Genomic DNA, 112,824 nt, shown 5'->3' on the forward strand with positions numbered 1-112,824 from the left:
GCCGGCAAGACCGTCAAGTCCGACGACCGTGAGTTCACCGCCAGCGGCGACATCAACGACCTGGACGGCATGCGCCAGTTCGCCGTGGCCTACCTGCGCCACGAGCAGGATCTGGATTTGAAGGCGTTCTCGGTCCAGTTTGACAACTACTACCTGGAAAGCAGCCTCTACACCAGCGGCCGTGTGGACGACGCCGTGAAGCGCCTGCAAGCTGCTGGCAAGACCTATGAACTCGACGGCGCGCTGTGGCTCAAGTCCACCGATTACGGTGACGACAAAGACCGCGTGATGCGCAAGCAGGACGGCAGCTACACCTACTTTGTGCCCGATGTGGCGTACCACATCGCCAAATGGGAACGCGGCTTCACCAAGGTGGTGAACATCCAGGGCACCGACCACCACGGCACCATTGCGCGCGTGCGCGCCGGCCTGCAGGCGGCGGGCGTGGGCATTCCCCAGGGCTACCCCGACTATGTGCTGCACACCATGGTGCGGGTGGTCAAGGGTGGTGAAGAGGTCAAGATCAGCAAGCGCGCGGGTAGCTATGTGACGCTGCGTGATTTGATCGAGTGGACCAGCAAGGATGCGGTGCGCTTCTTCCTGCTGTCCCGCAAGCCCGACACCGAGTACACCTTTGACGTCGACCTGGCCGTGGCCAAGAACAACGACAACCCGGTCTACTACGTGCAGTACGCGCACGCACGCATCTGCTCCGTGCTGGCCACCTGGGGTGGCGATGTGGCCAGCCTCAAGGCGGTGGACCTTTCGGCTCTGCAAAGCCCGCAAGCCCAGGCCCTGATGCTGCTGCTGGCCAAGTACCCCGAGATGCTGATCGCCGCGGCGGCCGACAATGCGCCGCACGATGTGACCTTCTACCTGCGTGAACTGGCCGCCAGTTACCACAGCTACTACGACGCCGAACGCATCCTAGTGGATGACGAAGCCGTGAAGTTGGCGCGCCTGGCCCTGGTGGCCGCGACGGCGCAGGTATTGCACAATGGCTTGGCGGTGCTGGGTGTGAGTGCCCCGCAAAAGATGTGAGACCTTGGGGCTAGGCTAATTGCGCAGCAATAGCGCTGGCCCCAACCGGTGAAAAGGAAACATATGAAGTTTGAACGTGGCGGAACCATTCTGGGTTTCATTATTGGTGTGGTGGTGGGGCTGGCCGGTGCGTTGGCCGTGGCGGTTTACGTCACCAAGGTCCCTGTGCCTTTCATGAACAAGAGCCAGAGCCGGTCCAGTGACCAGGACGAGGCCGAAGCCAAGAAAAACAAGGACTGGGATCCCAACGCACCGCTGTACGGCAAGAACCCGGCCAAGACCTCTCCTGCGGTGGTGCCGACCACTCCTGCGACCGCTGCGTCTGCAGCCAAACCGGCCAAACCCGAAGCCAAGGCAGAGCCCAAAGCCGATGCCAAGCCGGACAACAAAGCAGATAGCAAGGGCGAAGTGAAGCCTGCCGTATCGGCAGACCCGCTGGGAGACCTAGCCAAATCCAAGATGGCTGCCGGCGGTGCCGAGCCGTTTGTTTATTTTGTGCAGGTCGGTGCCTTCCGTACGGCAGAAGATGCCGAGGCGCACCGGGCCAAGCTGTCGCTCAGCGGCATTGAGACCAAGATTTCCGAGCGCGAGCAATCGGGACGCATCGTGTTCCGTGTGCGCTCCGGGCCTTTCGACAAGAAGGAAGACGCGGACCGTTCCAAGGAAAAGCTGGACAAGGCCGGGCTGGAGACGGCCCTGGTCCGCGTACCCAAATAGGAAATGAACAGGCGCTAAGCCCCGGAACTTTTGCCCGGCTTGTTTGTCACACGGGCCTTATTGGAGTTGTTGCATATGAAACGTCGTGAATTTTCCCAGGCCGCCGCAGGTGCTGCCATGACCGCATCGGCCCTGTTGCCTTCTCTGGCACAGGCACAGGCCGCCAAACCCCAGCCGGGCACCGACTACATGGTGCTGGACCCACGCGCTGCGGTGGAAGCCCCGGCCGGCAAGGTCGAAGTGGTGGAGTTCTTCTGGTACAGCTGCCCGCATTGCAATGCGTTTGAGCCCACGCTAGCGGCATGGATCAAGAAGCTGCCCAAGGACGTGGCGTTCCGCCGCGTACCCGTGGCCTTCAATGACAGCTTTGCCCCGCAACAACGGCTGTACTACACGCTCGAAGCCATGGGGCTGGTCGACACGCTGCATGCCAAGGTGTTTGCTGCCATCCATGCAGAAAAAATCAACCTGACGCGCGGCGAACAGATCGCTGAATGGATTGCCAAACAAGGCGTGGACAAAGCCAAGTTCATGGAGCAGTTCAACTCGTTCACCGTGGTCAGCAAGGTCAGCCGCGCCACCCAGTTGCAAAACGCCTACAAGGTCGAGGGCGTTCCCGCCCTGGGCGTGGCGGGGCGCTTCTACACCGATGGCTCGATTGCCCGCAGCATGGAGCGTGCGCTGCTGGTCGTGGAGTCGCTGGTGGCGGATGTGCGTGCAGGGCGCTGAGAAGAATTCACAACGACTTCCGCCCATCTCGCGCGGGAAATGTAACGAAGTGTCTCGGGGCGGGGCTAGAATGGTTTTACCAGCAACCCCGGCCCAGGAGACCGCCCCATGCCACACCAGAAATTCAGGCTCGTTACCCGCAGTGATTTTGACGGTCTGGTGTGCGCCGTGCTGCTCAATGAGCTGGAACTGATCGACGACATCAAGTTCGTCCACCCCAAGGACATGCAGGATGGCAAGGTGGAGGTGTCCGACCGCGACATCACCACCAACCTGCCGTATGTGCCCGGCGTGCATCTGGCGTTTGACCACCACGCGTCCGAAGCGGTGCGCAATACCGGCGAGCGCCCCAACCACATCATCCACCCCGACGTAGCGTCTGCTGCACGCGTGGTGTTTGACCACTACGGCGGTGCTGCGGCTTTCCCTGCGTCTTTCCACGACATGATGGATGCTGTGGATAAGGGTGATTCGGCCCAGTTCAGCCGTGAAGAAATCCTGGAGCCCACCGACTGGGTGCTGCTCAATTTCCTGATGGATTCACGCACCGGTTTGGGCCGCTTCCGCGAGTTCCGCGTCAGCAACTACCAGTTGATGATGGACCTCATCCAATACTGCCACGACCACACCATTGACGAGATCCTGCAGCTGCCCGATGTGATCGAGCGGGTTGACCTGTATTTCGACCACACTGCGCGGGCGCGGGACCAGATTGAACGCTGTTCCACCGTACACGGCAATCTGCTGGTGCTGGACCTGCGTAACGAGGAAACCATTTTTGCGGTGAACCGTTTCATGGTTTACGCGATGTTTCCCGAGACCAATATCTCCATCCACGTGTTGTGGGGCGTGCAGAAACAGAACACCGTGTTTGCGACCGGCAAGTCCATCACCAACCGCAGCTCCAAGACCCGCATTGGTGACCTGATGCTGACCTACGGCGGCGGTGGCCACGACAACGCGGGCACCTGCCAGGTGGACAACGACCGCGCGGCCGGCGTGTTGCAAGAGCTAATCACCAAAATCAACGCCGACGGCTGATCGAGGCTCGCGCCACCTCTCTGGCGGAGCGCCACCTCCCAAATGGGCGGCCCAACGCGGCCGTGCCTTATTTCACTGCTGGGGCTGGAACCTGCGATGCGCTCGGTACAATGGCCGAAGCGTTTTTCGAGCAAGTTTCGTGCCTTTATGAAAATCCCCTATTTTTCCCTGTTGATGGTGGCTGCCTTTGCGGGCTCTGCCGGCCCGGCGCTGGCCGAAAAAGCCGACCGTGATAAACCCATGAACATCGAGGCCGATGCGCTGCGTTACGACGATGTGAAGCAGGTCAGCGTCTTTACCGGTCGCGTGGTTCTGACCAAAGGCACCATCGTGATCCGCGGGGCCCAGGTCGAGGTGCGCCAAGACCCGGATGGTTACCAGTTTGGCCTGGTCACCGGTTCCACGGCCACGCCCGCCTTTTTTAGGCAAAAACGCGAAGCACTGGACGAATTCATTGAAGGCGAAGGCGAAACCATCGAATACGACGGTAAGGCGGACACCGTCAAGTTCGCCAAAAAAGCCCAACTGCGGCGTTTTCGCGGCAGCGCGCTGGGAGATGAAATTACGGGCGGCGTCATCGTCTACAACAACCTGACCGACATGTTTACCGTGGATGGCAACGCCAACAAAGGCGTGGCAGGTGCACCCGGCGGCCGTGTGCGCGCCATGCTGACCCCCAAGCCCGAGAGTGGCGCTGCGGCATCACCTGCGCCTGCCGGGCCGGCGCCTGTATTGCGCTCCACCACCACGCTGGGCGGAGCGACCCAGTGAGCGCCCCACCCGATGCAGATGCGGCGATAGATACAGCCGCCGATACCGGCACGGGTCGGCTGGAGGCGCGCCACCTGCAAAAGTCATATGGCAAGCGCCAGGTCGTCAAGGACGTGTCGCTGGCGGTGCGTACCGGTGAGGTCGTGGGCCTGCTGGGCCCGAATGGTGCGGGCAAGACCACTTCGTTTTACATGATCGTGGGCCTGCTGCGGGCCAGCGCCGGTGACATCACCATCGATGGCCATTCCATCGAACACATGCCCATCCACCGCCGTGCGCGCCTGGGGCTGGGTTACCTGCCGCAAGAGGCTTCGATATTCCGCAAGCTCAATGTCGAAGACAACGTGCGTGCCGTGCTGGAACTGCAGCGTGACGATGCGGGCGAGCCGCTGAAAAGCGCAGAGATCGAATCGCGACTGACGTCATTGCTGCAGGAGCTGCGTGTGGAGCATCTGCGCGAGTCGCCTGCGCTGGCCCTGTCCGGCGGCGAGCGCCGCCGTGTGGAAATTGCCCGCGCGCTGGCCACGCGGCCGCGCTTTATCCTGCTGGACGAACCGTTTGCCGGTATCGACCCGATTGCGGTGATCGAGATCCAGCGCATCATCAACTTCCTCAAGGCCCGCGGCATTGGTGTGTTGATCACCGACCACAACGTGCGCGAAACCCTGGGTATCTGCGACCACGCCTACATCATCAGCGATGGCCACGTGCTGGCGCAGGGCACGCCTTCCGAGATCGTGAACAACGCCGATGTGCGTCGCGTGTATCTGGGCGAACACTTCAAAATGTGATGAAACAGGGGCTGTCCCTACGCGTCTCGCAACACCTGGCGCTCACTCCTCAACTCCAGCAATCCATCCGGTTGCTGCAGTTGTCCACGCTCGAATTGAGCCAGGAAGTGGAGCAGATGCTCGACGAAAACCCGTTTCTCGAACTTTCGGAAGAGCGCGCGGAACGTGAGGAGTTTGGCCTCGGTCAGGCCGACACGCCGGTCAGTGAAGGCGATCGGGAGATGGAATTTGCTCCTAATTCAATAGCTGATTACGCAACATCCACCGGGTCTGAGACCAAAAACGACGATGAAGCCACGCCCCTGTCGGCTGACGACGGGCCGAACTGGGAAGGCGATGGTACGACCGAAACGGCGCACGACGATGGTGAATGGGGCGTGGACGCCAAGGCCCGTACCAACAACCTGGGCGATGGTGAAGACAAGGACGCCACCGAGCTGGCACGTACGCAGGAAAGCCTGCAGGCCCATCTGCACCGCCAGGCGCTGGCGCTGCGCCTAGGTACGGCCGATAGTGCGGCTCTGCGTTTCCTGATCGAGTCGCTCAACGACGACGGTTATCTGGAAGACCCGCTGGAAGATCTGGCGCGCGGGCTGGCCGGCACGGAGGACGAAGAACAGGTCGAAGACCTGGTGCACCACTTCACCGTGGCCCTGGGCCTGCTGCACAGCCTGGAGCCCGTGGGCGTGGGCGCACGCAACCTTGGCGAATGCCTGCGCTTGCAACTCCAGGCCCTGCTGACGAACGCGTCTCTGGACGCTCCACGCCGCGAGCTGCTGCAGGTGAGTTTGCGCATCTGTGGTCAACCCATGGACCTGCTGGCGCGGCGCGACATCAAGCGGCTGGTGCAGCTGTGCGGCAGCAGCGATGCGCTGACACGTGAAGCGATTGCGCTGATCGCGCGGCTGGAGCCCAAGCCCGGGCGCCGTTTTGTGGATGTGGAGCGCAACATCGTGGTGCCCGACGTGCTGGTCATGCAGGTCGGCAAAACCAACGGCGGCATGACACCCAAGTTCCGCGTGCAGCTGAACCCCGACGTGATGCCGCGCCTCAAGGTGCATGACATTTACGCCAATGTGCTGCGCAACCACCGCGGCGGCAAGGACAGCGCCAGCCACGCCGCCTTGCAGCAACGCTTGCAGGAGGCGCGTTGGTTTATCAAGAACATCCAGCAGCGTTTTGACACCATCCTGCGCGTCAGCACCGCCATTGTGGAGCGGCAAAAAAGCTTTTTCACCCACGGCGAACTCGCCATGCGCCCGCTGGTGCTGCGCGAGATCGCGGATGAGCTGGGCCTGCACGAGTCCACCATCAGCCGCGTGACCACGGCCAAATACATGGCCACACCGTTTGGCACGTTTGAACTCAAGTATTTCTTTGGTTCCGGCCTGGGTACCGAATCCGGTGGCAATGCGTCCAGCACCGCAGTGCGTGCGCTGATCAAGCAGTTCATCGCGTCCGAGAGCACCAAGAAGCCCTTGAGTGACAACCAGATTTCCGAGATGCTCAAGGAGCAGGGCATTGAATGTGCCCGCCGCACCGTGGCCAAATACCGCGAGGGGCTGAAGATCGCCCCCGCCTCTTTACGTAAGGCACTCTGATGCAACTCCAACTCTTTTTACCTTGCGCCGCTGGTGTCGAGGAGCTGTTGGCCGCCGAGGTGCACGCCGCCACCGGCCTGATGGGCGAAGACCTGCTGACACGCCGTGGTGGTGTGCTGGCGCGCGGCTCCTGGCGCGACGCGATGCTGCTCAATCTGCACAGCCGCCTGGCGCAGCGTGTGCTGGTGCAGCTCTCCTATACCGAGTACCGCAACGAACAAGACCTGTACCGCGCTGCCAGTGAGGTGGCGTGGGAAATCTGGTTCACACCCAAGCAAAGTATCAAGGTCGAAGTCACGTCGCAGCACAGCCCGCTGACCAGCCTGAACTTCGCCGCGCTCAAGATCAAGGACGCCGTGTGCGACCGCTTCCGTGACAAGGCCAACGGCGTGCGTCCGGATGTGAACACCCAATGGCCCGATGTGCGCATCTACGCCCACCTGACCACGGACAGTTGTTCGCTGTACATCGACACCTCGGGCGAACCGTTGTTCAAGCGCGGCTGGCGCGAGGACAAGGGCGATGCGCCGCTGAAGGAAACCCTGGCTGCCGCGATGATTGCCGCAAGCGGTTGGGCCGATGGCGACGACGATCTGCTGCCGCTGTACGACCCTTGCTGCGGCAGCGGCACGATTGCGATTGAAGCGGCGCAGATCGCCTGCAACATCGCGCCCGGATCGCTGCGCCGGTTTGCCTTCGAGAAGTTTGTGCCGTTTCAGCCGCATGTCTGGGCTGCTATCAAAGCCGAAGCTGCCGCCGCCGTGGTGAAACCGGAGCCGGGTCAGAAACCTTTGATTTACGGTAGCGATGTATCGCACCGGATGGTGGACTTTGCGCAGCGCAACGCCGAGCGCGCGGGCGTGGCGGATGTTGTCGAGTTCCGTGGTGGCGACGCACTGCAGCGTATGCCCCCCATTGAAGGTGGCGGCGTGATGGTATTGAACCCACCGTACGGCGAGCGTATTGACGTCGGTGGCGTGGCAGGCGTTGCACACGAGGCTCGTTTTGGCGCGCGCGAAGCAGCAGTCACGGAGGACGGTGGCGAGTTCTTCAGCCAGTTGGCCAGCCACTGGAAGAAGAACTACGCCGGTTGGACCGCCTGGATGCTCACGCCCGACCTGAAACTGCCTGGCAAGATGCGTCTCAAGGAGTCGCGCCGCGTGCCGATGTGGAACGGCCCGATTGAGTGCCGCCTGTTCAAGTTCAGCATGGTGGCGGGCAAGATGGCTCCCAAGGGCGACGTAGCCAAGTCGTGATCGTCCTCGATACCAATATCGTCCTGGACCTGTTTGTCTTTGAAGACCCGGCGACGAAGTCGCTGCTGACCGCTTTGCAGCAGGGCACGCTGCGCTGGATCGCGACACCGCCGATGCGTGTGGAGCTGGAGCGGGTATTGGCTTATCCGCAGATTGTCAAAAGCCTGGCGCACCACCAACGGACTGCCGCCCAGGTGCTGGCGCATTTCGACAGCATGGCCGTGTTGCAAGACATCGCGCCCAAAGCCAGCGTGACCTGCAAAGACGCGGATGACCAGAAATTCATTGACCTAGCGGTCACTCACCACGCCATGCTGCTGAGCAAGGACAATGCCGTTCTTTGTATGCAAAAAAGGCTTGTGGCCCTTGGTGTGTGTGCGCAAGCAGCTATTAATTAGATAGCAAATTCAGCGTCAGTCGGCTTGTATCCGGTTGCGCCCCACGGCCTTGGCGTGGCAAAGCGCAGCGTCATTGCTCGCGAGCATGGCATCCAACGGAAATCCAATTCCGGTGACGCTATAGCCCCAAATCGAAGTTGGTCGTCAGGCTCAGGCCGGCAGCATGGACGGCTTCATGCCGTCACCATCTGAACCTGGTGCGAGACGGAATACCGCCATGACTTCCACCAGCGAATGCGCCTGCGAGCGCAGGCTGCTGGCGGCAGCGGCCATTTGTTCGACCAATGCGGCGTTTTGTTGGGTCGCCTGGTCCATCTGGGTGACGGCATGGCCCACTTGTGTCACGCCAGAGGCCTGCTCTCCACTGGCCGCGCTGATCTCGCCCACGATGTCGGTCACGCGGCGTATGGCGCCCACGATGTCCGTCATGGTGGTGCCCGCCTTGTCCACCAGCGCGGAGCCCTGGGATACGCGGGTCACACTGGTGTCGATCAAGGTTTTGATTTCCTTGGCCGCCGCTGCACTGCGGCCAGCCAGCGCACGCACCTCTGATGCGACCACCGCAAAACCGCGTCCCTGCTCACCGGCGCGGGCGGCCTCCACGGCGGCATTCAGCGCCAGGATGTTGGTCTGGAACGCGATGCCGTCAATGACGCTGATGATGTCTGCAATTTTTCGGGACGCGTCATTGATGCCCTTCATGGTCTCCACCACCTGGCTGACCACCTCGCCGCCCATCACGGCCACGCTGGACGCTGTCATTGCCAACTGGTTCGCCTGGGCCGCGTTGTCGGCGTTGTGGCGCACGGTGCCACTGAGCTCATCCATGGACGCAGCGGTTTCCTGCAGCGCACTGGCCTGTTGTTCGGTGCGGGATGAGAGGTCGTGGTTGCCCTGGGCAATCTCGGCGCTGGCGGTGGACACGCCCTGTGCACTGGTGCGCACCCCACCCACCATGCGGGCCAGGTTGTTGCGCATCTCCAGCAGGGCACGCATCATGTCGGCGGCTTCGTCCTTGCCTTGGGCCTGGATGTGAATGGACAAATCGCCCTGACTAATGGCCTGTGCAGACAACACGGCTTGCTGAATCGGCTGCGTGATGGAGCGGGTGGACAACACGGCAAGTACCAGGCCAATGGCGGCAGACAAGCCTGCACCTACGCCCAGAATCCACTGCCCGCTGTCAGCCACGGCTTCGGTCTGCTCCACACTGGCCTCGAGCTGGGCCTGCATGTGTTCTATCAGACGGTCCAGTGACTTGAGGTAGTTGTCCGCCAGCGGCAGCATGGTGGTATTGAGCGCTGCCGTCACATCTTCCCCCGCGAGCTTCTTTTTCATCAGATCGCCACGGGGTACCCGGTATAACTCCCGCTGTTTGCCAATGTCTGCAAACAGGGCTTGCCCTGCGCTGTCGGTAATCAGGGGTTCCAGTTCTTTCTGGGATTCACTGATGAGCTTGGAGGTGTTATCCATGTCTTTTTGCAAGGCACCGATATAGGCCGGGTCCACCGCCTGCAGGGCTGCGGAAGTACGCACCCAATTCAGCTTGATATTGCTCACCCAAGTCTGTGTGAGTTGGGCCCGCTGCACTTCGGTAAAAGCCAGGTGGTTGGCTGCGGTTTTGAGTGAACCCAAACGCCATATGCCCGTGACCGCCATCAGCGCGGTGATCAGCAGCACCAGACCGAACGCAAGACCCAAACGCGCACCAATACGCAAGTTGCTACCTGTCATGAAGTTGCTCCTCTTATGGCTGTGTACCAGTAGGTCACTGTACTCTGCGTCCGTATCGGCGCAAGTAGCGGGAAACACCTATAAAGCGGCCCGCAATCCCCCCTCAAGAGGGTGGAGGCGTCTGCGCCACCATGGCTGCATAAGTACTGCGCAAATGGTTGCGCAAAATCTTGCCCTCGGGGTTGCGCGGAATGTCCTCCAGTCCCGCGAAGGCCGCGGGGATCTGCTGGAGCTCCAGGCGCGCAGCCAGAAAAGCCTGCATGCCATCCAGCGCAATCGGACGCCTGAGTACCAGAAAAGCCACCGCAATCTCTCCCGCCATCGCGTCGGGCACACCGATCACAGCGGCGTCCGCCACATCAGGGTGCGCGGCCAGCGCCTGCTCCACTTCCTGGGGCTGGATCTTGATGCCACCGAAGTTGATGGCGTCGTCGGCACGCCCTTGCAGCGAGATGCGACCCTGTGCGTCTAGCGATCCCCTATCGCTGCTGACAAACCAGCCATCATGAAAACCCTCCACCGAATCGGGATTCCCCGTCGCGTAGCGCGTGGGGATCCACGCTGCCCGAAATCGGAGCCGGCCTGTCTCGCCGATGGGCAGCGGCTCGCCAGCGCTGTCTATCGCCTGGCACTCCATGCCTGGCACCGAGCGCAACGAAGACTCCGGAGTGTCTTCAGGTCCCAAGTACCCCATGGTGCCAAGTTCTGTGGTGCCATAGCTCATATGGAAGTTTTTGGTCAACGTATCGCGCACGGCACGGATTTCATGGGGCCCAATAAAGGCGCCGGCCGTTCCGACCTTGAAGGGGGGCAGTTGCTCCCAGTTCAGCGGCATAGGACTGTTCAGTAGTCTGCGCAATTGCCACGGCGATGAGCCTACGTAGGTGACCCCAAGGTGCGTAACCAAACCAGCCAGATCATGCCGAGTTTCCGGAAAGGGCGCATTGACATAGGTCGCACCGAAAATCAGCGCACGTACCAGCCCCCTCACGCCTACCTTGAAGGGCCAGCACAGTGCAGAAACCATCACGTCATCGGCATTCCACTGGAATTGCTGCGCTGTAACCAGCCACCGGGCTGTGTACTCCTCCCCGGTAAAACAGATTGTCTTGGGATTGCCGGTTGTGCCCGAAGTGAATTCGTAAAGGAAAGGCAGCGAAGGTATTTCGCCACAAGGCGAAATACTGTTGGCCCATTGATCCCGCTGTTCTTCGCACTCTGCCGGATTCAGCAGCCGTGCACGGCTGGTCTCAGGCAGGGGTTCCGATACGAGCCATTGCGCATTGAACTGATCGGCCAGTTGCCCTCGGCGAAGCAGCGTGACTTCCGGATACAGGGGGAGAACTGTCGCTCCCAGGTAGGCGATGGCGTAAAACAGTTCCACTTGGCGTGGGTAATCAGCCCCTGTCTTTGCCAACCCTAAAGCGACGGTGTCACCTTGGCGCACACCCATGTGGTGCAACCAGGATGCGCGGGCACGCACACCGCGCAATAATTCGGCGTAGCTTACACGCACTGTTTCGCCCAGAAGCGCCGGGACATCCGGCTTGATATGCGCCCAATGGACAAGCCGTGTAATCGGGCTCCGCATTCAGGCCACCAGCGCCAGTGGCATATTGGACTGGAGCAAAAAGCTCTCCGCTGCGGCCAGTGGCCAGGTTTGCCGGTAGATGATGGGTAGGGCCTGCAAATCACTTTCCAGCAGCGCGCGGTCGGGCAGCTGCGTCAGGATCAGTTGCGCCAGCGACTGCACCTTATGGTCCCCCGAACGCCGCACGATGTGGTGGGCCGTGATTTCGCTGGGGTGCTCCACACCCGCCGCTTGCACGAGTTCTTGCAGGGCATGCAGTGTTTGTTTGTGGAAGTTGTAGACGCGTTCGGCCTTGTCCGGCACCACCAGCGACTGTTGACGCAGCGGGTCTTGTGTGGTCACCCCCGTGGGGCAGTTACCAGTGTGGCAGGTCTGGGCCTGCAGGCAGCCCAGGGCGAACATGAAGCCGCGCGCGCTATTGCACCAGTCAGCACCCAGCGCCATCATGCGGGCAATGTCAAATGCGCTGACCACCTTGCCAGCACAGCCCACCATGACCTTGTCACGCAGCCCCACGCCGCGCAGCGTGTTATGCACCAGCAGCAGCCCCTCTTGCAGGGGTGAACCCACATGGTCGGTAAATTCCACCGGTGCGGCGCCCGTGCCGCCCTCGGCCCCGTCCACCACAATAAAGTCGGGCGTGATGCCGGTAGCCAGCATGGCCTTGACCATCGCAAACCACTCCCACGGGTGGCCTATGCACAGCTTGAAACCGGTGGGTTTGCCGCCCGAGAGGGTGCGCAGCCGGTCGATGAACTGCATCATCTCCACCGGCGTAGAAAACGCACTGTGGGATGCGGGTGAAATGCAGTCCACCCCCACCGGGATGCCACGCGCCGCTGCGATTTCCTCTGTCACCTTGGGGCCCGGCAACATGCCGCCATGGCCCGGTTTGGCCCCTTGGCTGAGCTTGAGCTCGATCATCTTGACCTGTGGGTCCCGCGCATTGGCGGCAAACTTGTCGGCATTGAAGCTGCCGTCGTCATTGCGGCAACCGAAGTAGCCCGAAGCCACCTCCCATATCAGGTCGCCGCCATGTTTGCGGTGGTGGACGGAGATGGAGCCTTCACCCGTGTCGTGCGCGAAGCCACCGCGTTTGGCGCCGGCGTTCAGGGCCTGGATGGCGTTGGCGCTCAGGGCGCCAAAACTCATGGCTGAAATATTGAACACGCTGCAGCTGTAAGGCTGAGGCCGGCCCGCGCCGATGGTGATGCGAAAGTCGTGTGAGTTCAGGTGGGTTGGCGCGACCGAATGGTTGATCCACTCGTAACCCTCGGCGTGCACATCCAACTGGGTGCCGAAAGGGCGTTTGTCAGGGTCACCCTTGGCACGCTGGTACACCAGCGAGCGCTGCGCACGGGAGAACGGGTTGGCCTCGTTGTCGCTCTCAATGAAGTACTGGCGGATCTCGGGGCGTATGAACTCCATTGCAAAACGCAGATGGCCAATGATGGGGTAGTTGCGCAGGATGGAGCGCCGGGTCTGCCGCAGGTCATACACACCGGTCGCCACCAGTGCGCCAAATAGCAGAAAGCTTGGGGCGCCTACGCCAAAGGCGATCAGGCTAAACAGGCTCAACAAAAGGCCAAAGCAGCTCAGCCCGAAGGCGGTGTAGCGAATGGGAAAGATCGTATTCAGGGTGTCGAACATGGCGGGATTCCTTCGGAGAGACAATACCAGCCACCAACCCATTTGCCCAGCCCATGTCTTCAAATATTCCTACCCCCCTCACACCCGACGAGTTTGACGAGATCGACGCCATCCTGGACGACCTGCGTTCCCGCTTTGACGAAACCCCGCAATGGGAGTTTTGCGAAGGTTTCATGGCCGCACTGGTTGTGAGCAGACGCATGATTCCTGTGAGCGAGTACTTGCCAGTATTGCTGGACACGGGCGACAGCGAGAACGCTGGCGATCTGGGGGCGTTTGCCGATGCTGCGCAGCAGGCCCGCTTTATGGTGTTGTGGGAACGCCGTTGGGCCGATGTGGCCCAGGGCTTGTCCAATGACGTGAAAAGTCTGGATGAAGACGGTGCCTACCATCCCGAGGTCATGGATGTACGCGGTGCTGTGGCCGCACTGCCCGAAGAAGAGCGTGCAGCCATGGCCGAGGAAGTCCTGCCGTCGTTCGCCCAGGTCTGGGCTGTGGGTTTCATGTATGCGGTGGAGAGCTGGCCCGAAGAATGGACTGCCCCGCGCGACAAGGAGGCCCAGAAGTGGCTGGACGGTGCGCTGGAAGCCATCGTGGCTCTGACCGAAGATGACACCGAGCCGCCTACGCTGGCGGTGTTTGATGATGAGGGACCGGCCAGCGTCAGCGAAAAACGCTTCAACGATTTTGCGGATGCCGTGTGGGCCGTCTACGACCTGCGCGAACTCTGGCGCAACATCGGCCCGCGCGTGGAGACCGTGCGTAAGGAAGCGTTGCCGGGACGCAATGACCTATGCCATTGTGGGAGTGGGAAGAAGTTCAAGAAGTGCCATGGGGCTTAGGTGCGTAGGCCGTTCGCACTAAGAAAAAAGGCCCACATCACTGTGGGCCTCTTTGTTCGCTCAGTGAACTACAAAAGATTAGAACTTGTAGCCAACGCCGAAAGACAGAACGCCTGTTTCGTTCTTCACTAAAGTGGTGTTCAGAGTCTTTTCATCGTACTTGTTGTATACGTATTCTCCTTGGAGGAAAACATTTTTATTAATGAAAGAGCGAACCCCGATGCCATACCCCAAACCCGATATGTCATACGATGCGCTAGTTACGTCAATTTTTCCAGAGATGGAGGCCAGTTTGGCGTACACCAACGTGTCTTTGCTAACGGCAATACCAGGGGCTATGTAAACGCCGGTAGCGTTCTTGAGCTTGGCACCGCTGCTGGTGATCTCGGAATCGCCCAAGTTTAAAGAGGCACCCAGACCCAAGACAAAGGACTCACCCAAAGCAAAGTCATATCCGGCTTGAATGCCGACAGTGCTTGTCGTCTTGGATTCCGAAGAGCCGGCGGAATCAACCTTGTTGGAGTTGACGTTAACAGCGCCAAGAACGCTAAAACCTTCAAAATTCTTGGCCTGTGCAAACGCTGCGGGAGCGAAAGCGGCGGCGGCTACAGCAGTAGCGATGACATACTTTTTCATTTGAAAACCCTTCCTGAGTGATTGGAAATTTGCATCCGTCCAACGAGGCTATGCAAACGTGCTGCGCCCTAGTTTCTACCCGAGTAGCTGCACGGAAAGACTTTAGCATGGCATGCCACTGTGCGCTAGTGAGCACCCTCAAACTGCACCATTCAAGTGGGGTATCTTCAAGGACACAAAAAACCAATTGCTGGACTTGCTCGCTGACTGCAAGCCTTTTCAATGTGCAGCCAGAGTGAGTGCGGATAATTACTGAAGCAGGAGTGGCGTGGTCCTTGCTTTAAAACTGTCTGGATTCCAGGCTTCCCGGGCCTATGATGGGCGCATTCCCCATCCTAGAGGGTGTCGTTGTGTCGCGTATTCATGTTGCGTTGTCCAGGCCATGCCGGGTTGTTTGCCTGGTGGTGTGCGCTATGGCTTTGGCAGCCGCGGGCGGCGCTTTGCATGCGGAAACCCTGCGCCTGATCACGGGTGAGCTTCCGCCCTATGCCACTGAAGAGCGCCCCGACCAGGGCATCGCGCTGGACATCGTTCGCCGTGCCTTTGCCTACAGTGGTTATGAGGTGAACTACACCTTCAAGCCGTGGATGCGCTCACTGGAAGAGGCCCGCGAAGGCAAATGGGACGGTACAGCCCATTGGGGCCGCAACCCAACGCGGGATGTGGGCTTCCTGGTCAGCGACAACATCCTGACCGAACAGTGGGTGTTCATTTACCGACAGGGTGCGGCGGGTACACCGGTGTTTGACTGGAAACGCTTTTCCGACTTGAAAAAACTGCGCATCGGCGCGGTGCAGTTCAACACCTACACCCCCGAGTTCTGGGCTTTGCAAAAGGCGGGTACGTTGAAGGTGGAGTTTGCGGCCGATGACCTGAGCAACCTGCGCCGCCTGGTGGCCGGGCGGCTGGACGTGGTGCCCATGGAACGCAACATGGCTTGTTTTCTGATGAGTGCCCATTTCTCACCGGCTGAAGTGGCGCCGCTACGTGCCCACCCCAAGCTGCTGACCACCCAGTTCACGACCCATTTGCTGCTCAGCGCCAAACTGCCCCAAAGCGCCCAGCGCATGAAGGCGTTCAACCAGGGACTGCACATTTTGCAAAAGTCGAATGTGTACGCGGAGAAACTGCAGTTGCCGGGCTGCAGCCTCAACACTGCCACCAAATAGGCGTTAGCGCAATAACAATGCGCCCGCCATGGCCAGCATGGTGAGGGCAATCAGGCAGTCCAGCACGCGCCAGGCGAGCGTGGTTTCAAACCAGGGGCGCAAGAGCCGCGCGCCAAAACCGAGTGTAGAAAACCAGGCCAGGCTGGCGATGCAAGCCCCCGCGCCAAATACCCAGCGCCCCGGATCGGGCCGCTGGTTGGCAATGGAAGCCAGCAGCACTACGGTGTCCAGGTACACATGCGGGTTCAAAAAGGTAAAACCAAAGCAGGTCATCAGCGCCGCACCGAGTGGTGTGCCGGTGCTGCTGTTGAGCTGCATGTGGCCGCCCACCCAGGCGCGCCGCGCGGCCAGCAGGCCGTAGCCGCCCAGAAACAGCGCGCCGCCATAACGGGTTACCAGCATCAGTGTCTCGTTGCCACGGATCAGCACGCCTGCGCCGCCAATGCCGGCCAAGATCAGCAGCGCATCCGAAAGCGCGCAAAACAGCACCAGTGGCAGTACGTGTTCGCGCCGGATGCCTTGGCGCAGCACAAAGGCGTTTTGCGAGCCAATGGCCACGATCAGCGCCAGCCCGGTGGCAAAGCCGGTACCGAAGTCCGTATTCATGAATTCGCGGCTTGCAAGAGCGTGAGTAGACGGTGCAGCGCGTGCTGGACAGTGGCCGAGCGCACTGCCGCGCGGTCACCGGGGAAATGCTGCACTTCGCTGACCAGTCCGCCGGGTGTGGCCCAGCCAAACCAGACGGTACCAACAGGCTTGGCCGCACTGCCACCGCTGGGCCCGGCCACGCCGGTCACGGCCACAGCCACCTGCGTGTGGGAATGGGTGAGTGCCCCTTGGGCCATGGCGCGCACGACCTCTTCACTGACGGCGCCGTGCGTGGCGATCAGCGCGGCGTCCACGCCCAGCAGCTCGGTCTTGGCGGCATTGGAGTAAGTCACGAAACCGCGTTCAAACCACTGGCTGGAGCCTGCCAGATCGGTGCAGGCGGCTGCAATCATGCCGCCGGTGCAACTCTCGGCGGTGGCCAGCATCCACTGTCTTTTAAGCATCAAATCGGCCACTAACCCGCACAGGGATTGCGCAAGTAGCTCTTGATTTGATAGCAATTTTGGAGAAATAGAAGGCATCAAATGAAGCGCCACACAGCAATCACCAGCACCGTGCAGCCCGCAGCCACCAGGTCGTCGAGCATGATGCCAAAGCCTGCCTTGCGCCACGCCGCCGGGTCGCTGGACGGGTTAACGTGGTGGAAAAGCGCATCGGCCCAGCCCACGGGGCCTGGCTTCACGGCGTCAAAAAAACGGAACAGGCCAAACGCCAGCACCTGCCCGACCAGGCCCGTGGGCGTGACCAACCACAGCACCAGCCAGAAGGCCACGATCTCGTCCCACACAATGCTGCCCGGGTCCAGTACGCCCATGTTACGCGCGGTCACACTGCTTGCCCACCAGCCCAGCGGCAGGCCCAGGCCAATCAACAAAGCCCAGCCGGTATCACCCATCCAGGGTGACAGGGCGATAAAGGCCACCCAGGCCCACAACGTGCCCGAGGTGCCGGGCGCCACGCGCGACAGACCGGAGCCAAAACCCAGCGCCAACAGATGCGCCGGGTGCGAGAACATAAAGCGAGCCGTGGGCCGAGACACAGGGGGCGGCAGACCTGGGTCTGCCGGGAACACGGTAACAGGGGAGGCATGGGGGTCGAACATGCCGGAATTATCCATGGGTCATCCCGCTCGGCGGCGCGGTCTGGGCGGTTATCCACTCGGCCCAGTAGTCGATGCAGGCGCGGATCTTGGGCAGGCGGTGGCGCTCCTGCAGCATCACCGCCACGATGGGCACGGTCTGCGGGTCCAGCACATCGTCCATCACCGCCACCAGTTCTCCGCTGCGAATCAGCGGTGCGGCCACAGCATCCATGACCCGTCCCATCCCTGAGCCGGCGCGCGCCAGCGCCATGAGGATGGCCGAGTTGTCGGTGCGCGTGGTGCCGCGCGCCAGGTAGAAGCCGCCCTGGCGCAGTGGCCAGCGGTTGATCTGCGGGTTGACGCTGTTGGTGATCAGGCGGTGGCTGTCCAGGTCCGCCAATGTGTGCGGTGTGCCGTGGCGTTGCAGGTAGCCGGGTGAGGCCACCAGCGTCCGACCGAACTGACCGATCTGCCGTGCTACCAACGTGTCCTGCGTGGGTTGCCCGGTGCGGATGGCGATGTCGATGCCGTCGCGCGCCATGTCCACCATGCGGTCGTCGGCGTTGATGTCGACGTGGATCTGTGGGTGGCGGGTGGACAGCCCGTCCAGGCTGGGCGCGATGAACATCTCGGCAATCACCGGGCTCACGCTGATGCGCACCCAGCCGCTCGGGCCACTGGTTTTACCGGTGAGCTCGCTGCCCAGCTCGGCCGTGGTGTCCAGCAGGCGCCGGCCATAGGCCAGAAAGGTGTCGCCCTCGTCGGTCAGGCTCAGGCCGTGGGTCGTGCGGTGCAGCAGCCGCACGCCACAGGCCGCCTCCAGCCGGGCCAGCGAACGCGTGACCTGGCTCACCGGCACATCGCGTTCGCGCGCCGCGGCTGAGAGCGTGCCGAGCTCGGCAATGCGGGTGAACAAGGCGACGTCATCGAGCTGGAGCTGCATGCCGTGATTGTGTGTGGTTTTGCAGTATTTGCAAAACCAATGTGGAATTTTTGCGGTTTCCAGGGATTGGATGAATCAATAAAGTCCAGTCCACACCATTTGGAGAGACCGCACCATGACTTACACCGCCGCTGAACTGAGCCGCATCCATGATCTGGCGCGCCTGCAGGCCCAGGCCGCACGCCGCGAGGCGATTGATCTTTTCTGGGCCCGCGCTTGGGACCGGCTCAAGGCGCTGTTGCCAGCCACACGCCAACTGGAGGCCTGATATGCCCACCCTGCAACTCAAGATTGCGCCACTGCAAAACCCTTCGCGCTACCGCAGCCTGGCCAGCACACTGACCCGCATCACCGCCGACATCCTGGGCAAGCGGCCGGAGGTCACTGCGGTGATGATTGAAGACTTGCCCGCGGCGCGCTGGCATATCGGTGGGGCCGATGTGGAAAGGCCCACGGCGTTTCTGGAAATTAGCATCACGGCCGGTACCAACACCGAGGCCGAGAAGTCGGCCTTCATTGCCGCAGCATTTGAGGCGTTGCAGCAGCAACTGGGCGCGGGCCAGGCGTTGGAGCCGGCCAGTTATGTCATCGTGCGCGAACTGCCCGCCACCGACTGGGGCTATGGCGGTCAAACCCAGGCGGCGCGCCGACAGGCACGCATCGCTGCGCCGGTCTAGCGCCCCGCACGGCGCCGCTCCGCTTACTGGGGCCCGTTGGCGCAGTTCACCATCCAGTGGATGCCAAATTGGTCAATGAAGCTACCAAAGTAGGCGCCCCAAAACATGTCCTGCAGCGGCATCTCCACCTTGCCGCCTGCGGACAGCGCGTTGAACAGTCGGTCAGCCTCGGCACGCGTGTCAGGCTCCAGGTTGATGTGCACGTTGTTGCCTTTAACCACCGTGAAGCCCATGGACTCGGGGGCGTCGGTGCCCATCAGCACATGGCCGCCCAGGATGGCCAGTTCGACATGAATCACCATGTTCGCCGTGTCCGCGGGCATGGGGGGCTGGCCGGGTGTGGCAGGCATGTCCCCGAAGCGGCGTACGCCCCCCGGGAATTCGCCACCAAAGACCGAGCGATAAAACGCAAAAGCCTTTTCGGTATGGCCACTGAAATTGAGATAGGTACTGACGCGTGCCATGAAAGCTCCTTGTGTCCAAGTCAGTTAGAGAAACTGCGCCGGAATGGCGCTGTAAAACGGGTACATGGGAAAGTAGGGTTTGGCCTCCGCCAGCACACGCTGCACCGATGGACGTGCCATCAATTTTTCAAAATAGGCGCGTAAGTGCGTGTGCGGTTCCGGAAAGGGCTCCAGCGTGTGTGCGTAGAAAAGCGCTGGGGCGGCGGCACAGTCGGCCAGGCTGAAATTCTGACCCGCGGCCCAGGGTGATGACGCCAACTGCTTGTCGATCAGGGTGTAGGCGGTTTGAATGGTCGCCCTGGCGCTGCCCATGTCTCTCTTCGTACCAAGGATACGGTCGAGGACGATGTCCTGCATGGGTTCATGCACGTAGTTGTCAAACGTGCGATCCCACAGGCGCACTTCCAAGGCCTCCTCAAACCCTTTGGGTATCAACGGATGTTGGCCCGGGAAGAACTGGTCTAGGTACTCGATGATGATGGACGACTCCGCCACATTGCGCTGCCGTGCATGGTCGCGAATCACCGGGAACTTGCAGAACGGCCAGAGCGCTGCAAGTTCTGTCCGGTCCTTCTCAGCACCGAGGTCAACGATACGTGCTTCAAACGCGATATCGTTCTCGTACAGCGCGATCAGAACCTTGTGGCAATAGGACGCCAGGGGGTGGTAGTAAAGCGTGAGTGCCATGGGACTTCAGACTGTTTGCAACAGGGCCAGGTAGTCGTCCAGCACATCGATGTTGCCGCTCCAGCCCTGGTTCATGCTGTCGTGGCTGGCGGCAAACAGCGCGCTTTCTTCTTCGGTGGCTTCGTACGGCTCCCACACCAGCGTCATCAGCGTGCCGCCGTCCTGCTCGGTCAGTGTTGTGGTGGAGTGGGTGTAGAGTGGCCAGGTCGGCGCCCACGGGTTGCGGGTCACGCCGCCTTGCGGGTCGGAGAAACACTGGACCAGCACCATTTTTTCAGGCGCATGCAGTTCGCGGAACAGCCACTTGCCCCAGAGCTCCATGCCGCCCTCAATGGTCATTGCATAGTGGTAGCTGCCGCCGACGCGGAAGTCGAGTTCGCTGTGGGTCACCGTGCTGCCTTTGGGGCCTAGCCAGTGCTGCAGGTGTTCGGGCTGGGAATAGACCTCCCAGACCAGCGCGCGTGGGGCTTTGAGCAGGCGCGAAATCGTGAAGGGGGGGTGTGCACTCATTGTTTCTCCTCGGTTCATGGGGGTTGCAGGGTTGCCAAATAGATTTCGAGCCGGTCCAGGCTCTCTTCCCAGTGCTGGCGGTACTGGGCGACCCAGTCGGCGGCTTCGCGCAGGGGCTGGGCTTCGAGCTTGCAGGGGCGCCATTGGGCCTGGCGGCTTTGGGTAATCAGCCCGGCGCGCTGCAAAACTTTCAGGTGTTTGGTCACGGCCGGTGCGCTCATCGCAAACGGGGCAGCCAGATCGCGCACCGAAGCTTCGCCCAACGACAGGCGTGCCAGGATCGCCCGACGCGTCGGGTCTGCCAGGGCGGCGAAAGTGTTGCTCAGGGCATCGGACATGTTGTGCGGGAGCTTCGAATCTTTAATTAACCAATTGGTAAATTAAAGCATTGCGAGGTAAAACTTGTCAACACCCGCCGTATTTCGTTGAAGTGTGTGCAAGCGGGGCCTATCGAAACTCAGGGAAGGCGCCGTATGGCACTGCAGAAGAATCTGGCTCCTGGGCCGGAAAACCCGGGTGCACCAACCTCCCCGGGTTGGCCCATCAAGTTGTCCATCGCCTCCGTGGTGGTGCTGTCCATGGTGATCCTGGCGATCACCATCATTGCCCTGGGCTGGGTTGGCGCGCGACAGTCATTGCTGGACGCGGCTTCCAAATCGGCGCGTGACGCCGGTCTGCTGATCACCGAAAAATCCCATCGCATGCTGGAGCCTGCCCAGGCCACCCTGCGCCTGCTGACCTCCACGCCGTTGAGCCATGCAACCACGCTGGAGCAACGGCTGGACCAGATACGCACCCTGTCCGATGTGCTGGTGGCCAACAGCCTGATGTCTTCGGTGTTTGTGGGATATGCCGATGGCTCTTTTTTCCTGGTACGGCCGCTGGACCAGGCCGCCCTGCGGGAGCGCTTCCGTCCGCCGCCCAAGGCCAATTTTCTGGTGCAGTCGATCCAGATGCGTGGCGGCAAACCGGTGGGCGAGTTTTTGTTTTTTGACACCGAGCGCCGGCTGTTGGAGCGCCGCGCGCAAACCGACTACCAGTTTGACCCGCGCACCCGCCCCTGGTATCGGGCTGCACAAGCGTCAAGCACCGCGGCGTTCACGGAGCCGTATGTGTTTTTCACGACCCGGCAGGTTGGGCTGACACTGAGCCAGGCCAGTCTGGAAGGGGGTACCGTTTTTGGCATCGACGTGGTGCTGGACGACCTGGCTACCAGCCTCAGTGATTTGCGCACCACGCCCAATGCCCAATTGGCACTGGTCAATGCCAAAGACCAGGTGTTGGCCTACCCGGACATGAACCGCGTGCTGGTGCAGGGCGAAGGCAAGTTCGATTTCCGTTCGATCCAGGATCTTGGTGTGCCGGGCCTGACCGGCCTGCACGCGCTGCATGCCGGGGCTGGCAAGGTGGTGCCGTATGACGTGGCGGGGACCGAGTGGCTGGGGGTAGTCCTGCCGTTCGACGTCTGGCAGTCGGAGGGCTTGCATCTGCTGGTGGCGGTCCCGAGCGATGATTTGCTGGGCGACCTGAAGAGCAAGGCGGTGCAACTGGCTTTGGTCATCATCGTGTTGGCCCTGTTGCTGATGCCGCTGGGATGGCTTGCCGGTGCCGCCATTGGCCGCAGGCTGGACCGCCTGACAGCGCTGGCCCAGCGCATGAGCCAGTTTGACTTTCACCGCGTGCACGAGTCGCCCAACTTCATCCGTGAGGTCAACAGCCTGTCGGCGGTGATGGGCGAGATGGGCGAGACCATCGAAACTTTTCTGCAGATCAGCCAGGACATGGCGACCGAGCCCCAGGTCGAGCGCATGTTGCACAACGTCTTGCAGCGCATGGTGTCCGCCACCCGTTGCCAGGGCGGCGCGGTGTACCTGGTGGACAGCACCACGCAGACCATGCAGCAAGCCGCGGTTGCCGGGTATCTGCTGGAGCATGACCAGGCGCAAATGCAGCCCGGCAGTGCGACGACCTCGGGTGCGCGCCGCGAAGTCATGCCGGGGTTGTCGGAAATGCAGGTGGAACTGCGCGGTCGCAGTGGCAAGCTCGAAGGGTTGCTGGTCTTGCAACACGCCAGTGACACCGGTCACGCCGATGCCTCATTCACCGAGTTCGTGCACAAACTCTCGGGCATGCTGGCCGTGTCGATTGAGACGCGCCAACTGATCGAGGCGCAAAAGGCCCTGCTGGACGCGGTGATCCGCCTGATGGCCGATGCGATTGACGCCAAGAGCCCCTACACCGGCGGCCACTGCGAGCGTGTGCCCGAACTGGCTGGCATGCTGGTAGACCGCATGGTGCAGGACAGCACAGGGCCGTACGCCGCGTTCACGATGAACGAGGACGAGCGCTACGAATTCCACCTGGGCGCCTGGCTGCACGACTGTGGCAAGGTCACCAGCCCGGAGCACATCATTGACAAGGCGACCAAGCTCGAAACCATCTACAACCGCATCCACGAAGTACGCATGCGTTTCGAGGTGCTGCGGCGCGACGCCGAAATCACTTTCTGGCAAGGCGTGGCGCAGGGCGGTGACCGTGTGGCTTTGCAGGCAGCGTTGACCCAGCACCAGGCCCAGTTGCAAGAGGATTTCGCGTTTGTCGCGCGCTGCAATGTGGGCGGCGAGTTCATGGCCGACGCCGATGTGGCGCGCCTGCAGTCGCTCGCGCAAACGCCCTGGGTGCGGCATTTCGACAACCGTCTGGGCCTGTCCAGCCAGGAGCTGATGCGTGTGCAGGCCGCGTCGCCCGAAGCCCGGCCCTTGCCGGTGCAGGAGCAACTGCTGGCCGACCGGCCCGACCACGTGGTGCCCTGGGGCACGCGCCGACCCCCGGTGGAAAAGGGCGACCCCAAAAATCGCTATGGTTTTGACATGCAACTCCCGGTTCAGGCGCAGCACATGGGGGAGGTGTACAACCTGTCCATCCGCCGCGGCACCTTGACCGAGGAAGACCGCTTCAAGATCAATGACCACATCGTGCAAACCTTGATCATGCTCAAGAGCCTGCCCTGGCCCGCACACCTGGCCCGTGTGCCCGACATTGCCGCCACCCACCATGAAAAGCTCGATGGCAAAGGCTACCCGCGCAAACTGCAGGCGGCGCAGCTCACGCTACCCGACCGGGTCATGGCGTTGGCCGATATTTTTGAAGCGCTGACCGCCGCGGACCGGCCGTACAAGGCGGCCAAGACACTCACCGAGTCGCTGCGCATCATGGCGTTTATGGCCAAAGACCAGCACATTGATGCACAACTGTTCCGCTACTTCCTGCACAGCGGCGTGTGGCAAAGTTTTGCCCAGCAGTACATGCAGCCCGCGCAGATCGATGTGGTGGATATCACCGCCATCGAAAACCTCTTGCCAGCCGCTGTCGCATGATGGCAGCATGTGTGTAACCCCGGGAGAATGACCATGTCCAGCACCAGATCCTTGTTTGCCGCCGCCGTGCTTGCGGCCAGCGCCCTCTGCACGGGGCCGGTGCTGGCGCTGGAACCTGCCACCGGCAAGGTGGTGCTCACGGTCAGTGGCAAGGTGGCAGCCAAAAACACCGCCCAGGCCGCCGACTTTGACATGGCCATGCTGGAGGCGATGCCACAAAAGACGTTCACCACACTCACACCCTGGGACCGGCAGCCCATCAAGTTCTCCGGTCCGCTGTTGCGCGATGTGCTGGCTGCTGCCAAGGCCAGTGGCACCACCCTCAAGGCGGTGGCTGTGAATGACTACAGCACCACCATTCCGCTGAGTGATACACAGCAGTTCGATATGGTGCTTGCCACCCGGATGAACGGCCAACCCATCCCGCCGCGCACCAAGGGGCCGCTGTTTATCGTCTACCCCTACGACAGCCAGCCCACGTTACAGGCGCCGATCTACAAGGACCGCTCGGCCTGGCAGCTCAGATCGTTACTGGTGGAATAAAGCCCGGGGCCAGTGGTCAGGCGAAGTGGTCAAACGATGCAAAGTCGTTGGCCACGGCGGCGCCTGCTGCATCCACCAGACGCAGACCGGGTGCTGCGTCAACCTGCCCAATGCAGGTCACGGGGGTATGGCTGGACTGCGCCGCAGCCTGCACCGCCGCGCGCCGGTGTGCCGGGGCCGTGAACACCAGCTCGTAGTCGTCGCCCCCGCTGAGCACACACTGCAGGGCTTTGTTGGCCGAAATTTCTAAGCCAAATAGGCCTGTAGCCCCCGTGGAATGTGCGCAAGCAGCTATCAAATGCGTAGCGTTTTCGGTCTGAATGGTGGCGCCCACGCCCGAGCGTTGCAGGATGTGGCCCAGGTCGCCCAGCAGTCCGTCGCTCACGTCGGCCGCCGCGCTCGCAACGCCACGCAGTGCCAGGCCCAGCGCCACGCGCGGCGTGGGTTGGTCCATACGGATGCGGGTCTGGGCCAGCACCTCCGGTGGAAGGGTGATCTTTCCTTGCAGCGCTTCCAGCGCAAGGCGGGCATCGCCCAGCGTACCGCTCACGTAGAGGTCGTCGCCCGCGCGCGCGCCGCTGCGCAGCAGGGCTTGGCCGGCTGGCACTTCGCCAAACACCGTGATGCAAATGTTCAGTGGGCCCTGCGTGGTGTCGCCACCAATCAGCTCACAGCCATGGGCATCGGCCAGCGCCAGCAGGCCTTGCGAAAACGGCTCCAGCCATGCGGCGTTGGCTTCGGGCAGGGCCAGGGCGAGGGTGAACGCCACAGGGCGCGCACCGCAGGCGGCCAGGTCGCTGAGGTTCACCGCCAGCGCCTTGTGGCCCAGTGTGCGCGGGTCAACGTCGGGGAAGAAGTGCCGACCCGATACCAGCATGTCACTGGATATCGCCATCTGCATGCCGGGCGCAGGGGCCAGCAGCGCACAGTCGTCACCCACGCCCAGCACCGCGTGGCGCGTGGGGCGGGTGAAGAAGCGCTGGATCAGCTCAAACTCGCCCATCGGGCTCAGGCGCCGCCTCTTTGGCGGGCCAGAAGAAGCTCAAAGGCGCGGTGCGCAGACGGCGCAGAATGGTTTTGTAGATATGGGCGCGCCCGATGTCCGACACGCTGTGTGCCCGCAGCGCCACCCGGAAGGCCAGGTAAAAACTCACGCCCAGGTTGAGCATGCCAATCAGCGGAATGCAGGCCACCACCCACCACAGGGCAGGGTCACGCACCACTTCCCAGCCCAGCGCCGCACAGGCTGCAGCCAGTTGCCCAGTGGACAGGGTCACGTGGCGCACATCCAGTGCCGGCCCGAGAAAGGCCAGGATGGGCGGCACCAGCCCGAGCATCAGGCCCAGCGAAATATTGGACGCGAAACCGGAGATATGGCGGCGCATGAAGTGGGCCCAACGGTCGGCGCGGTCCGGCCCCAGCATGCGGGTGATGCGCGGGTTGTAACGCAGCGCCGAATCCAGCCGGTGCAGCACAAACCAGTTTTCCACCCAGCCGGCAATGATGCTGCTGGCAAACAGCAACACGCCGGTAAATGCGGCAAACAGCAGGGACGGCCCGAGCAGCGTGAGCGAGTGCAGCACGTACTGGGCGCGCTCGGTATCAATCATCGGGTGGCCACTGATCAGCTGGATGACCAGCGACACCGTGATGACCACCGGGAACACCACTGCCACATTGCCGATGACCGCCGCCACCTGGGAGCGCACCAGGTTGGAGACCTCGTCCACAAAGGCTTCCAGCGCACCGGGCTCGGCCATGTCCTTGAGTTTGGCGGCCATGGCCGGGGCGGTCATGGCGGGCTGTTTGGTGGCCAGCGTGTAGTGCATCAACTGGATCAGCACAAAACTGGCGGCATACATCACGCCCGACCAGAAGCCGCTCCAGAACGCCGACAGGGCCAGCGCCATGATGCCGAATTTCAGCGCCGTGGTGATGGCGGTCAACGCACCGCCGCCCGCAGCGTTGCGCAGCATCGCCCCGTACTCGGCGCGGGTGCGGGTGATGTAGTGTTCACCGGTTTCGGAGCTGCGCTCGGCCACCTTGGCGGCCAGCAGGGAGGAACTGGCGGCCATCAGCACGCCCAGGCTGCGGCGCTCCTGGCCTACGGTGGCCAACTGGGCAAACAGCCGCGCCGCGTGGGCGTGTTGCGGATCGGCCAGCAGGCAGTCCAGCAGGATGCGGATGCGCAGCACCCGCTCGCGCAGCTGGCGCAGGCGAAACACCAGGTCCACCGAAATGCCGTGGGCATCGAGGTGGCTGTAGACCGTGGCCGCGGCATGGCGGCAGGCTTCCAACTGGGTCTTGAAGTGTTGCAGCGCGTGCTCCATATCGCCATCGGTCAGCCAAGCCTGGCGCAGGGCGTCCAGGCTGGCTGCCAGTGTGTGGAAAGGGCTGGCCTTGTACTCCGGGGTGCTCATGCGCAACCGGATTTCCGGCGAGAAGCCTGCCGCACTGACCTGGCTGGTGCAGTAGGTGATGGCGTCCAGCACGGTGGCTTGCCAGTGGGTGAGTGCGGGTTTCAGGGCCGCGTGGTGGCTGTCTGCCGGCATGCTGAGCAGGCGGGCCAGGCGCTCCAGTGTGGCAGGGGGCAGTGCGGCCAGCCATTGGGCGTCCAGCGGGCTGGGCATCACGAGTGCAAACAGTTCGGACGCATCCGCCGTCTCGGGCGACGCTGGCAACAGCTTGCGGTGCAGGCGCTCGACCCATTCACTGACAAAGGCATTGCGCGATGCGAAACCGAAGTCGGAGAGCAGGGTGCTGCCGTCCACCGCGCCAATCAGCGCGTGCCACCATGCACGCAGGCGCTGGGCCGTGTCCGGGCGCGCGTCCAGCAGGTCCAGAAACATGTCCACGCGTGCGCTGGCAGCCTGGGCTGACGCATCGTCTCCGCGCACCCAGTCCAGCAGGGCGATCAGCCACAGGTGGCGCTGCACCAGGTTGGCGTTCGGGTCCAGGTCCTCGAGCAGGGCCGCGAGGTCGGGACGGGGGGGGCGCGTCTGTGCCATCAGTGCAGGGTACGCGAACCGCCGGTGCCCACGTCGCCGCTCAGGGCGTCCAGCACAAACATCGGGATATCCGAGTCAAACTTTTCACCGTCTTCGGCGACGCAAAAAAAGCTGCCGTGCATGGTGCCGGTGGGCGTGCGCAACCGGGTGCCGCTGGTGTATTCAAAGGCCTGGCCGGGTTTGAGCAGGGGCTGCTGGCCGATGACGCCCAGGCCCTTGACCTTTTCGGTGTGGCCATTGGCGTCGTTGACGTTCCAGGTGCGTGAAATCAGCTGTGCGGCGACGTCGCCGGTATTGGTGATGGTGATGGTGTACGCGAACACGTACAACCCCTCGTCGGGGGTGGACTGTTCGGGCAGGTACTGGGGTTGTACCTCCACCAGAAATTGGTATCGGGGCATGAGCCTAGTGTAGCCCCCACGCTCCACCGCTTCGCGGGTCGCTGCCCCCTCAGGGGGTTAATTTCCCTTGGGGCGGCCCGGCGGGAAATTGCAGTTTCGCCAAGTGGAATTTGGGTGCGCGTTGCCCCGATTAAACTCTCGCCATGACGTACCGAATCGCCCCCTCCATCCTCTCCGCCGACTTTGCCCGCCTGGGCGAGGAGGTGAAAAACGTGATCGCGGCCGGGGCCGACTGGATCCATTTTGACGTGATGGACAACCATTACGTGCCCAACCTGACGTTCGGGCCGATGATCTGCAGTGCCCTCAAGCCCCATGCCAAGACGGCTGCCGGTGTGGCCGTGCCGATTGACGTGCACCTGATGATCTCGCCTGTGGACGCGCTGGCCGCCCAGTTTGCCGATGCGGGTGCCGACCTGATCAGCTTCCACCCTGACGCCTCCGGCCATGTGCACCGCAGCATCCAGGCCATCAAGTCCAAGGGCGTGAAGGCCGGACTGACCTTCAATCCGGCCGAACCGCTGGACGTGCTGGACTGGGTGATTGACGACATCGACCTGGTGCTGATCATGAGTGTGAACCCCGGTTTTGGTGGCCAGAGCTTCATCGATTCGGCGCTGCGCAAGATCGAGGACGTGCGCAAACGCATCGATGCGTCGGGCAAGGACATTCGCCTGGAAGTGGACGGCGGCATCAAGACCGACAACATCCGCCGCGTGGCCGATGCTGGCGCCGACACCTTTGTGGCCGGCAGCGCCATCTTTGGCAAGCCGGATTACAAAAGCGTGGTGGACGCGATGCGCCAGGCCCTGGCGGCCTGAGTTGCATATATAAAAGGGCTGAAGCCCCCGTCCATACTGCGCAAGCAGCTATGAATTCAGGAGCATTTGGCCCTGCCCCGGAAGTCGCCTAAAACGTTTCCCAATCATCATCCCCGCCTGCGGGGGTGGTCTTGGTACTGGTCTTGGGGCCCGGTGGGGGCAATGCCGCAGGTTTGGCGGCGCCAGCCTTGGGTGCCGATTGGGTGGCCTTGGCTTTGGTTTGCACCAAGGGCGGCTTGGCCGCAGGGGCTGGGGCAGGCGGTGCGTCCGTGTGCCGCGCACCTCCTTGGTTGGCCGTGCTCTGGGGTGCACGTACCTGCGCCGTGGGCGGACCTGCAGGGTGGTCACCCGCGCCCAGTTTGAACACGGCCACCGCTTGCACCAGCGCACTGGCCTGCGTCTTGAGGCTCGAAGCGGCGGCTGCCATCTCTTCCACCAGTGCCGCGTTTTGCTGTGTGGCCTGGTCCATCTGTGTGACAGCTTCACCGACCTGGGCTACCCCCTGGGATTGTTCGTTGCTGGCCGCGCTGATCTCGCCCATGATGTCGGTGACACGTTTGATGCTGCTGACCACTTCGGTCATCGTGGTGCCCGCGCGGTCTACCAGCGCCGTTCCTTGCTCGACGCGGGTGACGCTGTCACCGATCAGGGTCTTGATTTCCTTGGCCGCGTCGGCCGATCGACCGGCCAGACTGCGCACTTCGCTGGCCACCACCGCAAAACCACGGCCTTGCTCACCGGCACGCGCGGCTTCGACCGCCGCATTCAGCGCCAGGATGTTGGTCTGGAAGGCAATGCCGTCGATCACGCTGATGATGTCGCTGATCTTCTTGGACGAGTCGTTGATGCCTTTCATCGTCTCGACGACCTGACCGACGACTTCACCCCCCTGAACGGCAACTGTCGAAGCACTCATGGCCAATTGGTTGGCCTGGCGCGCGTTGTCGGCGTTTTGCCTGACGGTGGAGCTGAGCTCTTCCATGCTGGCGGCGGTTTCTTCCAATGCGCTGGCCTGTTGTTCGGTGCGGGCCGAGAGGTCGTGGTTGCCTTGGGCGATTTCTGAGCTGGCCGTGGCGACGGCATCGGCATTGCTCTTGACGCTGCGCACGATGCCGCCAAAGTTGGATTGCATGCGCGCCATGGCGTTGAGCAATTGCAGTGTTTCGTCATTGCCGGCCGGATGCACCGCGCCCGACAAGTCACCTTCGGCCAATTGGTCAGCAATCGCCACAGCATGGGCCATGGGCTGTGACAGTTGCCGCGCCAGCCAGAGGGATATGAAGATCAGCACCGCCGCAGCCAGGGCCAATCCGATGCCAACCACCACCACGGAGCGCTCTGCAAGCCGGGTTGCGGCAATGCTGTAGGCCTCTACATCCTTGGCAATGGCATCGCCCTGCGCCGCCATGGCATCTTCCAGTGCCTTGAAGGCTTTTTGAAACTCCGGCACCGCGGCTTCCGCGGCGGTGACGTCTGTCATCGCCAGTTTTTGTACGGAAATGGCCGAGTCGGTGTAGTTCTTCACCAGCGGTGCCGTCTTTTGCGCCAGCGCCTTGACTTCGGGCGAGATGGGGAGCGACAGCATCTCGGAAATATTCTTGGCGAAGTTGTCAGAGTGCTCGAGCAGGTCTTTCTGCGCCTCGGCCAGACCCGCAGAGTCTTTCTTGGTGGCACTCAACAGGGCCAGCAACACGTCGCCACGGATCGCGTCGTGCATCATGTCGGCCTCCTGGCTCTTGGCCAGCGCGAGGCTCGTGTTGATGGAGTCATCGAATGCGGTGGACAAGCGCGTGGCGTTGAGCAATGCAGTGCCACCCACCAATGCGGATGCGATCAAACCGATCAAACCCAGACCCAGAACCTGTGTGCGAAGTTTCATACCGTTTCTCTTTTACTTTTGTTGGGCATTGCCCCGTTGTTGAAATGTCTTGTCTCCGTGCAAGGGCTACACAGCCATAGCGTCAGAACGTTTCCCAGTCATCGTCCCCGCCCGCGAGGGCCGGCTTGGGTTGGGTCTTGACGGCGACCGCAACCGGTGGGGACGCCTTGGGCGCGGTTGGACGGGGTGCCGGTTTAGTGGTGGTTGCCGCCAAAGGCTTCTTAGGCACAGTGCTGGAAAGCGGCGCCGGGCGTGGGGTCGGTGTGCTGTGGTTATGCGCGGTGCTTGCTTCGGTCTTGAAAGCGGATACGAGCTGCACCAATTCGTTGGCCTGGGTCTTCAGGCTCGAAGCCGCTGCCGCCATCTCCTCCACCAGCGCCGCATTCTGCTGGGTGGCGTGGTCCATCTGCTGTACCGCTTCGCCAATCTGGGACACGCCTTGCGACTGCTCGGTGCTGGCCGCGCTGATCTCGCCCATGATGTCGGTCACGCGCTTGATGCTGCTGACCACCTCGGTCATGGTGGTGCCAGCCTGGTCCACCAGCGTTGTACCGCGCTCCACGCGGGTCACACTGTCGCCAATCAGCAGTTTGATTTCTTTGGCAGCTTCGGCCGATCGACCGGCCAGGCTGCGCACTTCGCTGGCCACCACGGCAAAACCGCGGCCTTGCTCACCGGCACGGGCGGCTTCGACGGCGGCGTTCAACGCCAGGATGTTGGTCTGGAACGCAATGCCGTCAATGACGCTGATGATGTCGCTGATCTTCTTGGACGAGTCATTGATGCCCTTCATGGTCTCTACCACTTGCCCCACAACCTCTCCGCCTTGCACGGCGACTGTCGAAGCACTCATGGCCAACTGGTTGGCCTGGCGCGCGTTGTCCGCGTTTTGCTTGACGGTGGAGCTGAGCTCCTCCATGGAGGCGGCGGTTTCTTCCAGCGCACTGGCTTGTTGCTCCGTGCGGGTGGAAAGGTCGTGGTTGCCTTGGGCGATTTGTGAACTGGCAGTGGCCACAGACTCTGAGCCCTGACGCACATTGATGACCAGTTTGGACAGGCTGGACTGCATGGCCTTGAGTGCGCCCAGCAGCGCACCAATCTCGTCTTTGCCTTTGACGGAGATCGCATTGCTCAGGTCACCTTCGGCCACTTTTTCCGCCAGAAGCACGGCCTGGGCCAGGGGGGTGGTGATCTGGCGGCTCAGCCAGATGGCGCCGATCAAACTGACGAGGGTGACCATCACCATCATGCTGTAGGCGATATTGCTGCTGGTCTTGGCGGTGGCGCTGGCAGCGGCAGCAACGTCTGCTTTGTCCTTGGCCAGAAGGGCACCGAGCTCTGCCATTTGTTCGGTGGCATCGCGGTCTTTACCGCGGGCTGCCTTGTCACCGACTTGTGCGTCCATGCCCGCGGCCTTGAATTCCTCAAAGGCCTTTTTGTAGGCTTCGCCCGCCGCATTGACGGACTGCCCCAGCTTTTTCTCCAGGTCTTTGGCCGGACCCGGCTTTAGCAGGGGATCCAGTTGCTTAAGGTTGTCCTGCAGGGCCGCCATTTCCTTGAGGTGTGAAGCCCAGTACCGGTCCAGGTCTTTGGGCTCTTTGCCGCGCAGCAGCACGTTTTTCCATTCCTGGATGGCAGTGGCGAAACTGCTGGCCGCTTTGGAGGACGTCTCGTTGGCAGCGACGATTTGAAGCACCTCGCCCTCATAAATCCCCACGGCCTGATTGAGTTTGAAAATGCCGAACATGCCGCAGGCAAATAGCAGGGCCAGGGCACAGGCAAACGCGACGGGAAGCTTGATGCTGAGTTTCATGACCGCTCCTTCTTGGAATACAAACCGGAAGTCCAACACGCAACACAATGCCGAATCACTGTAGCGTGCCTTCTCTGCACTGTCATTAGGGAAGTGGAGGTGTTTGGACGCTCCGGGTCTCGCCGGCGTAAAAAAACCTGCAGGCCGAAGCGTGCAGGTTTTCGATGGGGACGCAATGCACCCCTTTGGGGCGATTTATTTGATGCCGAGCAGGGCGTCTTTGAGTTTGAAGTCCGCAGGTACCGGGCCAAACCAGATAGACATCATGGCTTTGAAGAATTCGGGTTCCTTGAAGGGCTCGCCCTGTACCTTGCCCTTGGCGGTTACCACCATGCCCGTGCCGGGGATCCAGTCCAGGGTGATGACTTCACCGGGGTTGAGCACCTTGTTGGCGGTGAAGATGTCACCCATGCGGATCAGGCCGGGCACGAGCTTGGACATTTCGGTTTTTGGCACGTTGTCTTCCACGCCACGGGTCAGCAGCTTGCCGAACGGGCCCGCTTCAATTTCGCGCAGCATGGTCATGGACAGGCGTTTGGGGCCCGGGACAGCAATCAGTTCGTCCAGCGAAGCAACCTTTTTGGTGGTGTACAGGTCGCCCACATAGACCTTGAAAGGGCCCTTGTAGCGGGTGCCTACGCCATTGAGTTGCAACTTGGCGCCCCCCACGGTGACGCTGTCTTCGATCTTGACGCCATGGAGCTCTACCGTAGCGGCCGGGGCTGCGGCGCTGAAGGAAAAAGCCACGAAACCGGCGAGGAGAAGTTTTGACAAATGCATGGTGTTTAGTCCGAAAAGTGAACGACCGTTCGTTTTGGTGGACCCATTGTCTCCGCTTCCCCGCCAAATAGCATCAGGGTTTTCGATGACCATGCAGTGACGGGGAAGCTGGCTTGCGGGGTTTGCTACACTGCCTTCATGTTTATTCACCGCATCAGCATTACGGGTTGTAGCGACCGGGGGGCCTGGCCCTGGCGTACCACGTCTGTCTTGCCTGAGCGAACCCTGCTGCCCCGCGCCTGAACCCAGGTGAATTGATGCGGCGGGCCTCTGCGCTCCGCGCGGTCAAGTGGCACGGAACTTCCTCTCCGATCTATTGCGCGCACCCTGTTGTCTGCATGTTTGCAGAACCCACGGTTCCCACTTTTGAGAGGCTTCAGTGTCCACCATGACCGAATCTGAATTCCAGACCCTGCACGCGCAGGGCTACAACCGCATCCCCCTGATGGCCCAGGCCTTTGCCGACCTGGAAACGCCACTCTCCCTGTACCTCAAACTGGCCCGCACGCCGGGCTCGACCGAACCGGCGCCCAACAGTTTTCTGCTGGAGTCGGTGGTGGGCGGTGAACGCTTTGGCCGTTACAGCTTCATGGGCTTGCCGGCCCGCACGCTGGTACGCGCCAGTGGCTTCGGTGCGAATGCCCGTACCGAAGTGGTGACCGATGGCGTGGTGGTGGAAACTTCCAGCGTTAACCCACTGGAATTCATCGCCGAGTACCAAAAGCGTTTCAAGGTGGCGCTGCGTCCGGACCTGCCCCGCTTCTGCGGGGGCCTGGCCGGTTACTTTGGTTATGACGCAGTGCGTTATATCGAGAAGAAGCTGCAGGCCAGCTGCCCGCCCGACGAGCTGGGCTGCCCCGACATCCTGCTGTTGCAGTGTGAAGAGCTGGCTGTTATCGACAACCTCTCGGGCAAGCTGTATTTGATCGTGTACGTGGACCCGGCGCAGCCTGATGCGCTGGCGAAGGGCAATGCCCGCCTGGCTGAACTCAAAGCCAGCCTGGCGCAAGCGGTGACCGTGCCGCCGGTCAAGCCGACCACCAGCCACCCGGCCCAGCGTGACTTTGCCAAGGCCGACTATTTGGCCGCCGTGGAGCGCGCCAAGGAGATGATCGCCGGGGGCGACTTCATGCAGGTGCAGGTGGGTCAGCGCATCAAGAAACGCTATACCGAGTCACCGCTGTCGCTGTACCGCGCGCTGCGTTCGCTGAACCCCAGCCCCTACATGTATTACTACCACTTTGGAGACTTCCATGTGGTGGGCGCCAGTCCGGAAATTCTGGTGCGCCAAGAGCAGATCACGGTGGACGACATGCCCGCCACCAAAGTGACCATTCGCCCGCTGGCCGGAACCCGCCCGCGCGGTGCCACGCCGGAGCTGGACAAGGCCGCCGAGGCGGAACTGGTGGGCGACCCCAAGGAGCGCGCTGAACATGTGATGCTGATCGACCTGGCGCGCAACGACATCGGCCGCATCGCCCAAATCGGTTCGGTCAAGGTGACCGACGCCTTTTGCGTGGAGCGCTACAGCCACGTGATGCACATCGTCAGCAACGTGGAAGGCACGCTGAACCCCGGCATGAGCAGCATGGACGTGCTCAAGGCCACGTTCCCGGCGGGTACGCTGACCGGTGCGCCCAAGGTGCATGCGATGGAGATCATCGACCAGTTGGAGCCCATCAAGCGCGGCATCTACGGCGGTGCCTGTGGCTACCTGAGCTACGCGGGCGACATGGACGTAGCCATTGCCATCCGCACCGGCATCATCAAGGACCAGGTGCTTTACGTGCAGGCGGCTGCCGGTGTGGTGGCCGACAGCGTACCGGAGCTGGAGTGGAAGGAAACCGAACACAAGGCCCGCGCGCTGTTGCGCGCCGCCGAGCTGGTAGAGGAGGGGCTGGAATGAGCGCGACCAAAACCAAGCTGTTGATGATCGACAACTACGACAGCTTTACCTACAACATCGTCCAGTACTTTGGTGAGCTGGGTGCCGACGTGGAAGTGTTCCGCAACGACGAAATCACCATCGCCGAAATTGCCGCGCGCCAACCGGACCGCCTGGTGGTCTCGCCCGGCCCGTGCTCGCCCAAAGAGGCGGGCATTTCGGTGGCGGCCATCCAGCATTTCATGGGCCAGTTGCCCATCCTGGGCGTCTGCCTGGGGCACCAAAGCATTGGTGCGGCGCTGGGCGGCAACATCGTCCGCGCGCAGGAGCTGATGCACGGCAAGACCTCGCGCATCACCACCACGCAAGAAGGTGTGTTCGCGGGGTTGCCCGAGCAGTTCACCGTCAACCGCTACCATTCGCTGGCGATTGAGCGCGCCACCTGCCCGAAGGATTTGCAGGTGACGGCGTGGACCGACGATGGCGAGATCATGGGCGTGCGCCACCGCGGCTTGCCGCATGCGGTGCGCATGGAGGGCGTGCAGTTCCACCCGGAAAGCATCCTCACCGAGCACGGGCACGCCATGCTGAAGAATTTTCTTGCATAGGCGCTATTGTTTTAGTAGCTGCTTGCGCATATTACATAAGGGCTAGAGGCCAAAATGACCAAAATAACTGACCTGCGTAGCGACACCGTCACACAACCCACTGCGGCCATGCGGGCGGCGATGCTGGCAGCGCCGCTGGGCGATGACGTGTTTGCCGACGACCCCAGCGTCAACGCGCTGCAGGAAAAGATCGCCGGCCTGCTGGGCTTTGAGGCGGCGCTGTTTGTACCCACGGGCACGCAGAGCAACCTGTGCGCGCTGCTGTCGCACTGCCAACGGGGTGACGAATACATCGTGGGCCAGTACGCCCACGCCTACCGCTGGGAAGGCGGCGGCGGTGCCGTGTTTGGCAGCGTGCAGCCGCAGCCGCTGGCGCACCAGCCGGACGGCACGCTGGCACTCACCGACATTGAAGAAGCCATCAAGCCCGACGACGCCCACTTTGCGCGCACCAAACTGCTGGCACTGGAAAACACCCTGGGCGGCAAGTTGCTGCCGTTCGACTATGTGCAGGAAGCCACCGCGCTGGCCAAAGCCCGGGGCCTGAGCCGCCATCTGGACGGTGCGCGCCTGTTCAACGCCGCCGTGGCCCAGGCCGCGCTGGCCATGAAGGGCAGCACCACACCCGGTTATGTGCAGGTGATGGCGGAGGCGCGTGCCATTGCCCAGTGTTTTGACAGTGTCTCGGTCTGCTTCAGCAAGGGCCTGGGCGCGCCGGTCGGCTCGGCCCTGTGCGGCAGCCGCGAGTTCATTGCCCGCGCGCACCGCATCCGCAAAATGGCCGGGGGCGGCATGCGCCAGTCCGGCATGCTGGCGGCCGCCGCCAGCTACGCGCTGGACCACCATGTGGAGCGCTTGGCACAGGACCACGCGCTGGCGCGCCGCCTGGCCGATGGCCTGGCAGGCATCGAAGGTTTGACGGTAGAAGCACCGCAGACCAATATTGTGTTTGTCGACCTGAGCGGCGCGGCGCGTGATCAGTCGGCTGCGTTGATGGCCCATCTCTCCACCAAAGGTGTGCGTGCCACCGGCCTGTACCGCCTGCGTTTTGTGACCCATCTGGATGTGGACCCGGCCGGTGTCGACCAGGCGGTGTCCGCCATCCGCCAGTTCTTCAAGGCTTGAGGAACGCACCATGTGGGGTATGGAACATCTGGGCCTGTTTATCCTGGCCGGCTGGCTGCTGAACCTGACGCCAGGGCCGGACGTGCTGTACATCGTGAGCAACGCGCTGCGCTCGGGCGCGCGCGCCGGCGTGGTGGCCGCATTCGGCATCACAGCGGGCTGTTTTGTGCACATCTTCGCTGCCGCGCTGGGTGTGGGCGCGCTGCTGGCCACCTCGGCGACCGCCTTCACTGCACTGAAGTGGCTGGGCGCCGGCTACCTGCTCTATGTCGGCACGCGCCTGCTGCTGTCACGCGCCCCATCTGCTATGCATTTGGAAGCTGCCCCCGAAGACTCCACGGGGGCTGCGGCCCTGAAAGACATATTTCTTCGCGGCTTCTGGACGAATGTGCTCAACCCTAAGGTGGCGCTGTTTTTCCTGGCCTTTGTGCCGCAATTCATTGCCCATGATGCAGACAACAAGACGCTGGCTTTTGTGCTGCTGGGCGTGTTGTTCAACCTCAATGCGATCCCCATCAACCTGGGGTATGCGTTCCTGGCCGCCTGGGCCGCCAAGCGTATGGATGCCGTGCAGCGCGGCATGCACTGGCTGGACCGTGTTGCCGGTGCCTTGTTTGTCGGTTTTGGCGTCAAGCTGGCGCTGACCGAAGCCCCCTAAGACAATCTGGAGAACGTTATGCCGATTACCCCCCAAGAGGCGCTGCAGCGCACCATCGAACACCGCGAAATTTTCCACGACGAAATGCTGCACCTGATGCGCCTGATCATGTCCGGCGAGATGTCGCCGGTCATGATGGCCGCGCTGATCACCGGCCTGCGCGTCAAGAAGGAAACCATTGGTGAGATCACCGCAGCCGCCCAGGTCATGCGGGAGTTTTCCACCAAGGTGGAAGTGGCCGACAAGACCAACCTCGTGGATATCGTCGGCACCGGCGGCGACGGCTCGCACACCTTCAATATCTCGACCTGTTCCATGTTTGTGGCGGCAGCGGCGGGTGCCAAGGTCAGCAAACACGGTGGGCGTAGTGTCAGCAGCAAGAGCGGCAGCGCCGATGTGCTGGAGGCCCTGGGCCTGAACATCAACCTTTCGCCTGCGCAAATCGCCCAATGCATTGCCGAGCTGGGAGTGGGCTTCATGTTCGCGCCCAACCACCACCCGGCCATGAAAAACGTGGCGCCGGTGCGCAAGGAAATGGGCATCAAGACCATCTTCAACATCTTGGGCCCGCTGACCAATCCGGCTGGTGCACCCAACATCCTGATGGGCGTGTTCCATGCCGATCTGGTGGGTATCCAGGTGCGCGCACTGCAGCGCCTGGGCGCCGAGCATGCCATCGTGGTCTATGGCCGCGACGGCATGGACGAGGTGAGTCTGGGTGCTGCCACGCTGGTCGGTGAGCTCAAGGACGGACAAGTGCGCGAATACGAAATTCACCCCGAAGACTTCGGCATGGTCATGGCCAGCAACCGCACGCTCAAGGTCACCACTGCCGAAGATTCGCGCGCCATGCTGATGGGCGTGCTGAATAACCAGGCGGGCCCGGCCAAGGATATTGTGGCGCTGAATGCCGGTGCTGCGCTTTACGCTTCCAATGTAGCAAATAGCATTCAAACCGGCATCCAGCTTGCGCAAGCAGCTATCGAATCAGGAGCGGCCGAGGCAAAAATGACGGCCCTGGTTGAACTCTCACGCCAACTGGCAAGTTAAGGACACCATGAGCGACATACTGGACAAAATCGTTGCGGTTAAACACCAAGAGGTGGCCGCAGCCAGCAAGCGCAAATCGTTGGAGATCGTGCGGGCGGACGCCGAAAGCCGCGTTCTGACACGTGACTTTGTCGGCGCCTTACGCGCCAAGATTGCAGCCGGGCGTCCCGCAGTCATTGCAGAGGTCAAGAAGGCCAGCCCGTCCAAGGGTGTGTTGCGCGCCGACTTCATCCCTGCCGACATCGCGCAAAGTTATGCCGAGCACGGTGCCGCCTGCCTGTCTGTACTCACTGATGTGCAGTTTTTCCAGGGTGAAATCGACTACCTCAAGCAAGCCCGAGCCAGCTGCCAACTGCCCGTGCTGCGCAAGGACTTCATGGTCGATGCCTACCAAATCTATGAGTCGCGCGCCATGGGCGCTGACGCCATCCTGTTGATCGCCGCCTGCTTGGATGACGCGCAGATGAAAGACTTTGAAGCCATCGCCCGCAGCCTGGACATGGCGGTGCTGGTGGAAGTGCACGACCAGCCCGAGCTGGAGCGTGCCCTGAAGCTGAAAACGCCATTGATCGGTATCAACAACCGCAACCTCAAGACCTTCGATGTGTCGCTGGACACCACGCTGGCCTTGAAAGCACAGGTGCCGATCGACCGCATTCTGGTGACCGAAAGTGGAATCCACACCCGTGAAGACGTGCTGCGCATGGGGGCGGCGGGCATCAATGCCTTTCTCGTGGGTGAGGCTTTTATGCGTGCGCCAGAACCGGGTGAGGCCCTGGCCGCGCTGTTCGGCTAAAACCATGTTGGGCGTTCCCTCTCAGGACGAGTCCCTGGTGGCTGACCAGTTGTTGGCGGCCAATCCGGAAAACTGGGCTGTGGCTGCCGGCTGGCAGCCTTTGGTGGATGATTTCTTTGCATCCGAAACCGGGCAGCGTTTGCTGGCGTTTCTGGACCAGCGTCTGCAGGCCGGTGCTGCTGTGTTTCCGCCACAACCGTTACGGGCCTTGAGCCTCACGCCGCCCGAAGCGGTGCGCGTCGTGATCCTGGGCCAGGACCCATACCACGGGCGTGGTCAGGCCGAAGGTCTTGCGTTTTCGGTTGCGTCTGGCGTGCAGTTGCCGCCCTCGCTGCGCAATATCTTCAAGGAACTGCTGCGTGACCTGGGCACGCCGTTCCCCGCATTCCCCAGCCCCGGGGGAAGCTTGGTTCGCTGGGCCCAGCAGGGCGTGCTGTTGCTTAACACCTGCCTCACGGTGGAGGAGGGCCAGCCCGCCAGCCACTCCGGTAAAGGCTGGGAAATGCTCACCGACGCTGTGATTCGCCAGATTTCACTGGATGCCCAGCCAGCGGTTTTTATGCTCTGGGGCGCGCATGCGCAGAGCAAACGGCCGCTGATTGACGCTTCGCGCCATTTGGTGCTTACGGCCAACCACCCGTCGCCGCTGTCAGCGCTGCGCCCGCCCGTGCCCTTTATCGGCTGCGGGCATTTTTCCCAAGCCCGCGCCTGGCGCGATGCGCACAAGGCAGCGGGCGATGCCACGCCTGATGCATAAAAGTTGCGCATTTCTGGCTGGAATTTGTTCTGCCTGTCATGACAGGGGTAAAAACTCATGGCATAATTCGGGGTTCACCAAAGGAGAGGTGGCCGAGTGGTTAATGGCAGCAGACTGTAAATCTGCCCTCTTACGAGTACGCTGGTTCGAATCCAGCCCTCTCCACCAGTGATAAGTTGAATGAGATGTAGCGTTTGTGCCTGTAAAGGGCGAACCTTCGCGGGGTTCGTATAGTGGTAATACCTTAGCCTTCCAAGCTAAAGCGAGGAGTTCGATTCTCCTACCCCGCTCCATCGTTAACTTGTTGCTGGCTTTGTAAAAAGTTGGTTGTAAAGATTTTGCCCTTTTGGCTCAGTGGTAGAGCACTCCCTTGGTAAGGGAGAGGTCGCGGGTCCGATTCCCGCAAAGGGCACCAGTTTTTTGCACGACCGTTGGCGTGCGGGTCGCGGCGGTTGCGCTGTGATTTTTGTTGGTTTCACTCATTACTTTTCGGAGTCAGACAATGGGAAAAGAAAAATTCACACGTACCAAGCCTCACGTCAATGTGGGCACGATTGGCCACGTTGACCATGGCAAGACTACGCTGACAGCGGCCATCACGACCGTGCTGGCAGCCAAGTTTGGCGGTTCTGCCAAGGCCTACGACCAGATCGACGCTGCGCCTGAAGAAAAAGCACGCGGTATCACGATCAACACCGCCCACGTGGAATACGAAACGGCTAACCGCCACTACGCCCACGTTGACTGCCCCGGACACGCTGACTATGTGAAGAACATGATCACTGGCGCTGCCCAAATGGACGGCGCCATCCTGGTTTGCTCCGCAGCTGACGGCCCCATGCCTCAGACCCGTGAGCACATCCTGTTGGCTCGCCAGGTGGGTGTTCCTTACATCATCGTGTTCCTGAACAAGTGCGACATGGTCGATGACGCTGAACTGCTGGAACTGGTCGAAATGGAAGTTCGCGAACTCCTCGACAAGTACGACTTCCCAGGCGACAAGACCCCCATCATCCACGGCTCTGCCAAGCTCGCCATGGAAGGCGACAAGGGTGACCTGGGTGAAGGCGCCATCATGAAACTGGCCGACGCACTGGACAGCTACATCCCCCTGCCAGAGCGTGCTGTTGACGGCGCGTTCCTGATGCCCGTGGAAGACGTGTTCTCCATCTCTGGCCGCGGCACCGTGGTGACTGGCCGTATCGAACGTGGTGTGGTCAAAGTCGGCGAAGAAATCGAAATCGTCGGTATTGCTGACACCCAAAAGACCACCTGCACTGGCGTGGAAATGTTCCGCAAGCTGCTGGATCAAGGTCAAGCGGGCGACAACGTCGGTATCCTGTTGCGCGGCACCAAGCGTGAAGACGTGCAGCGCGGCCAAGTGCTGTGCAAGCCCGGCTCCATCAAGCCCCACACCCACTTCACTGGCGAGATCTATGTCTTGTCCAAGGACGAAGGCGGCCGCCACACGCCTTTCTTCAACAACTACCGCCCTCAGTTCTACTTCCGTACAACGGACGTGACCGGTGCGATCGAGTTGCCAGAAGGCAAGGAAATGGTCATGCCTGGTGACAACGTGTCGATCACTGTGAAGCTGATCAACCCCATCGCCATGGAAGAAGGCCTGCGCTTCGCTATCCGCGAAGGTGGTCGTACCGTGGGCGCCGGTGTGGTTGCCAAAATCATCGCGTAAAGATTTCGCGAAGGGGTATAGCTCAATTGGCAGAGCGTCGGTCTCCAAAACCGAAGGTTGTAGGTTCGATTCCTACTGCCCCTGCCACCTGGCTAGCTTAAAGGTGGCAAACAAGCCCGCTACGGTGTAGCGGGCTTCAGCGTCTTAAGGTCGCTGAAATTTTGAATCGATTTAGAACGCGCGAAATACAGAAATATGGCCACGACACAAGTTCAAACCGTCAGTACAGGGGCAGACAAGGCCAAGTTGGCCGCTGCTGCTGCATTGGTGGTGGCTGCGCTCGCAGCGTTTTATCTGCTGGGCAAGCAAGGCCAACTGGTGCAGTGGGCTGCATTGCTGGTCGGGCTGGCTGCTGCGGTTGCCCTGTTTTTTGCGTCTGAGTCGGGTCGCCAACTGGCGGCCTTTGGGCGTGATGCCTGGCGCGAAGTTAGAAAAGTGGTTTGGCCTGCACGCAAAGAAGCGATTCAGATCACAGCATACGTCTTTGGTTTTGTGATCGTGATGGCGCTGTTTCTGTGGTTCACAGACAAGACGCTTGAGTGGGTCTTTTACGACTTGATTTTGGGGTGGAAAAAATAATGACTGAAGTTGTCGCAAGCCCCTCGGCAGAATTGCCACCAACCACTCCCGTAAATCCTGATTTGCGTTGGTATGTGGTGCATGCTTATTCCGGCATGGAAAAAGCAGTAGAGCGCAACATTCTGGAGCGGATTACCCGCTCCGGCATGGAAAACAAGTTTGGCCGCATCCTCGTTCCTATGGAAGAGGTAGTTGAGGTCAAGAACGGTCAGAAAAAAACGACTGAACGCAAGTTCTTCCCCGGCTATGTGCTGGTGGAAATGGTCATGGACGATGACACCTGGCATCTGGTGAAACACACCAATAAGGTGACCGGTTTTGTGGGTGGTGCAAAAAACCGTCCAGCCCCAATTTCCGAAGCTGAGGTGATGAAGATCGTCAACCAGATGCAGGAAGGCACCGAGAAGCCGCGCCACAAGATTGAATTTGTGGTGGGTGAGTATGTGCGCGTCAAGGAAGGTCCTTTCACCGACTTCAATGGTTCGGTGGAAGACGTGAACTACGAGAAGAGCAAGGTGCGCGTGTCGGTGACCATTTTCGGTCGCTCCACGCCGGTCGAATTGGAGTTTTCTCAGATCGAGAAAACGTAAGTTTCGCTAAGACCTAAGGTTTGCTGGCCAGCGATGGCCGGTTTTGCATTTGCGTTATCCGACTCGGCGCGAATGAATTTGAAGAGTCGTTAACCCCGGGGAGCCGAGGTCTGAGTTGTTCAGCACCAAGGCGTTATCACCCGTAAGGAGAAATCATGGCGAAGAAAATCATTGGTTTCATCAAGCTGCAAGTACCAGCTGGTAAAGCCAATCCATCCCCCCCCATTGGTCCTGCGCTGGGTCAGCGCGGACTGAACATCATGGAGTTCTGCAAGGCATTCAATGCGCAGACCCAAGGTGTTGAGCCAGGTCTGCCACTGCCTGTGGTGATCACTGCTTTTGCAGACAAGAGCTTCACCTTCATCATCAAGACCCCGCCTGCGACGGTCCTGATCAAGAAGGCCATCAAGCTGGACAAGGGCTCTGCCCGTCCACACGTGGACAAGGTCGGCAAGATCACGCGCGCTCAGCTCGAAGAAATCGCCAAGACCAAGATGAAAGACATGAACGCCGCCGATCTGGAAGCCGCAGTGCGCACCATCGCCGGTTCTGCCCGCTCCATGGGCGTGAATGTGGAGGGCGTGTAAATGTCCAAGCTCACCAAAAAACAAAAGACCCAAGTCGGCAAGATTGACAGCAACAAGCTGTACCCCCTGAGCGACGCTTTGGGTCTGGTCAAGGAATTCGCCAACGCCAAGTTCGACGAATCCATCGATGTGGCTGTTCAGCTCGGCATCGACGCGAAGAAGTCGGATCAAGTGGTGCGTGGTGCGGTCGTTCTGCCTAACGGCACCGGCAAGACCAAGCGCGTGGCTGTGTTCGCCCAAGGCGCCAAAGCTGAAGAAGCCAAGGCTGCTGGTGCTGACGTGGTCGGTATGGACGACCTGGCCGCTATGGTCAAGGCCGGCGACATGCCTTTCGACATCGTGATCGCCGCTCCTGACGCCATGCGCGTTGTGGGTACGTTGGGTCAAATTCTGGGCCCTCGTGGTCTGATGCCTAACCCCAAGGTTGGCACCGTGACTCCGGATGTGGCAACAGCAGTGCGTAATGCCAAGGCTGGTCAAGTGCAATTCCGCGTCGACAAGGCCGGTATTGTTCACTCCACCATTGGTCGCCGTTCGTTTGATTCGGACAAGCTGCAAGGCAATCTGGCTGCGCTGGTGGACGCTTTGAACAAAGCCAAACCTGCTTCCAGCAAGGGTGTGTATTTGAAGAAAGTCGCTGTTTCGTCGACCATGGGTGTGGGTGTCCGCGTGGACCTGCAAACCATCTCGGCGTAATCGCAAAAATTTGAACGGATCGCAAGACCCGTTCAATGTGGTGGGCTGCAACGGTTGCAAAACCGGAGCAGGCCATCCAAGACCGTTGGTGTGCAAGCGGGCATTTATGCAAGCAGTCACTTAAACCGACACAGTGTTCGCACCGTGTCCAGCCAACGCAGATGGCGATCCCGCTGCAGATGGAATTGAGAAGTTTCGTTAACAGTTGGTCGCTGCAATGTGGAGCGTAAAGCAGCGTTTGCTGCCAAGCGCATTTAAAGGAGTAGACCTTGAGTCTTAATCGCAGTGAGAAAGAAGCGGTCATCAGTGATGTGACCGGCCTCGCCGCTAAAGCTCAAACGCTCGTGATCGCGGAATACCGCGGCATCACGGTCGCTGACATGACCAAACTGCGCAACAACGCGCGCAGCGCTGGTGTGAGCCTGAGTGTGTTGAAGAACACCCTGGCCCGCCGTGCTGTTGCCGGTAGCCCGTTTGAAATCGTGTCCGACCAGATGACCGGTCCTCTGATCTACGGCTTTTCCGAAGACGCAGTAGCAGCCGCGAAAGTGGTTGCAGAGTTCGCGAAAACCAACGACAAGTTGGTGATCCGTGCTGGTGCGTATGGCGGTAAGGCACTGGACGTGAACGGCGTGAAGCAATTGGCAAGCATTCCTTCCAAGGAAGTGTTATTGGCGCAATTGTTGGGCTTGATGCAATCCCCCATCTCCCGTACAGCACGTGTGCTGGCGGCGTTGGCGGACAAAAAAGGCGCTGGCGTAGCTGTAGAAGCTGCCCCCGCAGAGGCTGTCGCGGCGTAATTGCCCGACATCCGTAGTAACCAAACTTGTTAGGAAATCAAAATGGCATTCGATAAAGACGCATTTTTGACCGCGCTGGACAGCATGACGGTCATGGAACTCAACGACCTGGTGAAAGCCATCGAAGAGAAATTTGGTGTGAGCGCTGCCGCTATGGCTGGCCCTGCTGCTGCTGGCCCTGCTGCCGCTGCTGCTGAAGAGAAGACCGAGTTCAACGTGGTGTTGACTGACGCTGGCGCCAACAAGGTGTCCGTCATCAAGGCCGTGCGCGAAATCACCGGTCTGGGCCTGAAAGAAGCCAAGGACCTGGTTGACGGCGCTCCCAAGGCTGTCAAGGAAGGCATTGCCAAGGCTGACGCTGAAGCTGCTCTGAAGAAGCTGGTGGAAGCTGGTGCAAAGGCTGAACTCAAGTAATTGAGTCGTCCACAAGGGCTGGAGGTTCCGATAAGGGCCTCCAGCCTTTGGTGCTTGTGAGAGTGCACTAAAAAGTTGCGTGGTAACGCTATTTTTTAGTGTCTTCTGACCCCGACTGCAGAAGATGCCTTGGTACGGGTTGCGTGCAATGCGCGACCGTCCGCCAATGATTGGTAGTGGCCAATCACCAAGAAAGACACACAGTCGCCTAGGACCCCCAGGATTCCTCAGTCTTTGCCCGGAGATCTAATGGCTTACACATACACAGAACGCAAACGCATTCGCAAAAACTTCGGTACTCGCGATAGCGTGCTGGAAATCCCTTACCTGCTGCAGATGCAAAAAGACGCCTATACCGCGTTCCTGCAAGCAGATGTTGCCCCCAAGAAACGTACCGCAGAAGGCCTGCAGGCCGCCTTCGAGGCTGCCTTTCCCATCGTCTCGCATAACGGTTTTGTGGAGATGAAGTACCTAGAGTACAACCTCGCCAAGCCAGCGTTTGATGTGCGTGAATGCCAAACCCGTGGCCTGACTTTCGCTTCGGCCGTGCGTGCCAAGGTGCAACTGATCATTTATGACCGTGAATCCTCGACCAGCCAGAACAAGGTGGTTAAGGAAGTCAAGGAACAGGAAGTCTATATGGGCGAAGTGCCGCTCATGACCGGCAAAGGCTCCTTCATCATCAACGGTACTGAGCGCGTGATCGTGTCCCAGTTGCACCGTTCCCCCGGCGTGTTCTTCGAACACGACAAAGGCAAGACCCACAGCTCGGGCAAGCTGTTGTTCTCGGCTCGCATCATTCCTTACCGTGGTTCCTGGCTCGACTTTGAATTCGACCCGAAAGACCTGCTGTATTTCCGTGTGGACCGTCGCCGCAAGATGCCCGTCACGATTCTGTTGCGTGCCATTGGCCTGAACAACGAATCCATCTTGGCGAACTTCTTCGTCAACGACAACTTCCGTCTGATGGACAGCGGCGCACAAATGGAATTTGTGGCTGAACGTCTGCGTGGCGAAGTGGCCCGTTTCGACATCACCGACAAGAGCGGCAAGGTGGTTGTTGCCAAAGACAAACGCGTTACCGCCCGTCACACCCGTGAACTGGAACAATCCGGCACCACGCACATCAGCGTGCCCGAAGACTTCCTGGTTGGCCGTGTGGTCGCCCGTAATGTGATTGATGCGGATACCGGTGAAATCGTGGCCAAGGCCAACGAAGAATTGACCGAGTTGCTGCTCAAGAAATTGCGCACCGCGGGCATCCAGGACCTGGCTTGTATCTACACCAACGAGCTGGACCAAGGCGCCTACATTTCGCAAACCCTGCGCACTGACGAAACGGCCGACGAGTTCGCTGCCCGTGTCGCCATCTACCGCATGATGCGCCCCGGCGAGCCACCAACGGAAGATGCAGTGCAAGCGCTGTTCCAGCGCCTGTTCTACAACCCCGACACCTACGATCTGTCGCGCGTGGGCCGCATGAAGTTCAACGCCAAGATGGGCCGTTCGGAATCGACCGGCCCCATGGTGCTGACCAATGAAGACATCCTGGCTGTCGTGAAGATCCTGGTGGATCTGCGCAATGGACGCGGGGAAGTCGACGATATTGACCACTTGGGTAACCGCCGCGTGCGTTGCGTGGGCGAGCTGGCCGAAAACCAGTACCGCACGGGCCTGGCACGTATTGAAAAGGCAGTGAAAGAGCGTCTGGGTCAGGCAGAGCAAGAGCCGCTGATGCCACACGATCTGATCAACAGCAAGCCCATCTCCGCTGCGCTCAAAGAGTTCTTCGGTGCTTCGCAGCTGTCGCAGTTCATGGACCAGACCAATCCTTTGGCCGAAATCACCCACAAGCGCCGCGTATCCGCCCTTGGTCCGGGCGGTTTGACCCGTGAGCGTGCCGGCTTTGAAGTGCGTGACGTGCACGTCACCCACTACGGTCGTGTGTGTCCCATTGAAACGCCTGAAGGTCCAAACATTGGTCTGATCAACTCGCTGGCCCTGTACGCCCGTTTGAACGAGTACGGTTTCATTGAAACCCCGTACCGTCGTGTGGTGGACAGCAAGGTAACGATGGACATCGATTACCTGTCAGCCATCGAAGAAGGCAAGTACGTGATTGCCCAGGCCAATGCGGCGCTGGACAAGGACGGCAAGCTGACCGGTGACCTGGTGTCTGCCCGTGAAAAGGGTGAATCTATTCTGGTTGGCGCTGAACGCATCCAGTACATGGACGTGTCGCCCGCGCAGATCGTGTCGGTGGCGGCATCCCTGGTTCCGTTCCTGGAGCACGATGATGCGAACCGTGCCTTGATGGGCGCCAACATGTCCCGTCAGGCCGTGCCTGTGCTGCGCCCCGAGAAGCCCATGGTGGGCACTGGCATTGAACGCGTGGCCGCGGTCGACTCCGGTACGGTTGTCACCGCAACACGTGGTGGCGTGGTCGACTATGTCGACGCGACCCGTATCGTGGTGCGTGTGAATGACAGCGAAGCCGTGGCTGGTGAAGTCGGTGTGGACATCTACAACCTGATCAAATACCAACGTTCCAACCAGAACACCAACATCCACCAGCGTCCTATCGTCAAGAAGGGCGACAAACTGGCCAAGGGTGACGTGATTGCCGACGGCGCTTCTACCGATCTGGGTGAAATCGCCATCGGCCAAAACATGCTGGTCGCGTTCATGCCCTGGAATGGCTACAACTTCGAAGATTCGATTTTGATCAGCGAACGCGTGGTGGCAGAAGACCGTTACACCTCCATCCACATCGAAGAACTCGTGGTGATGGCGCGTGACACCAAGCTGGGTGCGGAAGAAATTACCCGCGACATTCCCAACCTGAGTGAACAGCAACTCAACCGTCTGGACGAGTCCGGCATCATCTACGTGGGTGCAGAAGTGCAGCCTGGCGATACGCTGGTTGGCAAGGTCACGCCCAAGGGTGAAACCACGCTCACGCCCGAAGAAAAGTTGCTGCGTGCGATCTTCGGCGAGAAGGCTTCCGATGTGAAGGACACTTCGCTGCGCGTGGACCAAGGTTCACAAGGTACCGTGATCGATGTGCAGGTCTTCACCCGTGAAGGCATCACACGTGACAAGCGTGCCCAGCAGATCATTGACGACGAACTCAAGCGTTTCCGTCTGGATCTGAATGACCAACTGCGTATTGTGGAAGCCGATGCGTTTGACCGTATTGAAAAACTGCTGAGCGGCAAGGTCGCCAATGGTGGACCTCAAAAACTGGCCAAGGGCACCAAGATCGACAAGGCCTACCTGGCTTCCGTCGAGAAGTTCCACTGGTTCGACATTCGTCCGGCCGACGAAGAAGTTGCATCGCAACTGGAGTCCATCAAGAACTCCATCGAGCAGCAGCGCCACAGCTTCGACCTGGCTTTTGAAGAAAAGCGCAAGAAACTCACGCAAGGCGACGAGTTGCCAGCAGGCGTTCTGAAAATGGTCAAGGTCTACATTGCGGTCAAACGCCGCCTGCAGCCTGGTGACAAGATGGCCGGTCGCCACGGTAACAAGGGTGTGGTTTCCAAAATCACCCCCGTGGAAGACATGCCTTACATGGCTGACGGTACCCCCGTGGACATCGTGCTGAACCCCTTGGGCGTTCCTTCGCGTATGAACATCGGTCAGGTGCTGGAAGTGCACTTGGGCTGGGCCGGCAAGGGTCTGGGCCAACGTATCGGTGACATGCTGCAGCGTGAAGCCGCCGCGACCGAAATCCGTGGTTTCCTGGAACAGATCTACAACGGTACGGGGCGCAAGGAAGATCTGAAGCAACTGTCTGACACCGAAGTGCGCGACATGGCGGAAGAGCTGACCCATGGCGTGCCGTTTGCATCTCCCGTGTTCGATGGCGCTACCGAAAAAGAAATCGGTGACATGCTGCAATTGGCCTATCCTGCCGACGTAGCCAAGGCCAAGGGCCTGACCGACACCCGCACCCAGGCCCAGTTGTATGACGGCCGGAGCGGCGATGCGTTTGAACGCACCACCACGGTGGGCTACATGCACTACCTGAAGCTGCACCACTTGGTGGATGACAAGATGCACGCCCGTTCTACTGGACCGTACAGCTTGGTTACGCAACAGCCCCTGGGCGGTAAAGCGCAATTCGGTGGTCAGCGTTTCGGCGAAATGGAAGTGTGGGCCCTGGAAGCCTACGGCGCTTCCTACACGCTGCAGGAAATGCTCACCGTCAAGTCCGACGACGTTCAAGGCCGTACCAAGGTGTACGAGAACATCGTCAAGGGCGAACACTCCATCGAAGCCGGTATGCCGGAATCGTTCAATGTGCTGGTCAAGGAAATCCGTTCCTTGGGCATCGACATCGAACTCGAACGTTCTTAATTGAAAGGGAAAGAGTCACATGAAATCTTTACTCGACCTGTTCAAGCAGTTCACGCCCGATGAGCATTTCGATGCCATCAAGATCGGTATGGCTTCTCCCGAGAAGATCCGTTCGTGGTCTTTCGGCGAAGTCAAAAAGCCTGAAACCATCAACTACCGCACGTTCAAGCCTGAGCGCGACGGCCTGTTCTGCGCCAAGATCTTCGGGCCCATCAAGGACTACGAATGCCTGTGCGGCAAGTACAAGCGTTTGAAGCACCGCGGTGTGATCTGCGAGAAGTGCGGCGTTGAAGTCACACAGACCAAGGTTCGCCGTGAACGCATGGGTCACATCGACCTGGCTGCTCCTTGCGCCCACATCTGGTTCCTGAAGTCCCTGCCAAGCCGTCTGGGTCTGGTGCTGGACATGACACTGCGTGATATCGAACGCGTGTTGTACTTTGAAGCCTACGTGGTCACCGACCCAGGCATGACCCCGCTGAAGAAGTTCAGCATCATGTCGGAAGACGATTTCGACGCCAAGTTCAAGGAATACGGCGACGAGTTCCAGGCCAAGATGGGCGCTGAAGGTATCAAGGATTTGCTGCAAAGCATTGATATCGAAGGTTCGATCGAAAAGCTGCGCAACGACCTGACCGGTTCCGAGCTCAAGATCAAGAAAAACGCCAAGCGTTTGAAGGTTCTGGAAGCGTTCAAGAAATCCGGCATCAAGCCCGAGTGGATGGTGCTGGACGTGCTGCCAGTACTGCCACCGGATTTGCGTCCGCTGGTGCCGCTGGACGGCGGTCGTTTTGCGACCTCTGATCTGAACGATCTGTACCGCCGCGTGATCAACCGCAACAGCCGTCTGCGCCGTTTGCTGGAACTCAAAGCGCCTGAAATCATTGCGCGCAATGAGAAGCGCATGTTGCAAGAAGCCGTGGACAGCTTGCTGGACAACGGTCGCCGCGGCAAGGCCATGACGGGCGCCAACAAGCGAGCTCTGAAGTCTCTGGCCGACATGATCAAGGGCAAATCCGGTCGTTTCCGCCAGAACTTGCTGGGCAAGCGCGTGGATTACTCCGGTCGTTCCGTGATTACCGTGGGCCCAACGCTCAAGCTGCACCAGTGCGGCCTGCCGAAGCTGATGGCCTTGGAATTGTTCAAGCCCTTCATCTTCGCGCGCCTGGAAGCCATGGGCATTGCGACCACGATCAAGGCTGCCAAGAAGGAAGTCGAATCCGGTACGCCCGTGGTTTGGGACATTCTGGAAGAGGTCATCAAAGAGCATCCCGTGATGCTGAACCGTGCGCCTACGTTGCACCGTTTGGGTATCCAGGCCTTTGAGCCCATCCTGATCGAAGGCAAAGCGATCCAACTGCACCCACTCGTTTGCGCGGCCTTCAACGCCGACTTCGACGGTGACCAGATGGCTGTTCACGTGCCTTTGTCGGTGGAAGCACAAATGGAAGCCCGCACCTTGATGCTGGCCTCCAACAACGTGCTGTTCCCGGCCAACGGCGAGCCTTCCATTGTTCCTTCGCAGGACGTGGTGTTGGGTCTGTACTACACCACCCGTGACCGTATCAACGGCAAGGGCGAGGGCCTGATCTTCTCCGACACCGGTGAAGTGCAGCGCGCCTTCGACGGTGGTGCAGTCGACCTGAACTCGCGTATCAACGTGCGGTTGACCGAGTGGACCAAAAACAAGGAAACCGGCGAATTTGAGCCATCGACCAAGCTGTGGGAAACCACCGCAGGCCGTGCGCTGTTGTCCGAAATCCTGCCCAAGGGTTTGCCTTTCTCCAACATCAACAAGGCGTTGAAGAAGAAGGAAATCTCCAAGCTGATCAACGTGTCTTTTCGCAAGTGCGGATTGAAAGAGACCGTGGTGTTTGCCGACAAGCTGTTGCAAGCGGGCTTCCGCCTGGCGACACGTGCCGGTATCTCCATTTGTATCGACGACATGCTGGTGCCTGCAGAAAAACACGACATCATTGCGCGCGCCCAGAAGGAAGTCAAAGAGATCGAACAGCAATATGTGTCCGGTCTGGTGACTTCCGGTGAGCGCTACAACAAGGTGGTGGATATCTGGGGCAAGTCGGGTGACGAAGTGTCCAAGGTGATGATGGCCAAGCTGTCCAAGGAAATGGTCACGGACCGCCATGGCAAGCAAGTCCAACAAGAGTCCTTCAACTCCATCTACATGATGGCCGACTCCGGCGCGCGCGGTTCTGCGGCGCAGATTCGCCAGGTGGCCGGTATGCGGGGTCTGATGGCCAAGCCTGACGGCTCCATCATCGAGACACCGATTACCGCGAACTTCCGCGAAGGTCTGAACGTGCTGGAGTACTTCATCTCCACCCACGGTGCCCGTAAGGGTCTGGCCGATACGGCGTTGAAGACGGCGAACTCCGGCTACCTGACACGCCGCCTGGTCGACGTGACGCAGGATCTGGTGGTGACCGAGCAGGATTGCGGTACCCACAGCGGTTACCTCATGCGCGCTATTGTTGAAGGTGGTGAAACCATCGAATCCCTGCGCGACCGCATTCTGGGTCGTACAGCAGCAGACGATGTGTTGCACCCTGAAACACGTGCGGTGCTTGCCGACGCCGGTGCCATGCTGGATGAAGACCTGATCGAAGAACTCGAAGCAGCGGGCGTGGACGAAGTCAAGGTGCGCACCGCCCTGACCTGCGAAACCCGTTTTGGTATCTGCGCCAAGTGCTACGGACGCGATTTGGGTCGTGGCGGTCTGATCAACCACGGCGAAGCCGTCGGTGTGATCGCTGCACAGTCCATCGGTGAGCCTGGTACCCAGCTGACCATGCGTACCTTCCACATCGGTGGTGCCGCTTCGCGTGCCGCTATCGCCTCCAGCGTAGAAGCCAAGTCCAACGGCAGCATTGGCTTCAACGCCACGATGCGCTACGTGACCAACAGCAAGAAAGAGCTGGTCGTGATTGCCCGTTCCGGTGAAATCGTGATCCACGATGAACACGGACGTGAGCGTGAACGCCACAAGGTGCCGTACGGCGCCATCCTGACGGTCAAGGCCGACCAGGTTGTCAAGGCCGGCGCCATTCTGGCGAACTGGGATCCGCTGACCCGCCCCATCATTACCGAGTTCGCCGGCAAGGCGCATTTCGAGAATGTGGAAGAAGGCCTGACGGTTGCCAAGCAGGTCGATGAAGTGACCGGTCTGTCCACATTGGTGGTGATTGATCCGAAGCGCCGTGGTGCTACCAAGGTGGTGCGTCCGCAGGTCAAGCTGATCGATGCTTCTGGTCATGAAGTGAAGATCCCTGGTACCGATCACTCGGTGACCATTGGCTTCCCCGTGGGAGCGCTCGTGCAGGTGCGTGATGGTATGGACGTCGGCCCCGGCGAAGTGCTGGCCCGTATCCCTATCGAAGGTCAGAAGACCCGCGACATTACCGGTGGTCTGCCCCGTGTGGCCGAGCTGTTCGAAGCCCGTTCCCCCAAAGACAAGGGCGTCCTCGCCGAAGTCACGGGCACGGTCTCCTTTGGTAAGGAAACCAAAGGCAAGGTTCGCTTGCAAATCACGGATCCCGAAGGCAAGGTCTGGGAAGAACTTGTTCCCAAGGAAAAGAATATCCTGGTGCACGAAGGCCAGGTCGTCAACAAGGGTGAGTCCGTGGTTGACGGTCCAGCAGATCCACAGGACATCCTGCGCTTGCTGGGTTCCGAAGAACTGGCCCGCTACATCGTGGACGAAGTGCAGGACGTTTACCGTTTGCAAGGCGTGAAGATCAACGACAAGCACATTGAAGTGATTGTTCGCCAGATGTTGCGCCGTGTGGTGGTGGAAGCTGCAGGTGACTCCAGCTACATCAACGGAGAACAGGTCGAGCGTTCCGAGATGCTCAACACCAACGACGCCCTGCGTGCCGCTGGCAAGATCCCGGCCGTCTTTACCAACCTGCTGCTGGGTATCACCAAGGCGTCTTTGTCCACCGACAGCTTCATCAGCGCGGCTTCCTTCCAGGAAACCACCCGCGTGTTGACCGAAGCTGCCATCATGGGCAAGCGCGACGAGCTGCGCGGACTGAAGGAAAACGTCATCGTTGGACGTCTGATTCCAGCCGGTACCGGCATGGCATACCACGAGGCCCGCAAGGTGCGCGAAAGCATGGACGACGCCGAGCGCCGAGCCATTGCCGAAGCCGAAGCGGCCGATCTGGCGGGTGATGCTGAAGCCGTGGGCGAAACCCAAGCCAATGAAGGTACTGCAAGCGAGTAATATCGCCTTGCTATCCTAAAGGTAGCGCCCCAAGCCCTCTGCATAAGGGGCTTGGGGCGTTTTTCCTCATAAACCGGTTTAAGTTCATCTTGCCTGGAGGCGTCTGGCGCTCATGAATGGTTCCCTGCTGTTGTGGCTGCTGTTGGCCCTCGCCATTTTCTGGGGCGTGGGCGTTCACAACCGCTTGATGCGCATACGTGCCCGTGGTTTGGATGCCTTTGGCTCGGTCGAAAAGCACATGCGCCAATACGGTGAACTGGTGCGCGGGCATTTGGCTGCGTCGGAAGAGGCTGACCCGGCCGATGGCGAGAGCACGGCGGACTACCTGCCCGAGGACTGGGTGCGCTTGTTGGCCGCCCTGGACGTATTGGAGCAGGCGCTGAAGGATGCCCGCGTCATTCCTCTGGCGGTGCCCGCCTTGGGCCGGTTGGCGACAAGTTTTGACAAGTTGCAACAAGCGTGGGAGCAGTTGCGTAGCGCCCCTGCGGACCTGGCTGGCGCCACGGTGCCCGAGGCTTTGCAAAGCCAATGGGACGCGGTCACCCTGCGTGTACAGACCGCTCGCGGTGGGATGAACCAGATTTTGGTGAAGTACAACGAAGCCAGGGTGCAGTTTCCCGCACGTCTTGTGGTCGACGTAATGGGCTTTCAGGTCGCGGGAATTTTGTGAAGGGCGTTGGTGTGTCAGAAGAAAAAATTCCCCTTTGGCGTCAGTTGCAAGCCACGGCGGGTGCCGTACTCGCGGTGCGCGGAGGTGCGTCTGGCACGGCGGCTGTAGACGCAGTTTCCCCAGCGTTGCGCCCAGGCGTGCAGGCTTTGGTATTTCACGTCTGGCGTAATCTGGGGCGTGCCGAGGTTTTGCGTAAGAAGTTGGCCAGCAAGTCACCCCCACCTGCAGCGGATGCGCTGCTCTGTGTTGCCCTGGCATTGGCCTGGCGCGATGATGGCGCTCCTTACGATGCCTTTACGCTGGTGGATCAATCGGTGGAGGCTGCCAAGCGCAACCCCGCCACGCGGGCCCAGGCCAACTTTGTCAATGCCTGCCTGCGGCGCTTCTTGCGTGAGCGGGATGTATTGGTCAGTGCGACCGATGCAGACCCCGTGGCGTTCTGGAACCATCCGCTGTGGTGGATCAAACGCTTGCAAAAAGACCATTCACAGGATTGGCAGCAAATTCTGGAGGCTGCCAATCGTCAGGCGCCCATGACATTGCGCGTCAACGCGAGAAAAACCAGCGCTGCGGAATACGTGCGCATGCTTGCCCAGGAAGGCATTTCCGCCCATGTGGGTGATCGCCATGCGGTGTTTCTGGAGCGCGCAGTGCCCGTCCAGCGCCTGCCTGATTTTGAGGTTGGCGCCGTGTCGGTGCAAGATGCTGCCGCCCAGATGGCCGCGCCCTTACTTCTGGAGGGGTTGGCGAGTAACAGCCCGGTGCGCATTCTTGATGCGTGTGCCGCACCGGGGGGCAAAACCGGGCATTTGCTGGAGTTATGCGATGGCGAAGTGACGGCACTTGAGATTGATGCACAGCGCAGCCTCCGCATTTCGCAGAACCTGCAACGCTTGGGCCTGCATGCGCGCGTACAGACAGCGGATGCTTCCCGCCCGCAAGACTGGTGGGACGGTCAGCTCTTTGATGCCATCTTGCTGGATGCACCGTGCACGGCATCGGGCATTGTGCGCCGCCATCCGGATGTGCGTTGGCTGCGCCGTGAGACCGACATTGCGCAACTGGCGCGGATTCAGCAGCAGATGCTGCAAACCTTGTGGCCGCTGCTGCGCCCGGGGGGGCGTTTGCTGTATTGCACCTGCTCGCTGTTTTTGGCTGAGGGCAAAGACCAAACCCAAACGTTTCTTGCGCACAACACTGGTGCGGCTTTGCTGCCCTCTCCAGGCCATTTGCTGCCCGGAAATAGCGCCAAAGCACAAGAGCTCCCGGACAATCAACGCAGTGACCATGACGGCTTCTATTACGCACTGTTGGAAAAGCGGGCAGCTTGAACGGCTCCTGCGCCACTGCCTTGGCTGGCTGGTGCTGCTGTTGTTCGCGGGTCTGGCGCATGCCCAAAGCGCAGACATCACCCAGTTCCGTGCGGAGCGGGCCGAAGAAGAAATCCAGGTTTCTGCACAAATCCAGTTTGAATTGCCCGCCGCCGTCGAAGACGCCCTGCTCAAAGGCATACCCATGTACTTCGTTGCCGAAGCAGATGTATTGCGTGAGCGCTGGTACTGGTATGACAAAAGGCTTGCCAGTGTGGAGCGCCATATGCGCCTGGCCTACCAGCCCCTGACACGCCGTTGGCGGCTCAATGTGTCCACGGGCCCCGGCAATGCCAACAGCCAGGGACTGGTGCTGAACCAAGGCTTCGATACCTTACCCCAGGCATTGGCAGGCATCAAGCGTGTGTCTGGCTGGAAAGTTGCAGATGTCGCGGACCTGGACCCCAGTCTCAAATACAAAGTCGAGTTCCGTTTCCGCCTGGACCTGAGCCGACTGCCACGCCCGTTCCAGATCGGTGCCATCGGGCAATCGGATTGGGATGTGTCTGCCGGCATCAGCACCCCGCTGTCATCTGACCTCACCAAGTGAACACGCCAGACAGTGGGGGATCTCCCTCCGTGACATTCCAGAACTCCAAGGCCTTGCGCGTCACCGTAGCGGCTGGTGCCTTGGTGATGGTTCTCATTGGCCTGGTGCTCCTGTACCTGCTGATGCAGGCCACCAATAACCGGGAGATGTACGAGAGCAATTACGCTTGGTTGTTCACCATCAATATGGTGGTGGCGGGCGCTTTGCTGGGGGCCATTGTCTGGGTCGGGTACCGCCTGTTTTTACGCCTGCGGCAAGGCAGGTTTGGCAGCCGCCTGCTGGTCAAGCTGGCGACGATCTTTGCGCTGGTGGGTTTCGCGCCTGGCTTGTTGATTTATGTGGTGTCCTACCAGTTTGTCTCACGGTCCATCGAAACCTGGTTTGACGTCAAGGTAGAGGGCGCATTGGAGGCCGGCCTGGGCTTGGGGCGCGTCACGCTGGACACGCTGTCCAATGACTTGAGTACCAAGTCGCGGAGTGCGGCCGTGCAGCTGTCTGAGAACCCGGAGGCGATGACTGGCATTCTTCTGGAGCGCATGCTGGACCAGTTGGGCGCATCTGACATGGCGGTGTGGGGCGGCAGTGGCAACCTGATCGCTAGCGCAGGGCAAACAAGGGTGAAGCTGAATCCTGATAAACCCACTTCCAGCCAATTTCGCGCAGCGCGGACCGATCGATCCCTGTCGTGGGTGGAGGGCCTGGAGGACGCGGCACCCGGGGTTTTGCCGGAGGCCCGCATTCGGGTTCTGGTGCCCATTGCCAGCAGTGCGCTGGGGCTGACGCCCGAGCAGCGGTTCTTGCTAGTCTCCCGCGCTTTGCCGCCCAATCTGGTGGCCAATGCATTGGCTGTGGAATCTGCCAATCGGGAGTACCAGGAGCGTGCACTGGCCAGAGAAGGGCTCAAGCGGATGTACATCGGTACACTCACTTTGAGCCTTTTCCTGGCGGTGTTTGGTGCGGTCCTGATGGCGGTGGTTTTGGGCAATCAGATAGCCCGGCCCTTGCTGTTGTTGGCCGAAGGTGTGAGCCAGGTGGCGGCGGGAGATTTCACGCCCAAGTTGGCCATGCAGGGCAAGGATGAACTGGGTGGTTTGACCCGTGCTTTTGCCTCCATGACCGAACAGTTGTCCGATGCCCGCCAGGCGGTGGAACACAGCATGGCGCAGGTGGACGCGGCACGCGCCAATTTGCAGACCATCCTGGACAACCTGACTGCGGGCGTGATTGTGCTGGGGGCTGCGGGTGAGATCCGTTCCTCGAATCCCGGTGCCACCCGTATTCTGAAAACACCTCTTGCTGCCCACGAAGGGCAGGCCCTGGCCAGCATACCGGGCTTGCAGGATTTTGGGCATGCGGTGCAATTGCAGTTTGCCGACTTTCTCGCGCGCCGAAGCGAACACGGACTGGACCACTGGCAGCAATCGTTTGAACTCGGAGCAGGCGCCGCGTCCGCGCATGGGCCGTTTGACCAGGCGCTGACGCTGGTGGCACGTGGTGCCGAGTTGCCGGGTGAAGACCGGCTGCTGGTGTTTGATGACATTTCCGAGATCGTTTCTGCCCAGCGCGCGCAGGCGTGGGGCGAAGTGGCCCGCAGGTTGGCCCACGAGATCAAGAACCCCCTCACGCCGATACAGCTTTCTGCCGAGCGGCTGGAAATGAAACTGTCCGGCAAGCTGCAGCCGACCGAACAGACCATATTGGTCAAGTCCGTCAAAACCATTGTGGACCAGGTCGATGCCATGAAGCGATTGGTCAACGAATTCCGGGACTATGCACGCCTGCCCGCTGCCGAGCTCAAGCCCGTGGACCTCAACGCCCTGATCACCGACGTACTTCAGTTGTACGGAGATGAGACGGCGACAGTCCCAGTGCGGGCCGAACTGGACCCCGCCAGCCCACCGGTGCGTGGAGACGTCCAGCAACTGCGCCAGGTCATTCACAATTTGTTGCAAAACGCCCAGGACGCCAGCGAGCCAGTGGGCTCTGTTGTGCCCGATGATGGCCGCCATGTGGTGGTCCGCACCCAATGGCAAGCCGCTTCCGGGCGTGTACGCCTGAGCGTGCTGGACCAGGGCTCGGGCTTCCCCGAACACATCCTCAAACGGGCGTTCGAGCCCTATGTCACCACCAAGGCCAAGGGCACCGGACTGGGTTTGGCCGTGGTGAAGAAGATTGCCGATGAGCACGGCTCGCGTGTAGACATCACCAATCGCGTCGTGGACGGCGCTGTGGTGGGTGCACAAGTATCGTTATCATTGGCTGTAGATAACAGCGCGCCTCTTTAGCGCGCGACAAAGGTTAAAGGGAAAAGCGCGCTTACCATGGCAAACATACTGGTTGTAGACGACGAGCACGGCATCCGTGACCTGCTCTGGGAAATACTGAACGACGAAGGTCACAACGTAGAGCTTGCCGAAAACGCAGCCCAAGCACGGGCCGCACGCCTGCGCGAACGTCCCGATCTGGTTTTGCTCGACATCTGGATGCCAGACACCGATGGCGTGACACTGCTCAAAGAGTGGTCGTCCACCGGCCTGCTCACCATGCCGGTCATCATGATGAGCGGCCACGCCACCATTGATACGGCGGTCGAGGCCACCAAAATCGGTGCACTGGCGTTTCTGGAAAAACCCATCACCCTGCAAAAGCTGCTCAAGGCCGTGGAGCAAGGCTTGGCACGTGGCAACCTGCGCAAGCCCGCAGCCACCGCTTCACAAGTGCCCGTAGCCGCCTCTTCGCAGGAGGCGGCGGATACCGAGAGTTTGGTACACGTGGTGTCTGCACCTGCCGGACCACAGGCCAATCAGAATTTTGTGCTGGACAAACCCCTGCGTGAAGCCCGTGATGAGTTTGAGAAAGCTTACTTTGAGTACCACCTGGCCCAGGAAAATGGCTCCATGACGCGCGTAGCAGAAAAAACGGGTCTGGAGCGCACTCACCTGTACCGCAAGCTCAAACAACTGGGTGTGGATCTCACGCGCAGCAAGCGTGGTGGCAACTGAAGTCCGGGACTGTCCAGAAGCGCCAAAAGTTGCGCTATAATTGAAGGCTCAGGCCCGGTAGCTCAGTCGGTAGAGCAGAGGATTGAAAATCCTTGTGTCGGTGGTTCGATTCCGCCCCAGGCCACCAAATATGAAATCCCATCCCTGTGATGGGTTTTCTTTGACCAACCAGTGTGGTCATTCGCGGGAATAGCTCAGTTGGTAGAGCGATACCTTGCCAAGGTATAGGTCGAGAGTTCGAGCCTCTTTTCCCGCTCCATATAAGCAAAAAGCCCATCCATTGCGATGGGCTTTTTGCTTTGTCGGTGCGCCCCCATGCAAAGACGGACCGGGGTCACTGAGGGAGGCCTGCCTCAGGCTGCGGAAAACAGCAAAGACAGTTCGCGGTCCATCAATTCGGTGTCCCCGGTATTGAGTTCAATCAGGCGCCGAAGCCGCGTCAGGCTGGTGACATCAATGTCCAGGCATTCAATGCCCACATGGTGATCATCCAGATGCGCGATCCGTCCCGCCATCACCAAACCTTCTCCATCGTCCGCCAAGGGCAGCAGCAGGCGGCATTTCTCATGCAACTGGAGTGTGGGGGCCGCTTCGGTGTGCACCAGGGCGCCTTTGAGCGCGATATCCACCAACTGCACCGCAATGGTTTTGCCCTCCAAGTGCAAAAGCACGTCTGCGGCAAAGGGGATGCGGGCGTAGTGGCGCAGACTTTTGACCGGTGCGGATTTCATGCGGGCCTTTCGGTGCTGGAAACAGCAAGATTACGTGGCTTGGCCGCAAAGCGCAATGGCCCTAACGCCGCCCCGGGGCAGGTGGCAAAGTCAGCGGGGCTGGAGTATATTCACCAAGAATATCAAGGGTGTGACATGTTCAGTGGGTTTTTCGGCAAGGGCAGTAGCGCGGACAAGACGCCTCCCAAGGAAGCGCCGGATTCCCGCGGGCTGGAAGTTGTCGAAGACGACCCCGACACCGCCTGGAGCATGTGGGACAACGCGCTGGCCGAGCAGGATTCCCGTTTCCCCCCTGACATCGAAGCCTCCGCGGCTGCAGGTGCAGTGCCCGACCCAACACCCGCTCCCCGTGCGCAGGCCAAACCCATGCCGCCGGTGTCCAGCGAGATGCAGGCGACCGTGCCCATGTCGCTGGAACCCCATGAACCCACCCAGCCACTGGACTTGCAGGACAAAACGCTGGAGCAGCGCAAGAACGATGCGCTGGACATCGTGGACCTGCACCACCACCGCATTGCCAACACCATACGCACCATGTGGGGCTACAAGGAATGCAGCATCTACATCAACAAGCTGGTGATGGCCGGCGGGGATGGCATGGGTCAGGCGCGCATCGGTTTCAACATGGAAGCGGTGCAAGCCATGCTGGCGCTGATTGACCTGCATGACGCCCAGTTTGGCGCGCCGGACACCGGTGGCGGCCTGGGCTTTGCCGACCCGACCATCCGTTCGGGCATAGAAGGCTATCGCCGCGGCTAGCCTGAATAGCACTTGGCGGTGCTAACAGCCCCGCCCTGCCGGCTCAGTTGGGCACATTGTCCGTGGGGTACTTCCAGAGATCACGCAAAAGATAATTCATCGGAATATTGAGGGCGTGATCGTTGGGGGGAATGGGCTTGGTAAACCAACGGTCGTAGATGGCATAGGCTTCGCGTGAGCTGATCAGGCGCCGCATTTCTTCATCCACCATAGCCTTGAGTTCGGGGTCCTTCTTGGACATCACGATGGAAAGCGGCTCCAGTGTCAGGAATTTCCCAACCACCTTCAATTTATTGGGGGCAGGGCGGGTGGATAACACGCCGTACAGCAGTACGTCATCCATGGCAAATCCGTCAGCCTGCTCTTTTTCGATCATTTCTGCAGCCTGTACATGGTCGTTGGCTTGCATGATGTTGATGCGCAGCAGCCGTTCGTTATTGGCGCGGGTGATGGCCGCCAATGACGGCGTCTTGTAGGTCGAGACCAGGGTCAGCCCTTCGAATCCACGCAGGTCAGTGATCTTGCTGTCCGCACGCACCATAAATCGGGTGCCGGTGATGTAGTACGGAATCGTGAACGCCACCTTCTCGCGGCGTTCGGCACTGTTGCTGGTGGCCCCACATTCCAGATCGGCCTTGTTCTGCTCAATCATCTCCACCTGATTGAACTCCGTCACCTTGAGGTATTCGGTCGTCAATGCACTGAGCGCCAGCTGTTTGCGGATGGCCTCAGTCACCTTCGCGCACATGTCCATGGCATAACCAATGGGGCGTTTGTTGGCATCCAGATACGAAAACGGGATGGAAGCCTCGCGGTGCGCCAGCGTGATCTTGCCCGTCTGCCGAATGCGGTCCAGCACCGGCCCGGCATGTGCGGCCCCACAGATGCCACCAAGGGCTACTGCGACCAGTAGCGATGTGTTCGACATGCGTTTGGAAAACTGACGGCACAAAAGCATTGCGGGTCTTTCAAGGTGGCGCATATTGCGCATATCTGAGCACTGTAGTGTCAGGCAAGTTCTGTACCACGCGGTGTTGCCAATGGCTCTCTACCAGTCCAGTAGTGTCAGGCCCACGCTGAGCACCGTGCGTTTGCGGTTGTAGTCCAGCAAAGAATCCCCGTACCCACTGAACACTTCGGTGTGAAAACGCAGGCCACTGCGCTCGCCCGAGGCGGTAGATGTGCCCACCTTGCGCAGCCAGCCCAGGCGGATCGAGCCATTGCCCTCGGCCTTGAGTGAATGGCGCAGCGCAACGGTCAGCGTGTTGTTTTTGCTCAGGTTCCAGGCACCGGTGACCTCGGCACGCCCCACGTAATCGGCAATGTCGGGGTTGTCGTCGCTGTCACTGTCCTCGGGCATACGTTGCCACAGGTTGGCGTTCACCACAAACGTGTTGCCGTATTCCATGCCCGCACGGGCTATTACGCGGTTCCAACTGCGCGAGAGCGGCAGGGTCTGGCCGTTGGACTGGTGGTTGGCACTGACACCCACGTAACGCAAGCGCCAACCGTCAGACAACTGTGCATCTATGGGCAGGATGTAGGTGATTTCCGGCTCGTGGTCGGTGGAGCGGAAGGGGCGCGACAGGCTGTTGTTGAACAACTGCCAGTACGACTGCTGGCTGTAGGAAAACCACACCGAGTCCAGCAGCGTGGGGTCCGCACCGGTCAGCAGGCCCTGGGCGACCTTGGTGCGCACCGAGAGTTGGACACGGGTTTCCGCCGTGTTGTAGGGCTGGAATGTTGCGGTGTGGCCGGGCGTGGGTGAGCTGGGCGCGGTGTTGACACTGTCCGAGCCGATCACCGACAGGCTGATGGGCCGGTAACCGCGCAGGCCGAAGGTGCCGCAGTCGCTGGCGGGCTCCAGCTCCCAGTAGCTGGACAGTGGCGACACATGGGGGTTCTTGCAGCTGACCTGCACCGGTGGTGGACTGCTCGCAGGCAGATCCGGGTTGGCACTGGCCCAGGCGCCATTTTTTGTGTCATTCTGGGCTATAGCCCCTGTGGATAGTGCGCAGGCAGCTATCAAAAAAGTAGCAATTTTCAGGTGCATAGTGGATGGCATCTAGCGGGTCTGGGAGGCTGCAGCCGCAGAGGCCTGGGCCTTGGCGGCAAATTCGGCGCGCAGCGCCTTGAGCTTTTCGCGCGGGTCTTCTTTGACGGTGGCTTGGTCCAGCCCCATCTCGGCAATAAAGCGGCTGGGCAGGGCGGCCACCATTTCGCGGCCTTTTTTGCGGCGGCGCGTCCAGCTCACGGCCAGGCTGCGCTGGGCACGGGTGATGCCCACGTACATCAGGCGGCGTTCTTCCTGCAGGCGGGTGGCCATGTCTTCGTTGGCGGCTTCGTCGGCCTTGGTCGATCCGCCCAACGAATCCGCGCCGTCGCCCAACTTGAACGGCAACATGCCCTCGGTCACGCCCACCAGAATCACATGCGGCCATTCCAGCCCCTTGGAGGCGTGCAGGGTGGAGAGGGTCACCACATCCTGGTCCTTCTCGCGCTCGGAGATGGTGGAGAGCAGGGCGATGGTTTGCGAGACTTCGAGCAGGCTTTTGATTTCGCGCTCGGTAACCCCGGCCACGTCTTCAATCTGGCCGCCGCAGCGTGCCGCCATCCAGTCGCAAAACTCCAGCACATTGGTCCACTTGGCGGAGGCGACCTTTTCGCTCTCTTCGCCGTCGTACAGGTGTTTCTCGTAGCCAATTTCCTTGAGCCAGTCGGCCAGGAAGACCTTGGCCGCCTCGGCGCCTTCGGTGTGGCGGGCGCGGAATTCCAGGTCGTTCAGGTAACGGCCAAACTCGTGCAGGCTGCCCACGGCCTTGGCGCTCAGCACACTGCCCAGCGAAGACGAAAATAGCGCTTCGAACAGGCTCAACTTGTACTGGCTGGCAAACACGCCCAGGCTGCCCAGCGTAGTGTGGCCAATGCCGCGCTTGGGTGTGGTGACTGCGCGCAGAAACGCCGGGTCGTCGTCATTGTTGGCCCACAGGCGGAACCAGGCGCACAGGTCGCGGATTTCGGCACGGTCAAAGAAGCTCTGCCCGCCCGATACCTTGTAGGGAATATTCGCCTTGCGCAGCGCCTTTTCAAACGGCTTGGCCTGGTGGTTGGCGCGGTACAGCACGGCAAAGTCGCGAAACGCCTTGTACTGAGCGCCTTCCTGGGCCAGGGCGCCTTCCGAGCGCAGGCTCTGGATGCGGGCCACGGCGCGCTCGGCCTCGTGTTCTTCACTGTCGGCGTCCACCACACGCACCGGTTCGCCTTCGCCCAGTTCACTGAACAGCGTTTTGGGAAACAGCTTGGGGTTGGGGCCAATCACGTTGTTGGCCGCGCGCAGGATGGCGCTGGTGGATCGGTAGTTTTGCTCCAGCTTGACCAGCTTGAGCGTGGGAAAGTCGATCGGCAGCTTCTTCAAATTGTCCAGCGTGGCGCCGCGCCAGCCGTAGATGGACTGGTCGTCGTCGCCCACGGCAGTGAAGCGGGCGTTTTCGCCCACCAGCAGCTTGAGCATCTCGTACTGCGTGGCGTTGGTGTCCTGGTATTCGTCCACCAGCACATGGCCCATCTGGGCTTGCCATCGGGCGCGCACTTCTGGGAAGTCGCGTAACAGCTTGAGCGGCAGGCTGATCAGGTCGTCAAAGTCCACGCTCTGGTACGCCGTCAGGCGCTCTTCGTAGCGGCCCATGACCGTGGCGATGATGCGTTCGTTGTCGTCTGCGGCCAGCGCCAGGGCCTGCTGGGCGTTCATGCCCGCGCTTTTCCAGCCGCTGATGGTCCATTGCCAAGACCGGGCCGTGGCCGCGTCCACGGTGCCGCCCGCGTCTTTCAGGATGCTGGTGACGTCATCCGTGTCCAGAATCGAAAACGCGGGCTTGAGCCCCAGCACTGCGCCGTCCTGGCGCAGCATCTTCACGCCCAGTGCGTGGAAGGTGCACACCAGCACGTCCTTGGCGGCGCGGCCAATCAGGCCCTTGGCGCGCTCGCGCATTTCGGCGGCGGCCTTGTTGGTGAAGGTGATGGCGCAAATGCGCTTGGCTTCCACGCCGGTCTGCATCAGCCGCGCAATCTTGTGCGTGATCACCCGTGTCTTGCCCGAGCCGGCACCGGCCAGCACCAGGCAGGGGCCATGCAGGTAGTTAACGGCTTCTTGTTGGGCCAGATTCAGGCCGGAGGGCGGGGAGGCAGACATGCAGGGGAGAGCACTAACAATAAGACAGAGGGGCGGCCAGTCCTGACCACCCCGAGCGCGCCATCTTAACGGGTGTCACCCGGCGAAGAGCCTGTTCACAATCTGTACGGGGCCACGCAAGTGCCTTTTCGGGATGGGCTGCTAGGCGCAAAACGCAGTCGGGCTGGTGCCCGGCAAGGCTTTGCAACGCCGCAGACTGCCCGAAAAGGCACTTGCCCTTCGGGTTGGGACGCAATCGGGCGATTTGCCCACCAAACCCCTTGCATGGGCACGAGCCCATGCGGCGTGATGTTGGCGGTCAACTCATCCCGATTGCGTCCCAACGTGACCCCGTACAGATTGTGAACAGGCTCTACGGGCGCCGGCCCCAAATGCCCTGACAATGGCGGCGTGCTGCAAATCCTGACCATCACTTTCCCCTTTTTCGCCCTGGTGCTGTGCGGCTACATCGCCGCCCGCCGGGGCATGCTGCCGCTGGCGGCCATTCCGGGCATGAACGGTTTTGTGTTGTTCTTCGCGCTGCCCTGCATGCTGTACCGCTTTGGCGCGTCCACGCCCATTGCCGAGCTGTTGGACCCCAGCGTGGTGCTGACCTATACGCTGTGTGCGCTGGTCATGGTGGCCTTTGTGGTGGCCGTGACGCTGCACGGCCGCATTGGCTGGAACGACGCCTCGTTTGGCGCGCTGGTGGGAGCCTTCCCCAACACGGGCTTCATGGGCGTACCACTCTTGGTGGCCCTCTTGGGCGCCAAGGCGGCTGGGCCGGCCATTGTGTCCATTCTGGTGGACATGGTGATCACTTCGTCGCTGTGTATTGCGCTCTCGCGCCTGGGCGAACACTCCGGTGCCTCGGCCACGCAAGCCGCCAAAAACGCGCTCAAGGGCGTGGCCACCAACCCCATGCCCTGGTCCATCCTGTTGGGCGGGTTGGTGTCCGCGCTGCAGATCGAATTCCCCCAGCCGCTGGTCGCCACCGTGGGCCTGCTGGCCGATTCGGCGTCCCCCGTGGCCCTGTTCACCATTGGTGCTGTCCTGGCCCGTTCGCAAATCATGGCCAAGGAGGACAAGTCGCACGAGGTGCATTGGCAAGAGTACGTGCCGGTGGCATTGATCAAACTGTTTTTGCACCCGCTCTTGGTGCTGCTGGTGGGCGTGACCGCCGTGAGCCTGGGCGTGCCGCTGGACAAATTTGCGCTGACGGTGCTGGTGCTGCTGGCCGCCCTGCCCAGCGCCAGCAATGTGTCGCTGCTGGCCGAACGCTTTGGCGCCGACAACGGGCGCATCGCACGCATCATTCTGGTGTCCACCGCGGCGGCTTTCTTTACATTCTCGGGCGCAGTGAGCCTGATGACGGGGCGGTAAACGGGTAGAGCTGTTTTGCAGCCCTACAGTTGTACTGTCTGCTCAGGATGGGCAAAGTGCGACATTCATTACAGATGATGAAGGGGGAGCGTATGACAACATTGCCGGAGCATGTCGAAAAATTGCCGCACTACAACGCGGACCAGAAAAAAGCCATCGTCTCGCAACTGGGCAGTTTTTATGCCCATGATCTCCGTATCAAGGAAGGTAGTACATATACGTTTTTGCCCTTTACGGAGGAGCAATTCACTCGGCGCGTGTGGCCGACCATTGGCCCTCAGGCTGTTGCCAAACCCAAACTGCTTTTCATCGGGTTCGAGGCGGGGGAGTTGCAGATGGTTAATAGCATTGCCGCAGCGTTTGATGACGTGAACACCATGCTGGACGCCGGCTTGCAAAACGTCGGGGTGAGCGGCAGGTTCAGTGCCACACCCTATGAATTGCTGTTTGGTACCAAGGCAATGCGTTCTGGAAGCAGCTTTGCGCTGCGCGAACGCAAGGTCAAGGAAGTACTGGAGGCCATTCAGACAGATTTGACCAAGCACTGGATCATTGAGCGCAAGGCCACGAGTAGTGATGTCGCAAGTTGGTCAGCCGGAGACAAAATTGCAATAGGGTCTGCGTGGCCTCAAGGCGGAGGAAAATTTGCGGCCGGCGTCCTGATCCACGAGATGGGGCACCGCCAAGGGCTACAGGATATTTGCGCCGTTTGTCGCGCTGCTGATTTGAAGACGGCGCATTTCCAGCTGTATGAATCCGAATCGCTGAAATGCAGCAAAAATAAGCCGCATGGAGACCTTGCGGCGAGCAACGGGGGCCATTTCATCGGCATCAAAAGATCCCGATTGTTGGCCACAACGCAAAAAAATCTCACCGTCTGGAATGCTGACTCCTATCGTTGGTATTGTTCCTATTTTTTCAAGCCAGAAGTTCAGGCAGGGGCACCCAAAGCGATTTCCTGGTAACAGACGAATATTTGCTATTGATTCAGTAGCTGCTTGCGCATATCTGGTGAGGGCTAGGTGCCAATTTAATGCCTAAAACCGCGATAGCCCCTGAACCTCTGGTGGCATCGCCGGGCTGGGCACAATAGGCCTATGGAATTTGTATCGACTCTTTTTGCTGCCGTGGTCCGCACCGTATTCAAGCTGGTGCTGCTGGCTGCGGCGCTGGTGTTCATCTTGAGCCTGTTGTGTGTGGCCCTGGTCAGTGTCACCTGGATCCTGCTCAAGGCCCTGCTCACCGGCCGCAAGCCCGCCTTTGTGACCACCTTCACGCGTTTTCGGCAGGCCTCCCAGCAGTTCCGCAGCGGTGAATGGCCGGCCCGTGGCGGTGCGGGGTTTGGCCGTGCAGCACCTGACGATGTGATGGATGTGCAGGCCCACGAGGTGCGTAACGACCAAGCGCTGCCCTACGGCCCGTCGCAAGACAAACCCTAGACGCCCAGATACCTGCCCGGCTTGTGGTTCAGCGCCAGGATGGCGCCAATCGCCACCGCACCGGCCACCGACTCCAGCACCTTGATCGGCGGAATCACCGCCAGGGCCGCCAGCACAATCAACACGTCCACGCCCATCTGCACCTTGCCGGCGCTGATGCCCTTGGACTGCTGCAGCCACTGGGCGAGGATATTCACCCCGCCCACACTGGCCTGGTGGCGCAACAGCGCCAACAGCCCAAACCCGATCAGGAAACCGCCCAGCACCGACGCCACCCACGGGTTGAGCAACTCAAACCGCACCACCCGCGGCGCGAACCCCGTGAACACCGACACCAGCACCACCGCCGCAAAACTCTTGATGGTGAACTCCGCCCCCAAGCGGTACCACGACAGGCCGAAGAACGGCAGGCTCAGCACAAAGAAGAATATGGCCAGGTTGATGCCACTGGCATAACTCAGCAAAAACGCCACCCCCGCCACGCCGCCCGTGATCAGCCCCGCATGCGAAAACATGGTGAGTCCCAAGGCGACAAACAGCGAGCCCGCCAACAAGGCGTGCCCGTCGTCAAGCCAGGAATGGATCATGGGTTTGGGGGAGTCGGTTGGCATGCCTGCATGGTAAGCATGGCGCGTGCCACTCTTTGTGCATTGCTTGAAGCGGTGGACGTGATTTTTGCTATTGAATTGGTAGCTGGCTGCACAGTATCCATAGGGGCTGGGGGCTGATTTTGCTTGTAATTTCACTAGTGTCCGGTAAATTTTGCATCAGGGCAGTTCAAACCTAAGCTGGATGCGGGTTTCAAGAGCTTTTTGGATTCCGGCGATTTGAAATCCGATTTTTGCCCGTGGGCATATCGTGACCTCATTTTTCGAGGTTTACGTCATGAACGCTGGTCGCACGGTATTCGCGCAATTGCTGGCCGTCGTACCGTTTAGCCACTTTGAACACCTCGTTGATAGGTACCAAGCCAACCGCTGGACACGGGATTTCACTGCCTGGAGCCAATTCATTTGCATGGCCTACGCGCAGTTCACTCGCAGGGAAGGCTTGCGCGACCTGATCGTGTGCCTGAACTCGCAAAGCTCCAAGCTTTACCACTGCGGCCTGCGTCAGCGTGTATCACGCTCCACATTGGCCGATGCCAACGAGCGGCGTGACTCGCATTTGTTCGAAGCACTGGGGCAACGCCTGATCGAAACCGCGTTGGATTTGTACAAAGACCATGACATCGGCTTGGGCCTCAAGGAGCCACTGTATGCCATGGACTCCACCACCATCGACTTGTGTCTGAAACTGTTTCCCTGGGCTGACTTTCGGTCCACCAAAGCGGGAATCAAGGCCCATACGGTGATCGACCTGCGGGGTGCCATTCCAGTGATGCTATCGATCACCACCGGCAAAGTCGGCGACTCGGGGCAATTGGATGCATTGAGTCTGCCCAAGGGCTCTATCGTCGTGCTGGATCGCGGCTACGTGGACTTTGCAAGGTTGCACCGCTTGGTGCAACGGGAGTGCAGCTTTGTGGTGCGCGCCAAAGACAATTTGAGCTTCATCTGCAGTGAAGCCCACGCGGCTGATGTGCAAACCGGCGTGTACTCGGATCAAACCATTGTGCTGACGGGGGAGCGCTCCAAGAAAGGCTACCCTGAGCCTTTGCGCCGGGTACGTTTCTACGATGCAGTGAGTTGTTTGGAACTCGTCTTTCTAACCAACCGTCTAGACCTATCCGCCCTCACCATCGCAGCCATCTACAAGCAGCGCTGGCAGATTGAGCTGTTCTTCAAATGGCTCAAGCAGAACCTGAACATCCAACACTTCTTTGGCAATTCATTGAACGCGGTGAGATCACAGATATGGATTGCAGTGTGTACCTATTTGATAGCTTTGGTCGCACACCACGGACTACATACTGACCTGTCACTGCGTAACTTCTTGCATCTGGTGGAGGTCAACATGTTTGAGAAGATCTCTTTGGCTCAGATGGTAGACAACGCTATCAAGGACGACAGTTTCGAAGAGCTGAAATCGCAGGTTGAACTCTTCTGAAAACGGGGCAAAATTTACCGGACAGTAGTGTTGTAATTTGCCGGTGGGCATTGTTGGGCGGCATGGTACGCAAGGTGGCTTGCGTGGCTCCCGTTCTCCGGGACGTCATGCATTTTTTTGGGGGCGCCTGCCTCGTCCGTTAATGCCGCGATGGGTGGTGCGGCAGAACTACCGCCACTGCTTGCGGACATTTGCAGTGCTCACAAGCAGTCGTTAACGTCGGCGTTGTCCGGCGGGCAGCATACGCCGCGTAGCGGCTTTGTGCAGATGCCTGTCCGCTGTTGTACGTCTCAGCGTTCAAAGAACCACTCCATGAATTCGCCTGCGACTTCGGGAGACAATTCTTGCACAGCCTCTGCTACCAGTGGCTGCCCTTTGGCTGCCGCGATTGCCGAAAGCGCGCATTGCATAAAGTCTGCATCCCATTCGCGCGCGGAAGCTGCCGCGACCAATGATGGCAGTTTTGCCAATGCATCGAAGTAGGCCGCTGCCAGTTCACCCGGAACCTCGAGCTCTTGCTTTCTTCGGCAAATTTCAACCCATGCCGGAAACTGAAAATAGACTGCATCCGCCCCAAGCGGGTTGGTTGCGGCCGCACGAACAACGTGAGGGACGGCTGCGAACGACGCATCAAACACATCCCCTTGGTGGGCCAATGCACTCCAAAGCGAAAACCAAGGCTCAGTTTCACCCAGCGAGCCAGGAAGAGTGGTCAGTTGGGCTAACAGTGCCGGGATGTCCGTCGCGGCACCATATGCATGATGAAGCTTGGACCAGTGATTGCTTTCGAGGGTGAGCACAGCGCGGTCCTATGACGTACAGCTTGATATAGACCGCAGAAATGCGAAATAACATGGCTCAGTTGTCATGGTGCGCGCCTCCCTTGCAGCAGCTAAGTGATTGTTTTCACTTGATTTTTCATCAGTATATGGCCTGCTATGCAATCCATGAAAAAACCGTGAAACCCCGCAAACCCCAGGTCCTTCGACAGGCTCAGGACGAACGGGTGTTTTCAGTGTTCTCGAAATTTGCTATCGAAAAAGTAGCTGCTTGCGCATGCTAGATAAGGGCTAGAGCCCTAAAACACCTCAAATCGCCAGCGGATCCACATCAATCGCCCAGCGAATCAGCCCCTTGCATTCCGGCAAGCCGCGCGTTGCGTGCAGCACCGATTGCCAGGCTTCCAGAAACTGCTGCAGCGCCGCGCGTGAGGGGCTTTCGACCAGCATCTGGGCGCGCTCTACATTGGCCACGCGCTGGATGCTCATGGGCACGGCGGGGTAGAGGGTGATCTGCTCCAGCAATGGGGCCCAGCCTTCCCATTGCGCCATGTCGGTCTGCGCGCTCTGGCGGGCGGCGTTCAGGAAAGCCTGCGCGGCTTCCTGCGTGCGTGCGTCGGCGCGCACCAGGGCTTGCGCGCTGAAGGGCGGCATGGCGGCCTGTTCGCGTTCTTTGAGTTGCTGTTTGGCAAAGGCGGGGTAGTCGTAGGTCTTGAGCGCGGCGTACAGCGGGTGGGCGGGCTGGAAGGTCTGCACCCAGACCTCGCTCTGCGCGCCCAGCGCGGCGTCGCGCCCGGAGCGGCCGGCGGCCTGCATCAACAGGCTGAACAGGCGTTCGGGCGCGCGGAAATCGCTGCTGAACAAGGCGCCGTCCGGGTTCACCGCGGCGACCAGCGTGATGCGGCGGAAGTCGTGGCCCTTGGCGATCATCTGGGTGCCGACCAGCACGTCCACCTCGCCCGCGTGCACGGCGGCCAGTTGTTCTTCGAGTGCGCCTTTGAGGCGCGTGGTGTCGGCGTCGATGCGGGCAATGCGCAGCGGCTCACCTTCGGGGAAAGCGTCGCTCACGGTGTTGGGGCGGCGCACATCGGCCAGCAGCTCGGCCAGGTGTTCTTCCAACTGTTCGGTGCCACGGCCCAGCGTGCCGATGTCGACATTGCCGCAGCTCGGGCAGGCGCGCGGCACGCGTTCGGTAAAGCCGCAGTGGTGGCAGCGCAGCGTGCGGTCGATCTTGTGGAACACGCGGAAGGCACTGCAATGTGGGCAGGCGCTTTTCCAGTCGCACTCGGCGCAGTGCAGCACTGGTGCGTAGCCGCGCCGGTTCAAAAACACCAGACACTGCTCGCCGCGCAACACACGTTCCTTGATGGCGTCAATCAGCGGCAGGGAGAACACGGCTTTGCGCGGCTGGTGGTTCATGTCCACGCGCCGCACCAGCGGTAGCTTGCCCGTTTGCCCAATGCGCGATGGCATGTGCAGCCGCAGGTAGCGCCCGCCCTCTTCGGCCGGGCGGCTCTGGTGCCAGCTTTCCAGCGAAGGGGTGGCCGATCCCAGAATGACTTTGGCGCTTTCGAGCCGGCCGCGGTAAATGGCCAGGTCGCGGGCGGAGTAACGCGCACCTTCGCTGCTTTTGTAGCTGGGGTCGTGCTCTTCGTCGACCACGATGAGCTTGAGCTTGGGCAGCGATGCAAACACCGCCATGCGGGTGCCCAGCACAATGCGCGCGCCGCCGCTGTGCGCGGCCAGCCAGGCCTTGAGGCGCTGCGGGTTGGTCATGCCGCTGTGCATGGACACGACGGCCTGCGCGCCGTAGATCGGCGCAAAACGCTCGATAAAGCGCGCTTCGAGCTGCGGTGTGAGGTTGATCTCGGGCACCATCACCAGCGCCTGTGCGTCGGGGTCTTGTTCCAGCAGGGTTTGCACGCAGTGCAGGTAAACCTCGGTCTTCCCGCTGCCGGTGGCGCCATACAGCAGAAAGGGGCCGCTGTACGTCTCGATCTGCGCCACGGCGGAGGCCTGCTCGGGCGTGAGCGCAGGGATGGCGGACAGGGGGGCAGCGGTAGCGTCCGGGCCTGCGGCGGCCTTGGGGCGCTTGAGTCGGCGCTCCATTTGCTTGGGGTTCAGTTCACGCAATTGGGGCGGCAGCGCGGCCAGCGCCACCTCACCGACCGAGCGCTGGTAGTAGCTGGCGGCGAAGCTGAGCAATTGCTGCCAGGCAGCATTCAGCGGGGCAATCCCTTCGAGCACGCCGGCCACCGCGCGGATCTTGTCCGGGTCTATCTCGCCGGTGGCGTCGATAGCGCTGCCATTCCACACCACACCCAGGGTCTCGCGCGTGCCCAGTGGCACCCGCACCAGCGTTCCCGCAGGTCGCGGCTGCTCACTTTGGTAGGTGAGTACCGGCCCCAGCCTGGCGTGCGCCGGGGTCTGGACAAGAATGCTCAGCCAGTGCGCCATGGGTGGGAGGTTGGCCGGGTGTTATACGGGAGGGGGGTGGACGGCACTTGGGGTAATTTATGGATGTGAATTGTCGAAATACGCGTTAAGTGCTTGATTCAAAACAACTTTACAGAACATTCATAGTTTCTGTGGATAACTTTGTTGATATGTTGTCATGAGCCGCGCCAAAGCCTTGTAAATCAAGGCTTTCACTGGAATGCCCAGAAAAAAAGCAAAGTTTTATTTCCTTATAAATCAACCACTTACGTTCGCTATGGCTTTGATAGCGCGTATCCCCCATTTGGGGGAGGCATGCTGCTCCGCACCACAGATTTTGTGCATAAGTAACTATCCGTTCGTTGGGTAGCGCCCAAAAACGTGTTAATGCATCAAGTTCTCATTTGGCGCGAATGGCGGTGCACGGCCTCTACCAAAGCCGCCACATGCTCGGGAGGCGTGTACTGACTTATGCCGTGGCCGAGGTTGAAAATGTGCGTCGGGCCGGTGCCCGTACCTTGGTAAGGCGCGCCAAAACTGTCGAGCACCCGGGCCACTTCGGTGGCGATGGCGGCGGGGGGCGCAAACAGCACATTGGGGTCGATATTGCCTTGCAGCGCTTTGCCGGGGCCATTCTCCTGTCCGCCGACCAGCGCGCGGGCTTTGCCCAAATTGACCGTCCAGTCCAGGCCCAGCACATCGCAGTCCAGCGCCGCCATCTCCTGCAGCCACAGGCCGCCGCCTTTGGTGAACACCAGGCGTGGAATGGTCTCGCCGTTGGGGCCGGTGCGCTTGAGTTGCGCCAGTACCCGTGCCGTATAGGCCATGCTGAAGGTCTGGAACGCGCCATCGGCCAGCACGCCGCCCCAGCTGTCAAAAACCATCACGGCCTGGGCGCCCGCGTCGATCTGGGCGTTCAGGTAAGCGGCTACGGAGTCGGCGTTGATGGCCAGCATGGTGTGCATCAGGTCCGGGCGGCTGTAGAGCATGCTCTTGACCAGGCGGTAGTCGTCCGATCCCGCGCCTTCGACCATGTAGCAGGCCAGTGTCCACGGGCTGCCGGAGAAACCGATCAGCGGCACGCGCCCTTTGCCGTCTTGCGTCAGCGCCTTGCGGATGCTGGAGACGGCGTCAAACACGTAGCGCAGCTTGTCCATGTCGGGCACGGCCAGTTGGGCAACCGCCGCTTCGTCACGCACGGGGCTGGCGAAACGCGGGCCTTCGCCCTGGGCAAACGACAGGCCCAGGCCCATGGCGTCGGGAATGGTCAGGATGTCGGAAAACAGGATGGCGGCGTCCAGCGGGTAGCGCTCCAGCGGTTGCAGCGTGACTTCGGTGGCGTAGTCGGTGTTGGTGGCCAGGCCCATGAAGCTGCCGGCCTTGGCGCGCGTGGCCACGTACTCGGGCAGGTAGCGGCCGGCCTGGCGCATCAGCCAGATGGGGGTGTGGTCGGTGGCCTGGCGCAGGCAGGCGCGCAGGAAAGTGGGGTTGTGCAGGCCGGAAAAAGTCGCGTCGAGATTGGGGTTCGTCATACCCCAATTGTCGCAGTTTGATACACAAGATATGGGCGGGATGTCAGGTCGCTATGGTAGGCTGAATGCCATGTTGTTCAAGGCTTGGCCCAGTGCGCGAAAAGCGCGTCCGGTTGACTCCAGCGCGCTGGTCGTCGCGACGGGGCATCGGCGTTTTTTTCGTTCGCTCATTGAGACACCCGCACGCCTGAACCTGGCGGGGCAGATGCGCGAGGTGCGCCTGCTCGATATCTCGCTGCAAGGCGCGTTGGTCGAGGCGCCCCCGGGCTTGCAAAGTCTGGTGGGCACGCGCGGGCGCCTGCGCTTGAGCCTGTTGCCCACAGAGGTCATCTCCATGGACGTGGCCGTGGCCCGCACCCAAGGGCATTGCCTGGGCTTGCGCTGTGTGAACATCGATCTCGACAGCATCACCCACCTGCGCCAATTGGTCGCGCGCAATTCCGAAGATCCCCAGTGGGTGGGCCTGGACCTGGCGCGGCTCATCGGCCACGCCTGATTCGCTGCGGCTACGCCACCGCTGTGCGGCGGTGATCCACCATCAAGCAGCGGTTTTCCACCACCAGCAGCCCCGCCGCACGCGCCTTGGCCGTCGCTGCGTCGTGGTGGATGCCCAGCTGCAGCCAGATAGCTTGCGCACCGACGGCAATGGCTTCGTCCACCACGGGCGGCACGTCAAAGCTGTTGCGGAACACATCGACCAGTTCGATACGGTGTTCGCGGGCCGCATCGGTCAGCGTGGGGTAGGCCTTCTCGCCCAGGATCTCGCTGGCATTCGGGTTGATCGGGATGATGCGCCAGCCCTGGGCCTGCATGTAGCGCGCGACACCAAAACTGTCTCGGTGGGTTTTGGGTGACAAGCCCACCACCGCCACGCTGCGGTAGTTCTTGAGAATATGTTCGATGGTTTGCTGTTCAGTCATTCCGGAAGTTCTCATAACGTATTCAACGCAGCGCGCAGTTCGCCCGCACCCAGAATTTCAGAGAATACGACTGGCGGCTTGCCCGGTGTGTAGAGCACATACACCGGCACGCCGCTGCGGCCCAGTGCGCCCAGTGCTTCGGTGATGGCCGGGTCGCGCCGCGTCCAGTCAGCGCGCAAGAGCGTGACCTGGCGCTGGGCAAAGTCGGCCAGTACATCGGCATTCGCCAGCGTGGTTTTCTTGTTGTACTGGCAGGTGATGCACCAGGCAGCGGTGAAGTCCACAAACACCGGTTTGCCCGCGGCCAGCGCGGTCTGCACGCGCGCCGGTGCCCAGGCCTGCCAGCCTTCAGCGGCCGTGGTGCTTGCGGCGGGTGCTTCTTCCAGTTTCAAGACATTAGGGCCTATAGCCCCCGCCAATAGTGCGCAAGCAGCTATTGAAATGCTAGCAAATACCCAGCGACTGCGGCCCACCAATTGCAGCGACCAGAGCAGCATGGACAGCGCCAGCAGCAGCGCCAGCAGGCTGGCCGCGCCGTCTACACCACTCAGGTGCCCCAGCACCCAGAGCAGCCAGACCACGGTGGCCGCCATGGGGAAAGCCATGAAGCGGCGCAGTTGCTCCATCCACACGCCGGGGCGCGGCAGCCAGCGGCCCACGGCGGGCAGCCAGCTCGCCAATAGATAGGGAAGAGCTAAGCCCAGACCCAGTGCAGCAAAAATGCCCAGCGCCTGCGCGGCGGGCAGGCTGATCGCATAGCCCAGTGAGGCGCCCATGAATGGTGCGGTGCAGGGCGATGCAATGGCCACCGCCAGCACACCCGATAAAAACGCGTCGGCCAGCGGGTGGCGCAGTTGCAGGCTGGCCAGGCTGCTGGGCAGCAGGTTACCCACGAGCTTGTCGATGTTGAGCCAGCCAGCCAGATTCAGTGCCAGCAGCGTGAAGAGCAAAGCCAGCCCCGCTACCACGGCGGGCGACTGCAACTGAAAGCCCCAGCCCAGTTGTTCCCCGCTGGCGCGCAGCGCCAGCATCAGTCCACCCAGCGCCACAAACGACAGCACCACCCCGGCGGTGTAGGCCAGGCCTTGTGCGCGTTGTTCGCCCGAGCTGCGCGTACCCTGCTGCGCAAAACCCAGCACCTTGATAGCCAGCACCGGAAACACGCAGGGCATGAGGTTCAGGATCAAGCCACCCAGCAGCGCGGCGGCCAGACCGATGGCCCAGGCCGTCAGCCCCGCATCTACCGCCTTGGGCTGAGCGCGGTTATTGTCCAGCGCGGCCTGCAGCGCAGGCGACACGCCGGCGCGCACGGCCAGCGCGGGCCAGTCCCCCGTGACCGGCACTTCAGCGCGCAGGCTTTGTGTGCCGAGAGTCAGCACCACGGGCAACACGTTGGGGCTGCTGCTGCGCTGGGCCGAGAGGGGCATGCTGGCGGACCAGACGCCGTCTTTCCACTGTTGACCGGATGCGGCACCCAGGGTGTCGCTGGCGCCCGGGGTTGCCGCGGTTTCCAGCAGCTCCGGTGTTTCGGGGTACAGGTTCAGGGCCTTGCCCCGCCAGGCGGCAGGCAGGCCGCGCACGGTGACTGTGACGACCTGTGCATTCACCTGCGCTTGTGTCTGGCCCGCAAAGGCCTGGGGCTGGGCGGCATGGGCGGCGTCAAACGCGGCGCCGTGCAGGGCAGTGGAGCCCTGCACCGGCAGGCGCAGCACAAAGTTGCCTTCCTGGGGGATGCAGGTTTCCTTGCACACCAGCCAGCTCGCCGCAAGGCGGATTTCCAGATCACCGGTCAGCGGGGGCTGGAAGTCTTTGGCTATGGTCAGCGGCACGGGCAACAGCACGGTGTTTTCAAAGCCCAGATTGGCCAGGCTGCCAATGGCGATGCGGGTTGGCGTGGGCCAGGCAATGTCTCCTGCGGTCACCCCTGCGGGCAGGGTCCACTGCACCTGGGTGGGCAGGCCGGAGTCGCCGGCGTTTTTCCAGTAGGTGTGCCAGTGCGGCTGGTGCTGGAACTGCAGGCCCACCCACACCGGCTGGCCGGGCTGCACGCCTTGCGGGGCGTGGGCGACCAGCTCGGCGCGCACCTGCTCGGTCTGCACCACCGCGGCGTGGCTGCCGGATGGGGCGGTATTTTGCAGGTCAAATGGGGCTGCAGCCCTTGCGGTGATTGCGCAGGCAGCTATCAAAATGAGAGTAATTTGGCGCCCGAGGCGGCGACCCGCTGCATGCCGGGAGATCAATGGGGAAAGCGAAATCATGGAAGGATGTGAGCCGGGCGCGGGATGGAAGTTCCAGCGATTGTCGCGGCCTCGCGGGAAAGGGCCGGAATAGGCCCGTAAAAAAGCCCACCGGAGTGGGCTTTGACGTGTGCCGGTGAGGGCTTAGAACTTGTAACCCACCCCCAGTGAGAAGATGGTGGACTTGTTGCTGAGTGTGGTGCCGCCGGTCGTCGTGACATCGTTGTACTTGTTCGAGTCGTACACCAGTTGCCAGAACAGGTTTTTGTCGATCATGGACTTGATGCCGACGCCATAACCCAAGCCCGTGAGGCTGTAGGACGCAGAGGGTGCACTGTCAACCTGCAGGGTGCCGCCCAGCGCAGAAATCTTGCCAAAGATGACCGTGGAGTCCGTCACGGCGATGCCCGGCGTCAAGTCAAACGAGGTGTTGTCTTTGGTATAGGCGTCGGCGCCCAGACCGCTGGCCGATGCAGTGTTGCGCTTGACCGTTCCCAGCGTGGCACCCACGCCCAGCACGAACTGATCGGTGATGGCGAAGGTGTACTGCGCTTGCAGGCCCAATCCTGTGCTGTTGCCACTGTCCGATACAGAAAGGGCGTCGACAGTGGATTTGGTGGATTCGAGATTGGCCGAAAGACTGAAGCCTTCAAAGCTCCTGGCCTGTGCGAACACCTGGGGCGCTGCCAAGGCGAGGCAGGCGGCGGCGATGGCTATTTTTTTCATGTGCTACTCCTTGAAAACAGGCAAAACAACACGACGATCAAAAACGCGATTTCAGTATAGCCATTGGGCCCGGTGCTTGCTAGCCCCAAAAGCAAACCTATGTATCCCCAAGGGGCTTGGCTGCAAAGGCAGCGGGCAGCTTTTTTGGCGCCCGGATGCGCAACTGCTTGTGGACGCTCTCCCGGCCAAACACTACCTCTATATCGGCAATTGCCACGCCAAACAAAGGGGCCAGAAAACGAACCATGTGATCGGTCGCCTTGCCATCCTTGGGGGCCGCGGTCACGCTGACCTTGAGCTGGGTGCCCTTGGGTTTGCCAATCGCGTCCTTGGCGGCTGCCGGTTTGCCCAGGATGTTGACGACCAGCACCTCGCCGTCCCAGGCGAAAAACGAATCACCAGTGATGGAGCGAGGGCGTGGAGCAGGCATCCCCTAATATAGGAGGTCCATGCCCGCTTACCACGCCCCACACTGCTTTTTTCCTGCATGACATGAGAGCAGGGCTCCGTTCACCCATCGCTCTGGTCGTGCCCGTTGTCGGGGCGCTGTTCATGGTTGTCTACCTGCTCGACATGGGGTACGAGTCGTCACTGCGCGGGCTCGATTTGTCCTGGCACGTGATGCTGGGCTACGCGTATGAAAACAAGCTTCAGCGCGGGACCCAGATCATCTTCAACTATGGGCCGCTCTCGTTCATAGAGTCTGGGATTTATTTCGAGCAAAGCCATGTTGAAAAGCTGCTCTACCGGGCCGTCTATCTGCTGACTCTGGGTGTGGGCTGCTTCTCGGTATTGCGAATCAGGAGCGTATGGGCCTTGTTGGCATGGTGCGGCCTGACCCTGTACTTGATCATGTGGCGGGATGTGTATTTGCTGCTGCCGGCCTTGCTGCTGTGCCACCACGAGTGCCGCAGACAACCGGGGAATGGCGCGCAGCTGGCGCTTTCCATTCTGCTCGCGTTTGGCGCAGCGTTTGCGTGTCTGGTCAAGGCCAATGCCATGTTCTTCACGGTGCCCGCGATTGTGCTGGCGAGCATCTACCGCTTCACGGTACGGGACTACCGCCCCATTGTCCCGGTGTGTTTTGTGTTGTCCACCCTCCTGCTGTTCTGGCTGTCGGGCCAGGAGCTCTCTGGTTTCTTCGAATTTTTGCGTGGTTATGTGGACGTTTCGCGGGCATACAACGCGGACATGGGGCTGCCCGCGCCGTGGGCGCTGCATGCTGCCTTCGTGGTGGGCGCAGCCGCCGTTGTCGCGGCGACCCTGCGTCTGACCAGTCCTGCCAGCACGGTGCTGAGCCTGCTCACCCTGGGCTATCTGCTGGTGGCCTACAAGATGGGTTTTGTTCGCCATGGCGAGCACCCGCAAGCCGCGTTTCTCGCACTGGCCGTGATCAGCGCCATCCAGCTCTGGACTCCGAGCAGCGATGTCCTTGGCCGCAACCAGCGTTGGGTGCTTGCGGCCGTGGCCATTGCGGCGGCGGCCTTCGTTGCATCGAGTGCGGTCCCGGCGTCCCTGCCGCCGTATGGAGATGCCAATAAAGGGTTTGCCAGCGTTTTGCAGTACCGCGTCCGTTATCTGCTGGACCCGACATTCAGGGCCGCTAAAGATTTCGAGGAGCGCCGCCGGTTCGCGGTGGCGTTCGACGCGGCGCGCTCCGCCATTCCGTTTGATGCCATCGAAGGCCCCGTTGACGTCTTCCCCTTTGAGTTCAGTCTGGCCTACGCGTCGGGGCTGCCGATCGCCACGCGGCCCGCATTCCAGTCCTACTTTGCAACCAGCCGCTACATGACGGAGCGCAACGCCGAGTTTCTGGCCAGTCCGCAGGCGCCGCGGTCGGTGATTTTCAGCATCGTGCCCATGGATGGCCGTTACGCTGCGCTGGAAGATCCGCTTACAGTCGGCGCCTACCGGCGGTATTACCAGGTCGACAGGCAAAAGCCGGACGCGCTGCTGCTGACGCGGCGCGCGCATCCACTGACCCAGTCGCAGTCATGCTGGCATATGCAGGCCGATGTGAACCAGCCGCTGCCGGTTCCCGCCATCAGGCCCGATCAGGCCGTGTGGGCGCACATTGCGCTGGATCCCAACTGGGTGGGCCAGGTCACCAGTGTGCTCACGGGCCCGCCCGTTCTTCGCATGGCCGTCACCACATCCGCCGGGCGCAGTGATTTCCGGTTCTTGCGCGAAGCGGGCGAAGTCGGTTTCCTGTTGTCGCCGACCCTGGGTTCGACTGAAGCGGCAGCGCGGTTTTTCAAAGGCGAAAGCCGTCCTGAGGAGCGTGTCCTCAGTCTCATGGTGCTCCCGGCGGATGGTTTAATCCCAGCGTTTGGCAACCGTATTCCGGTCAAGCTGTGCGTGCTTTCCTGGGCGGAAGGGCGATGAACCCAAGCGAAAAATGTGTCACGCGCGATGGCACACGCGTGGAGCAGGCATCCCCTAATATCAGGCCCATGGCATCCCCCCACGCTCGTATTGCCCTGGCCACCCTCAACGCCAAGTACATCCACGCCTCGCTGGGCCTGCGGTATCTGCTGGCCAATATGGCGCGCCACGGCGGTGCGGACTTGCGCGCCTGCACCACGCTGCACGAATTCACCATCCAGCGCCCTGCGCAGCAGGTGGTTGATGCCTTGCTGGCCGCGCTGGATGACGGCGGCGCGGCGCGGGTGCAAATCGTCGGTTTTGGGGTCTACATCTGGAATGTGCTGCAGACCACCGAGGTGGTGCGCCTGCTCAAGGCCCAGCGCCCCGGCGTGAAAGTGGTGCTGGGTGGACCCGAGGTGAGCCATGAGCTGGAAGGCCAGGCCATCGTAGCGCTGGCCGACCATGTGATTACCGGCTGGGGCGATGTGAGTTTCCCTGCGCTGTGCCGCGCGCTGGTGCATGGGCCGCAGCCGCTCATGAAAATCATCGCTGGCGTGCAACCGCCGCTGGAGCAACTGGCGCTGCCGTATGCCGAATACAGTGATGCCGACTTGGCGCACCGCGTGTTGTATGTCGAGGCCTCACGCGGCTGCCCGTTCAAATGCGAGTTCTGCCTGAGCGCGCTGGAGAAGACGGCGTGGGCGTTTGAGCTGGACGCGTTTGTGGCTGAGCTGGACACGCTGTACCGGCGTGGTGCGCGCACCTTCAAATTTGTCGACCGCACCTTCAACCTCAAGATCGATGCTTCGGTGCGCCTGTTGGCGTTTTTTCTGGAGCGCCTGGCCGCTGCACCGCAGGAGCCCTTGTTTGTGCACTTCGAGGTGGTGCCTGACCATCTGCCGGACCGGCTGAAAGAAAGCATTGCGCAGTTTCCGCCCGGCGTACTGCAGTTTGAAGTCGGCATCCAGAGCTTCAACCCCGTAGTGCAGCAAGCCATCTCTCGCCGCCAGGACAATGACAAGACTGAGGCCAATCTGCGCTGGCTGCGCACGCACAGCCAGGCCCATTTGCACACCGATCTGATCTTTGGCCTGCCCGGTGAAAACTGGCAGAGTTTTGCGCAGGGGTTTGACCGCCTGCATGCGCTGGGGCCGCACGAAATCCAGCTCGGCATCCTCAAGCGACTGCGCGGTACACCGCTGGCGCAGAAAAGCCGCCCGGGTGCGCCCGCCCTGAACGCCATGGTCTACGCACCCGAGCCGCCCTACACCGTGTTGCAGACCGACGCGGTCAGTGCGGAAGAACTGCAGGCCTTCACCCGGCTGGCGCGTTACTGGGACCTGGTGGCCAACTCCGGGCGTTTTGCGCGCACGCTGGATCTGCTGTTGCAGGGGCCGTCGGCCTTTGATGCGTTTGCCCAATGGTCTGCCTGGCTCTGGGCCATCAGCCATCAAACCAGTGGCCTGTCGCCTGAACAGTTGGTGGACTGGTTGTTTGCTTACCTCACGGAGGTGCGGACGCTGCCAGTGCACACGGTGCGTGCAGCGTTGCTGGCGGATTACGAGGGCAGCGGTGCGCGTGCCAACCCGCGTGTGCTGCAGGGCTTCCTGCGTCGTCCGCCTGCGCCTGCCCCCACGCAGTCCGCTGCGTCAGGCGCACGCCAGCAGCGCCATCTGGCGGTGGCCGAGTAACCCTTGGCTTGACCGCAATGCGCACCCCAACGATACTTTGACGACGCCCCCTACGTTGGAAACAACACGCCGATGACGAGTACCCCCACCCCCGAAGCGCCCCAATCCGCTGGCCTGTCATTGCGCCAGACCCTCTTTCTGGGCGCGGGCCTGGGCATCCTGCTTCCCGCACTGGCGCTGGGGTACTTCCAGATCACCAGCCGGTATGAAAACGAGGTCAACCTGCGCGTGCGGGCCCCCATGCAGCAGTACGCCGATGTGCTCTCGCGTGGCGTCGCTGTGGCGATCTGGAATGTGGACCATGGCGTGGCCAACGAACTGGTCGACGCGGTCATGCGCAACCCCGATGTGGTGCGGGTGACGGTGACAGATGAATACAAGGAAATTTTTGTCCGCAAACAAAGTGAACAGGAACCCGAAGGCGAAGTGCTGCGCGAGGAGCGCGACATTAACTACAACGGTGCCCGGGTTGGGCGCCTCAGTGTGGAGCTGACCGCCCAGCGTATCCAGCGTGAATTCCTCAACGACCTGATCAAACTGGCCGCGGCCCTGGCGGCACAGGTGGGTATCTCCTTTCTGTTCATCTGGTGGCTGTTTGACCGGCGCATGATGCGCCCCCTGCACTCGCTGCAAGAAGGTGTGCAGCGCCTGGCCCGTGGTGAGCTGGCGCAGCCCCTGGTCTGGCAGCGCGAAGACGAAATTGGTGGCTTGGCCCGTGGCATGGACACCATGCGCACCGACCTGGCCGCCCTGATTGCCGAGCGCGACGAAAAAAACGCCGCACTGCAGACCGAGCTGGCAGAGCGCCGCCGTACCGAAGAGGCACTGGGCTTCAGCCAGGCCAAGTTTGCGGCGATTTTTGATGCCTCGCCGATTGCCATGACGGTCTCGCACATGACCGGTGAGTTCCCTATTTTGGACGTGAACAGCGCCTGGGTGCGGGTTTTCGGGCGTGATCGCTCCGTGGCGATAGGCTCCAATGGCGAAACCAATGGCATGTGGAAAAACCGCGACGCACGTGACGCGGTGATGCAGACGCTGCTGCAACAGGGCGAGATTTCCCGCTATCTGGCCTGGATGGTGCGGGGCGACGGCCAGGGAGAGATGTTGTGCGAAATCTCGGGCCGTGTGATCGCGCTGGGCCAGGAGTCCCTGCTGATCCTGGCCTACGACGACATCACCGCCAAACACCAGTACGAGGCCGATATCCTGCGCCTCAACGCCACGCTGGAGCAACGTGTGGACGAACGCACCCGGGAACTCACCGGTGCGCTGGACCGTCTGACGGCAGCCCAGTCCGAACTGGTGCGTGCCGAAAAAATGTCGGCGCTGGGATCACTGGTGGCTGGCATTGCGCATGAGCTCAACACCCCCATTGGCAACAGCCTGACCGTGGCCAGCACCCTGCAGGACCATGCCAACAGTTTCACCAACGAGATGGCCAAGGGCCTCACGCGCAGTCGTCTCGAAGAGTTTGTCGGGAACATACGCCAGGGATCTGGCATCCTGATGCGCGGCCTGCACCAGGCGGCCGAGCTGGTGTCCAGCTTCAAGCAGGTCGCCGTGGACCAAACCAGTGTGAACCGGCGCCGCTTCCAACTGGCCGAAACCATCAACGAGATATTGTTGACCCTGGGACCGACCATGCGCAAGACTTCCCACACGGTGAGTAGCCAGGTGGCCTCGGATATCACCATGGAAAGTTTCCCAGGCCCGCTGGGGCAGGTCATTACCAACCTGATCAACAACGCGTTGTTGCACGCCTTCGAAGGGCGGCAGCAGGGCCACATCACGATTTCTGCGGTGGCGGTGGATGCGGACTGGATCAAGTTCACCGTGCAGGACGATGGTGTGGGCATTCCCCCGGCCCATCTGGCCCGGGTGTTCGACCCCTTCTTCACCACCAAGCTGGGCCAGGGCGGCAGCGGCTTGGGGCTGAATATCGTCTACAACCTGGTCACCAAAACCCTGGGTGGCAACATCCGTGTGGACAGCGCCCCAGGCCAGGGCGCTTGTTTCACCTTGACCTTGCCGGTGGTTGCGCCGGTAGTGGCACCAGAGCATTAGCCCCCACGCTTCACCCACGCACGGCCATTGGCCCGAGTAGGGCGCATTGCCACAACGTGAGCGCATCTGCGACCGCAAATGCGTGCGCGGGTTGCTGCTCCTGAGGGGGCGTCATCGCCTTGGGGCGGCCCGGCGGCGATGTGGCCCTGTTATCAAGGCGCAGTTTCCATGACGAGGCGCATACCCACCAGGGTGTAGCGCGTCTGGGGGGAGTTCCAGTTGCGGTAACTGGAGCGGGCGTACAGCGCCCAGGTGTGCCAGGAGCCACCGCGGCGCACATAGACATTCCCGGTCTTGGGGCCCTGCGGGTCATTCAGCGGCGACTGGGCGTAGTAGTTTTCGTCGTACAGATCAGCGGTCCATTCCCAGGCATTGCCGTGCATGTCGTACAGGCCAAACGCATTGGGCGCATACCGCGCCACGGGTGCGGTGAAGGCATAACCGTCATCGCCTTGCAGCGCATGTTCTGCCAGCTTGGGCCACTGGGGTTTGGCGTGGGCGTCGAAGGTGTTGGCCACCTGCAGCAGGGACTCGGGCGCATCACCGCCGTGGTAGCGCGTACGGGTGCCGGCGCGTGCGGCGTATTCCCATTCGGCCTCGGTGGGCAGGCGGTAAGTTTTGCCCTCGGTCTTGCTGAGCCACTGTGCCAGGGCCTGTGCATCGCCCCAGGTGATGTTGACCACCGGGTGGTCTTCGCTCTGCGCAAAGCCCGGGTTCAACCAACTGTAGCGCGTGTCGCGTCCTTCAAACTGGTCGCCGCGTGCACTCTTCTCGGGATCGTAGTCCGGGTTGTAGCCGTAGCCGCCAGTTCCATCGGCGATGGATTCAGGTACATAACCGGACGCCTGCACGAAGCGACGGAACTGTCCCACGGTGACCTCGGTCTGCCCGAGGTAAAAAGCCTTGGTGATACGCACCCGGTGCACTGGCGCTTCGTCCACCAGCGCTTCCAGCCGCACACGCTCCATGCGCGGATAGTCCTTTTGCAGGCGCTCCACGGGCTCGTCACTGCCCATGAGAAATTCACCGGCCGGGATCTGTACCAGCCGCATGCCCAAGGTGTTGGTCACCACCGTTTGGGCCTGTGTGCACGGGCTGGCTGCCAGCGCACTGCAAAGAAGAAGGGAACGCAGGATGCAGGCAGGCAGCGGTGGTGTCATGGTGAATCCGGAGGGTTAGCGAATCCCCCGAATGTAGCGCTCCTCCGGCGGTGGCGCGTCCGGCGCGGGCGGCGGCGCGGGCGCCTTGCGGCTGGCGGCCAGTGGCACGCTGACTGCGTCCAGCAGCCGGCTGGCAATGGGTGGCGCTACTGGCGTGGGCAGCATGGCCGCCTCCAGTTTGCCAGCCCACTCTTCGAGGTCCGCATGGCCATCCTTGTGCGCACTCTCGCGGGCAAAACGCACCACTTCGGTGGCGTAGTCGGTGTTGCTGGCCATCCATTCGGTGTCGGTGACGCGGCCGGTCTTACGACGCAGCAGCACATGCAAATGGGCGGCAATGGCGAGTTTTTCGCTGTTCAGCATGGTGTTGGCCTCAGTTACCCATGTGCTCCCGGTGCTGGGAAATGTCCAGACCGGCGAGCTCGGCTGCGTCGTCTACGCGCAGACCCACAATCAGTTTGGTGACCCACAGCAGCAGCACACTCATGATGCCGCTGTACAGCACCACGGCCACCACACCTACAAGCTGGGTGCCAATATGGCCTTCCACGCCCGATACCGTCTGGTTGGCCAGCAGGCCGGTCATGAGGGCACCGACGATGCCGCCAATGCCGTGCACGCCAAAGACGTCCAGCGAATCGTCAGCATTGAGCATGCGTTTGAGTCCGGTGGCACCCCAGTAACAGGCCAGCCCGGCGACGATGCCGATCAGCAGCGCCGCGCGCGGCGTGACAAAACCCGCTGCGGGGGTGATGGCCACCAGCCCGGCGACCAGACCCGAGCACAGACCCAGCAGCGATGGCCGTCCGCGTACCACCCATTCACCCAGCATCCAGGCAATAGCACCCGCCGACGCGGCGATGTGCGTGACCGCCATGGCCAGGCCAGCGCGTCCATCTGACGCCACGGCCGAACCGGCGTTGAAACCAAACCAGCCCACCCACAGCAGGCCGGCACCGGCCATGGTCAGCCCCAGGTTGAAGGGCTCAAACGGTTCGCGTCCGTAGCCGCGGCGTGGTCCCAATACATAGGCGCAGACCAGACCGGTGATGCCGGCGTTGATGTGCACGACAGAACCACCGGCAAAGTCCAACACACCCATCTGGGCGAGCCAGCCGCCCGGCTCCCAGACCCAGTGGGCAACGGGGGCGTAGACGAAGATGGACCACAGGCCGATAAACCACAGCAGGGCCGAGAAACGCATGCGCTCCACAATGGCACCCACCACCAGTGCCGCCGTGATGATGGCAAAGGTGAGCTGGAACATCGAATACACCGACTCGGGAATCGCCGGTGCCACATGGCTCACCGCCACCATGCCCCCTTCCTTGAGATAACTCAGGCCGCCAAACCACAGGCGATCGGCGCCCAGTCCTATCCAGCTATTGCCCGGAGTGAAGGCAATGGCGTAGCCGCCGGCAAACCACAGCAGGCTGACCATGGCCGCAATGGCGACTACGCTGGCCATGGTGTTGAGCACACTTTTCTTGCGCACCATGCCGCCGTAAAACAGGGCAAGGCCGGGCAGCGTCATCAGCAGCACCAGCGCGGTGGAGGTCATCATCCAGGCGGTGTCGGCCGCGTTGATGCTGCTTTGTGCCACCAGCGAGGGCTTGGTTGGTGGTGCGGGGACTGCGGGCGCTGCGACCACCTCAACAGCAGGAACTGCCAGGACAGGCGGAGCCGCAGGAGGGGCCGAGGCTGGGGGGGCGATGGGGGCAGCCGCCGGGGGGGCGACTTCCGCCACTACCGGGCCGCTGGCCGCTGTTGCCGGCGTCTGTGCCCAGACGCCTGTGATGCTGGCGCACAAAACGCATGCCAGAAGCCAGTGTGAACCGATACGGTGCATGGACAGTCCCTATTGAAACCCAATAGATGCTGCACTGCACAAGGCGTGCCAATTTCGCATGCGGGCAGAAAAAGTCCTAGCGAAGCCGATGACTACGCCCATTCGATAGCGACGATCTTCATTGGCAGCTTGCTCGCAGGGCGAGTGACAAGGTCATGCGAAAGCGGGTGCCAACGTGATTGCGTGCCAGGCGGGGAAACGCCATTCAAGGCGCGCCCCGCCACCGCATTCAACGCCAGGTGAGGGGAGGGTGCCTGCTCAAGAGGAGTGATGTGTCGCCCAGACTGTCCGTGGCAGCGATGCGTCAGACCCGACTGAGTTTGAAGGCGTCTACGGCCTCGGCCAGCAGGCGGGCCTGTTCCTTGAGGCTCTCCGCAGCAGCGGTGGACTCCTCGACCAGCGCGGCGTTCTGCTGCGTCATCTGGTCGAGCTGGTTCACGGCCGTGTTGATCTGGCCAATGCCCTGGCTCTGCTCGGCGGCGGCAGAACTGATTTCACCAATGATGTCGCTCACACGGCTCACGCTCGTGACAATGTCGCTCATAGTGCTGCCGGCCATTTGTACCTGCTTGGAGCCGGACGCTACGCTGGCCACGCTGGCATCAATCAGGATCTTGATCTCCTTGGCTGCTTCTGCCGAGCGCTGGGCCAGGCTGCGCACTTCACTGGCCACAACCGCAAAGCCGCGCCCCTGCTCGCCGGCACGGGCGGCTTCCACCGCGGCATTCAAGGCCAGGATATTGGTCTGGAACGCAATGCCGTCGATCACGCCAATGATGTCGGAAATCTTCTTGGAGCTGACATTGATTTCGTCCATGGTCGCCACGACTTCGGACACCACCTCGCCGCCGCGCTTGGCCACACTGGCGGCGGATGCCGCCAGTTGGTTGGCCTGGGTCGCCGAGTCTGCGCTCTGGCGCACGGTGCTGGTCATCTCTTCCATGGAACTGGCGGTTTCTTCCAAGCTGCCGGCTGTCTGTTCGGTACGCGCGCTCAGATCCCGGTTGCCCGTGGCGATTTGCAGGCTGGCAGTGGAAATGTTGTCGACCGCGCCGCGCACCTGGTGCAATGCGCCATGCAGCGCAGTGCGCATGGTGTCAATGGCGCGCAGCAATCTGCCCGTTTCGTCGTTGGCATAGCTTGCCTGGGCATTGCCGGTCAGGTCCATGTCGGCAATGGACTGGGCGATGGTCTCGGCACGGTGCAGGGGCTGCGTGATGCTGCGGGTCAGCAGCCAGGCCAGAAAAATGCCCAATGCCAGCGACACCAGGCTGCAGACTAGCAACAGCGTGATGGTTTGCGCGCGTGTGTTTTCGATGCGTTGGGTCGCCGCGTCCAGTTGGGTGCGTTGCTGGTTCACCAGCTTGCTGACCTGTTCGATATAGAAGCGGGACCCGGGTTCGAATTTTTCGGTGAAAACGCGGTTTGCGCCGTCCACATCTCCAGCTTTCTTGAGTTTGCTGATTTCCTCACGTGCCGCCAGGTAGGCCTTGCGCACTTCCGTCACCTTGTCGAAAAGGGCGCGTTCTTCGGGGGTATCCATCTTCTCTTCGATCTGCTTTTGCAGCTCGGTGGTCTCGCGGATACTATCCGCCGAGGCTGGGGCAAAGTATTCCACCAGGCTGGTATCGCTGCTCTTGGCGATGGCCGCGGCCCGCACGATGCCCGAAGTGGTGAAGCGCAACCACGCCGTGCCTGCGCGTTCGGTTTGCAGGTTGTCCTTGGTCAGCGTGTCCATTTCCACACCCAGTTTGCCGAGTTGCCATACCGCCACCAGACTGCTAGCCACAAACAAGGCCAAGATCACCCCCAGCACGAGGGTCAGGCGTTTGCCGATGGACATATTGCCTAGAAACATGACGAAAATCCCCAAAAAAATTAAGGTCTAAATAGGGGGTTATACAACAGCAGGTGGGGGCGCCGCCTGTGTACGACACGTCCGACGTCAGGAGTAGCTGATCCAGTCCGCGTATTCGGGGCTGTCCAGGTGCGGCAGGCCGTTGAAGGTCGACAGCATGTGGCGTTTGGGCGTGAAGGCGAATTCGGTGATCGCGCTGTTGCGGATGCGGAAGTTGAGCTCGATGGTGGTCTCGGGCGTAGTGCCCAGCACATGGCCGACCGCGGTGCTGATGGGGCCGCCGCTGCTGACAATCAGCACATTGCCGCTGTGCTGCTGGCGCACATGGTCCAGCGCGCTGACGATGCCGTGCTTGAAGTCGTTGTAGCTGGGCATGCCCTTGGGGCTGACCACGCCGTTCATCCACTGCGTGAGGCCATCGCGCAGCAGGCGAAAGTGGTGCCGGTACATCTCGGGCGTTTCGGGTTTGGTCAGCGGCTCGGGGTGGATGGTCTGGATCACCGCTTCGCTCTCGTACTCATTCAAACCCGGCCAGAGCAGTGGCTGGTGGAGGAGCTTTGCACCCTGGGCAATGCCGGCCCAGGTTTGGGCGTGGCGTTTGAGGGTGCCGGTGAGCACCGCGTCGAATTGCAGACCCTTGTAGGCGAAGTATTCACCCAGGCGCATGCTTTGTCGGTGTCCCAGTTCGCTCAGGTTGTCGTAGTCGGCAGCACCAAAAGAGGCCTGCCCATGGCGCACCAGATAAAGATTTCCCATGCGCTGAATTTAAGTCAGGTACGTGGTGGCTTCTGTAATGGGGGCGACAGCAGCTACGGGTCTTATCGCGAAACCTCGCGCGAACCCGTGATTCATGGTCTGTTCAGCTCTTATCATCTAGCCGCCACGCACACCAGGGTGCAGGCATTGAGACAAACCTATAAAACAAGGGGAGAGACATGAAACATTGGTGCATCGCAGCCGTTCTGGCTTTGAATCTCACACAGGGTATGGCAGGCGAACTTTTCCCGGATGGAAAGTTGCGGCCGATCTTGCTTGGAGACGCCATCCCTGCAGCCGAAACCATGGGTGGATATCCGATTTTCGCTGGAGACGGAAAGTGGACTTTTGTACGCGGCAGTGACTCCACGTCAAGCCGCGGAACCAAATTGGCATCCCTCCAAATGTCCCAGTTTGAGAGTGGAGTGCTTTTCGCTACACAAATCGTGGACGTGGCGGTGTCGACGGGGGATGGAGCTTTTTGGAATGGAAGTCCGTGTACCCCAACGGGGCATCTGGTGATGCGTAACAAGGGGTTCGGACGGGAAGACCACTGCCTGACGATTGATCCTGTATCCCATGCGGTGGGCCCCACCATGGTCACGATGCTGTCCATCAAATTGACAAATACAGGCAGCACGAGTCGTCTCTACAACATCACACTTCTGCTGAATCCCGACTTGCTGGGTATCCGTTCCACCGGCGTGGGAGACTGGACTCCGGAGACGCTCAAAGCACAGCCGCGCAAGCAGGCCTTCATGGACAAACTCACGGCGTGGGCGGAAAGCCTGCAGGCCGCATCGATCAAGGCCATGGATTACTCAAAACCCCAGGATGTCTTTGCCCAGATCCCGTCCTTCCGCACCCTGTTGCCGGTGTCGGCGGCAAACGCCGATCAAAAGTATTCCATTGGATTTTTGAGCGGTCTGGAAGATCTCAAGTGGCGCCCCAACTTCAAGGCCATCGCCTATTCTCAGCTTGGAGACTATCGGACGACTTGGAAATCTGCATGGAACTACCCAAGCCAGCCCGAAGCAGACAAGAAGGCCTTGGATAACTGCGAATCTGGCAGACCTGCAGCGGCGCCGCCGTGCAAACTATTCACGCTGGAAGAGCAGACTGCGGTTGTGGCACCAGAGGCCAAACCCTGATCAAGGCGCCCTACGGGCGCCCGACACCTTCGTAAACACCGTGCAGTCCACACTTCCCGCGCACAGCGTGTCGTGTTCCTGCATGGCTGCGGCAAAATTGGCCGCACCACCACACCTTGTGTTTTGTCGCACCCATGAAGAAAACGTCTGCGCTTTTCAGGTTGAATCCGGGGGATACGCCCGCACTATTGCATGCGGACCCGGAGATGGGCGAGGTCTGGGCCGCTCAGTTAGACGGGCGGCCGCAATGGACCCTCAAGATCCCGGGAATGGTGTACTCCTTTGCCGTGCACGACACAGAGCCAGAGCAGTTTGTGATCCACGTGGTCGAAGAAGCTGCGCACCGCCTGCGGGATGCCGTCAACCTGAAAATAGATCCCAAACGCATCAAAAACCTGGCGCTGGGGCCAGAGGCCTCACTGGAGCAAGTCCAGATCGCCGTGGCTCACCTGGACCGGTGGCGCGGTTCGGCAGCGCAGTGGATGCATGACGTGGAATGGCAGAAGTGGCTCCAACGCTGAACCCCCCTTTGTGCTGCAACCCGCAGTGTTTTTGCAAATAGGCTGCATCTTTCCCAAGAGGAATATCGCGAAAGTGCTTAGCCTTGTAGCACGTCGGCAAACACCGCCGAGTCCACATTTCCCCCGCAAAGCGTGATCCCTACAGTCTGCCCACGCAGACTGTCGCGCTCCTGCATGGCGGCGGCAAAACTCGCCGCACCTGCGCCCTCAGCCACGTTGTGGGTGCAGGCAAAGATGTCGCGCATGGCTTGGGCCACTTCAGCGTCGGTCACCTGCACGATGTGGTCGATGCGGCCTTGCAGGATGGCCAGCGCCTCGGGGTCGGCTACGCGGCAGGCCATGCCGTCGGCCAGCAGCGTCGTCACCGGCGCCTCCACTACACGACCGGCAAGCAGGGAATCGGCATAGGTGGTGGCGTGGCGGCTCACCACGCCGACGATGCGCGCCTTGTGGCCCAGCGCCAGCTTGGCGGCAATGGCGCTGCACGCACCGGAGCCCTGGCCGATGGGCACGTAGACCACATCGATCTCGGGCGCAGCCTTCAGCAGTTCCCACCAGTAAGTGGACACGCCCCGCAGCAGGTCGGGATGGAAGCTGGGCACCATGTGGGCGCCACGCTCCGCTGCCAGCCGCATGGCGTATTCGCGGCTTTCCTGAAAATCCTGGCCGTGTTCGATGAGTTGAACACCGAGGGCGCGCATGGCGGCGTTTTTCTCCACCGAGTTGCCGTGTGGCACCACGATGCTGCAGCGCACGCCATAGGCGCGGGCGGCCCAGCCAATGCTTTGGCCGTGGTTGCCCCGTGTGGCGCTGATCACCTCTTGGGGCAGTGCGCCTTTTTGTGCCAGTTGGTCAAAGTAGTTGAGTCCGCCACGGATCTTGAAGGCACCCACGGGGGTGTGGTTCTCGTGTTTGACCCAGCAGGGCGTGCCCAGTTTCTCGGCCAGCAGGCCCCAGCGGTACTGCGGCGTGGCCTGGAATGCGCGGTACACCACCTGGGCTGCGGCTTCGATCTCCTGCAGGGTGGGCAGGCCGGGAACGGTGGTGGCGCTCATAACAGCACCGTGCCGGTGATGCAGGTGACCGAATCCCCGCCGACCCAGACCTGGTCGTCAGCGTCGCGCAGGATGTGCACGCGGCCGTCGCGGCCAATGCAGGTGCCCTGGTGCGCTACGTAACACGTGGGGGCGTGGCCATCGGCGATCAGCCACTGGGCCAGGCTGGCGTTGAGGCTGCCGGTGACCGGGTCTTCCAGCACGCCCATGGGCGCTGCAAAGGCGCGCACTTCAAGTGTGGTGCAGTCGTCCGCAGCCGCATCGCCGGCGCTGCGGGCGCCAAAGGCACGTGCCTCGCGGTTGGATCTTGCTATTAAAGTAGGAGCTGCTTGCGCATGTTCCACAAAGGCTACGCCCACTTTTTGCCCTAAATTCTTGAGCGCCAGGTGGTCTGGCTGCAGCTGCAGCACGGTGCTCAGGCTGTCCAGCAGCAGGCCCATCCAGACTGGGCCGTTGTCCAGCACCTGCGCGGCCACGATGTGGCGCGACCGCAGGCCCAGTGCTGCAGCCACCTGGGCCAGCAGGGCGGGGCTGGGGTTGCTGCGTTGGAGCGCGGGGGCGGCAAACGCGGGACGACCACTGTCGCGGCGGATCTGTATCAGCCCGACCTTGCATTCCTGAACAATGCCCGTCGCACTGCGCGGCGTGCCGCCTGCTTCCAGCCAGGCGTGGCAGGTGCCCAGCGTGGGGTGGCCGGCAAACGGCAACTCCCCGCCGGGCGTGAAGATGCGCACCTGGTAGTCGGCGCCCTGGGCCGCAGCGGTGGCACTGGGGGGCAGCACAAAGGTGGTTTCCGAGAGGTTGGTCCAGCGTGCGAAGTCCTGCATCTGCGCATCGCTCAGCCCACTGCCGTCCAGCACCACGGCCAGCGGGTTGCCGCGCAGGGCCTGGGCGGTGAAGACGTCGACTTGTTTGAACGGGCGTTGCTGGGGCACGGTAGGGCTCTCGGTGAAGATGGGTTTTATGAAAGAGGCAGATCGAGCACGCCGCGGGTTGCGGGGCGCGCGAGGATGGTGGCAAACCAGCGCTCCAGATGCGGCCAGGCGGGCCGGGGCTGGGGCAGGCCAAACCAGCGGTGCACGTCACAGGCCGCGGGAATGTCGGCCATGCTGAAGTGCTCACCACCCACATAGGCACGTGTGGCCAGGTGGTCGTTGAGCTGGGCCAGGGCCGGCTCGGTGGCGGCGGTCGAGCGGGCAATCACGGTGGCATCGCGCTTCTCGGCGGGGGTGCGAAACCACTGCGCAAAGGCCGCGCCGCTGTCGCGGTTCAGCGTGGTCTGCTGCCAGTCCATCCAGCGTTCGGCGTCAAAGCGCGCGGCCAGGTCTTGTGGGTAAAGCGTGGCGTTGCCGTATTTGGCGCACAGGTAACGCACGATGGCATTGCTCTCCCACAACACGAAGTCGCCGTCCTGCAGCGTGGGCACCAGCGCGTTGGGGTTCATCGACAGGTACTCGGGTGTCTTGACCACACCAAAGCTCAGACCCGCATCGCTGCGCGTGAACGCCACGCCGGTCTCCTGCGCGGCCCACACCACCTTGCGTACGTTCAGTGAGCTCAGGCGGCCCCAGATATGCACGCCCATGTCAGCTCCTTTGTGCGTGGATGGCGGCGGCCAGCGCGGCCACACCGCGGTGGATTTCTTCCACGCTGGGGGTGACGAAGGATAGGCGCATGGTGCGTGTGTCGCCATGGTCGGCGTAGAACGGTGCGCCGGGCACAAAGGCCACACCCTTGTCCACCGCGTGCGGCAGCAAGTCCACCGCGTTCATGCCTTTGGGCAAACGTGCCCACAGGAACATGCCGCCGGCGGGCGTGTTCCAGGTCAGCGTGTCGTCGGGGTTGGATGTGGCGGGGAAGTGCTGGGCCAGCGCTTGCAGCATGGCATCGCGTTGTGCCTTGTAGAGCGCGCGGATGGTGGGCACGTGGCGGTCGAGGAAACCGTTTTGCATGACTTCAAAAATCATGCGCTGGTTAAAGCCCGGGCTGTGCAGGTCGGCGGCCTGTTTGGCTTGCAGCAGCTTGGGGTACACGGCCTTGGGCGCGACCATGAAACCCATGCGCAGGCCGGGCGCCAGCACCTTGGAGAACGAGCCGAGATAAATACCGCCTTCGGGGTTGCGCGCGGTCAGTGGTGCGGCAGGGGCCTGGTCAAACCACAGGTCGCCATAGGGGTTGTCTTCCATCAGCGGCAGGCCGCTGCGGGCAGCCTCGGCACTCAGGGCGGCGCGGCGCGCTTCGGACATGGTGCGGCCGGTGGGGTTCTGGAAGTTGGGCAACACGTAGAGAAAACGTGCGCCGTCGGACTTGGCGCGCAGGTCTTCAATCTCCACACCGTTGTCGTCGCTGGCGACACTCACCACATTGGGTTCCATCGGCATGAAGGCCATCACGGCGCCCAGGTAGGTGGGCGATTCCACCAGCACCTTGCTGCCCGCGTCGATCAAGATTTTGGCGACCAGATCCAGACCCTGTTGCGAGCCGGTGGTAATCAGTACCTGGGCCGGGTCGACCTTCCACGGCATGCCGGCGGCGGCGCTTTGTTTGCCCAGGTTCTCGGCGACCATCTCGCGCAGCGGGCCGTAACCCTCCGAGGCGGCGTATTGCAGGGCACCGGCCGGGTCGTCCTTGAGCACCTTGGCGCAGGCGGCTTCAAACTCGGCGACGGGGAAGGTTTGGGGTGAGGGCAGGCCGCCGGCAAAACTGATGATGCCGGGGCGTTCAGTGACCTTGAGGATCTCGCGGATCACCGAGGGGTTCATCTTTGCGGCGCGTGCGGCCAGGGTCCAGTGGGTCATGCGTGTGTTCCAGAAAGGGTGGAGCGGGAATTCGGGGTGATGTGCGCCAGCGCGCCATCGCCATACGAACGGATTACTTCAGAAATAACAATGTGGAAGCCTTTGTACCAGCGCTGGTAGTTGCGCTTGGCTTCCAGGTGCTGCGGGTGGCTGGAGAACGTCTTGAGTGCCTCCAGATCCGTCCAGTAATAGGTGGCGTTGTAACGCACACCGTCTTCCGAGCGCCAGGTTTCGCGGCCCAGGTAGCCGGGGTTGGCCACCGCGGCCGCTTCGATGTCGGCGTCCAGCGCGTGGAAGCGGTCGTCGTAAGTTCCGGGTTCAAAAATAAAAGCTGCGGCGTACATGGTTTTTTAGGCTAAGCCCGTCAGGTTACCAGCATGGGGTAGAGCGATGCCACCAGGGCCAGCGCCATGGTCACATTGAAGATGCGCAAACGCCCGGGGTTTTGCAGCAGACTGCGCATGGCCTGGCCAAAAAAGACCCAGACCGCTGAGCAGGGGCTGCCCAACACCAGCGACATCAGCGCCAGCAGCAGCACCTGGGACACGCTGGCATCGGGCGGCAGGTAGGCGCTCATGGCGGTGACGATCATGAACCAGGCTTTGGGGTTGATCCACTGGAACGCGGCGGCGCCCCAGAAACCCAGGGGTTGCGGTGCGGGTGCGTCGGGGTCTGCGTCGGCGGGGCGGGCGCTGGCTAGTTTCCAGGCCAGCCACAGCAGGTAGGCCGCGCCGCCCCAGCGCATCAGCATGTATAGCGCTGGAAATTGATCCAGCACCGCGTGCAGGCCGAGGCCCACGCACAGCAGCATCACGGTGAATCCGATCTGCACGCCCAGCAGATGCGGCAGCGAGCGGCGCACGCCGAAGTTCACGCCCGAGGCCATCAGCATGGTGTTGTTGGGCCCCGGCGTGACGGAGCTCACGATGAGGAAGATGGCGGCGGCGATCAACAGGTCGTGGTTCATGCCGCGGGACCCTTCAATGCGGTATGCACTGGCATGCGCCGGCCGATAAACACGGTGGCGATCACCGCCACACCAAAGCCCACGGTCACCGCGTCCAGGTGTTCACCGAGCAGCGGCACGGCAAACAGCATGCTCAAAAACGGTTGCAGCAATTGCACCTGGCTCACGCGCACGGTGCCACCCAGGGCCAGGCCCTTGTACCAGGCAAAAAAGCCCAGCCACATGGAAAACACCGACACATAGGCAAACGCCACCCAGGCGCTGGTGGGCAGGGTCTCGGTGGGGAACTGCCACGCCGCCAGCGGCAGGTTGATGGGCAGCGAGATCAGCAGTGCCCAGCAGATCACATGTTCGGCGCGCATGCGCTGCGACAGGCGTGCGCCATGCCCGTAACCCACGGCCGCGCAGGCCATGGCGATTAGCAGCAACACGTCCGCCGTTTGTAGCGCCAGCCCGCTGTGGCCCGAGCGCAAGAGTGCAAACGCCACCACCAGCGCCGTACCGGCCAGCGCGCAGATCCAAAAGCCTGTGGAGGGGCGCTGCCGGTTTAGGAATGCACCCACCACGGCCGTGGCCAGTGGCAACACGCCCACCATCACGCTGGCGTGCACCGCCTCTACATGGCGCATGGCAACGGAGGTGAACAGCGGAAAACCAAACACCACGCCCAAAGCGACCAGCACCAGCGGGCCCCAGGCGTCGCGCGGCGGCAGTGGCGCTTTGCTCCACCACAGCAGCAGGCCCGAGAGCACGCCCGCCACCACGGCGCGGCCGAAGGCGATGAACATGCCCGACATCAGCGGGGCGTCCGACGTGCCCACGGCCAGCCGTGTCATGGGTAGGGTCAGCGCAAAAATAGTGACACCCAGTACGCCCAGCCACAGGCCTTTTTTCAGATCGTGTGTGTTCATAGGGTTGCCATCCAGGCGGCGGTTGCGACCAGCACGGCGGCCATGCCGCGGTTGAACCAGCGCAGGCGCCGCGCGGTGGCCACACCGCCGACCACCGGGCCGCCCAGCCAGTCGCGCAACAGCGAACCCATCGCGGCGTAGAGCAGGTTGCTGAAAAATCCAAAGGCCAGCATCAGCGGCAGTGTGATGGCAAAGCGCGTCAGCACATCTTCGCGCCCGGCCAGCCAGCCGGCGGTGACGGTGAGGCCCAGCATCCAGGCCTTGATATTGAGAAACTGCAACGCCACGCCCTGCCAGAAGGTGACGTTCAGGCGGCTGGCGTCGGCCTCGCCCAGGCTGCTGGCGCTGGCCATCTTGTAGGCCAGCCACAGCAGGTAGGCCACGCCGGCGATCTGTATGGCCTGACGCAACAGCGGCACGGCCACCACCAGTGCGCCCAGGCCACCCGCGCACAGTGTGAACAGCAGGCCCCAGCCAATCGGCACCGCCACCACAAACCGCATGGCACGCTTCAGCCCCAGGTTGGCGGCTAGCGCCGTGGAGAGCGTCGTGTTCGGCCCGGGCGTGAAGCTGGCTGCGGTGGAAAGCAGCAGCAGGGCGGTGATTTCAGCGGATGTCATGGTGTAACTTTACTGGCAAAAACAACACACTTGCAGTACAGTTTGTATGAACAAATGTGAAACTGTATTGCCCGTTCGGGTAACACAGACCGTCCCTTGTCCGTTCGGGCTGAGCTTGTCGAAGCCTGCCTTGCGTTTGTCGGGCCCTTCGACAAGCTCAGGGCGAACGGAATTTATAGAAGGTGCTCCATGCTGATGAAAACCGCGTCACAGACGCTGACCGAGCAACTCGCCGCCCGTTTTGCCCAGCGCATCCGCGACCGCCTGCTGGCACCCGGTGCGCGCCTGCCGTCGGTGCGCCTGTGTGCGCAACAGCAGGGCGTGAGCCCGTCCACCGTGGTCGGCGCGTATGACCAACTGCTGGCCCAGGGACTGGTGGAGGCGCGCAAGAACCGCGGGTTTTATGTGCGTGAGAGCACGCCAACCCCCGTGGATAGTGCGCAAGCAGCTACTAAAAAAGTAGCAAAAAACATCGCGCAGGATGGTGCTGCTTCGCGTGAACGCGCCCCGCTCAATGCCACGGCGCTGATCCGCGGCATGTTCCACGGCATCAGCGACAAGCCGCAACCCGGCATGGGTGTGTTGCCGCAGGAGTGGTTGCAGACCACCTTTCTCTCTACCGCCGTGCGGCGCAGTTGCGGTGTGGAGGCGCTCAACGCGTTTTCGCTGCAATACGGCGAACCTGCGGGCGACCTGGGGCTGCGCCGCGCGCTGTCCACCAAACTCGCAGGGCTGTCGGTGCAGGCCGCGCCTGAGCAGATCATCACCACCATAGGCGCCACGCAGGCGCTGGATGTGGCCAGCCGCGCCCTACTGCGCGCCGGCGACTATGTGATGGTGGAAGAGCCCGGTTGGGCCATTGAGTTTGCGCGCCTGGACGCTTTGGGCATGCGCATCCTGCCGGTGCCGCGACGGGCCGACGGGCCGGACCTGGAGGTCATGGCGCGTTACTGCGAAGAACATCAACCGAAGCTGTTTGTGAGCGTGAGCGTGTTCCACAACCCCACGGGTTTTTGCCTCTCGCCCAGCAGCGCCTACCGCATCCTGCAGTTGGCAAACCAGCACAACTTTCACATTGTTGAAGACGACACCTACTGCCACTTCGCGCCCGAACACGCCACGCGCCTGTGTGCGCTCGATGGCCTGCAACGCACGATTTATGTGGGTGGCTTTGCCAAGATACTCGCGCCCAACTGGCGTGTGGGTTACATGGCCGCGCCCGCTCATCTGGTGGAGCGTTTGCTGGACACCAAACTCCTGACCACCTTGACCACCCCGGCACTGCTGGAAAAATCATTGGCCTGGTGCATCGACCAGGGCCAGCTGCGCCGCCACGCCGAACGCATTCGCCAGCGGCTGGATGTGGCGCGGGCGCGTAGCGTGAAGCTAGCGCTCGGCGCGGGGTGCACGTTTGCGGCCGAGCCGGTGGGCTTGTTTGGCTGGGTGGATACCGGTGTGGACACCGATGTGCTGTCGCAGCGGATGTTGGATGAGGGCTACCTGCTGGCGCCGGGGGCATTGTTTCACGCTATGCGGGCGCCTAGCAGTTTGATGCGGATCAACTTTGCTACTACGCAAAATTCGGCGTTTTGGGAGACTTTGGTTCGGTTGCGGGCTGAGCAGGGGTGAGTTCTTTTTGTTGATCGGTTTGCTTCTGTGGCGTGTCGGGCGTACATCCCGACATGCTCGATAACCAAAAAAGCACTTCGGGAAGAAAATATGTCACTAGTGTCCGGTAAATTTTGCATCAGGGCAGTTCAAACCTAAGCTGGATGCGGGTTTCAAGAGCTTTTTGGATTCCGGCGATTTGAAATCCGATTTTTGCCCGTGGGCATATCGTGACCTCATTTTTCGAGGTTTACGTCATGAACGCTGGTCGCACGGTATTCGCGCAATTGCTGGCCGTCGTACCGTTTAGCCACTTTGAACACCTCGTTGATAGGTACCAAGCCAACCGCTGGACACGGGATTTCACTGCCTGGAGCCAATTCATTTGCATGGCCTACGCGCAGTTCACTCGCAGGGAAGGCTTGCGCGACCTGATCGTGTGCCTGAACTCGCAAAGCTCCAAGCTTTACCACTGCGGCCTGCGTCAGCGTGTATCACGCTCCACATTGGCCGATGCCAACGAGCGGCGTGACTCGCATTTGTTCGAAGCACTGGGGCAACGCCTGATCGAAACCGCGTTGGATTTGTACAAAGACCATGACATCGGCTTGGGCCTCAAGGAGCCACTGTATGCCATGGACTCCACCACCATCGACTTGTGTCTGAAACTGTTTCCCTGGGCTGACTTTCGGTCCACCAAAGCGGGAATCAAGGCCCATACGGTGATCGACCTGCGGGGTGCCATTCCAGTGATGCTATCGATCACCACCGGCAAAGTCGGCGACTCGGGGCAATTGGATGCATTGAGTCTGCCCAAGGGCTCTATCGTCGTGCTGGATCGCGGCTACGTGGACTTTGCAAGGTTGCACCGCTTGGTGCAACGGGAGTGCAGCTTTGTGGTGCGCGCCAAAGACAATTTGAGCTTCATCTGCAGTGAAGCCCACGCGGCTGATGTGCAAACCGGCGTGTACTCGGATCAAACCATTGTGCTGACGGGGGAGCGCTCCAAGAAAGGCTACCCTGAGCCTTTGCGCCGGGTACGTTTCTACGATGCAGTGAGTTGTTTGGAACTCGTCTTTCTAACCAACCGTCTAGACCTATCCGCCCTCACCATCGCAGCCATCTACAAGCAGCGCTGGCAGATTGAGCTGTTCTTCAAATGGCTCAAGCAGAACCTGAACATCCAACACTTCTTTGGCAATTCATTGAACGCGGTGAGATCACAGATATGGATTGCAGTGTGTACCTATTTGATAGCTTTGGTCGCACACCACGGACTACATACTGACCTGTCACTGCGTAACTTCTTGCATCTGGTGGAGGTCAACATGTTTGAGAAGATCTCTTTGGCTCAGATGGTAGACAACGCTATCAAGGACGACAGTTTCGAAGAGCTGAAATCGCAGGTTGAACTCTTCTGAAAACGGGGCAAAATTTACCGGACAGTAGTGAAAATATGTACGATTTAATGCTCTAGCCCACGCGCAATATGCACAGCCAGCTATCAAAATAGGAGCAATTACGCCGCCATCAATGCGTAAGGATGCCTGTTCTTGGCGCTATAACGCGGCACGACGGCCGCGCTGGGCGGTTGCGCCAGTGTGCGCAGCAGGGCGCGGTTGACCTCTTCGGCACGCATATCGTGCGCCTTGCAGACTTCGCGGATCACGTGGGTGGAGCCGGACTCCAGCGCGGTGGCCACGTCGAGCCACGGCGTGTACGGCCCGGTCTGTCCCAGCACGGCCGAGGCCACGCGGCCCGGCAGGGGCAGGTGGTGCAGCGCAGTACCTTGTGGCGCGCCCAGCAGCAGATCCATTTGAGAGAACAGGCCACACAAAAACACTTCGCGGCGCAGCGCTTCTTCGGCACCCGCGTCCACCAGACGCTCCATGACACGGGCGCGCAGGACCATGCTGGCGCGCACCGGGTCCAGGTTCACATCGCTGCTGGCGTTTGGCAGTTGCTCCACCAGCCAGGCGCGCAGGCGCATCAGGCCCATGGTCAAAAGCCCCTGGCGCACGCTGTCCACTTCCTGGCGCAGGCCCAGGGCGGCGGAGTTGGCGTAGCGCAGAAAACGGTAGTTCAGCAAAGGCTCGTCGCCCATGCGCTGCTCCAGGCTCTCCAGCGATTCGTCGGCATCGATGGCCTGCACCAAGGTCTGCAATTGCGCGCGAGAGGGCTGCATTTGGCGCAGGCGGTGGTTGTACAAAATCTCTTCGTTGGGCCAGCCCAGCACCGCCCAGGCGTGCTGCTGGTCCAGCGCATGCTCCACCAGCGCCTGGCTGGCCATGCCTTCAAAAATGCGCAGCGGTGTCTGACTGACACTGCGCACCACGCCCGCGTGGCGGGCCGTGCGCAACGCGTTCAGGGCCTCTTGCGGCGTGAGTGCTCGCTGCACGGCGTGGAAGTGGGGGGCGATGACGGCGGTGGGAATCTGGCCGGGCTCACCGTGCCACACCAGGTGCACACCGCGCTGGGCGGCCTTGCGCACACGGTTGGCCATTTGTGTGTCCGCCATGGCTGCGTTGGGAATTTCCAGCCACACGCCGCGCGCGGGCAAATGGTCCAGCAGGTCCTGCAGCAACACCGGGTGTTGCACGCTGAGCACCACGCCCGCGCTGGCGCTGGGCCAGAGCTCGGCCATGGCCGACAGCAGGTGGCGTGCATCCACAGCACTGGGGCTGGCGCTGTCCACCAGCAAGCGCACGCCGCAGCGTTGGCGCTTCTGGTTCCACAAGAGGGCGTAGCCCAGGGTGACGCTGTCGAGGACAGACCGGGCCATATCTTTAGCTAATGAAGTTGAACAGGGAAAGCTTTTGCACCTGGGCGTAGGACTGCAGCGCGGCGGAGAACGCGGTTTGCTGGTTCTGGAAGTCGGAGTAGCCCTTGATCATGTCCAGGTCTTCGGCGCGTGAGCGGTCGGCTTCCAGTTGCAGACTGCGGTTGGTCTGGCTGTCGGTGATGCGGTCGGCGCGGTTGAGCAAGTCACCGGCCTGGCCGCGCACGGCAGACACACGCGCCATGCCCACGTCGATATTGCCCAGCGCTTGGGCCACGGCCTGGGTGGCGGCATTGCCGTTGACAGCGCCGCCAATGTCCTTGATGGCCGAGTCCAGCACACTGAAGATGCTGCGGCTGGGCGCCACCGTGATGGTGTCGCCCACAGCGGGGGCTCCGGTAATGTTGAGTGCCAGTCCCGGCAGGCCGGCCACCGCAATGGTGGCGTTGGAACCCGTGGCGTAGGTCGCCGTGCCCGAGGCAATGGGGCCGGACACCGAGGGACTTTCGACAATGTCGTAGGTGGCGATGGTCTGGCCGGGCACGGTGGTGGTGTCCAGCGCGCTGACGGTGATGGTGTAGGTCGGGTAGTTTTGCGTGCCGCCACTGGCGGCCAGGGCCAGGGCCGAGGTGCTGGCCGCGGTGGCGCTGTTGGTGACTGTGGCATTGTTGGTCGACAGGGCACGGGTGGTCGGAATCAGGCCACCGGGGGCATTGGTCACACTGACATTGAAGACCCCGTCGCGTCCAGCTTGCATCATGAAGGCGCTGTCGCCGTCCAGTGAAAACGGGATGCTCACTTCGGTGCTGGCCGACTGGCCTGGCAGGCCGTTGAAGGTGTAGTCCTGTGGCAGTGCGTTGGGCCCGGCAAACGGAGATGTGGTGCTGCCCAGTGCGCTGAACAACGGCAGGCCGTTGCTGTCCTTGCGGTTGGCCAGCGCAAACACCTGGTCACGCAGGCCGCTGAGCTGGATGGCAATGGCCTGGCGTTCCTTGTCGGTGTAGGCGGGGTTGCCAGCGCTCACCACCAGTTCACGGATGCTCTGCAGCGCATCGGTGATTTCGCCCAGCGTGCCTTCGGCTTCGGTAATGGAATTGCGTTGGGCTTCCAGCGCGCGCTGGTCGGCCTTGACCCGCTCCATGCGGGTGAGGGCGCGTTCGGCCTGCGCGGCACCGGTAGGGTCGTCGCTGGCGTTGACCACCCGTTTGCCCGACGTGAGGTTCTCCTGCAGGTTGGCCAGGGAGGTCTGGCGTGCCTGCAGGTTGCGCAGGACGTTGTCGTACGTGTTGGCAGAGCCCAGTCGTGAGAAGTTGGTGGTCATGCGTGTGCTCCTGGCTTAGCGGCCCAGGCCCTGAATCAGGGTGTCGAAAATGTTTTGTGCGATCTGGATCATCTTGGCTGATGCCTGGTAGGCCTGCTGGTACTGCAGCAGTTTGGCGGCCTCCTCGTCCAGATTCACACCGGAGACCCCGGCACGGTCTTTCTCCAGGTTGCCGGCGATGGAGGTCGAAACAGTGGCCGCGTAATTGGCACTTTGGGTGCGGATGCCGATCTGCGAAATCAGGCCGGCGTAACCGTCGGTCATGGCCGCGCCGTCGAACATGGCGACATCGCGCAGGTTCATCATGGCGGTGGCATTGCCCGCGTTGAGCTTTACGTCCACGCTGAGCGTAGGGTCGGTGATGGCGCGTACCGCAAACGTATCGCCAGCCTTGGGTGTGCCCTGCAAGGTGAGGGACCATTGGGACAGCGGTGTGGTTGCAGGTTCGGTGCCCTGGATGGCCTGACCGGGGGTGTAGGTGAAGGTGCCCGCCACATCGCTGCGGGTGTAGCTGTTGGGGCCGGTGAAGGTCAGCGTGACCGGCACGTTGGTCGGCGGGTTGTCGCGCGCCACGATGCCGACCTGCTGCAGGCTGCCGGTGTTGGTACTGCCCATGAGCCCGACCACCGGGCTGGCCACGGCCAACGCGCGGGGCGTGGAAAACTGGCTGGCGATGTTGGTGGCCGACGTGCTGAAGGGCTTGAGCAGGAAACGGTCTCCGGCGGCCGCACCGCCCAGATTGCCTTCCGTGATGGCGATGCCGTCGATCACCACCGGGTTGGTGGTGCCAAAGTCAAATGCAGTTTTCACGCCGTCTGAACGCCGTGTGATGGAACCGGCCGTGCCCGAGGTGAAGTTGACCTCGTAGTCCGAGGCCACAAATTTCGTTACATCGCTGATGCCCAACGACAAGTTGCTGGTGCCGGTGTTGAGAATGGCGGGCGGCACGGGTTGCAGGATGTTCACTGCGCCGAAACTCGCTGCAGTGAACACGTTGCCACCAGGGTTGCCATCCAGATCCAGGCCCAGCTTGTTCTGGTTGTTCATGGCCGTACTGACCGCCAGGGTCAGCCGTCCCAACAGGTTGCGACCTTCGTTGAGGTCGGTGTTCTGGAAGCGCAGCAGGCCGGAAATTTCTCCGCCACCGAGGTTGTTTTCATCGAGTGGGATGGAGACACCGTTGCGGTTGATGGACAGCTTGTTTTTCAGCGTGTCGCCAAACTCGTCTTTGACCAGGGAGACGGGCGACACATTGGTACCCAGCACCAGCGCCTGGCTGCCGCCGATAAAGATACCGACAGTGCCGTCGTCTGCCGGAATGGAGGTGGTCTGTACGTACTGGTTGAGCTCGCGTACCAGTTGGTCGCGCTGGTCCAGCAGGTCATTGGGCGGTTGTCCATTGCCGTTGACCTTGGCGATTTCCTGGTTGAGCCGGGCGATGTTGCGGGCCAGGCTGTTGACCGCATCGACCTTCTGGCTCAGTTCCTGGGTGATGCCGGTCTGCAGTTCGTCCAGGCTTTGCGAGGCGGCACGCATGCGTGCTGCCGTTTCGTCAATGCGCGTCAGCACCACGGTGCGCGCGGTCAGATCGGTTGGCGCGCTGGCCACGTCCGAGAACGCGTTGAGCATGTCGCTGATGGAGGCGCCCAGTCCATTGGCACCACCGCCAAAAATGCCTTCGAGCTGTTTGAGTTTGTCGGCGCGGGTGACATCTGCGGCCGCGGTCGATGCGGTTAGCGTGGCCTGGCGCGTCAAAAACGCATCGAAGTTGCGTTGGATCGTCTGGATGTTGACGCCCTTGCCGATGTAACCGCCCCCGGTGAACTGTCCCGGCACGGTCTCCAGAATCACGCGCTGGCGCGAATAGCCGACGGTGTTGACGTTGGCAATGTTATTGCCCGCCGTCTGCAGCGCTGCCTGGTTGGCCTGCAGGGCCTGGACGCCGATACTCAGGATGCCCATGGCGTGACCTTAGACCTGTACGCGGCGCAATTGCAGCGTGGTGTTGATGGCACGGCTCAGTTTGGCCGCGTACTCGGGATCGGTGGCGTAACCGGCCTTTTGCAGGCCGGTGGCAAAGGCCTGCACCGAGCCGGTTTGCGCGCGTGCCTTGGCGTAGCGCGGGCTCTCGGAAATCATGCGGGCGTAGTCCCGGAACGAGTCCTCGTAGGAGTCGTAGGCGCGAAATTTGGCCACCTGTTTTTTGGCCTCACCATTGACGTATTCGGTGGTGGTGACTTCCGCCACCTTGCCGGTCCAGCCCGCGCCGGCCTTGATGCCGAACAGGTTGAAAGACGGCGCGCCGCCTTTTTGCTTGATCTCAAACTTGCCCCAACCCGTTTCGTGGCCGGCCTGGCCCAGCATGTAGCTGGCAGGAATGCCGCTGGCCTTCTCAATGCGGTTGGCGACTTCGGTGTGTTTTTCCACAAAACTCACTTGGTGCGCGGCGGGCGCACGGCTGGGCTTGCCGACATTGCGGGCGGGTTCGGGCGCGGGCAGCGGAGCGATGGCGGGTTTGCCGTCAGCACCCTCGATACCGTCGGCGCTCACGCCCATCTTGCGGCTCAGTTCCTTGGCAATCATCTCGGACAGGCCGCCGGGCTGGCCCGACATCTGCACGGCAAATTGCTGGTCCAGCAGATCGGTGCCCAGGTCGCTGCCGGGGTTGTCCAGCATGCCGGACTTCATGCTGTTGCTGGCTTCGCGCATGCTCTTGAGCAGCTCGCGCATGAACAGGGACTCAAACTGTTTGGCGGTTTCCTGGATGGCGGCCTTGCTGTCTTTGCCCGCCTCCATCTTCAGATGGTTCAGGGACTGCGAATCTGCCGCAAGGCCCGATGAAGTGGACAGCGAAGACGTACCGTAGATGGATCCGAAGCTCATCTCAGACCTCCCCGGGGCAGTGCGTACACACGGTGGCGAGCGCGGTGGACTTCATATCAAATGACCTCCAGCTCCGCGTTCAGCGCACCTGCGGACTTGATAGCTTGCAGGATGGCCAGCAGGTCTTGCGGCGTGGCGCCCAAGGCATTGAGGGCTTTGACCACGTCGGAGAGCTGGGCAGCGGCGGGCAACTGGATCAGTTTGCCGGGCTCCTGCTTGATGGCGATATTGGCCTGCTCCGCCACCACGGTTTGCCCGCCCGAGAGCGCATTGGGCTGGCTGATGACGGGGGTAGACGAAATGCTGACCGACAGGTTGCCGTGTGCAATGGCGCAGGCACCCAGCGTGACGGCCTGGTTGAGCACGATAGACCCGGTGCGCGAGTTGATGATGACCTTGGCCGCGGCTATCGACGACTCGATGGGCAACTCTTCCATTTCGGCGATGAAGTTCACGCGGTCATTGGGGTTGAGCGGGGCCTGAACCTGCACGGTACGGCCATCCAGGGCCTGGGCCACACCAGCGCCAAATTTGCGGTTGACGGCCAGGGCTACCTTGCGGGCGGTCTGGAAGTCGGAGGCATCGAGGCTGAGGTTGATGCTGTTGCCCTGCTGCAAGGCGGTGGGAACGGAGCGCTCGACCTGGGCGCCGTCCGGTATGCGGCCCACGCTCAGGTGGTTCACCGTGACACGGCTGCCCCCGGCTGCGGCACCGGCACCGGCAACGATCAGGTTGCCCTGGGCCAGTGCGTAGACCTGGCCATCGGCGCCCTTGAGCGGCGTGCCAATCAAGGTGCCGCCTTTAAGGGATTTGGCATTGCCCAGCGAGGACACGTTGATGTCCAGTGTCTGGCCGGGGCGGGCAAAAGCGGGCAGTTGTGCGGTCACCATCACGGCGGCCACGTTTTTCATTTGCAGTTGTGACAGCGACGCCGCATTGAGCGTGAGCCCGAGCTGCTGCATGTAGTTGGCCAGGCCCTGGGTGGTGTAGGGCATCTGGGTGGTCTGGTCGCCCGTGCCGTCCAGGCCGACGACCAGGCCAAAGCCGGTCAACTGGTTGCTGCGCACCCCTTCAATGCTGGCCACTTCCTTGATGCGGGCAGCCTGTGCAGCGCCGGCAAATGCCAGGAGAAAAGCCAGAAACAAGGCTCCCAGCGGCCGCAGGCTGGTGCACTTCGCGAGGTGGGTCTGGGTGTTCATGGTCAGAATAGGTCTTGGGGCAGACCCGGTTGGATCCTTTACCCCTCGGCACTATTCTGGAGAACTTTAGAAGGGGTTAAGGCTTAAAAAGAAGCGGGATAACCAGCCAACTGTCTGCGCTTCACCCTGGGCGCCGCGGCCACGGGATTCGACACGCACGTTGGCCACCTGGGTGGAACTGATCACCCCGTTGGGTTGCACCAGGCGCGGGTCAATCGTGCCCGAGAAGCGCAGCACGTCCACGTTCTGGTTCACGCCAATCTGTTTCTCGCCGGTCACCAGCAGGTGACCGTTGGGCATGACTTCCATCACCGTGGCGGTGATGGAACCTGCGAAGGTATTGGCCGCTGCAGTGCCACCTTTGCCGCTGAAGTCGTTGGCGGTGGCAACGCCCATGTTCAGGTTGCGCATGTCCGGGGCAAGGATGTCGGGCAGGGGCGACGCGGTGATGGTGTTGCTGGCCGAGCTGGTGCGGTTGACGGTGGAGTTGGACACCTGGCTGGCGGTGAGGCTTTCCACGATCTGGATGGTGACGGTGTCGCCCACCAGGCGGGCGCGGCGGTCTTCGAACGCCGGACGGTAGCTGGCGTTCTGGAACAGGCTGCCCGATGCAGGCTGGTTGGCCGCCGGCGCGGTGCTCGGAATGGGGCTGGCCTTGGGCTCGGCAAAGTCGACCACGACTTTTTGCGGCACCGACAGGCAACCACTGAGAAGCACTCCTCCCAGCAAATACATGCCAAAAAGGCCTGTAGCCCTCATGGATATTGCGCAACCAGCTATTTTTTTCATAGCAACTTTCACAGCTGCCCGAGTTTTTGCAGCATCTGGTCTGAGGTCTGGATGGCCTTGGAGTTCATCTCATACGCGCGCTGGGTCTGGATCATGGTGACCAGCTCCTGCACCACGTTGACGTTGGATGTTTCCAGGAAACCCTGCATCAGGCCGCCCAGACCGTTCACGCCGGGCGTGCCCACATTGGGTTGGCCCGAGGCGACGCTTTCGGCGTACACGTTCTGCCCCTTGGGGTCCAGACCGGCCGGGTTGATGAAGCTGGCGGTGGTGATGGTGCCCAGGTTTTGCGGGGTAGTGGTGCCTGGCACGGTGGCAGAGACGGTACCGTCCTGGGCAATCGTGAGGCCGGTGGCGTTGGCCGGCACGGTGATGCCGCCCGCGACCAGCAGGCCGTTGGAGTTGACCATGCGCCCTGCGTTGTCGAGCTGGAACGCACCGTCACGGGTGTAACCAATGGTGCCGTCGGGCATGGTGAGCTGGAAGAAGCCATTGCCCTGGACGGCTACGTCCAAGGTGTTGCCGGACTGTTGCAGGTTGCCTTGCGAGAAGCTGCGGCTGGTGGCCACGGTGCGCACACCCAGGCCAACCTGCAGGCCGGTGGGCAGCGTGGACTGCTCTGACGTGTTGGAGCCCACCTGGCGCAGGTTTTGGTACATCAGGTCTTCGAAAACGGCGTGCGCCTTTTTGAAGCCGTTGGTGGAGACGTTGGCCAGATTGTTGGAAATGACGTCCAGCTGCATTTGCTGGGCTTCCATGCCGGTCTTGGATATCCAGAGGGAATTGATCATGGTGTTTTCCTTTAGCCTTGCAGGCCAAGCAGTTGTCCGGCGGCGCGATCGTTGGATTCGGCGGTTTGCACCAGGCGCATTTGCACTTCAAACTGGCGCGCGGTCTGGATCATTCCGACCATGGTTTCTACAGCGCTGACGTTGGAGCCTTCGAGCGTTCCCGGCATCAGGCGGGCGGTGTCGTCGGCCTGTAGCGGGTCGCCGGAGAGGCTGCGGAACAGCCCGTCATCACCGCGCTTGAGCGGGTCGTCGGCATTGGGGGTAACCAGCTTGAGCCGGCCAATGTTGTTGCCGGGCTGGTTGCCGATCTTGGCGCTCACATTGCCATCGTTGCTGATGGACACTTCGGCGCCTGCCGGAACGGTGATGGGCGCGCCGCCGGCCGACATCGCGGGCAGGCCATTGCCTGTCATCAACGTGCCGTCGGTGCTGACTTCAAAGTGGCCGTTGCGGGTATAGGCCTCGTTGCCATCGACGCCTTGCACGGTGAACCAGTTGTTGGCGCTGGGCATGGCATCCAGGCTGCGGTCGGTGCGCATGGCCGGGCCGGGCTGGTCTTTGAATCCGGCGGTGGCTTCCAGTGCAAAGACGCGGGTGGTGGCGCCGTCGCCACGCAGCGGTACCGCACGGTAGGTGGCCAGTTGCGCCCGAAAGCCGTTGGTCGAGACATTGGCCAGGTTGTTGGACAGGACTGCCTGGCGACTCGCCGCCGCAGTGGCACCTGTCATGGCGGTGTAGATGAGGCGGTCCATGGCAGTCTAGCTTGGGGTTAGCGCAGGTTGACCAGGGTGCTGAGCACCTGATCCTGCGTCTTGATGGTCTGTGCATTGGCCTGGTAGGCGCGTTGCGCGGTCATCATGTTGACCAGCTCGGCCGTGAGGTCCACGTTGGACTCTTCCACGGCGCCCGAGCGCAATTCGCCAAACTTGCCAACGCCGGCCGCGCCCAGGATCGGCTGGCCGGAGGTAAACGTCGCCAGGTATTCGCCGCTGCCTACCGGGGCCAGACCCTGGACATTGCGGAAGTCGGCCAGTGCGATCTGCCCGCGGGACTGGGTTTGGCCATTCGAGTAGCGGGTGGTGATGACGCCCGTGGCTTCGATGGTGACGCCAGTGAGTTCGCCTGCGGTGTAGCCGTCCTGGCTCAGGTTGGACACGTTGAACGAGGCACCGTATTGGGTGACACCCAGAGCGTTGACCGAGACATCAAAGGGCGGAACGATGCTGGGGGCCACCGGTGTGAGTCGCAGGGTGCCAGCGCCGCCTACGTCTGTGGGAAAGGTGGTCTCTGCCGGCACGAGTGCGCCATTGGCATCGAATACCAGCGTGCCGACATTGGTGGTGCCGGCAGGGTCGGTGAAAACGGACCATGCGTCCCGGGTGGCCGCAACGGGTGGGGTGGCTGTGGCCGGGTCAATTTTGACGAAATACAGGCTGACCGGAAGTGCCACGCCTTGTGAGTCATAGACAGTCAGAGAGGTGCCGTAGGTGGAGACGGGCGTAGGCGGTGTTTGTGTCGCGGCAATGGGCGCGCGGGCATCCAGGTTGAATTCGGCGGTGATGGCGGTTGTTGCGCTGGCCGGAATCGGGGCGCCAGTGGGCAGCACCATCTTGATCGGCGTGGTTCCCAACTGCACGCCCGTCAAGCTGGTTGCGTAACCCATGACATTGGCGCCGGTGTTGGTGATGATGTTGCCGTCTTTGTCGAGTTTGAACTGGCCATCGCGGGTATAGGCCGTGGTGCCATCGGTCTTGGTGATCTGGAAGAAACCACCGCCATTGATGGCAACGTCCAGGCTGTTGCCGGTGATGTTGATGTTGCCTTGCGAGAACTGCTGCGATACCGTGGCCACGGCCACCCCGATGCCGGAGCCGCCACCGCCGCCGGTGCCCAGCGACGAGGACACCAGGTCGGCAAATTCGGCGCGTGAATACTTCATGCCCACGGTGTTGGCGTTGGCGATGTTGTTGCCGATCACATCCAGGTTTTTGCTGGAGGCGTTCAAGCCGGAGAGTCCTGTCTGAAAGCTCATGGTATGTACCTCTGGGTCACTGCCGTTGGGGTGTGGGAATCAATTAAAGAATGGCCTGGATGTCGCCGTATGCCACGGCATTGCGGCCCGAGAGCTCTACCGTCATGGATCCGTTCTTGGTGCCGACGGCAACCACCGTGTCATGGGCCAGCGCGGTGTTTTTGACGGCCACACCCTTCAGGGTGGCGGTCACCTTGAAGGTCGGGCTGCCGGCCTTGTCGGTGTACTTGGACGCATCCCATGAGAAACCGGTCAGACCTTCCGACTGGGCGCCCAGTTCAATGGTGTCCACCACCTTGCCGCCGGGTGTCAGGATCTGTACCGTGACCTTGTCGGCCTTTCCCTCCAGGTCGACCGCACCGGCGGCCTTGCCGTTCAGGATAGTCAGTGTGTCGGATTTCACCAGCACGCTTTTGCCGATAATGGACGAGCCCTGCATGACCTGCATGCCGGTGAACTGACTGGACAGCGTTTTCACGGTCTCGTTGAGCTGG

The 112,824-nt window shown here is 61.3% G+C and carries 103 protein-coding genes and 6 tRNA genes (2 of these 109 cut by a window edge); 56 read left to right on the top strand and 53 right to left on the bottom strand.

Annotation, left to right across the window (positions count from 1 at the left end; translation table 11 throughout):
* The 9 genes from argS to RS694_RS02225 form a co-directional block, all read left to right on the top strand.
* Window positions 1–1,041 carry the 3' portion of an arginine--tRNA ligase gene (gene argS / locus RS694_RS02185; RefSeq protein WP_029709284.1) on the top strand. Its footprint begins 645 nt before the window's first position, so only the last 1,041 of its 1,686 coding nucleotides appear in the window; its start codon lies off the left edge, out of view; its stop codon occupies window positions 1,039–1,041.
* Window positions 1,042–1,104: 63 nt separating this feature from the next.
* Complete coding sequence (locus RS694_RS02190) at window positions 1,105–1,758, top strand: SPOR domain-containing protein (protein WP_029709283.1); 654 nt, start codon at window positions 1,105–1,107, stop codon at window positions 1,756–1,758.
* A gap of 75 nt (window positions 1,759–1,833) precedes the next feature.
* Window positions 1,834–2,487: a thiol:disulfide interchange protein DsbA/DsbL gene (locus RS694_RS02195; RefSeq protein WP_029709282.1), complete on the top strand. Its 654-nt coding sequence runs from the start codon at window positions 1,834–1,836 to the stop codon at window positions 2,485–2,487.
* Window positions 2,488–2,595: 108 nt separating this feature from the next.
* Window positions 2,596–3,528, top strand: coding sequence for an exopolyphosphatase (locus RS694_RS02200; protein WP_029709281.1), 933 nt, complete (start codon window positions 2,596–2,598; stop codon window positions 3,526–3,528).
* 147 nt (window positions 3,529–3,675) lie between these two features.
* Window positions 3,676–4,299, top strand: a complete 624-nt coding sequence (gene lptA, locus RS694_RS02205) for a lipopolysaccharide transport periplasmic protein LptA (RefSeq protein WP_029709280.1) — start codon at window positions 3,676–3,678, stop codon at window positions 4,297–4,299.
* The gene (gene lptB / locus RS694_RS02210) at window positions 4,296–5,090 is read left to right on the top strand and encodes an LPS export ABC transporter ATP-binding protein (protein ID WP_037248208.1); all 795 of its coding nucleotides are present in this window, start codon (window positions 4,296–4,298) and stop codon (window positions 5,088–5,090) included. Before lptA ends, lptB begins: the two co-directional genes overlap by 4 nt.
* Complete coding sequence (gene rpoN / locus RS694_RS02215) at window positions 5,090–6,691, top strand: RNA polymerase factor sigma-54 (protein WP_029709278.1); 1,602 nt, start codon at window positions 5,090–5,092, stop codon at window positions 6,689–6,691. The genes lptB and rpoN overlap by 1 nt, the downstream gene beginning before the upstream one ends.
* On the top strand, window positions 6,688–7,947 hold the full coding sequence (locus RS694_RS02220) for a THUMP domain-containing class I SAM-dependent RNA methyltransferase (RefSeq protein WP_029709277.1): 1,260 nt from the start codon (window positions 6,688–6,690) through the stop codon (window positions 7,945–7,947). The genes rpoN and RS694_RS02220 overlap by 4 nt, the downstream gene beginning before the upstream one ends.
* Window positions 7,944–8,345: a putative toxin-antitoxin system toxin component, PIN family gene (locus RS694_RS02225; RefSeq protein WP_029709276.1), complete on the top strand. Its 402-nt coding sequence runs from the start codon at window positions 7,944–7,946 to the stop codon at window positions 8,343–8,345. Before RS694_RS02220 ends, RS694_RS02225 begins: the two co-directional genes overlap by 4 nt.
* 150 nt (window positions 8,346–8,495) lie before the next feature.
* Here the strand turns inward: RS694_RS02225 and RS694_RS02230 are convergent, their stop codons facing one another.
* The 3 genes from RS694_RS02230 to RS694_RS02240 form a co-directional block, all read right to left on the bottom strand.
* The gene (locus RS694_RS02230) at window positions 8,496–10,079 is read right to left on the bottom strand and encodes a methyl-accepting chemotaxis protein (RefSeq protein ID WP_051392078.1); all 1,584 of its coding nucleotides are present in this window, start codon (window positions 10,077–10,079) and stop codon (window positions 8,496–8,498) included.
* A 103-nt stretch (window positions 10,080–10,182) separates the two neighbouring features.
* Window positions 10,183–11,670, bottom strand: a complete 1,488-nt coding sequence (locus RS694_RS02235) for a class I adenylate-forming enzyme family protein (protein ID WP_076069272.1) — start codon at window positions 11,668–11,670, stop codon at window positions 10,183–10,185.
* Window positions 11,671–13,320 (bottom strand): FMN-binding glutamate synthase family protein, encoded by a 1,650-nt coding sequence (locus RS694_RS02240; protein ID WP_037248201.1) that lies wholly within the window; start codon window positions 13,318–13,320, stop codon window positions 11,671–11,673.
* Window positions 13,321–13,373: 53 nt separating this feature from the next.
* Here RS694_RS02240 and RS694_RS02245 point away from each other — a divergent pair, with 53 nt between their 5' ends.
* Window positions 13,374–14,162, top strand: coding sequence for a YecA/YgfB family protein (locus RS694_RS02245; protein ID WP_029709272.1), 789 nt, complete (start codon window positions 13,374–13,376; stop codon window positions 14,160–14,162).
* Between the two features lie 78 nt (window positions 14,163–14,240).
* Here the strand turns inward: RS694_RS02245 and RS694_RS02250 are convergent, their stop codons facing one another.
* Window positions 14,241–14,798, bottom strand: coding sequence for an outer membrane protein (locus RS694_RS02250; RefSeq protein ID WP_029709269.1), 558 nt, complete (start codon window positions 14,796–14,798; stop codon window positions 14,241–14,243).
* Window positions 14,799–15,211: 413 nt separating this feature from the next.
* Between RS694_RS02250 and RS694_RS02255 the strand changes: the two genes are divergently transcribed.
* Window positions 15,212–15,967, top strand: coding sequence for a substrate-binding periplasmic protein (locus RS694_RS02255; protein WP_076069275.1), 756 nt, complete (start codon window positions 15,212–15,214; stop codon window positions 15,965–15,967).
* Window positions 15,968–15,970: 3 nt separating this feature from the next.
* Here the strand turns inward: RS694_RS02255 and RS694_RS02260 are convergent, their stop codons facing one another.
* The 4 genes from RS694_RS02260 to RS694_RS02275 all read right to left on the bottom strand — a co-directional run bounded on the left by RS694_RS02260 (window position 15,971) and on the right by RS694_RS02275 (window position 18,600).
* Window positions 15,971–16,573: a LysE/ArgO family amino acid transporter gene (locus RS694_RS02260; RefSeq protein WP_029709267.1), complete on the bottom strand. Its 603-nt coding sequence runs from the start codon at window positions 16,571–16,573 to the stop codon at window positions 15,971–15,973.
* Complete coding sequence (locus tag RS694_RS02265) at window positions 16,570–17,019, bottom strand: CinA family protein (RefSeq protein WP_051392082.1); 450 nt, start codon at window positions 17,017–17,019, stop codon at window positions 16,570–16,572. Before RS694_RS02265 ends, RS694_RS02260 begins: the two co-directional genes overlap by 4 nt.
* 77 nt (window positions 17,020–17,096) lie before the next feature.
* Complete coding sequence (locus tag RS694_RS02270) at window positions 17,097–17,678, bottom strand: phosphatidylglycerophosphatase A family protein (RefSeq protein WP_174407700.1); 582 nt, start codon at window positions 17,676–17,678, stop codon at window positions 17,097–17,099.
* A 7-nt stretch (window positions 17,679–17,685) separates the two neighbouring features.
* Window positions 17,686–18,600: a LysR family transcriptional regulator gene (locus tag RS694_RS02275; RefSeq protein ID WP_029709264.1), complete on the bottom strand. Its 915-nt coding sequence runs from the start codon at window positions 18,598–18,600 to the stop codon at window positions 17,686–17,688.
* Between the two features lie 115 nt (window positions 18,601–18,715).
* Here RS694_RS02275 and RS694_RS20370 point away from each other — a divergent pair, with 115 nt between their 5' ends.
* Window positions 18,716–18,868 (top strand): hypothetical protein, encoded by a 153-nt coding sequence (locus tag RS694_RS20370; protein WP_156876165.1) that lies wholly within the window; start codon window positions 18,716–18,718, stop codon window positions 18,866–18,868.
* Window position 18,869: 1 nt separating this feature from the next.
* Window positions 18,870–19,277, top strand: a complete 408-nt coding sequence (locus RS694_RS02280) for a tautomerase family protein (protein WP_029709263.1) — start codon at window positions 18,870–18,872, stop codon at window positions 19,275–19,277.
* Window positions 19,278–19,300: 23 nt separating this feature from the next.
* Here RS694_RS02280 and RS694_RS02285 read toward each other — a convergent pair whose 3' ends face one another.
* Genes RS694_RS02285 through RS694_RS02300 form a run of 4 tightly spaced genes read right to left on the bottom strand, consistent with a single transcriptional unit; the run spans window position 19,301 to window position 21,276 of the window.
* Window positions 19,301–19,741, bottom strand: a complete 441-nt coding sequence (locus RS694_RS02285) for a VOC family protein (protein ID WP_029709262.1) — start codon at window positions 19,739–19,741, stop codon at window positions 19,301–19,303.
* A 24-nt stretch (window positions 19,742–19,765) separates the two neighbouring features.
* A complete protein-coding gene (locus RS694_RS02290) occupies window positions 19,766–20,428 on the bottom strand; it encodes a glutathione S-transferase family protein (protein WP_029709261.1) in 663 nt (220 codons plus the stop codon).
* Window positions 20,429–20,434: 6 nt separating this feature from the next.
* Window positions 20,435–20,938 carry an SRPBCC family protein gene (locus RS694_RS02295; protein ID WP_241464172.1) on the bottom strand — a complete coding sequence of 168 codons (504 nt, stop codon included), beginning with the start codon at window positions 20,936–20,938 and terminating at the stop codon, window positions 20,435–20,437.
* A gap of 14 nt (window positions 20,939–20,952) precedes the next feature.
* A complete protein-coding gene (locus RS694_RS02300; RefSeq protein WP_029709259.1) occupies window positions 20,953–21,276 on the bottom strand; it encodes an ArsR/SmtB family transcription factor in 324 nt (107 codons plus the stop codon).
* Window positions 21,277–21,411: 135 nt separating this feature from the next.
* On the opposite strand from RS694_RS02300, the gene RS694_RS02305 reads away from it, so the two are divergent.
* Window positions 21,412–24,315 (top strand): HD domain-containing phosphohydrolase, encoded by a 2,904-nt coding sequence (locus RS694_RS02305; RefSeq protein ID WP_076069279.1) that lies wholly within the window; start codon window positions 21,412–21,414, stop codon window positions 24,313–24,315.
* A gap of 33 nt (window positions 24,316–24,348) precedes the next feature.
* On the top strand, window positions 24,349–24,858 hold the full coding sequence (locus tag RS694_RS02310; RefSeq protein WP_081708708.1) for a putative pterin-binding protein: 510 nt from the start codon (window positions 24,349–24,351) through the stop codon (window positions 24,856–24,858).
* A gap of 16 nt (window positions 24,859–24,874) precedes the next feature.
* On the opposite strand, the gene thiL is transcribed toward RS694_RS02310, so the two are convergent.
* From thiL to apaG, 3 genes are read right to left on the bottom strand one after another with little or no spacing between them, the layout of a single operon-like run.
* On the bottom strand, window positions 24,875–25,861 hold the full coding sequence (gene thiL / locus RS694_RS02315) for a thiamine-phosphate kinase (RefSeq protein ID WP_029709255.1): 987 nt from the start codon (window positions 25,859–25,861) through the stop codon (window positions 24,875–24,877).
* Window positions 25,848–27,866 (bottom strand): site-specific recombinase, encoded by a 2,019-nt coding sequence (locus RS694_RS02320; protein WP_029709254.1) that lies wholly within the window; start codon window positions 27,864–27,866, stop codon window positions 25,848–25,850. The genes thiL and RS694_RS02320 overlap by 14 nt, the downstream gene beginning before the upstream one ends.
* Window positions 27,866–28,267, bottom strand: coding sequence for a Co2+/Mg2+ efflux protein ApaG (gene apaG / locus RS694_RS02325; RefSeq protein WP_029709253.1), 402 nt, complete (start codon window positions 28,265–28,267; stop codon window positions 27,866–27,868). Before apaG ends, RS694_RS02320 begins: the two co-directional genes overlap by 1 nt.
* Window positions 28,268–28,410: 143 nt before the next feature.
* On the opposite strand from apaG, the gene rpe reads away from it, so the two are divergent.
* Window positions 28,411–29,088: a ribulose-phosphate 3-epimerase gene (rpe, locus tag RS694_RS02330; RefSeq protein ID WP_029709251.1), complete on the top strand. Its 678-nt coding sequence runs from the start codon at window positions 28,411–28,413 to the stop codon at window positions 29,086–29,088.
* 88 nt (window positions 29,089–29,176) lie between these two features.
* Here rpe and RS694_RS20195 read toward each other — a convergent pair whose 3' ends face one another.
* The 3 genes from RS694_RS20195 to RS694_RS02345 all read right to left on the bottom strand — a co-directional run bounded on the left by RS694_RS20195 (window position 29,177) and on the right by RS694_RS02345 (window position 33,560).
* Window positions 29,177–30,967, bottom strand: coding sequence for a methyl-accepting chemotaxis protein (locus RS694_RS20195; protein ID WP_081708703.1), 1,791 nt, complete (start codon window positions 30,965–30,967; stop codon window positions 29,177–29,179).
* A gap of 82 nt (window positions 30,968–31,049) precedes the next feature.
* Entirely contained in the window at window positions 31,050–32,780 is a 1,731-nt protein-coding gene (locus RS694_RS02340; RefSeq protein ID WP_051392076.1) for a methyl-accepting chemotaxis protein, read from the bottom strand.
* A 195-nt stretch (window positions 32,781–32,975) separates the two neighbouring features.
* Window positions 32,976–33,560: a chalcone isomerase family protein gene (locus RS694_RS02345; RefSeq protein ID WP_029709248.1), complete on the bottom strand. Its 585-nt coding sequence runs from the start codon at window positions 33,558–33,560 to the stop codon at window positions 32,976–32,978.
* A 388-nt stretch (window positions 33,561–33,948) separates the two neighbouring features.
* Between RS694_RS02345 and RS694_RS02350 the strand changes: the two genes are divergently transcribed.
* The 27 genes from RS694_RS02350 to RS694_RS02480 all read left to right on the top strand — a co-directional run bounded on the left by RS694_RS02350 (window position 33,949) and on the right by RS694_RS02480 (window position 60,257).
* Entirely contained in the window at window positions 33,949–35,466 is a 1,518-nt protein-coding gene (locus RS694_RS02350) for an anthranilate synthase component I family protein (RefSeq protein WP_029709247.1), read from the top strand.
* Window positions 35,463–36,053 (top strand): anthranilate synthase component II, encoded by a 591-nt coding sequence (locus RS694_RS02355; protein ID WP_029709246.1) that lies wholly within the window; start codon window positions 35,463–35,465, stop codon window positions 36,051–36,053. The genes RS694_RS02350 and RS694_RS02355 overlap by 4 nt, the downstream gene beginning before the upstream one ends.
* Before the next feature lie 54 nt (window positions 36,054–36,107).
* Entirely contained in the window at window positions 36,108–37,178 is a 1,071-nt protein-coding gene (gene ltaE / locus RS694_RS02360) for a low-specificity L-threonine aldolase (RefSeq protein WP_029709245.1), read from the top strand.
* A gap of 10 nt (window positions 37,179–37,188) precedes the next feature.
* Window positions 37,189–37,836 carry a LysE family translocator gene (locus tag RS694_RS02365; RefSeq protein WP_029709243.1) on the top strand — a complete coding sequence of 216 codons (648 nt, stop codon included), beginning with the start codon at window positions 37,189–37,191 and terminating at the stop codon, window positions 37,834–37,836.
* A gap of 18 nt (window positions 37,837–37,854) precedes the next feature.
* Window positions 37,855–38,886 carry an anthranilate phosphoribosyltransferase gene (gene trpD / locus RS694_RS02370; protein WP_029709242.1) on the top strand — a complete coding sequence of 344 codons (1,032 nt, stop codon included), beginning with the start codon at window positions 37,855–37,857 and terminating at the stop codon, window positions 38,884–38,886.
* Between the two features lie 7 nt (window positions 38,887–38,893).
* Window positions 38,894–39,682: an indole-3-glycerol phosphate synthase TrpC gene (trpC, locus tag RS694_RS02375; protein WP_029709241.1), complete on the top strand. Its 789-nt coding sequence runs from the start codon at window positions 38,894–38,896 to the stop codon at window positions 39,680–39,682.
* 4 nt (window positions 39,683–39,686) lie between these two features.
* Window positions 39,687–40,439 (top strand): uracil-DNA glycosylase, encoded by a 753-nt coding sequence (locus RS694_RS02380; protein WP_037248196.1) that lies wholly within the window; start codon window positions 39,687–39,689, stop codon window positions 40,437–40,439.
* An 82-nt stretch (window positions 40,440–40,521) separates the two neighbouring features.
* A tRNA-Tyr gene (locus tag RS694_RS02385) sits at window positions 40,522–40,607 on the top strand.
* A 51-nt stretch (window positions 40,608–40,658) separates the two neighbouring features.
* Window positions 40,659–40,732 (top strand) — tRNA-Gly (locus RS694_RS02390).
* A 47-nt stretch (window positions 40,733–40,779) separates the two neighbouring features.
* A tRNA-Thr gene (locus tag RS694_RS02395) sits at window positions 40,780–40,854 on the top strand.
* A gap of 87 nt (window positions 40,855–40,941) precedes the next feature.
* The gene (tuf, locus tag RS694_RS02400; protein WP_076069245.1) at window positions 40,942–42,132 is read left to right on the top strand and encodes an elongation factor Tu; all 1,191 of its coding nucleotides are present in this window, start codon (window positions 40,942–40,944) and stop codon (window positions 42,130–42,132) included.
* 11 nt (window positions 42,133–42,143) lie between these two features.
* Window positions 42,144–42,219: transfer RNA gene (locus RS694_RS02405), tRNA-Trp, on the top strand.
* Window positions 42,220–42,327: 108 nt separating this feature from the next.
* Window positions 42,328–42,711: a preprotein translocase subunit SecE gene (gene secE / locus RS694_RS02410; protein ID WP_029708878.1), complete on the top strand. Its 384-nt coding sequence runs from the start codon at window positions 42,328–42,330 to the stop codon at window positions 42,709–42,711.
* Window positions 42,711–43,301, top strand: a complete 591-nt coding sequence (gene nusG / locus RS694_RS02415) for a transcription termination/antitermination protein NusG (RefSeq protein WP_029708877.1) — start codon at window positions 42,711–42,713, stop codon at window positions 43,299–43,301. The genes secE and nusG overlap by 1 nt, the downstream gene beginning before the upstream one ends.
* A 155-nt stretch (window positions 43,302–43,456) precedes the next feature.
* Window positions 43,457–43,888, top strand: coding sequence for a 50S ribosomal protein L11 (gene rplK, locus RS694_RS02420; protein WP_029708876.1), 432 nt, complete (start codon window positions 43,457–43,459; stop codon window positions 43,886–43,888).
* Window positions 43,889–44,584: a 50S ribosomal protein L1 gene (gene rplA / locus RS694_RS02425; protein ID WP_029708875.1), complete on the top strand. Its 696-nt coding sequence runs from the start codon at window positions 43,889–43,891 to the stop codon at window positions 44,582–44,584. It begins immediately after the preceding gene.
* A gap of 269 nt (window positions 44,585–44,853) precedes the next feature.
* Entirely contained in the window at window positions 44,854–45,384 is a 531-nt protein-coding gene (gene rplJ, locus RS694_RS02430) for a 50S ribosomal protein L10 (protein WP_029708874.1), read from the top strand.
* Between the two features lie 42 nt (window positions 45,385–45,426).
* Complete coding sequence (gene rplL, locus RS694_RS02435) at window positions 45,427–45,798, top strand: 50S ribosomal protein L7/L12 (RefSeq protein WP_029708873.1); 372 nt, start codon at window positions 45,427–45,429, stop codon at window positions 45,796–45,798.
* Between the two features lie 249 nt (window positions 45,799–46,047).
* Window positions 46,048–50,160, top strand: a complete 4,113-nt coding sequence (rpoB, locus tag RS694_RS02440; RefSeq protein ID WP_029708872.1) for a DNA-directed RNA polymerase subunit beta — start codon at window positions 46,048–46,050, stop codon at window positions 50,158–50,160.
* Window positions 50,161–50,179: 19 nt separating this feature from the next.
* Window positions 50,180–54,406, top strand: coding sequence for a DNA-directed RNA polymerase subunit beta' (gene rpoC / locus RS694_RS02445; protein ID WP_029708871.1), 4,227 nt, complete (start codon window positions 50,180–50,182; stop codon window positions 54,404–54,406).
* A gap of 112 nt (window positions 54,407–54,518) precedes the next feature.
* Window positions 54,519–55,076, top strand: a complete 558-nt coding sequence (locus tag RS694_RS20730) for a LemA family protein (RefSeq protein WP_029708870.1) — start codon at window positions 54,519–54,521, stop codon at window positions 55,074–55,076.
* An 11-nt stretch (window positions 55,077–55,087) separates the two neighbouring features.
* Window positions 55,088–56,407, top strand: coding sequence for a 16S rRNA (cytosine(967)-C(5))-methyltransferase RsmB (gene rsmB, locus RS694_RS02455; protein ID WP_051392022.1), 1,320 nt, complete (start codon window positions 55,088–55,090; stop codon window positions 56,405–56,407).
* Window positions 56,364–56,996, top strand: a complete 633-nt coding sequence (locus RS694_RS02460; RefSeq protein WP_081708679.1) for a DUF4390 domain-containing protein — start codon at window positions 56,364–56,366, stop codon at window positions 56,994–56,996. The genes rsmB and RS694_RS02460 overlap by 44 nt, the downstream gene beginning before the upstream one ends.
* An 86-nt stretch (window positions 56,997–57,082) precedes the next feature.
* Window positions 57,083–59,281 (top strand): sensor histidine kinase, encoded by a 2,199-nt coding sequence (locus RS694_RS02465; protein WP_081708681.1) that lies wholly within the window; start codon window positions 57,083–57,085, stop codon window positions 59,279–59,281.
* Window positions 59,282–59,317: 36 nt separating this feature from the next.
* Window positions 59,318–59,998: a response regulator gene (locus RS694_RS02470; RefSeq protein WP_029708866.1), complete on the top strand. Its 681-nt coding sequence runs from the start codon at window positions 59,318–59,320 to the stop codon at window positions 59,996–59,998.
* Window positions 59,999–60,049: 51 nt separating this feature from the next.
* Window positions 60,050–60,125 (top strand) — tRNA-Phe (locus RS694_RS02475).
* A 56-nt stretch (window positions 60,126–60,181) separates the two neighbouring features.
* Window positions 60,182–60,257 (top strand) — tRNA-Gly (locus RS694_RS02480).
* A 94-nt stretch (window positions 60,258–60,351) separates the two neighbouring features.
* Here RS694_RS02480 and RS694_RS02485 read toward each other — a convergent pair.
* Window positions 60,352–60,729, bottom strand: a complete 378-nt coding sequence (locus tag RS694_RS02485; protein ID WP_029708865.1) for a PilZ domain-containing protein — start codon at window positions 60,727–60,729, stop codon at window positions 60,352–60,354.
* 135 nt (window positions 60,730–60,864) lie between these two features.
* Between RS694_RS02485 and RS694_RS02490 the strand changes: the two genes are divergently transcribed.
* Window positions 60,865–61,488: a hypothetical protein gene (locus RS694_RS02490; RefSeq protein WP_051392019.1), complete on the top strand. Its 624-nt coding sequence runs from the start codon at window positions 60,865–60,867 to the stop codon at window positions 61,486–61,488.
* Between the two features lie 43 nt (window positions 61,489–61,531).
* On the opposite strand, the gene RS694_RS02495 is transcribed toward RS694_RS02490, so the two are convergent.
* From RS694_RS02495 to RS694_RS02505, 3 genes are all read right to left on the bottom strand, one after another.
* Window positions 61,532–62,416, bottom strand: coding sequence for an amino acid ABC transporter substrate-binding protein (locus RS694_RS02495; RefSeq protein ID WP_029708863.1), 885 nt, complete (start codon window positions 62,414–62,416; stop codon window positions 61,532–61,534).
* 120 nt (window positions 62,417–62,536) lie between these two features.
* Window positions 62,537–63,541 (bottom strand): phospholipase A, encoded by a 1,005-nt coding sequence (locus tag RS694_RS02500; RefSeq protein ID WP_051392018.1) that lies wholly within the window; start codon window positions 63,539–63,541, stop codon window positions 62,537–62,539.
* Between the two features lie 12 nt (window positions 63,542–63,553).
* Window positions 63,554–65,677 (bottom strand): ATP-dependent helicase, encoded by a 2,124-nt coding sequence (locus RS694_RS02505; RefSeq protein WP_029708861.1) that lies wholly within the window; start codon window positions 65,675–65,677, stop codon window positions 63,554–63,556.
* A gap of 390 nt (window positions 65,678–66,067) precedes the next feature.
* On the opposite strand from RS694_RS02505, the gene RS694_RS02510 reads away from it, so the two are divergent.
* The 3 genes from RS694_RS02510 (at window position 66,068) to RS694_RS02520 (ending at window position 68,478) form a co-directional block, all read left to right on the top strand.
* Window positions 66,068–67,039, top strand: coding sequence for an AEC family transporter (locus tag RS694_RS02510; protein ID WP_029708860.1), 972 nt, complete (start codon window positions 66,068–66,070; stop codon window positions 67,037–67,039).
* A 92-nt stretch (window positions 67,040–67,131) separates the two neighbouring features.
* Entirely contained in the window at window positions 67,132–68,004 is an 873-nt protein-coding gene (locus RS694_RS02515; RefSeq protein WP_152528872.1) for a hypothetical protein, read from the top strand.
* Window positions 68,005–68,136: 132 nt separating this feature from the next.
* Window positions 68,137–68,478, top strand: a complete 342-nt coding sequence (locus RS694_RS02520; RefSeq protein WP_029708858.1) for a hypothetical protein — start codon at window positions 68,137–68,139, stop codon at window positions 68,476–68,478.
* Here RS694_RS02520 and RS694_RS02525 read toward each other — a convergent pair.
* Window positions 68,475–69,089 carry a YitT family protein gene (locus RS694_RS02525; protein WP_029708857.1) on the bottom strand — a complete coding sequence of 205 codons (615 nt, stop codon included), beginning with the start codon at window positions 69,087–69,089 and terminating at the stop codon, window positions 68,475–68,477. The two genes, RS694_RS02520 and RS694_RS02525, sit on opposite strands and share 4 nt — an antisense overlap.
* 274 nt (window positions 69,090–69,363) lie before the next feature.
* On the opposite strand from RS694_RS02525, the gene RS694_RS02530 reads away from it, so the two are divergent.
* Entirely contained in the window at window positions 69,364–70,527 is a 1,164-nt protein-coding gene (locus tag RS694_RS02530; protein ID WP_029707262.1) for an IS4 family transposase, read from the top strand.
* 290 nt (window positions 70,528–70,817) lie between these two features.
* On the opposite strand, the gene RS694_RS02535 is transcribed toward RS694_RS02530, so the two are convergent.
* From RS694_RS02535 to hemE, 3 genes are all read right to left on the bottom strand, one after another.
* The gene (locus RS694_RS02535) at window positions 70,818–71,327 is read right to left on the bottom strand and encodes a hypothetical protein (protein ID WP_029708918.1); all 510 of its coding nucleotides are present in this window, start codon (window positions 71,325–71,327) and stop codon (window positions 70,818–70,820) included.
* A 288-nt stretch (window positions 71,328–71,615) separates the two neighbouring features.
* Window positions 71,616–73,763: a replication restart helicase PriA gene (priA, locus tag RS694_RS02540; RefSeq protein WP_029708919.1), complete on the bottom strand. Its 2,148-nt coding sequence runs from the start codon at window positions 73,761–73,763 to the stop codon at window positions 71,616–71,618.
* Between the two features lie 371 nt (window positions 73,764–74,134).
* Window positions 74,135–75,274, bottom strand: a complete 1,140-nt coding sequence (gene hemE / locus RS694_RS02545) for a uroporphyrinogen decarboxylase (RefSeq protein ID WP_029708920.1) — start codon at window positions 75,272–75,274, stop codon at window positions 74,135–74,137.
* Between the two features lie 70 nt (window positions 75,275–75,344).
* Between hemE and RS694_RS20205 the strand changes: the two genes are divergently transcribed.
* Complete coding sequence (locus tag RS694_RS20205) at window positions 75,345–75,770, top strand: PilZ domain-containing protein (RefSeq protein ID WP_051392032.1); 426 nt, start codon at window positions 75,345–75,347, stop codon at window positions 75,768–75,770.
* A gap of 10 nt (window positions 75,771–75,780) precedes the next feature.
* Here the strand turns inward: RS694_RS20205 and RS694_RS02555 are convergent, their stop codons facing one another.
* From RS694_RS02555 to RS694_RS02570, 4 genes are all read right to left on the bottom strand, one after another.
* Window positions 75,781–76,194 (bottom strand): CoA-binding protein, encoded by a 414-nt coding sequence (locus RS694_RS02555; protein ID WP_029708922.1) that lies wholly within the window; start codon window positions 76,192–76,194, stop codon window positions 75,781–75,783.
* 11 nt (window positions 76,195–76,205) lie between these two features.
* On the bottom strand, window positions 76,206–78,452 hold the full coding sequence (locus RS694_RS02560; protein WP_081708687.1) for a protein-disulfide reductase DsbD family protein: 2,247 nt from the start codon (window positions 78,450–78,452) through the stop codon (window positions 76,206–76,208).
* Between the two features lie 123 nt (window positions 78,453–78,575).
* Complete coding sequence (locus RS694_RS02565) at window positions 78,576–79,157, bottom strand: outer membrane protein (protein ID WP_029708924.1); 582 nt, start codon at window positions 79,155–79,157, stop codon at window positions 78,576–78,578.
* Between the two features lie 97 nt (window positions 79,158–79,254).
* Entirely contained in the window at window positions 79,255–79,587 is a 333-nt protein-coding gene (locus RS694_RS02570; protein ID WP_029708925.1) for a DUF167 domain-containing protein, read from the bottom strand.
* A 122-nt stretch (window positions 79,588–79,709) separates the two neighbouring features.
* Between RS694_RS02570 and RS694_RS02575 the strand changes: the two genes are divergently transcribed.
* The 3 genes from RS694_RS02575 (at window position 79,710) to RS694_RS02585 (ending at window position 85,282) form a co-directional block, all read left to right on the top strand.
* Window positions 79,710–81,542, top strand: coding sequence for a hypothetical protein (locus RS694_RS02575; protein ID WP_029708926.1), 1,833 nt, complete (start codon window positions 79,710–79,712; stop codon window positions 81,540–81,542).
* Between the two features lie 68 nt (window positions 81,543–81,610).
* Window positions 81,611–83,215 carry a B12-binding domain-containing radical SAM protein gene (locus RS694_RS02580; RefSeq protein WP_029708928.1) on the top strand — a complete coding sequence of 535 codons (1,605 nt, stop codon included), beginning with the start codon at window positions 81,611–81,613 and terminating at the stop codon, window positions 83,213–83,215.
* 72 nt (window positions 83,216–83,287) lie between these two features.
* On the top strand, window positions 83,288–85,282 hold the full coding sequence (locus tag RS694_RS02585; protein ID WP_051392033.1) for a sensor histidine kinase: 1,995 nt from the start codon (window positions 83,288–83,290) through the stop codon (window positions 85,280–85,282).
* Window positions 85,283–85,434: 152 nt separating this feature from the next.
* Here the strand turns inward: RS694_RS02585 and RS694_RS02590 are convergent, their stop codons facing one another.
* From RS694_RS02590 to RS694_RS02610, 5 genes are all read right to left on the bottom strand, one after another.
* Complete coding sequence (locus RS694_RS02590) at window positions 85,435–86,442, bottom strand: formylglycine-generating enzyme family protein (protein ID WP_029708931.1); 1,008 nt, start codon at window positions 86,440–86,442, stop codon at window positions 85,435–85,437.
* 15 nt (window positions 86,443–86,457) lie between these two features.
* Window positions 86,458–86,805 (bottom strand): hypothetical protein, encoded by a 348-nt coding sequence (locus RS694_RS02595; RefSeq protein ID WP_029708932.1) that lies wholly within the window; start codon window positions 86,803–86,805, stop codon window positions 86,458–86,460.
* A 10-nt stretch (window positions 86,806–86,815) separates the two neighbouring features.
* Complete coding sequence (locus RS694_RS02600) at window positions 86,816–88,291, bottom strand: ammonium transporter (RefSeq protein WP_083664555.1); 1,476 nt, start codon at window positions 88,289–88,291, stop codon at window positions 86,816–86,818.
* Window positions 88,292–88,595: 304 nt separating this feature from the next.
* Entirely contained in the window at window positions 88,596–90,149 is a 1,554-nt protein-coding gene (locus RS694_RS02605; protein ID WP_029709315.1) for a methyl-accepting chemotaxis protein, read from the bottom strand.
* 87 nt (window positions 90,150–90,236) lie between these two features.
* The gene (locus tag RS694_RS02610; RefSeq protein ID WP_029709314.1) at window positions 90,237–90,905 is read right to left on the bottom strand and encodes a histidine phosphatase family protein; all 669 of its coding nucleotides are present in this window, start codon (window positions 90,903–90,905) and stop codon (window positions 90,237–90,239) included.
* A gap of 179 nt (window positions 90,906–91,084) precedes the next feature.
* On the opposite strand from RS694_RS02610, the gene RS694_RS02615 reads away from it, so the two are divergent.
* Window positions 91,085–92,056 carry a hypothetical protein gene (locus RS694_RS02615; protein WP_037248243.1) on the top strand — a complete coding sequence of 324 codons (972 nt, stop codon included), beginning with the start codon at window positions 91,085–91,087 and terminating at the stop codon, window positions 92,054–92,056.
* 134 nt (window positions 92,057–92,190) lie between these two features.
* Window positions 92,191–92,577 (top strand): hypothetical protein, encoded by a 387-nt coding sequence (locus RS694_RS02620; RefSeq protein WP_152528889.1) that lies wholly within the window; start codon window positions 92,191–92,193, stop codon window positions 92,575–92,577.
* 77 nt (window positions 92,578–92,654) lie between these two features.
* Here the strand turns inward: RS694_RS02620 and RS694_RS02625 are convergent, their stop codons facing one another.
* The 8 genes from RS694_RS02625 to RS694_RS02660 are packed head-to-tail and all read right to left on the bottom strand — an operon-like array spanning window position 92,655 to window position 98,928.
* Window positions 92,655–93,632 carry a threonine dehydratase gene (locus RS694_RS02625; RefSeq protein WP_029709311.1) on the bottom strand — a complete coding sequence of 326 codons (978 nt, stop codon included), beginning with the start codon at window positions 93,630–93,632 and terminating at the stop codon, window positions 92,655–92,657.
* Window positions 93,629–94,567 (bottom strand): PhzF family phenazine biosynthesis protein, encoded by a 939-nt coding sequence (locus tag RS694_RS02630; RefSeq protein WP_029709310.1) that lies wholly within the window; start codon window positions 94,565–94,567, stop codon window positions 93,629–93,631. Before RS694_RS02630 ends, RS694_RS02625 begins: the two co-directional genes overlap by 4 nt.
* Window positions 94,568–94,593: 26 nt before the next feature.
* On the bottom strand, window positions 94,594–95,217 hold the full coding sequence (locus RS694_RS02635; RefSeq protein WP_076069289.1) for a glutathione S-transferase family protein: 624 nt from the start codon (window positions 95,215–95,217) through the stop codon (window positions 94,594–94,596).
* Between the two features lies 1 nt (window position 95,218).
* Complete coding sequence (locus RS694_RS02640) at window positions 95,219–96,430, bottom strand: aminotransferase-like domain-containing protein (RefSeq protein WP_029709308.1); 1,212 nt, start codon at window positions 96,428–96,430, stop codon at window positions 95,219–95,221.
* Window positions 96,427–96,774, bottom strand: a complete 348-nt coding sequence (locus tag RS694_RS02645) for an antibiotic biosynthesis monooxygenase family protein (protein ID WP_029709307.1) — start codon at window positions 96,772–96,774, stop codon at window positions 96,427–96,429. The genes RS694_RS02640 and RS694_RS02645 overlap by 4 nt, the downstream gene beginning before the upstream one ends.
* A 20-nt stretch (window positions 96,775–96,794) precedes the next feature.
* Window positions 96,795–97,397, bottom strand: coding sequence for a LysE family translocator (locus tag RS694_RS02650; RefSeq protein WP_029709305.1), 603 nt, complete (start codon window positions 97,395–97,397; stop codon window positions 96,795–96,797).
* Window positions 97,394–98,308, bottom strand: a complete 915-nt coding sequence (locus RS694_RS02655) for a DMT family transporter (protein ID WP_029709304.1) — start codon at window positions 98,306–98,308, stop codon at window positions 97,394–97,396. Before RS694_RS02655 ends, RS694_RS02650 begins: the two co-directional genes overlap by 4 nt.
* A complete protein-coding gene (locus RS694_RS02660) occupies window positions 98,305–98,928 on the bottom strand; it encodes a LysE family translocator (protein WP_029709303.1) in 624 nt (207 codons plus the stop codon). The genes RS694_RS02655 and RS694_RS02660 overlap by 4 nt, the downstream gene beginning before the upstream one ends.
* Window positions 98,929–99,117: 189 nt before the next feature.
* On the opposite strand from RS694_RS02660, the gene RS694_RS02665 reads away from it, so the two are divergent.
* Both RS694_RS02665 and RS694_RS02670 read left to right on the top strand, forming a co-directional pair.
* The gene (locus RS694_RS02665) at window positions 99,118–100,557 is read left to right on the top strand and encodes an aminotransferase-like domain-containing protein (protein ID WP_029709302.1); all 1,440 of its coding nucleotides are present in this window, start codon (window positions 99,118–99,120) and stop codon (window positions 100,555–100,557) included.
* Between the two features lie 236 nt (window positions 100,558–100,793).
* Window positions 100,794–101,957 carry an IS4 family transposase gene (locus RS694_RS02670; RefSeq protein ID WP_029707262.1) on the top strand — a complete coding sequence of 388 codons (1,164 nt, stop codon included), beginning with the start codon at window positions 100,794–100,796 and terminating at the stop codon, window positions 101,955–101,957.
* Between the two features lie 98 nt (window positions 101,958–102,055).
* Here RS694_RS02670 and RS694_RS02675 read toward each other — a convergent pair whose 3' ends face one another.
* The 10 genes from RS694_RS02675 to RS694_RS02720 form a co-directional block, all read right to left on the bottom strand.
* The gene (locus RS694_RS02675) at window positions 102,056–103,318 is read right to left on the bottom strand and encodes an HDOD domain-containing protein (RefSeq protein ID WP_029709449.1); all 1,263 of its coding nucleotides are present in this window, start codon (window positions 103,316–103,318) and stop codon (window positions 102,056–102,058) included.
* Between the two features lie 4 nt (window positions 103,319–103,322).
* Window positions 103,323–104,636 (bottom strand): flagellar hook-associated protein FlgL, encoded by a 1,314-nt coding sequence (flgL, locus tag RS694_RS02680; RefSeq protein ID WP_029709450.1) that lies wholly within the window; start codon window positions 104,634–104,636, stop codon window positions 103,323–103,325.
* 15 nt (window positions 104,637–104,651) lie between these two features.
* A complete protein-coding gene (gene flgK, locus RS694_RS02685) occupies window positions 104,652–106,598 on the bottom strand; it encodes a flagellar hook-associated protein FlgK (protein WP_029709451.1) in 1,947 nt (648 codons plus the stop codon).
* Between the two features lie 9 nt (window positions 106,599–106,607).
* Complete coding sequence (flgJ, locus tag RS694_RS02690) at window positions 106,608–107,519, bottom strand: flagellar assembly peptidoglycan hydrolase FlgJ (protein ID WP_029709452.1); 912 nt, start codon at window positions 107,517–107,519, stop codon at window positions 106,608–106,610.
* A gap of 56 nt (window positions 107,520–107,575) precedes the next feature.
* Window positions 107,576–108,718, bottom strand: coding sequence for a flagellar basal body P-ring protein FlgI (locus RS694_RS02695; protein WP_029709453.1), 1,143 nt, complete (start codon window positions 108,716–108,718; stop codon window positions 107,576–107,578).
* A gap of 66 nt (window positions 108,719–108,784) precedes the next feature.
* Window positions 108,785–109,453: a flagellar basal body L-ring protein FlgH gene (locus RS694_RS02700; protein WP_152528896.1), complete on the bottom strand. Its 669-nt coding sequence runs from the start codon at window positions 109,451–109,453 to the stop codon at window positions 108,785–108,787.
* A gap of 62 nt (window positions 109,454–109,515) precedes the next feature.
* Window positions 109,516–110,298, bottom strand: a complete 783-nt coding sequence (gene flgG, locus RS694_RS02705; RefSeq protein WP_029709455.1) for a flagellar basal-body rod protein FlgG — start codon at window positions 110,296–110,298, stop codon at window positions 109,516–109,518.
* Window positions 110,299–110,309: 11 nt separating this feature from the next.
* Window positions 110,310–111,050, bottom strand: a complete 741-nt coding sequence (locus RS694_RS02710; protein ID WP_029709456.1) for a flagellar basal body rod protein FlgF — start codon at window positions 111,048–111,050, stop codon at window positions 110,310–110,312.
* Window positions 111,051–111,067: 17 nt separating this feature from the next.
* Window positions 111,068–112,330 carry a flagellar hook protein FlgE gene (gene flgE, locus RS694_RS02715; protein ID WP_029709457.1) on the bottom strand — a complete coding sequence of 421 codons (1,263 nt, stop codon included), beginning with the start codon at window positions 112,328–112,330 and terminating at the stop codon, window positions 111,068–111,070.
* A gap of 43 nt (window positions 112,331–112,373) precedes the next feature.
* Window positions 112,374–112,824, bottom strand: the 3' portion of a protein-coding gene (locus RS694_RS02720; protein ID WP_029709458.1) for a flagellar hook assembly protein FlgD. Its footprint extends 215 nt past the window's final position; only the last 451 of its 666 coding nucleotides appear in the window; its start codon lies off the right edge, out of view; it ends in the stop codon at window positions 112,374–112,376.

Origin of the sequence: Rhodoferax saidenbachensis, from assembly GCF_001955715.1 — a bacterium.
Taxonomy (GTDB): domain Bacteria; phylum Pseudomonadota; class Gammaproteobacteria; order Burkholderiales; family Burkholderiaceae_C; genus Allorhodoferax; species Allorhodoferax saidenbachensis.

What these genes read in the sequence shown, in the direction of transcription:
- flgG (WP_029709455.1), bottom strand. Translation starts at nt 110,298, where the DNA reads ATGATCAATTCCCTCTGGATATCCAAGACCGGCATGGAAGCCCAGCAA.
- RS694_RS02525 (WP_029708857.1), bottom strand. Translation starts at nt 69,089, where the DNA reads ATGCCAACCGACTCCCCCAAACCCATGATCCATTCCTGGCTTGACGAC.
- RS694_RS02310 (WP_081708708.1), top strand. Translation starts at nt 24,349, where the DNA reads ATGTCCAGCACCAGATCCTTGTTTGCCGCCGCCGTGCTTGCGGCCAGC.
- apaG (WP_029709253.1), bottom strand. Translation starts at nt 28,267, where the DNA reads ATGCCCCGATACCAATTTCTGGTGGAGGTACAACCCCAGTACCTGCCC.
- RS694_RS02380 (WP_037248196.1), top strand. Translation starts at nt 39,687, where the DNA reads ATGTTGGGCGTTCCCTCTCAGGACGAGTCCCTGGTGGCTGACCAGTTG.
- RS694_RS02285 (WP_029709262.1), bottom strand. Translation starts at nt 19,741, where the DNA reads ATGGCACGCGTCAGTACCTATCTCAATTTCAGTGGCCATACCGAAAAG.
- RS694_RS02555 (WP_029708922.1), bottom strand. Translation starts at nt 76,194, where the DNA reads ATGACTGAACAGCAAACCATCGAACATATTCTCAAGAACTACCGCAGC.
- RS694_RS02700 (WP_152528896.1), bottom strand. Translation starts at nt 109,453, where the DNA reads ATGTATTTGCTGGGAGGAGTGCTTCTCAGTGGTTGCCTGTCGGTGCCG.
- RS694_RS02485 (WP_029708865.1), bottom strand. Translation starts at nt 60,729, where the DNA reads ATGAAATCCGCACCGGTCAAAAGTCTGCGCCACTACGCCCGCATCCCC.
- RS694_RS02460 (WP_081708679.1), top strand. Translation starts at nt 56,364, where the DNA reads ATGACGGCTTCTATTACGCACTGTTGGAAAAGCGGGCAGCTTGAACGG.
- RS694_RS02505 (WP_029708861.1), bottom strand. Translation starts at nt 65,677, where the DNA reads ATGTCTGCCTCCCCGCCCTCCGGCCTGAATCTGGCCCAACAAGAAGCC.
- RS694_RS02240 (WP_037248201.1), bottom strand. Translation starts at nt 13,320, where the DNA reads ATGTTCGACACCCTGAATACGATCTTTCCCATTCGCTACACCGCCTTC.
- RS694_RS02620 (WP_152528889.1), top strand. Translation starts at nt 92,191, where the DNA reads ATGAAGAAAACGTCTGCGCTTTTCAGGTTGAATCCGGGGGATACGCCC.
- RS694_RS02190 (WP_029709283.1), top strand. Translation starts at nt 1,105, where the DNA reads ATGAAGTTTGAACGTGGCGGAACCATTCTGGGTTTCATTATTGGTGTG.
- RS694_RS02710 (WP_029709456.1), bottom strand. Translation starts at nt 111,050, where the DNA reads ATGGACCGCCTCATCTACACCGCCATGACAGGTGCCACTGCGGCGGCG.
- RS694_RS02230 (WP_051392078.1), bottom strand. Translation starts at nt 10,079, where the DNA reads ATGACAGGTAGCAACTTGCGTATTGGTGCGCGTTTGGGTCTTGCGTTC.
- RS694_RS02570 (WP_029708925.1), bottom strand. Translation starts at nt 79,587, where the DNA reads ATGCCTGCTCCACGCCCTCGCTCCATCACTGGTGATTCGTTTTTCGCC.
- RS694_RS02615 (WP_037248243.1), top strand. Translation starts at nt 91,085, where the DNA reads ATGAAACATTGGTGCATCGCAGCCGTTCTGGCTTTGAATCTCACACAG.
- RS694_RS02500 (WP_051392018.1), bottom strand. Translation starts at nt 63,541, where the DNA reads ATGCACCTGAAAATTGCTACTTTTTTGATAGCTGCCTGCGCACTATCC.
- RS694_RS02650 (WP_029709305.1), bottom strand. Translation starts at nt 97,397, where the DNA reads ATGAACCACGACCTGTTGATCGCCGCCGCCATCTTCCTCATCGTGAGC.
- RS694_RS02355 (WP_029709246.1), top strand. Translation starts at nt 35,463, where the DNA reads ATGAGCGCGACCAAAACCAAGCTGTTGATGATCGACAACTACGACAGC.
- flgL (WP_029709450.1), bottom strand. Translation starts at nt 104,636, where the DNA reads ATGACCACCAACTTCTCACGACTGGGCTCTGCCAACACGTACGACAAC.
- RS694_RS02245 (WP_029709272.1), top strand. Translation starts at nt 13,374, where the DNA reads ATGTCTTCAAATATTCCTACCCCCCTCACACCCGACGAGTTTGACGAG.
- rpoB (WP_029708872.1), top strand. Translation starts at nt 46,048, where the DNA reads ATGGCTTACACATACACAGAACGCAAACGCATTCGCAAAAACTTCGGT.
- RS694_RS02255 (WP_076069275.1), top strand. Translation starts at nt 15,212, where the DNA reads ATGGCTTTGGCAGCCGCGGGCGGCGCTTTGCATGCGGAAACCCTGCGC.
- rplL (WP_029708873.1), top strand. Translation starts at nt 45,427, where the DNA reads ATGGCATTCGATAAAGACGCATTTTTGACCGCGCTGGACAGCATGACG.
- RS694_RS02275 (WP_029709264.1), bottom strand. Translation starts at nt 18,600, where the DNA reads ATGCAGCTCCAGCTCGATGACGTCGCCTTGTTCACCCGCATTGCCGAG.
- RS694_RS20370 (WP_156876165.1), top strand. Translation starts at nt 18,716, where the DNA reads ATGACTTACACCGCCGCTGAACTGAGCCGCATCCATGATCTGGCGCGC.
- flgE (WP_029709457.1), bottom strand. Translation starts at nt 112,330, where the DNA reads ATGAGCTTTCAGACAGGACTCTCCGGCTTGAACGCCTCCAGCAAAAAC.
- RS694_RS02645 (WP_029709307.1), bottom strand. Translation starts at nt 96,774, where the DNA reads ATGTACGCCGCAGCTTTTATTTTTGAACCCGGAACTTACGACGACCGC.
- RS694_RS02365 (WP_029709243.1), top strand. Translation starts at nt 37,189, where the DNA reads ATGTGGGGTATGGAACATCTGGGCCTGTTTATCCTGGCCGGCTGGCTG.
- rplK (WP_029708876.1), top strand. Translation starts at nt 43,457, where the DNA reads ATGGCGAAGAAAATCATTGGTTTCATCAAGCTGCAAGTACCAGCTGGT.
- RS694_RS02280 (WP_029709263.1), top strand. Translation starts at nt 18,870, where the DNA reads ATGCCCACCCTGCAACTCAAGATTGCGCCACTGCAAAACCCTTCGCGC.
- RS694_RS02490 (WP_051392019.1), top strand. Translation starts at nt 60,865, where the DNA reads ATGTTCAGTGGGTTTTTCGGCAAGGGCAGTAGCGCGGACAAGACGCCT.
- ltaE (WP_029709245.1), top strand. Translation starts at nt 36,108, where the DNA reads ATGACCAAAATAACTGACCTGCGTAGCGACACCGTCACACAACCCACT.
- rplA (WP_029708875.1), top strand. Translation starts at nt 43,889, where the DNA reads ATGTCCAAGCTCACCAAAAAACAAAAGACCCAAGTCGGCAAGATTGAC.
- RS694_RS02655 (WP_029709304.1), bottom strand. Translation starts at nt 98,308, where the DNA reads ATGAACACACACGATCTGAAAAAAGGCCTGTGGCTGGGCGTACTGGGT.
- RS694_RS02675 (WP_029709449.1), bottom strand. Translation starts at nt 103,318, where the DNA reads ATGGCCCGGTCTGTCCTCGACAGCGTCACCCTGGGCTACGCCCTCTTG.
- RS694_RS02600 (WP_083664555.1), bottom strand. Translation starts at nt 88,291, where the DNA reads ATGCACCGTATCGGTTCACACTGGCTTCTGGCATGCGTTTTGTGCGCC.
- RS694_RS02295 (WP_241464172.1), bottom strand. Translation starts at nt 20,938, where the DNA reads ATGAGTGCACACCCCCCCTTCACGATTTCGCGCCTGCTCAAAGCCCCA.
- RS694_RS02635 (WP_076069289.1), bottom strand. Translation starts at nt 95,217, where the DNA reads ATGGGCGTGCATATCTGGGGCCGCCTGAGCTCACTGAACGTACGCAAG.
- RS694_RS02595 (WP_029708932.1), bottom strand. Translation starts at nt 86,805, where the DNA reads ATGCTGAACAGCGAAAAACTCGCCATTGCCGCCCATTTGCATGTGCTG.
- RS694_RS02200 (WP_029709281.1), top strand. Translation starts at nt 2,596, where the DNA reads ATGCCACACCAGAAATTCAGGCTCGTTACCCGCAGTGATTTTGACGGT.
- RS694_RS02665 (WP_029709302.1), top strand. Translation starts at nt 99,118, where the DNA reads ATGCTGATGAAAACCGCGTCACAGACGCTGACCGAGCAACTCGCCGCC.
- RS694_RS02625 (WP_029709311.1), bottom strand. Translation starts at nt 93,632, where the DNA reads ATGAGCGCCACCACCGTTCCCGGCCTGCCCACCCTGCAGGAGATCGAA.
- RS694_RS02260 (WP_029709267.1), bottom strand. Translation starts at nt 16,573, where the DNA reads ATGAATACGGACTTCGGTACCGGCTTTGCCACCGGGCTGGCGCTGATC.
- RS694_RS02265 (WP_051392082.1), bottom strand. Translation starts at nt 17,019, where the DNA reads ATGCTTAAAAGACAGTGGATGCTGGCCACCGCCGAGAGTTGCACCGGC.
- trpC (WP_029709241.1), top strand. Translation starts at nt 38,894, where the DNA reads ATGAGCGACATACTGGACAAAATCGTTGCGGTTAAACACCAAGAGGTG.
- RS694_RS20195 (WP_081708703.1), bottom strand. Translation starts at nt 30,967, where the DNA reads ATGAAACTTCGCACACAGGTTCTGGGTCTGGGTTTGATCGGTTTGATC.
- RS694_RS02320 (WP_029709254.1), bottom strand. Translation starts at nt 27,866, where the DNA reads ATGGCACAGACGCGCCCCCCCCGTCCCGACCTCGCGGCCCTGCTCGAG.
- lptA (WP_029709280.1), top strand. Translation starts at nt 3,676, where the DNA reads ATGAAAATCCCCTATTTTTCCCTGTTGATGGTGGCTGCCTTTGCGGGC.
- rpoN (WP_029709278.1), top strand. Translation starts at nt 5,090, where the DNA reads ATGAAACAGGGGCTGTCCCTACGCGTCTCGCAACACCTGGCGCTCACT.
- RS694_RS02300 (WP_029709259.1), bottom strand. Translation starts at nt 21,276, where the DNA reads ATGTCCGATGCCCTGAGCAACACTTTCGCCGCCCTGGCAGACCCGACG.
- priA (WP_029708919.1), bottom strand. Translation starts at nt 73,763, where the DNA reads ATGGCGCACTGGCTGAGCATTCTTGTCCAGACCCCGGCGCACGCCAGG.
- tuf (WP_076069245.1), top strand. Translation starts at nt 40,942, where the DNA reads ATGGGAAAAGAAAAATTCACACGTACCAAGCCTCACGTCAATGTGGGC.
- RS694_RS02530 (WP_029707262.1), top strand. Translation starts at nt 69,364, where the DNA reads ATGAACGCTGGTCGCACGGTATTCGCGCAATTGCTGGCCGTCGTACCG.
- RS694_RS02470 (WP_029708866.1), top strand. Translation starts at nt 59,318, where the DNA reads ATGGCAAACATACTGGTTGTAGACGACGAGCACGGCATCCGTGACCTG.
- hemE (WP_029708920.1), bottom strand. Translation starts at nt 75,274, where the DNA reads ATGACGAACCCCAATCTCGACGCGACTTTTTCCGGCCTGCACAACCCC.
- RS694_RS02670 (WP_029707262.1), top strand. Translation starts at nt 100,794, where the DNA reads ATGAACGCTGGTCGCACGGTATTCGCGCAATTGCTGGCCGTCGTACCG.
- thiL (WP_029709255.1), bottom strand. Translation starts at nt 25,861, where the DNA reads ATGGGCGAGTTTGAGCTGATCCAGCGCTTCTTCACCCGCCCCACGCGC.
- RS694_RS02235 (WP_076069272.1), bottom strand. Translation starts at nt 11,670, where the DNA reads ATGCGGAGCCCGATTACACGGCTTGTCCATTGGGCGCATATCAAGCCG.
- RS694_RS02270 (WP_174407700.1), bottom strand. Translation starts at nt 17,678, where the DNA reads ATGTTCGACCCCCATGCCTCCCCTGTTACCGTGTTCCCGGCAGACCCA.
- RS694_RS02195 (WP_029709282.1), top strand. Translation starts at nt 1,834, where the DNA reads ATGAAACGTCGTGAATTTTCCCAGGCCGCCGCAGGTGCTGCCATGACC.
- RS694_RS02560 (WP_081708687.1), bottom strand. Translation starts at nt 78,452, where the DNA reads ATGATTTCGCTTTCCCCATTGATCTCCCGGCATGCAGCGGGTCGCCGC.
- RS694_RS02660 (WP_029709303.1), bottom strand. Translation starts at nt 98,928, where the DNA reads ATGACATCCGCTGAAATCACCGCCCTGCTGCTGCTTTCCACCGCAGCC.
- flgK (WP_029709451.1), bottom strand. Translation starts at nt 106,598, where the DNA reads ATGGGCATCCTGAGTATCGGCGTCCAGGCCCTGCAGGCCAACCAGGCA.
- RS694_RS02575 (WP_029708926.1), top strand. Translation starts at nt 79,710, where the DNA reads ATGGTTGTCTACCTGCTCGACATGGGGTACGAGTCGTCACTGCGCGGG.
- RS694_RS02590 (WP_029708931.1), bottom strand. Translation starts at nt 86,442, where the DNA reads ATGACACCACCGCTGCCTGCCTGCATCCTGCGTTCCCTTCTTCTTTGC.
- RS694_RS02465 (WP_081708681.1), top strand. Translation starts at nt 57,083, where the DNA reads ATGGTTCTCATTGGCCTGGTGCTCCTGTACCTGCTGATGCAGGCCACC.
- flgJ (WP_029709452.1), bottom strand. Translation starts at nt 107,519, where the DNA reads ATGAGCTTCGGATCCATCTACGGTACGTCTTCGCTGTCCACTTCATCG.
- nusG (WP_029708877.1), top strand. Translation starts at nt 42,711, where the DNA reads ATGACTGAAGTTGTCGCAAGCCCCTCGGCAGAATTGCCACCAACCACT.
- RS694_RS02640 (WP_029709308.1), bottom strand. Translation starts at nt 96,430, where the DNA reads ATGACCCACTGGACCCTGGCCGCACGCGCCGCAAAGATGAACCCCTCG.
- RS694_RS02580 (WP_029708928.1), top strand. Translation starts at nt 81,611, where the DNA reads ATGGCATCCCCCCACGCTCGTATTGCCCTGGCCACCCTCAACGCCAAG.
- rpoC (WP_029708871.1), top strand. Translation starts at nt 50,180, where the DNA reads ATGAAATCTTTACTCGACCTGTTCAAGCAGTTCACGCCCGATGAGCAT.
- trpD (WP_029709242.1), top strand. Translation starts at nt 37,855, where the DNA reads ATGCCGATTACCCCCCAAGAGGCGCTGCAGCGCACCATCGAACACCGC.
- RS694_RS02695 (WP_029709453.1), bottom strand. Translation starts at nt 108,718, where the DNA reads ATGAACACCCAGACCCACCTCGCGAAGTGCACCAGCCTGCGGCCGCTG.
- secE (WP_029708878.1), top strand. Translation starts at nt 42,328, where the DNA reads ATGGCCACGACACAAGTTCAAACCGTCAGTACAGGGGCAGACAAGGCC.
- RS694_RS02345 (WP_029709248.1), bottom strand. Translation starts at nt 33,560, where the DNA reads ATGCATTTGTCAAAACTTCTCCTCGCCGGTTTCGTGGCTTTTTCCTTC.
- RS694_RS02340 (WP_051392076.1), bottom strand. Translation starts at nt 32,780, where the DNA reads ATGAAACTCAGCATCAAGCTTCCCGTCGCGTTTGCCTGTGCCCTGGCC.
- RS694_RS02350 (WP_029709247.1), top strand. Translation starts at nt 33,949, where the DNA reads ATGACCGAATCTGAATTCCAGACCCTGCACGCGCAGGGCTACAACCGC.
- RS694_RS02610 (WP_029709314.1), bottom strand. Translation starts at nt 90,905, where the DNA reads ATGGGAAATCTTTATCTGGTGCGCCATGGGCAGGCCTCTTTTGGTGCT.
- RS694_RS02605 (WP_029709315.1), bottom strand. Translation starts at nt 90,149, where the DNA reads ATGTTTCTAGGCAATATGTCCATCGGCAAACGCCTGACCCTCGTGCTG.
- RS694_RS02520 (WP_029708858.1), top strand. Translation starts at nt 68,137, where the DNA reads ATGGAATTTGTATCGACTCTTTTTGCTGCCGTGGTCCGCACCGTATTC.
- RS694_RS02565 (WP_029708924.1), bottom strand. Translation starts at nt 79,157, where the DNA reads ATGAAAAAAATAGCCATCGCCGCCGCCTGCCTCGCCTTGGCAGCGCCC.
- RS694_RS02290 (WP_029709261.1), bottom strand. Translation starts at nt 20,428, where the DNA reads ATGGCACTCACGCTTTACTACCACCCCCTGGCGTCCTATTGCCACAAG.
- RS694_RS20730 (WP_029708870.1), top strand. Translation starts at nt 54,519, where the DNA reads ATGAATGGTTCCCTGCTGTTGTGGCTGCTGTTGGCCCTCGCCATTTTC.
- RS694_RS20205 (WP_051392032.1), top strand. Translation starts at nt 75,345, where the DNA reads ATGTTGTTCAAGGCTTGGCCCAGTGCGCGAAAAGCGCGTCCGGTTGAC.
- RS694_RS02585 (WP_051392033.1), top strand. Translation starts at nt 83,288, where the DNA reads ATGACGAGTACCCCCACCCCCGAAGCGCCCCAATCCGCTGGCCTGTCA.
- rpe (WP_029709251.1), top strand. Translation starts at nt 28,411, where the DNA reads ATGACGTACCGAATCGCCCCCTCCATCCTCTCCGCCGACTTTGCCCGC.
- RS694_RS02250 (WP_029709269.1), bottom strand. Translation starts at nt 14,798, where the DNA reads ATGAAAAAGTATGTCATCGCTACTGCTGTAGCCGCCGCCGCTTTCGCT.
- RS694_RS02305 (WP_076069279.1), top strand. Translation starts at nt 21,412, where the DNA reads ATGGCACTGCAGAAGAATCTGGCTCCTGGGCCGGAAAACCCGGGTGCA.
- RS694_RS02515 (WP_152528872.1), top strand. Translation starts at nt 67,132, where the DNA reads ATGACAACATTGCCGGAGCATGTCGAAAAATTGCCGCACTACAACGCG.
- RS694_RS02495 (WP_029708863.1), bottom strand. Translation starts at nt 62,416, where the DNA reads ATGTCGAACACATCGCTACTGGTCGCAGTAGCCCTTGGTGGCATCTGT.